Raw genomic sequence first — 115,343 nt, 5'->3', positions numbered from 1 at the left:
GCGCCGGAAGTCCAGAGGCTGATGAGCGTATCGTAATTCGGCTTCAGCACCATCTGACGCACGACCGACGGGTCCTTGATTGCCAGCGTTGGCCCGTCAAAAGCGCCAATCTGGGTGCCATCCCACAGTTTGACATTCAACTGCGGTCGAATGGTTTCGACAATGGTCCGAATGGTACGCGCCGCACCGGTCTCTGCTGCCATGCAATGTCTCCCAATCTGGACATCGATTCGCTATGAAGAATTACCGTAATCTCTCCCATTGGAGAAAGCATCAGGAATACCGATCCGCTGCGCAGCGCGATACAAGTTACCGTGAACGCACAGCTTTTCAGCGTGCGCTTTGACCACGATGAATGTCCTGCGGTCGGATTTTGGCAAGTGCGGACACCAGAACGCCGGTGATGACAGCCTTCACCACATCGCCAGGAATGAAGATGGCCAGCAGCTTGACCGCTTCAAGGAAGGGCTTTGCGAGGATCAGCGACATACCGATTGCGCCGAACAGATAAAGCACCACGATGCAGCCCAGAACCGCGCCGATAAAGGTCGACACGCCGAGATTGGCGATGGGTGCACGCTCGATGAAAAGGCCCGTGACGTAAACCGCCGGAATCCAGCCGAGCAGAAAGCCAACCGTCGGGCCGGAGAACACGCCAAGACCGCCGCGTCCAACCGCGAGAACCGGCAATCCGATTGCGACCAGAAGAATGACCAGCGCCACAGCGGCAACACCGCGTTTTGGCCCCAGAACAGCCCCGGCAAGCATGACGCCAAGATTTTGCGCAGTAATCGGCACGCCGAAGCCAAGCGTAACAGCCGGCAAAAAGCCCAATGCGCAGATCAGCGCTGCAAACAGGGCCACATGGGCGACATTTCTTTCCATAGGGGAGCCTTTACTTGAGAGTTCCGCCGCGAGCACGCAATGCTTCGGCAACATGATCGGCATCATCGAGTGCCGCCAGCGATAGCGGCAATACCAGTTGCCAGCCCGGACGCCTGCGCGACCGGGCGCGCCATGCTTCAACGAGCTGTCCGGCCTTGGCAATCAGCACTGGTGAAAAGCGTATCACCAGCGGAATGGCCGTTTCGAGAATTTTTGTCGGCAAGCCGAGGCGACGCAAAGGCGCGTTCAGAAACCGCAGCAGATGCACGAAATCTTCAAGCGGCGTGGTCATCGTCACCAGATTGGCCAAAGCGATCATCGTGACGACCCGTACCGTGATTTCCACCCCTTCAAGGGCGGTGTAGAAAGCCAGATGCCAGAGAAAAATCACCGCGGCAAAAGGCAGAACCGGGCGCATGGCCTGCAAGCCTGCGCGAAAGAAAACGCGCCCCGGAAGGGCATAAAGCACAACACAAAACGCAAAAGCGCCAAGCTGGAACCAGACCGACTTGACCATGAAAAGCGTCGTGGTCGCAATGCAAAGCGCGGCGACCTTGGCCGCCACCGGCCATTGGTGGGCGCGTGTTTTAACGGGAGAGGTGAGAGAGATCATCGCTCTTGCCCTGAAGGATCATTTCTTCAACATAGCGGGTCAGAACGGTTTGCGCAGCCCCGGTTTCTCGGATCTTGCCCTGATCGATCCAGAACACTTCGTCATAGCCGTGCAAGTCTTCCGGATGGTGGGAAATGTGGAGAAGACGAGCATCACCGGCATTCAGATAGCGCGACAGCTGGTGCCGCGTCGGAATATCGAGACCGGCAAAAGGCTCGTCGAGGATGATGAGCGCCGGGCGCATGGCGACCACCGACATCATGCAGACGAGATGCTTCTGCCCTTGTGACAAGGACTGGATTGCTGCATCGGCCCAATGTTCCTTGCCAAAATCGCCCAGCACCTTTGTCGCCATCGTCCGCGCATCGGCTTTGGTTGCGCCCTGCTGGCGCAGGCCGAAAGCAATTTCCTCGATGACAGTTGGAAAGATGATCTGGTGTTCGGGGTTTTGAAACAGGATGCCGACCGTTGAAAGCGCCGCCTTGCGGTCTTCGTAAAGGTCTTGGCCCGCAATACGGATCGCGCCTTCCGAGGGTTTCAGCAGACCCGCCAGAAGCCGCACCAGCGTGCTCTTTCCGGAGCCGTTTCTGCCGACAATGCCCATTCTGCGCGCTGCGGAATGGAGCGAGACACCATGCAGGATCGGTCGCCCGGCGATGGCGTAACCGACGCCGTCGACAGCAATGAATGGTGCAGATGCGCCATTATCGGGCATGGTTCAACAATCCTGTATCTGGTCCGTCTCGGGCCTGCTTCTCACATCTCTGTAAAGCCTTGCAGGCTTTGACCAGAACCCGGCTAGGATTGCAACCATGCAGGCAGACCTGTCGCGCATGCGGATCAAGATGTTCATTCGTCAAACCGGCTTGTCGGTTCGTCCGTTTTTACTGTTTCCCAACGCCTAAAGATTGGTTAATGTTCAGTTAATTGCGCCGGTCTCGCGGCGACCCAACGCAGTTAGCGTTGGATGGGGGAGAAAATGAAAAATGCGCAGCAATTCAATGAAAAGGGATAGCGGGGCAAAAGCGGAATCGCCCGCCCACACATCGACAAGAACGAACGGACAATTGAAGCGACCAATCTGGATCGACCGGCTTACGGCATCGGAACTGACGCTCTTTGCCTGCTCATGTGCGGTCGGCACCATTATTGTGCTCAGCCAGGTGCTCCAGTTCTGAAGCTGCGGCCTTATGAAAAAGGCGGGACTGAATAGTCCCGCCTTTTGTTTTATCAGGCTGCCAGCGAAGCGATATCGATCACGAAACGATAGCGCACGTCGCTTTTCAGAACACGCTCGTAAGCTTCATTGATATCCTGAATATTGATCATCTCGATTTCCGAGACGATGTTGTGCTCGCCGCAGAAGTCCAGCATTTCCTGGGTTTCCTTGATCGAACCGATCATCGAACCGGACAGGCTCTTGCGGCCCGGGATCAGCGAGAAGGCATGGACCGGCACCATATGTTCCGGCGCGCCGACATTCACCATGGTTCCATTGACCTTGAGCAGGCCAAGATAGGCATTCCAGTCAATGGCGACGCCCACTGTGCAGATGATCAGATCGAAGCTGCCCGCCAGTTTTTCAAAGGTCGAGGCATCGCTGGTAGCGTAATATTCCTTCGCACCAAGCTTGAGGCCGTCATCCTTCTTCGACAGCGACTGGCTGAGCACCGTGACATGCGCGCCCATCGCATTGGCAAGCTTTACGCCCATATGGCCAAGCCCGCCCATGCCGACGATAGCCACGCGCTTGCCGGGACCGGCATTCCAGTGGCGGAGCGGCGAATAAAGCGTGATGCCGGCGCAAAGCAACGGTGCCGAAGCGTTAAGCGGCAGATTGTCCGGAATGGAAAGCACATAGCCTTCCTTGACGACGATCTGGTCGGAATAGCCGCCCTGTGTGCGCGCCTTCCCTTCGGCGTCATCGCAGTTATAGGTCTGGATCAGGCCCGGCAGATATTGTTCGTTGTCGACGTCGCGCGTCGCACAGCCGACACAGGAATCCACAAAGCAGCCGACGCCAACCTTGTCGCCGACCTTGAACTTCGTCACCTTGTCGCCGACAGCCGTGACGATGCCCGCAATTTCATGACCGGGAACGATTGGATAAACGGCATTTTTCCATTCATTCCGGACGGTATGAATGTCGGAATGGCAAACACCGCAATACTGGATCGAAATGACCACATCGTCGGCATTGGGCTCGCGGCGTTCAAACGTGAACGGCACCAGCGGCTGATCCGCATCGGTGGCGGCATAACCTCTTGCAATAGCCATAATAAACTCCGTTTTTCAGGGGAAAATTGGGGGAGGATGAGATAATCGACTATGCTCCGAACCGGGAAAACAGGGTAGACCGATCCTGCAAGCTTCTTGCACAATCCTGCAAATCTGATGTGCTCGACCAACCCTGTCCCTTGGTTTCGATTTCCGAAAAGGATAAATAAGGACCGTGTCGGATCGTTGACAAAGCAAGGTGCTCATGAACTTACCCATCGATGCATACAGGGAACTGGCGTCGCTTGCCGAGCGCTTCATCGAGACCGATGGTGAGCGCAAAACCGCGATTGACGGCCTGTCGATAAGCAGACGTTCGACGCCGAGTGTGCCCTGCCATGGCAGCTATCGCCCGTGTCTCGCGATGGTTCTTCAAGGTTCGAAGTCGCTGCGTCTTGGGTCGGCCACGATCAACTATGCAACGGGAGAATATCTGGTCACCTCGCTTGATCTGCCGGTAACCTGGCGCGTGGTCGAAGCCAGCGCGGAAGCGCCGCATCTTTGCCTGTCGCTCGCAATCGACAGCGAAAAACTGGTCGATCTGCTTGGTCGCAGCGACATTCGTCGCGGCATTATCCCTTCCGAAAACCAGTGGGGCATCAGCGTCAATGCAGCGCCTGCCGGGCTGGTCGATGCGGTGATAAGGCTTTTGCGTCTCCTCGACAGTCCGGAGGATATTCCCGTCATGGCGCCGCTGATCGAACAGGAAATTCTCTATCGTCTGCTGACAGGCCCGAGCGGCGACCGCCTGATCAACATCGCCACAGTGGATAGTCAGGCCAACCGGATCGCGCGCGCCATCGGATGGCTGCGCCAGCATTTTGCGCTGCCGCTGCGCATCGAGCAGCTGGCCGAACATGTGAATATGAGCCCCTCGTCGTTTCACCACCATTTCAAGTCGATCACGGCCATGACGCCGATCCAGTATCAAAAGCAGTTGCGTCTGAGTGAGGCGCGCCGCCTGATGCTGGTCGAAAGACTGGATGCGGGCACGGCAGGCCATCGCGTGGGCTATCAAAGTCCTTCGCAATTCAGCCGCGAATATAGCCGCCTCTATGGCAATCCTCCGGTTCGCGATATCGAGGCCGCATAAGAACATCACAAAATTTGTTCAAACTTCTTCACTATAGGCAGGCTTTGCTTGCTGTTGCGGTCGTATTCCCTATCTATAAACGGGGCGGATCGATGCATGCATGATGGTGAAGATGATGAATACAAACGTCCAGGGATTCTCAAATCCGGAGCGTAGCTTTTCCGTTCCGGCCAATGAAGTCGAACGGCTGGAAAGCGTTCGAAGCCTTGTCTCCCTTTCGAGCATCGGCTTGCCTGAACTCGATACGCTTGTCGGTCTCGTCAAGGACGCGTTTGGCGCGAGCACGTCAGCCCTCAACATTGTCGATCAGGACTGGCAGCGCGTCGCCGCCAATGCCGGGCAAAAAGTCAGCAGCTGTCCGCGCGAGATGACCGCTTGCACATTCGTGGTTGAAAGCGGCAAGAGCTTTGTGATCGAGGACATGGTTGAAGACCGCTTCTTCTGCACCATGCCCTATGTCACCGGAGAACCGCTTTTCCGGTTCTATGCCGGTGCGCCGGTTTCGGTCGATGCGGGCCTGACGGTCGGTTCGCTTTGCATTCTCGACAACAAGCCCCGGCATATTTCCCAAAGCGACATGGCAAAGCTCGAAGATTTTGCGAGCATTGCAAGCGGCCTTCTGCGTTTGCAGAAGACCAACAAGTTTCTCAATGACGATTCCGTCGCCCTGAAGCGTCTGGCGCTGACCGACCGGCTGACAAAACTCTATAATCGCGGCGCGCTCTACGAGCTGGCGATCCCGATGATCGAGGGCGCTCTGAAGCAAGGCAAATCGGTCGGCGCTCTGCTGATCGATCTCGACCGCTTCAAGGCCGTGAATGATACGCATGGACATATTATGGGCGACGGCCTGCTGATTGAGGCCGCTCGGCGTCTGCGGTCAACCCTTGGGACCGACGATCTGCCGGTGCGGGTCGGCGGCGATGAATTTGCTGTTATTCTGCCCAATCCGAGCGGCGAGAACGAGATCGAAGCCGTTGCGGCAAAGATTGTGGAAGCCTTCCGCGAGCCCTTCATCATTAATGGCATTGTTCTGGATGTCTCTGCCAGCATCGGCGCTGTAGTGGCGCCACGTGACGGTCTCACACCGCAGGATCTGGCGCGCAATGCCGACATCGCGCTCTATGAAGCCAAAGGCAAAGGACGCAATTGCTACAGCGTCTTTGGCGCAGAAAACTGATCTGAGCACGTATAATCTAGAACACCGCAGCAGATCACTATTGATCGGCTGCGGTGTTTTCATTTCAGGTTTTTCAGTCGAAAAACTGGTTCCGCGGCCGCGGCAGTCCGAGATGATCGCGCAAGGTAGAACCCTCATAGTCGCTGCGGAAAATATTGCGCCGCTGCAATTCCGGCACCAGCTTTTCCACCACATCGTCCAGCCCTTGCGGCACGAACGGGAAAACGACGGTAAAGCCGTCACAACCGGCCTCGTCCAGCCATTGTTGCATCTCGTCGGCAACACTTTCCGGCGTTCCCACGAAAGCGAGACCCGAATAGCCGCCATAGCGTTGGGCAAGTTGGCGAACCGTCAGGTTTTCTTCGCGCGCCAGTTTCAACACCTGTTCCTGGCTCGACTTGCTGGCATTGGTGTCGGGAAGTTCCGGCAGATATGAATCCGGATCAAGACCGGATACATCGTGCCCGATGGCAATCGATAAGGAAGCGATAGCGCTGTCGTAATGCACCAGACTGTCGAGCTTTGCGCGTTTTTCCTTTGCGTCGGCAATCGTCTCACCAATGACGACAAAGGCTGCGGGCAATATTTTGAGGTGATCCGGATTTCGCCCAGTGGCTGCAACGCGGCTCTTCAAATCGGCATAGAGTTTCTTTGCATCCGACAATCCGCGCGGCGCGCAGAAGACAACCTCGGCTGTCTCGGCTGCCAACTGCCGTCCCGGCTCCGACTGGCCAGCCTGTACGATCACCGGCCAGCCCTGCACTGGGCGCGCAATGTTGAGCGGCCCGCGCACGTTGAAATCGTCGCCCTTGTGGTCAAGGACATGCATCCGCGACGGGTCGAAATAGATGCCGGATTGCTGATCGCGCAGGAATGCGTCATCGGCAAAGCTGTCCCACAATCCCGTCACGACATCGAAGAATTCACGCGCGCGCTTGTAGCGTTCATCGTGAACGAGATGCTCCTCTTTGCCGAAATTGAGCGCCGCATCCGGGTTGGAGGTCGTGACGATGTTCCACGCCGCCCGCCCCTGACTGATATGGTCGAGCGAGGCGAAGCGCCGGGCGATATGGTAAGGCTCGTCAAAGGTTGTGGACGCCGTTGCGGCCAGACCGATCTTGTCTGTCACCGCCGCCAGCGCCGATAGCAGGGTAAACGGTTCAAAAGACGTGACGGTGTGGCTGCGCTTCAGCGCCTCTTCCGGCATATTCAGCACCGCCAGATGGTCGGCCATGAAGAAGGCGTCAAACTTGGCGGCTTCAAGTTTCTGCGCAAAAGACTTCAGATGGTGGAAATTGAAATTGGCGTCGGGATAGGCTCCCGGATATCGCCACGCGCCGGTGTGCAGACTGACGGGGCGCATGAAGGCGGTAAGGTGTAACTGTCGTGTCATTCGTTCATTCCCGAAGCAGTTTCGAACCCCAATTTTAAGGGGCTTGATCCCACAACGGCAAGCACGAGCTGTTTCCACCGACCGGCACAATTGCGCAACATTTTGTTATCGGTCGGGGTTCTTGTAGCAATCGCGACCTGATCGCCCCGTCTGGAAACAAAACGAAAAAAAGCCCGCCCTGATTTCCCGGGGCGGGCTTTCATCTAGGACCGATTCTTATTTTTCGATGGTGCGGTTCCAGCGGCTGTTAAGCTGCTGGCGGCCTTCATTGACAGCATCCCAGTCGAGCGTGTTTGCCGTTTGCATGTAACCGCGGAACGCATCAAGCTTGGCCTGTGCTTCCGGCGTACCGGCCTTGGCCTTCTGGTTCGACGGAATGACATTGCCATGATCGAGCGCCTTGCTCTGCGCATCGGCAGACAGCAGATAATGCGCCAGCTTCTGGCTCAGTTCAGGCTCGCTGTTGCCTGCCAGCACGCATTCGGTCACGGCGAGAACGACCGAACCTTCCTTCGGCTGTGCATATTCAACCGGAATGCCCTTGTCCTTCAGGTTGTTCACGCCGGTTGGCGTCAGCGGGAAGATTGCGGCTTCACCGGTCTGGACCATTTCCGAAATCTTGGCCGACGACGGGATATACTCCAGAACATTCTTGCCGATCATGTCGGGGAACTTCTCGAAGCCCGGCTCGAGGTTCTTGTCGTCGCCGCCCTGAATGCGGTTGAACATCAGGAATGCATGCAGACCGAATGTCGAGGCCGAAGCCGACTGGAACACCACGGCATTGGCGTATTTTTCATCAGCGAAGTCCATCCACGAGGTCGGCGCAGCCCAACCCTTTTCGTCGAAAAGCTTCTTGTTATAGGCAATGCCGGTCATGCCCATATCGACGCCGATAGCCATATCATCCTTGATGCGGGCGGCGGGCTGGATATCGGCCAGAACCGGATCGTCGGAGATTTTCTGGCACAGGCCGCCATTGATCGCGCGAACCATCACGCCATCATCGAGCAGCATGACGTGCATCTGCGGATTGTCCTTCTGGGCGGTCGCCTTGGCGAGAATATCAGCAGACGTACCCGGCACGACCACGACTTTCACGTCATTGGCTTTTTCGAATTCCGGCAGGACGTGCTCGGTATAAGCCTTTTCCATGTTGCCGCCATTCATGCCGATATAGAGCGTCTTCGTTTCTGCCGATGCGGCGGAAGCGAAAGCGACCGACAGGCCAAGTGCGGCTGCAACGGTTTTCATAATCCGGTTGGTATTCATGCTACTCCCCTTTGTGGTTTCAGGTTGGATTGTTTTCCCGCGCGAAACGGTCGATGGCGAAAGCGCCGATTGGCGTTTTCGTTTCTCCGTTGACGGCGAAATCGGCAAGCACGGCTCCGACTCCCGGCCCGGTCTGAAAACCGGCGCCGCAGAAGCCGAAGGCGTGATAGAGATTGTTGACCCGGCTGCTTGGCCCGATCACCGGATTTCCATCCGGCATTTCGGCCTCGGTGCCAGACCAGAAGCGGATAACCTGGGCATTTTTCAGGTGCGGAAAGAGTTCGATGGCGCGCAACATCACCGATGACGCCGCATTGACCGACGGACGCGAAAAATCCGGGTTCTCAAGCGCTGTGCCGCGCCCGCCGCCCATCACATAATTTCCGCGCGTCACCTGACGGCCATAAAAGCCGCCGCCTTCTTCACCAAGGCTCATCGGCAGGCGAAGCGGCATGGGTTCGGTCACGACCATGGATGGATAGACGCGCTTCAACGGGACAGGCTCGCCGAAAGACGCCGCAAAGCGATCAGACCACGCACCGGCGCAGTTGAAGAGCAGGCGCGAGCGGATTTCGATCCTTTCACCCACAAGAATGGCAAAGCCGTCACCGGTCGTCTGCACATCATGCACGGCTGTGTTTTCCAGCACCGTCGCGCCCGCAGCCTTGGCCGCGCGTGCAAAAGCGGGCGACACAAGACGCGGATTGGCGTGACCATCATCGGCACAAAGCGAAGCGCCGGCCACATTGCCGGGCAGCCATGGAAACCGGTCCTTGACCGCATTGCCGCCGATCAGTTCCACCGCAAGGCCCAATGGGCGAACAGTCGCCGCATAGGCTTCCAGACTTGCGAAATGTTCCTCGGTGCGCGCCAGTTTCAAATGGCCGCTGCGGATATATTCACCGTCGATGCCAATCAGCTCCGGCAGCCGCGCCCATATTTCATGTGCGCGCTGCGATAGGGCGATCTGCTCGGGCGGGCGGCCTTGCCTGCGCACACCGCCATAATTGACGCCACTTGCCTGCGCGCCGCAAAAGCCCTTGTCGAGCAAGATAACCGACAGGCCAGCCTGACGCATGAACAGCGCTGCCGAACCGCCAACAATTCCGCCACCAATAATGACCGCATCGGCCTGAAGACGCTGGTTCATGACGCAACGTCCTCTCTGGCCGCAGCGCCAAAACCGAGCGGGATCGGCTTGACCGGTGCCTGGGCGCGGATGCGTCCGCCATCAGCGGGTGACTTGTCGCGCATGGAAGCCAGAAGTTCCGCTGCCGCTGCCGAACACATTCGGCCCTGACAGCGCCCCATGCCAACCCGGCACAAGGCCTTGAGGCGATTGATTTCCTGCGTGTTGCCTGCGCCGATCACATCCCGCGCTTCGCCAAGGCTGATCTCTTCGCAACGGCAAAGCGTGACATCGCCTGTCACCGTCTGGAACCAGTCGAGCGGAAACGGAAATGCCTTTTCGACAATCAGGCGTTCGCGATAAATGCCATCGAGTTTGCGAATGAGACGCTGTTCGGTCTCGTTATCGAATGGCAATCCAAGATCGCGAAGAAGTGCGATAGCGGCCAGCTGACCACGAATTTCGGCAGCATCGGCACCGGCAATACCAGCACCATCACCGGCGACATAGACGCCGATGCGGCTGGTGCGGCCAAGCTTGTCCGTCATCGGTAACCAGGCGCGGTCGCGGTCCTCGAAGCGGAAATCACAACCGGCAAGATCGGCAAGCTGCGTTTCAGGGCGGAGCGCAAAGCCATAGGCCAACGCATCGCAAGCCACTTCGCGCTCACTCTTGCCCGTGCGATAACGCAGACCTTCCACATGGCCGTCACCAGTTACCGCATCGGGCCGAACATTATAATGGATCGGAACGCCTGCCAGTTTCAGGCGCAGGCCGTAATAGGCCCCAAGCGCCACAATGCGCGGCGCGTGCAGCGCCAGATGCGCGAGATGAAGCTTGGCAGTAAAAGGCGCCGTATCCAGAACAGCCGCCACCTTGGCGCCTGCATGGTGATACTGCCAAGCCACCAGATAAAGCAGCGGGCCGGAACCCATGAACACGACGCGTTCGCCAACGGTACAGCCCTGCGCCTTGAGCGCGGTCTGCGATGCCCCAAGCGTATAGACGCCGGGCTTCGTCCAGCCCTTGAAGGGAAGCACACGATCCGTTGCGCCGGTTGCAAGAATGAGATGGCTATATGGCAGCTGACCATGCATGCCATCCGTCAGCAGATCGAGATGATCCCCATCGTTGCGCGAAATATTCCAGACCAGCGTTTCCGGGCGATAATCGATAGAGCCGCGCAACGCGTCGAACGTCGTGTGCAGCGCTTCGGCCTTGTGGGCCTCGGAACCATAACGGCTGCGATAACTGCGCCCGTCATCGATCGGCGGACGGCGATAAATCTGCCCGCCGGAGCGCATGCCTTCGTCCAGCACGACAGGCCGGAGACCAGCCTTGACGAGAATTTCGGCGGCGCGAATGCCCGCAGGTCCAGCGCCGACAATGACAGGTGCCGAAGCTGTGCTCATGTCGCAGGCTCCGTCACAAACGCCATGCCGTCTTCCAGCAATGTTGTGCAGGCGCGCAACCGGCGACCTTCCGCCGTCATGACATGGCAATCCTGACAAGCGCCGATCAGGCAGAAGCCCGCGCGCGGCTCGCCGGAGAATTCGGTGTGACGCAGCTTTCCCTGCACGGACAGAATGGCGGTCAGCACAGTGTCGCCACGGCGTCCCTCGCAAGGCACGCCGTCAAGCGAGAAGCTGAGCGGCTGTTCGGCCAGCCGATACCGTCTGCGGAACTGGGCCGCCGAAGGTGAAACCGGGATCGTCATGATCGGATCAGCCCTTGCCTACCAGAAGACGGTCGAGGCCGAACATGCGGTCAATGATGATCATGGTGACGGTCGCGACAAGGATCATCAAGGCGGAGACCGCAGCCATCATCGGATCGATGGATTCGCTTGCATACATATACATGCGGACCGGCAGCGTGACCGTCGACGGCGACGTGACGAAGATCGACATGGTCAGCTCATCAAAGGAATTGATGAAGGCGAGCAACCAGCCGCCCGACAGACCCGGCAGCAACAGCGGCAAGGTGATGCGACGGAACACTGTCCATTCTCCAGCACCCAGCGTCCGCGCCGCATTTTCCGCATTGCGGTCCATGCTGCCGAGAGAAGCGAGAATGAGACGCAGCGCATAAGGCGTGATCACGATGGAGTGCGCGGCTACAAGCCAGACGAAGGAGCCCGTGAAACCCATCAGGGAGAACAGGCGCAGGAATGCGACGCCCAGCACCAGATGCGGAATGATCAGCGGCGACAGAAACAGCGCATTGAGCGCATCGCGGCCACGGAAATTATATTGCGCGATGGCAAGCCCGGAAGGCACCGCCAGCAATGTGGAGATCGTGGCCGAGAAGAAGGCGAGCTTCACGCTGTTATAGAACGACGTCATAAAGTCGTTGTGCTCGAAGACCGCCTTGAACCAGCGAAGTGAAAGGCCATTCCACGGCATGGTCAGTGTGTTTTCGGGAGTGAAAGCCACCAAACACACCACCAGCATCGGCGCCAGCATAAAAATGACGACCAGCGTGTGGAAGAAAAGGGCGAAAGGACCGTTCTTGACCATGGTGCTTACCCCAGTTTCTTCTTGGCCTGCCCTTCGAGCAGGCGGTTATAGGCAATCATGATGATGAGATTGGCCACCAGAACGATGATGGCGATGGCTGCACCCAGCGGCCAGTTCAGCTCGATCAGGAATTCGTCATAGACGACGGTAGCTGCCATCTTGAGACGGCGTCCGCCAAGCAGGCCCGGAATGGCAAAGGAACTGGCCGACAAAGCGAAGACGATGAGGCTGCCCGAAAGAATGCCAAGCACGGCCTGCGGAAACACCACGCGGCGCAATGCCGTCAGGCGCGATGCGCCAAGCGTAAGCGCGGCTGCTTCCACTGACGGGTCGAGTTTCTGCAGCACGGTCCACACCGGGATCACCATGAAGGGCAGCATGATATGCACCAGACCGATCACGATGGCGGTCTCGCTATAAAGGATCTGCGTCGTCGGCAGGCCGACCAGCTGCAGCAGGCTGTTCACCAGACCATTGCGTCCGAGAAGCATGCTCCAGCCGAAGGTGCGCACCACGACCGAAACCAGAAGCGGTCCGATGATCACCAGCAGGAAGATGGAGCGCCATGGCTTGCGCATATTGGAGAGAATATAGGCTTCCGGCACGCCAATCAGCACCGTGATGACGGTGGTGATAAGAGCGAGCTTGAGCGTCCGCCAGAAGATCGACAGATAATAAGGATCTTTGAGAACCTGCGTGTAATTGGCGAGCGAATAGACGTTCTCGATGCCCTTGTCATAGCTGTAGCTGTTGAACGACAGCAGGATCGTCAGCCCCAGCGGCAAAAGCACCAGCGCGAAGAAAAGCAGCGTCGACGGCCCGGCCAGGAAAAGCGGCATCAGATTGCGCGGTTCCTTCGGGGCTGCGGATGTACCTTCTGAGATCACCGAAGCCATGTTCAGTTCACCCCTGCGGTGAGGATACGGCAGTCTTCATGGTTCCAGTTGAGGCCGACTTGCGTGCCCTCAGCGGGCGGCGGATTGCCGAGATTGGGCAATGACACCGAAAGCTGGCCCGCCGCCGTATTGACGCCGAGCAACCACTGGCTGCCCATGAAATAGCGCGTTGCGACTTCACCGGCGATATGACCCTCGCCGTCATTCACCAGCTGCACTTTTTCCGGGCGGATAAACACCGAGAGATCGCCGGAAAGCTTGGCTTCGCCCGCCGGGAAGCGGATCGCTGTGCCCGCAAGCGCGATCATCTCGCCTTCGGCGCGTGCCTTGAGGAAGTTGGACTTGCCGACAAAATTGGAAATGAAATGGTTGTGCGGATGCTCATAGAGCTTGTAGGGCGCATCGACCTGCGTGATGAGGCCCTTTTCCATGACCACGATGCGGTCGCTGATCGACAGCGCTTCGGCCTGGTCGTGGGTCACCATGATGGTGGTGATCCCGACAGTGCGCTGAATGCGGCGCAGTTCGAACTGCATTTCCTCGCGCAACTGCGCATCGAGATTGGAGAGCGGCTCGTCCAAAAGCAACACAGGCGGATTGATGACCAGCGCGCGGGCAATCGCAACACGCTGGCGCTGACCGCCCGACATCTCACGCGGATAGCGATCCGCCAGAGCGCCAAGATGCACCAGTTCCAGCACCTCGCGCACACGCTTTTCACGCTCGGCCTTGGCCACATTGCGCATTTCGAGGCCGAAGCTGACATTCTGCGCCACCGTCATATGCGGAAACAGCGCATAGCTCTGGAAGACGACACCAAGCTCGCGCTTGGCCGGGGCCAACCGGGTGATATCGCGACCATCAAGCGTAATCGAACCGGCAGTCGGGGGCACCAGTCCGGCGATCATCTGCAAGGTGGTGGTCTTGCCGCAGCCGGAAGGGCCGAGCAGCGAAATGAACTCGCCCTTTTCAATCGTCAGATTGAATTTATCGACAGCCGCGAACTTGCCGTAGTGGCGGGAAATTCCGGAAAGGGTCAAAAAGCTCATTGCGTCTCCCTCTCGGCCTGACTTCCGCAGAATTGTGCGGGGGAGCGGAAGCGCCGTGATGTTGTCTCACGTCACCTCTTTACAGGGCTGGCTGGCGGGGCGGTCATTCATGCTCGGTTGCGCGGCAACACATTATGGCCAGCCGCTTTCGCGGCTGCATCGTTCCCTGAACAACGCCTGAAGCAAAACCGCCGATCCGCTTGCAACACCGTTTCGGTGCCTTGCCGGACCTTCCCATTGGCGACGCTTTCAGATGGCAGAAAAAATTCCGCGATTACAAATTATAATTTTCAAATCCGGAAGAAATTATATACATCTTTCAAAATACAGAATTTGGAAGCAATTTTATGGATGATATATCAGAGAATTCGAAATCTGGCGCTGCTCTCAACTCAAGTCTGGTGAAGGCAATCCATATTTTGAAAGGTCTGGCCGCGAGCGCCGAGGACGGCGTGCGGCTGATCGATCTGGCTCGCGATCTCGAATTGAGCCAGCCATCCACCCATCGTCTGCTGAAGACATTGATTGCCGAAAACCTTGTCGAGCAAATCGCCGACAAGAAGGCCTATCGCCTGTCGCTGGAGTTTTTCGCCATGGCGGCGCAGGCCCGGCAACGCGACGGGATACTCAATATTGCGCGCCCGTCGCTGCTGCGGCTGTCGACCACATTCAACGATACGGTTTTCCTGCTGGTGCGCAGCAATTTCGATGCTGTGTGTCTTGATCGCGTCGAGGGACCGTTTCCGATCCGCTCCTATACCGGCGATATTGGTGGCAAGGTTCCGCTTGGCATCGGCCAGGGCAGTCTAGCCATTCTCGCCTTCCTGCCGGAAGAAGAGCGCGAGGCGATCATCCGCTTCAACATGCCCCGCATTCTGGATAAGTCCACCATCGACGAGGTCGATCTGCGTATCCTGATCGATGAAGTGCGCAAGACAGGTGCTGCAACCTTCAACTTCAATATGATTGATGGCATGGCTGGTGTCGGCGTGCCCATTCTCGACCATAGCGGTGAAGCCGTGGCGGCCTTCAGCGTCGGCACGCTGGCCTCACGCCTGACCGAACAGCGACTGCAAACCGTCGTTGAACTGCTGAGCCGGGAAGCGGCAATCATTTCCCACAAGATCAGCCCGTTCGATCCCAGTCTGCGCCAGCCCAATCAGGCACTGGCAAATCGCAGATAGCGGCTAGAAGCTTTACTGCGCGCGGCGTACGGTCTCGGATGGAAGATAGCCGAAGCGCTGGCGGTAATCGGCCGAGAACAGGCCCATATGGTTGAACGCCCAGGCCATGGCGATGCGCGTAATATCGCCGGGTCCGGCATATCCGCGGGCAAGCTCTGCATGCACCTTGTCCAGCCGCATATTCTTGAACACGCCGAGCGGCGTGTTGCCCCGAACACTGCGGAAGGTGCGGTGCAAGGTGCGGGCGCTGGTGCCCGTTGCGTCGACCAACTCCTGCAAGGTCAGCTGCTTGTCGAGATTGTCGAGCATGAATTTTTCAGCACGCTGGACATAGCTCGGCACCGCGCTCATCAGCGGTCTTGCGCGCGGCTGCGTATCGAGTGCCGCCGCAAGCGACGCCATCAGGCTGTCTTCCAGCCGCTCCGACAGACCACCATGGAAGAAGGCTTCCTTGTCCTTCTCGATCTCGTTCATGACGAAATGCGCCAGCTGGTAGAAGGCATGGCCGACCGGGGTGTCAAACGAGACGACGCGCTTGTTATGGGTGAACTGCTCGATAAATTCCTTGCCGCCGAGAATATCAATCTGTGTATCGTTCAGGCTGAAAATCAGCATGCGCGTGGACGGGTGAAACTCAAGATCGATTGCCGAATGCGCATCAACCAGCTGGGCATTCATGCCCGACTGATACAGCAGCTCGTCACCGCGCCGGTCGCGTGAAACGAAAATGCCCTGCAACGGAACCTGCAACAAAGTCATATCGTTATGCGCTTCGACTTCGATGCGGGCATGGCCGCCAATGCGGATTGCCGTCAGGCCGAAGGGCCGCATGCGCCCGTGGGCAACTTCCGTGCGATAGGTCCGGCTGGATTTCTTCGAGATGCGGCAAGGCCGGAGCAACCCGGACATGGTGTCCTGGAACGAATCGATGGACGGCGAAAGCCGGTGCATATAGCTCGTAGTCGGCATCACGATATTCCCCGTATCTCATTTAGAGAGCATTTTATTTTAAGATTAAAGTATCATGCCGTAGCGAGAGCGCAAGCACCGTGAAAATTTTGCCCAAAAGCGCGTTTCTGGCGGTTTCCTGTTAGGAATGGCGATTTGGTGATAGACAGCACCGTTCCCGCTTTTATCGTTGGTCCCAGGCGCCAGAGAGCAGCCACGAAAAAGGGAACCGCGAATGAAAGCGATTATCGTCGGAGGGGGCATTGGCGGCCTCACCATGGCACTGATGCTGCATGCACGAGGCATTGCCTGCCAGATTTTCGAAGCAGCACCGGAAGTCCGCGAACTGGGCGTTGGTATCAACGTCCTTCCGCACGCCATCCGCGAACTGGCTGAAATCGGTCTTCTGCCAGCACTCGACGCCACCGGCATCCGCACCCGCGAGCTGATTTACGCGACACGGCAGGGCCAGGAAATCTGGCGCGAACCGCGCGGCATGGATGCAGGCTATGATGTGCCGCAGTTTTCCATTCATCGCGGCTATTTGCAGAAACTGCTTTATGATGCAGTAATCGAACGTCTCGGACCCGACGCCATCGTCGCCAACCAGCGCTGTGTCGGCTATGAGCAGAACGAAGGTTCGGCGACAGTGCATTTCGCTGAAGGGTCGAAGATCGCCTCGGCAACCGGCGACATTGTCATCGGCGCGGATGGTATTCACTCCGTCATCCGGCATCAGATGTTCCCGAACGAAGCCGGGCTTAAATGGAATGGCGTCATGATGTGGCGCGGCGCGGTTGAAAGCGATCCGTTCCTTGACGGCCGCACCATGATCGTTGCAGGCGGCTTCACCTATAAGCTGGTTCTGTATCCCATCGCCAAGGGCACCACGCCCGGCAAAATTCTCAACAACTGGGTCGTCACCTATCGTCCGGGCGCCGACGGTTCGCCTGCACCGAAGCGCGAGGACTGGAGCCGTCGCGGCACGCATGAAGAGCTGATGCCGCATGTCGAAAAGTTCGGCATCAATGTCGTCGATCTCGCCGCGTTGGTGCGGGCAACCGATACATTCTTCGAATATCCCATGTGCGACCGCGATCCCGCGCGCTGGTGGACCGATGGCCGTGTGGCGCTGATCGGCGACGCCGCCCATCCGATGTATCCGGTCGGGTCCAACGGCGCGAGCCAGGCCATCATCGACGCCCGTACGCTGGCCGATCATCTGGCCGCCGCCGAACACGGTCGCGCAGCACTTGCCGCCTATCAGGCAATTCGGCTGCCCGCGACAGCGGAAATTGTTCGGCTCAACCGGCTGGGCGGCCCGGAAGGCGTCATCGATGAGGTCGAACGTCGCGCACCGTCCGGTGTTGCCGATCTGGACGGCGTCATCAGCTTTGCCGAACGCGAGGCGATTGTTCGCGGCTATGCCGCAAAAGCGGGCTTTTCAACACAGCAGGTCAACCGGGAAGTGGCTCGAGCCTCGGCCTGAAACCTGCACCTGAATAGTTTCTAAACGCGCATCTTTTCCGAAAACCGTTTCACACTTTTCGGGATGCGCTCACATGAAAGGGAATCCAAGTGACTGATCTTCCAGCTGGCGTTACCAAATCCGGCTCCTCCGTCGAAGGTGTTGTCTGGCACATTCTGGGCCAGACCTATGTGCCAAAGCATGTTTGCGAAAGCTCGATGTCGTGGCATGCGACCTTCCCTCCCGGCACCTTCGTTCCGCCGCATATCCACACCACGCAGGAAGAATTCATCTATGTGCTGGAAGGCCGCCTCGACCTGCTGCTCGACGGCAAGGATGCCGTTGCCGAAGCGGGCGATCTCGTCTGCCTGCCGCGCAACGTGTCGCACGGCATTTTCAACAAGTCCGAACAGCCGGTGAAGTGCGTTTTCTGGGTTTCGCCGACCGCTAAACTCTGGGACCTGTTCGTTCGCATCAATAATGTCGGTGATCCAGCTGAAATAGTTCGCGTTGCACCGGCTCACGAGGTTGAATTTTTGCCCGCGCCAGCAGAATAATGCATCCGCCCGGCAGATGTATGGGAGTACATCTGCCGGGTAATAAGCATTTCCAGCAAAAGCGTTTCGCGGTTTTGTGTCGGGCAATGCGAAAGAAAAAGAAAACAGAGCAAAAATCTGCAATCGAGGTGGAACAATGAAAATTTCGACGAAAGCAGCACTGGCGCTGCTCGCCGCAACCATGTTGAACGGAACCGCGCAGGCCGAAGACGGCAAGATCAAGATCGGTTTGATCTATACGCTAAGCGGGCCATCGGCCTTGCTGGGCGAACAGTCCCGCGACGGTTTTTTGCTCGCCATGGACAAGCTGGGCAACAAGCTCGGCGGCCTCGATGCTGAAATCATCGTTCAGGACGATGAGCAGAAGCCGGATATCGGCGTCAACAAGGTCCAGCAGATGATCCAGCGCGACAAGGTGGATTTCGTCATCGGGCCGATTTTCTCCAATGTCCTGAACGCCATCGTCAAGCCGGCAACCGAATCCGGCGCATTCCTGATCTCGACCAATGCAGGCACATCCAATCTGGCCGGCAAGGACTGCAACCCCAATCTGTTCGTGACGTCCTATCAGAACGACCAGATGCATGAAGTTTCCGGCAAATATGCCGAAAAGCAGGACTACCAGCGCGTGTTCCTGATCGCCCCGAACTATCAGGCAGGCAAGGACGCGCTCGCCGGTTTCAAGCACTCCTATAAGAACCAGGTCGCACAGGAAATCTATGTGCCGCTCGGCCAGCTGGATTATTCGGCGGAACTGGCGCAGATCGCCGCTGAACAGCCGGATGCGGTCTATGCCTTCCTGCCCGGCGGCATGGGTGTGAATTTCGTCAAGCAGTATCGTCAGGCCGGCCTTGAAGGCACGCCGTTCCTCTCGGCATTCACCGTGGATGAGACGACCTTGCCTGCGCAGCAGGATGCAGCGGTAGGCTTCTTCGCCGGTTCGAACTGGGCGCCCGATCTCGATTCCGCGCCCGCCAAGGAATTCGCCGCCGCCTATGAAGCCAAGTTCAAGCGCATTCCGGCAACCTTTGCCGTGCAGGCCTATGATGCTGCCATGCTGATCGACGCGGCGGTCAAGCAGGTCAATGGTAACCTGGCCGACAGGGACGCCTTGCGGGCCGCCATGAAGGACGCGAAATTCACCTCGCCGCGCGGTGAATTCAGTTTTGGCGACAATCACTTTCCGATCCAGAATTTCTACCTGACCAAAGTCGTCAAGCGTGATGACGGTCAGTTCGCCACGTCCTACGTTGAAACGGTCTTCAACGACTACAAGGACAACTACGCAGCTGAATGCAAGATGTAACCCGGTGGAAGAAGGGCGCTCCGATGAGCCCAGTCTTCTCAATTTCCAAGTCTGAAACAGTTCACGCCAGCCCGTCTGGCGTGAACCGGGCTTCAGTACAACGAGTTCCGGACATCCCCCATGCTCAATCTTTTTCTGCTGCAGTCCCTTAACGGGATTCAGTTTGGCATTTTGCTCTTTCTCGTCGCCGCCGGTCTGACGCTGATCTTCGGCGTCATGGACCTCATCAATCTGGCGCATGGCGTTCTTTATATGGTCGGCGCCTATCTGACCGCGACCTTCACTGCCATGACCGGCAGTTTCTTCTACGGCATCCTGATTGCCCTTCCCGTCACGCTTGTCATCGGCATCGTGCTGGAAGTGCTGGTCTTTCGACGATTATACGAACGCAGCCATCTCGATCAGGTTCTGGCGACCTTCGGACTGATCCTGATTGTGAATGAACTGGTGAAGATCATCTGGGGTGCAGCGCCGCTCAGCGTGCCGATGCCAGACTCCCTGTCCGGTTCCATCCAGCTTTTTGGAAACCTGCGCTACCCCGTCTATCGCCTGCTGATCATCGCGGCTGGCCTTCTCACAGCGGCAGGCCTCTATGTCCTCGTCAATCACACGCGCATCGGCATGCTGTTGCGCGCCGGAGCAACCAATGGCGACATGGTGTCGGCCCTTGGCATCAATATCCGTCGCCTGTTCATGGTGGTGTTCGGATTGGGCGCGATGCTTGCCGGTTTTGCTGGCGGCATGGTCTCCCCCATCCTCTCGGTCGATCCGGGCATGGGCGATTCTATCCTGATCCTTACCTTCGTCGTCATCGTGATCGGCGGCGTCGGTTCGGTGCGCGGCGCTTTTGTTGCGGCCATCGCTGTCGGCCTCGTCGATACGCTCGGCCGCACCTTCGGGCCGATGCTGCTCCGCAATCTGCTTGATCCTGCCGCCGCTTCCCAGATGGGCCGCACGCTGGTGCCGATGCTCACCTATATTCTGATGGCAGCCGTGCTCTATTTCCGCCCGACCGGTCTCTTCCCGGCACAGGGAGGAACGCGATGAGCGAGATTACCCATAACAGCGCCCGCGATACCGCCATGCCGGAAAAGGCCAAAAACCGACCGTCGCCTCTGCTGGATGCGGGCCCGTGGCTGGTCTTCGCGGCCTTTGCAATCGTTCCGCTTCTTGCATCCGCTCTCGGCGACAGCTTTCTGCTGGTAATCGTCACCCGCATCATGATCTTTGCGCTGGCAGCGCTTTCGCTCAACTTCATCATGGGTTACGGCGCGCTCGTCTCGTTTGGTCATGCGGCCTATATCGGGATCGGCGCTTATGCGGTCGGCATCCTGTCCAGCTATGGCATCGATGATCTGATCCTTCAGCTGGTCGCGGCTACTATCGCCGCAGCGATCTTCGCCTTCGTCACCGGCTATATTTCGCTGAGAACCAGCGGCGTCTATTTCATCATGATCACGCTGGCCTTTGGTCAGATGGCCTTCTTCTTCATGGTGTCCCTTTCAGCCTTTGGCGGCGACGATGGAATGACGCTGTCGTCACGTTCCACGCTGTTCGGCAATACGCTGCTTTCCGGCAATCTGGTGCTGTTCTATTTCGTGCTGGCGCTGCTTGTCGGGGCGTTTCTCACCTTCCGCATGCTGGTGCATTCAAGGTTCGGTCGCGTGCTGCGCGGAACGCGGGATAATCCGGTGCGCATGCGCGCCATCGGCTTCTCGCCCTTCTCGTTTCAGCTCACCGCCTATGTCATCGCTGGTGTGGCCGCGGCCATCGCAGGTGTTCTGCTGGCCAACCAGATCCAGTTCGTTTCGCCTGCCTTCATGAGCTGGCAGCGCTCCGGCGAGTTGATCGTCATGGTGGTGCTGGGCGGCATGGGCACGCTGATCGGCCCTGTCCTCGGCGCAACGGCCTTCATCGTGCTGGAAGAAGTACTGGCTCACTTTTCCGAGCACTGGAAACTCGGCCTGGGCCTTTGCCTCGTTCTCGTCGTGCTGTTCAGCCGCGACGGTATCGGCGGGCTGATCCGCAAGCTGCGTGGAGGTTCCGATGTCGGATGAGCTTCTTCAGGTCAATGACCTGCACAAGAGCTTTGGTGCGCTCAAGGTCACGGATGGGGTCAATCTCACCGTCAAACGCGGCGAGATTCACGCGCTGATCGGCCCGAACGGCGCAGGCAAGACCACATTGATCCACCAGCTTTCGGGCAACTTGAAAAGCGACCGTGGCTCGGTGATTTTCGATGGCCGTGACATTTCCAGTCTCGCCATGCCCGATCGTGTTCATCTGGGGCTTGCGCGCTCGTTCCAGATCACCTCGGTTCTCGAAGGCTTCAGCGTGCTGGAAAATGTTGCGCTGGCCGTTCAGGCGCGATCAGGCTCAAGCTTTCGCTTCTTTCAGGCGGCGAGCAAGGAAGCCAGGATCAACAATCAAGCCATGGCAGCACTCGCCCGCGTGCGGCTTGACGACCGCGCCCATCGCCGGGCCGGAGCACTTTCTCATGGTGAAAAACGCCAGCTTGAGATTGCCATAGCGCTTGCCACCGAAGCGCAGATGCTGTTGCTCGACGAGCCACTGGCTGGCACCAGCCACGAGGAATCCGTGGTGCTGGTCGAGTTGATGCGCGCACTGCGCCTGACCCATACGCTGGTTCTGATCGAACATGACATGGATGCCGTTTTCTCGCTGGCTGATCAGGTGAGTGTGCTTGTCTACGGGCGCGTCATCGCATCGGGAACACCCGACGCCGTGCGCTCCGATCCGGATGTGCGCGCCGCCTATCTCGGTGAAGAGGAGGCCGCATAATGCTGAAAGTCGAAGGGCTCCAGAACGCCTATGGCCAGTCCCGCATTCTCTTCGGCATCTACTTTGAAGTCGCTGCAGGAGAGGTCGTTACGATCCTCGGCAGAAACGGCATGGGCAAAACCACAACCATCAAGTCGATCTTCGGCTTGCTGCCGCCCAAAGGCGGCAAGGTTTTCGTCAATGGCCAGGACGTGACCGGCAAGCCGCCCCATGCGATTGCACGCGAGGGGCTGGGGCTGGTCCCGGAAGGGCGGCAGATATTTCCAACGCTCAGCGTTGAGGAAAACCTGTTGGCCACCCGGCGCTCGGATGCCCGCTCGTCCAAATGGACGCTGGAGAGCATCTACCGGATGTTCCCGCGCCTGAAAGAACGGCGGCGCAATATGGGCAACCAGCTTTCCGGCGGTGAGCAGCAGATGCTGGCGGTTGGGCGCGCGCTGATGACCAATCCGAAAATGGTCGTGCTGGACGAGGCGACCGAAGGATTGTCGCCGCTGATGCGCGAAGAGATCTGGTCCTGCCTGCGCAACATCAAGGACGAGGGCGAAGCGATCCTCGTCATCGACAAGAATGTCGATGCGCTCGCGCGCTTCGCAGACCGTCACGTGGTTATCGAAAAAGGTCGTGTGGTGTGGAGCGGCGACAACGCCGCGCTGTTGAACACCCCTGAGATCAAGGAACGCTATTTGCACGTTTGACCGGGAGCACATCCCGAAACAGGCGATGCGCCTTTCGGACAGAATGTCCGTAAAAACAAATAGTTAGAACGGCTACAACGGTTCAGCCTCCACTGATGCCGCTCTGGCAGCCGAACGTAAACTGGCATTGACAGGAGAAGAGCATGCACCCCAGCGCTCATGTGGACACATTCGTTCTGGATAATCTCCCGGCTGCGGAACTTCTACCGGATATCATCAACCTCGACGAACTCGGCTACCCGGAACAGCTGAACGCGACCTATGAACTGGTGGATGCGCATCTGGCAAACGGCAAGGGCGACCGCATCGCCTTGCAGGCGCCGGGCGTGCGCTGGACCTATAGCGATCTTGCCGCCATGATCAACAAGATCGCCAATGTGCTGACCGACAAGCTCGGCATGAAAACCGGCAACCGCGTGATGATCCGCTCGGGCAATAATCCGACCAAGATTGCGCTTTATCTGGCGATCATCAAGGCAGGCGGTGTCGTCGTGGCGACCATGCCGCTTTTGCGCGCCCGGGAGCTGGTCCAGATCATCGACAAGGCCGAGATCAGCATCGCCTTTTGTGATCACGCGCTGATCGGCGAAATGCAAAATGCCGTGGCGCAGACCAGCTTCGTCAAGACACTGGTGACCTGGGAGGACAATGCGGGCGGTGAGCTTGGCGCATTGCTGGCCGATGCATCCGGCGATTTCGACGCAGTGGCAACGCGGGCGGATGATCCCTGCCTGCTCGGCTTCACATCCGGCACCACTGGCCTGCCGAAAGCGACGATCCATTTCCACCGCGACCTGCTGATCGTCTGCGACTGCTATGCGCATCACATTTTGGACGCAACGGAAGACGACATCTTCATCGGCTCGCCGCCGCTGGCTTTCACATTCGGCCTTGGCGGACTGGTTCTCTTTCCATTCAGGATCGGTGCTTCGACAGTGCTTCCGGCAAAGACCGCGCCCCATGATCTGGCGCTCGCCATCGGCGAATATAAGCCGACTGTCTGTTTCACCGCGCCGACGGCCTATCGCGCCATGCTTTCGAAGATTGATCAATATGATCTGTCTTCGCTGCGCAAATGCGTTTCAGCCGGGGAGGCTCTGCCGCTCCCCACTTTCGAAGCGTGGAAGCGCGCGACCGGGCTTTCGCTTGCAGATGGCATCGGTGCAACGGAAATGCTGCATATCTTCATTTCCGCGCCGGAAAACGACATTCGTCCCGGCGCGACCGGCAAGCCAATCCCCGGCTATGAAGCGCGCGTCATCGATGACAATGGGCAGGAATGCGCGCCCGGCACCCCCGGACGCCTTGCCGTTCGGGGGCCGCTCGGCTGCAAATATCTGTCCGACCCGCGCCAGACCAAATATGTCGAGAACGGCTGGAACATCACCGGCGATACCTATGTCATGGATGAGGACGGCTACTTCTGGTATCAGGCCCGCAACGACGACATGATCGTTTCCGCCGGATACAATATTGCCGGACCGGAGGTCGAGGCCAGCCTGCTCGCGCATCCGGCTGTGGCAGAATGCGGCGTGGTGGCAGCGCCTGATGAGGAACGGGGCTGCATCGTAAAAGCCTATGTGGTGCTGAACGAGGGCTATAATGGCGATGCGAGCTTGCAGGAAACACTGCAACGCCATGTCAAAAGCGAACTCGCGCCCTATAAATATCCGCGCCTGATATGCTGGGTTTCCAGCCTGCCCAAGACAGAATCCGGAAAATTGCAGCGATCCGCCCTGCGCGCGCAGGCGGCAACCGAAGCCCGCGCCTGACGCGGCTTCACGCATGAAACATGCAGGAGACTTCAGTGCTTCAAGACTTCGATACCGCCTATGACAATATGAAAGCCATCAGCGATTCCGCCACGTACCCGCCGCGCTGGACGGAACTGGCCTCGGGCTTTCGCGCAAAAATGCGCGATCAGGGCCGCTTGATCCCTGACATCACTTATGCCGATGGCGCGCGCAACCATTACGATCTCTTCCTGCCGGAAGTCACGGCCAAGGGTACGCTCGTCTATGTCCATGGCGGTTATTGGAAGGGGTTGGACAAAAGCTTCTGGTCGCATCTGGCACAAGGCGCGCTTGCGCGCGGTTATCGCGTGGCCATGCCGAGCTATACGCTGTGCCCCGAAGCGCGCATTTCCGGCATCACGCTCGAAATCGGGCGCTTCATCGACCACCTGGCGCAGGAAGTGGACGGCGACATTACCCTGACCGGCCATTCCGCCGGAGGACACCTCGTCAGCCGCATGGCCTGCGAAAACGCACCCATTGCCGCCGCAACGGCGGAACGGATCAGCCGTGTTCTTTCCATCAGCGGGCTGCACGATCTTCGCCCGCTGCTCAAAACCGCGATGAACGACATTTTCCACATGGATGCGGAAGAAGCCGTCGCGGAAAGCGCCGCGCTACAGCGCCCACACGCTGATATTGCCGTGCATTGCTGTGTCGGCGGTGACGAACTGATGGAATTCCGGCGGCAAAATGCGTTGCTGGCAAACATCTGGTACGGATTGGGGATCGAGACCAGCGCCTGGGAAATCGACGGAACGCATCATTGCAATGTGATCGACACGCTCTGCGATCCCGAAAGCCGCGCCGTTAAATTCCTCTGCCCGTAAGGCCGAGAAAGTGAAACGCTTTTCGCTTATGGCAGAAAGCGTTTTCAGAAATGCTCTATCGGAAGGCCGCGCCGCTCATGTCCTGACAGGGCAAACCCCGTCGGCTCGGCTTTTGTCCCGCCGCTCATGCGGTTGATCATCACGGCCACTTCGGTTCTGTTATGCACACCGAAACGCTTGATCAGATCATCGACATAATCCTTCACCGTATGAGGCGAAAGTTCCAGATGCCGCGCAATCTGCTTGTTGGTGTTGCCCGCAGCCAGCAACCGGGCGACTGTCGAAAGACGCGGCGGCAGGCTGGTCAGATTGGCGCCGGGCGTCTTCGCCGGACGCCCTTCCTGGATATTACGCAAGGCTAGCGCCGACGAGCGGCACAGCAGTGACACCTGCTCTTCGAGCTGCGATGCGTGCATCTCGAAACCGGCGGCATAAATCAGCGCCTGAATATTGCCACCGACATAAATCGGGCAGCACAAGTTATCGTTGTAGTTCCATCGGTAGAGCAGCGTTCGCATCAACGGCACATTGCCCGCTGCATTCTGAGGCAAACGCGAGCCCGCAACCGCGCTGGCATTCTGCACAACCGCCGCAATCATCGGATCTGAATCCGCCAGCCCGTTCTGATATTCGAGAAGAAAGCCGGTGGGCGTGTTGATGCTGTGAAAAAGGCGCGGCCGATTATTCTCCAGCAAATAAATTCCAAGCGAACGCACGCGCAGGACATGCGCGGCAAAATAATCGCAAGCTATTGTAAAATCGTCATAATTACGGCTCTCCGCAACAGAAAGCGCTGCAGAGACCCGCTCGTCTATCGATAGTATTTCCCTGGGCATTCTCTCTCCCGAATTCCCAAGCCCCCCATTCGGGGGGAATGTTTGTTCCCGCTCTTGTTCGTATCATTCCCCCTTACAACGACTAAATCAAGGGGAACCGTTTTGGATACCAGCGTGCACCGGGCTCACACCGCCGACAACTATTCCGCAGTCATTCAGGGCTTCAACGACCGCCTGCAAGCCATTCTACCTTTGATTGAAGAAAAGGCCGAAGAAGCGGAACAACTCGGGCGGATGCATGATGACGTCGTGGATGCGATGCGCAAGGGCGGCTTCTACACGATGCTGTTTCCGAAGGAAGTTGGCGGCGCGGAATTGCGGCCGATCGATGCCATGAAAATCATGTCGGCGCTTTCCTATGCCCATGCCTCATCCGGCTGGTGCACGATGGTCAACAATATGGAAGGCACGACCATGGCGATCTACCTCGACGACGAGGGGATTGCCAATGTGTTCAAGGATGGCGTCGATGTCACCATTGCAGGCAACGGCGTGCCGCGCGGCTTTGCCCGCAAGGTCGATGGCGGCTACATGATCCGCGGCAACTGGGCCTATGGAAGCTCCATCTTCCACGCGGAATGGATTCATTCCGGCTGTTTCTTGCTCGATCCCAAGGACCCGAGCGGCAAGGCGCTGCTGAAAGACGAAACCGGCGCGCCACAAATCATCGTCGCGCATCATCCGCGCTCGACGATCCAGCTGCTCGGCAACTGGGATGTGCTCGGCCTGCGCGCCACCGGCAGCTTCGACTATACGCTTGCAACCGATGAAGACCTCTTCGTGCCGGATTCCATGGTCTATAGTTTCACGCAGTCCGCACCGAAACGCGGTCAGTCGCAGGGGCATCTCGGACTGGCGGGCTACAGCGCCCTTACCCATACGAGCTGGGCTATTGGTGTCGGTCGCCGGATACTCGACGAACTCGCCAAGGTGATCCGCCAGCGGCAGGACCCGTTCGGCAAGAGTGCGGATAGCGCCAGCCTGCGGTTCCAGTTTGCCAATGCCGAAGCCCGCTATCGGGCGGCGCGGGCGCTTGCCATGGAAACCTGGGAAGACGTCTCGAAGACCACCGCATCCGGCGGTGTTCCAACCCTCGACCAGATGACAGTGGTGAAGCTCTCGCTACGTTATATGCACGACATCGTTTCCGATGTGGCGACATTTGCGCATCGGGCGGCGCGCGGAGCATCGCTGCACAACACGGCCATGCAGCGCTTTTATCGCGATATCCATTCCGGCACCCAGCATATCCTGCTCGCCGACCAGATCGTCGAGGAATGCGGCAAGGGTCTGCTCGGCCTGCCCGGCCCCGATGCACGGTGGACCGTTTTCGGCATCAGCGAAAACTGAGACCGGCCATGACAAGAAATATTGTCAGCTTCGTCGGGTGTGATCGCCCGACGAAAGTTCACCGGCTAACCCAGACGATTGCCGCAAGGCTGGAAGCGGAAGACGATGTGTCGGTCACGCATCTGGACCTGTCCCATGCCGGGCCGAACCTGTTTACCGTCAATCGCAAGGCGCTGGACCGGCAATCCGAAAGCCTCATTTCGGAGATCGAGCATTGCGATGCCTTGATCGTCGGTTGCCCGGTCTATCAGGGAAGCTATCCCGGCCTTTTCAAGCATGTATTCGATCTCGTCCATCCACTGGCGCTGCGCGGTCGTCCGACCGTGCTGTGTGCTGTGGGCGGCGGGCATCGTCATGCGCTGGTCGTCGAGCATCATCTGCGTCCGCTCTTCGGCTTTTTCGAAGCGGGAACCGTCGCAACCGGCATCTATGCCTGTTCGGCGGAACTGGAGCCGGACGGGCTGTTGCCTCCGGCCCTCGAAGCGCGGATCGACAGCGCCGTTGACCAGATGAGAAAGCAATTGGTCCAGTCACACCAAGCCAGTGGCATAAGGTGGAAAGATGTTGAATTACTCGAGCAGTTTTGAAAAACGCACGGTCGAAATCCGGGGCAAAACCGTCACCTATCTCATAAAGGGTGAAGGCAAGGATGTCGTCTTTCTGCATGGAACCGGAACATTTCCGGGCTTCGACAGTCTGGCCGACATTGCTTCGCGAAACCGGCTCATCATTCCGTTTCATCCGAATTTCGGTGAAAGCGACGATGATGCCGATATCGTGCAGATGGGCGACTATGTGCTCCATTACATGGATTTCTTCGATACGCTGGGGCTGGACCAGTTCAGCCTCGGCGGCTTTTCGCTGGGCGGCTGGATCGCCGCTGAATATGCGATCAGACAGCCGGACAGGCTCGCCGCGCTATTTCTTGCAGCACCGGCCGGTCTTGACCTTCCGGCAATCCCGCTCCCCGATCTGTTTCAGGTCGCGCCAGCCGATATCCCTGCGCATCTGGCGCACGATCCAGCGGTCGCGCTCCGCTATTTCCCATCTGCGCCCGACAGCCGGTTCGATGCAGCACTGGGACGCGAAATGGGCGCGCTGGCGCGGGTCCACGCAACCGACGGACGCGGCAATAAAAAGCTTGGTCATTGGCTGCACCGGCTGAACATGCCGACCCTGATCCTCTGGGGCGAGGAAGACCGGGTTATCCCCGCGCAATATGCCGAAGAGTGGCAGCGCGGGATCGCCGGCGCACGACTGGAGAAGCTCGGCGCAACCGGCCATCTGCTGTTTGAAGAGACGCCAGCGGCGGCGACACTTGTGCGCGATTTCCTGTCGACGGTCTGAGGTCCGTTTTCAAGCATTGGGCACCGCACGCTCCCGCTTGGGAGCATCATGAAGTTGCAGGTAAAAATAAGGGGAACCAGACCATGCAATGGGAAAGCCTATCGGACTTCGATCAATCCAGAATAAAGCGCTGGCAATGGGGCATGCTGGCGCTGGCGCTGTTATGCGAGATGTTTCTCGCCGCCGACTGGTACGCCTTTGCGGCGGTAATACCGTTTATTTCGGAAACACTGCAGCTCGATTCCGCGCAGGCCGGTCTGGCGCAGGGGATCTTTGCGCTGACCTATGGTCTCGGCATGATTGTCTGGTCGCAATTGAGCCGCCGCATGAATGCGCGGTCACTGCTCCTGATCGGCCTGTTCTGCACCGCCATCGGCATGGTGGCGCAAGTCTATGTCCAGACCTATGCCCAGCTGATTGCGCTGCGCCTGTTCATCGGTTTCTTCGACGCGGCAATTTTCCTCGGCAATATGAAACTTATCATCGGCTGGTTCCCGCAGAAGCGACGCGGCAGCATGATCGGCTTGATCCTCGCAGCCTATAGTCTTGCAATCACGCTGGACTTCGCGATTGGCATTCCGCTTTCCATCACCTATGGCTGGCGCACTTTCTTCGCCATTCTTGCCATCGGTACGCTGGTGACGGCGGCTGGCGTGCTGCTCTTCACCCGCAACAATCCCGCCCATATCGGCTTCAAGGATTTCCGCTGGGAACCAGAAAAACAGCAGACCTCCACGGCGTCACTATCCAGCATCTTCCGCTCGAAATGGATCATCGTCGGCAGCCTTGGCATTTCGGCCTGCACAATGGCCATTGCCGGAACCGCAACATGGGTCATTCCCGGATATATTGCCGTGCATCAGATGCCGGTGGAGGACGCCGCCCTGATTGGCACCTTGATGGGGCTGTCGCAGGTCGTGTTTCTCGTCATCGGCGGTTACGCCGCCGACCGCCTGAACAAAACGGGGATGATCAAATTCGGAACCGTGCTTGCCGTTCTGGTCGCGGCAATGTTCACCCTCGGCATGGCGGTACCGCTTGGCTTTGGCTGGCTCATCCTGATGGCGCTTTTGAGCGGCGTGGCGCTTTTCGGCGGCGGCGCGATCTTCGCCTTTCTGAGCGAAAAATATCCGGAAGAACTGGCGACGGCGGCGGTTGGCTATGCTGAGATTTTCGCCATCCTTGCGACCTTCATTTCGCCCTGGGTCATGGGCGTGGTCATCAAGGTTTCGGGCGGGTCTTTTGTCAGCGCCTTCCTGACCTTCGCCATCATGGAAGCGATCATTCTGGCCATCATTCTGGTGGTCACGCGCGAGAGCTTCAGCCTGAACGACGATAAGGTCACTATTGCCGCCAGCGGTAACGGCATTTCGGGCGAGGCCTCCCGTTCCTGATCCACGAACTTTGCGGATGCGGCGGATGCGAATGACAGGTCGCATCCGCCTTTTTCTCTGGCTTCTTTCCGCAACCGATATTAACACCGATGAGAGCGCCTTGTTGCGTCTGATGCCGAACCGCATCGGGCGCATGACTGTTGCAACCATGATCTAAAGCGAGGGAATTCATGGAGGAACGCTTCTCAGGTACGGTTCTGGCTTCCGAGCATCTGGAAGAGAATCCCGCGCGTTCGCTGGGCGAGATCGGCCTGAACAGTTTTGCGCCCTACCTGATGAACCGCCTGATGGCTCGCTATAACGCGAACCTCGCGGATGGGTTGAAAGGTCGTCAGATCACGACGGTCAAGCTGCGCACGCTGGCTGTCCTGAGTGTCACGCCTTCGGCCACGATCAACGAGTTGGCGGTCTTTACCGTGACCGAACAATCGACGATGAGCCGCACGCTCGATTCGCTTGAAGAACAGGGTTACATTCGCCGTCAGGCGCGCGCCGAAGATATGCGCATCCGCGATATTTCGATGACTGAAGAAGGGCGCAACATCTTCAACGAAGCATGGCCGACCATGTATGATCTGCTGTTGCAGTTGTTTGAGGGCATTGATGAAGACGAGCATCGCGCCTTTGTCGGCACCTTGCAGAAAATGCTGCGCAATATCCGTAAAAACGAACTTTGATAGTATGCTGAATAATAGGCCGATCCGCTTTTGAAAGCGGATCGGCTTTTTTGTTGCTTAGAGCATTTCCAGCAAAAGTGCGTAGCGGCTTTGCGTAGGATAATGCGTAAAAACAAATAGATAGAGCGGTTCCACTATTCCGTTTTAACCGGAACCGCTCTAGTCCGTCGAGCGCGACGGGATCAGTGCCGTCGCTACAGCGGCCAGAGCGGCGACGATAGCAAAGATGTAGAAGTTCCACTGCGGGCCGACATTGAGGCTTGCGATCAAGCCGCCCAGAAGCGGGCCCGACAGCGCGCCAATGCGCGAGAAGCTCAGCGCCCATCCGGTTCCGGCAGAACGGATCGAGGAATCGAGCCGCTGCGCCAGAAAGCCAGTCAACACCAGCGACGCCGACACGGTACCGAAACCGGCAATTGCAACGAACACATAGTTCATCAGCAACGAGCCCTTGAAGGCAAGCGCCACAATGCCGAGAGCGCCCAGCGCGTAGGAACAGGCAACCGTACGGCGCACGCCGAAGCGATCCGCCCATGTGCCCAGTACGATACCGCCGATTGCCGAGCTGAGGCTGAAAACGGCAAGGAACAGCAGGCTGTTGCCGAGATCATAGCCGTTCTTGCGCATGATCTGCGGCAGCCATTGCGCGAGACCATAGACCAGCAGCAGCCCCATGAAGAGCGCGATCCAGAAGCAGGCGGTTTCGAACGCCTTTTTCGGCGAGAAGATTTCATTGAAAACGGTGCGCCAGCCGACCTTGCCATGCTTGCGGACAATCGCCGCCGGAATACCGACGCCCATGCGCTGCGCCGTCTTGCGCGCCGCATCGTGCTTGCCGCGCTGGACCAGCGATTCCACGCTTTCCGGGAGGAATGCGAGGAAGATAGGCACAAACAGCAGCGGCACCGCGCCGATCAAAACGATGGTGCGCCAGCCATGGGCTTCAAGAAAACCACGACCGCAGAGCGCAGCGGCGAGCAATCCCATGGAATAGCCCGAATACATGAGACCGTAATTGAAGCTCTTCTTCTTCACCGGGGAATATTCAACCGTCAGCGCTGCCGCGACCGGAATAATCCCGCCAAGACCAATGCCCGAAATGAATCGGCTCAATCCGAAGATGAAGGGTGTCGGCGCCATGGCGCTGACAATCATGCAAAGCGAAAATACGGTGATGCAGGCGACGAACAGCGGCTTGCGTCCATGAAGCTCGCTCAGCGTGCCTGCCAGAATACCGCCGATCAGCATGCCGATCACCGTATAGCTGCCGATGGCGCCAAGCTCTATCGGCGTCAGCTGCCAGACCGGATCGACCGACAAGGCAGGCAGAATGGCCCCGATGACGCCGACGTCATAGCCTTCCGCGAAAATCGCGAGCCAGCACAGGCCAACGACCAGCAAGCTTTTGCCTGCCGATATTTCCTTTCCGGCAATAGCCGGCGCGTCTATGCTCTGGGCTTGAGACATAGCTTTCCCCTTTTATTTTGAATTGGCGAGGCGCGCTCTTTGATCAGAGCGTCGCGATTGTTTTCAGCGCGCCATCGAGCGCAATGCCCTGTTCATCCAGCAGGGCTGCCTGCCGCAAACGCCGCAGCCAGGCTGCGCCATCGTCCCGCTCGCTGAGAGCGGGCAAGGCGGACATGACGCGGTCGAATTTCGACAGGCCACGCGAATGCGTATCGGAATAACCCTTGACCAGACGACGGCAACCAAGAACCTCGACCGCGAGATCGTAGTTCTGCGGCAAGGCGGCCAGCGCCTGTGCCAGCCAGGCCTCGCAATGTTCCGTCTCGCGCTGATGGCGCAGGCTGCCGCGCCGGAAACGACGCAGGCCCGAGACGACATAAAGCCCGGTGAACCAGAACAGCGTTCCCGTATTCACCCGACGACCTTTGCTGACACGCTTGTCGAGCCATGCGAAGAGCTTCGGGCGATTTTCGATCCAGGCGCCGATGCCTCTCGGCAATGTGCCGCACACTTCTTCCATGCGCGGATGCATATATTCGGTCGTATAGGCGATCTGATCCTTCTTGAGGCCGATTTCCTTGCGCACCCGCTCGAACCGCGAGCCGCGCACCTTGATATCGGCCACCCGGACCACATCGTCATAGGCCATGGCGACAGCGACATATTTTGCCGCCTGTACGGTGAAGGCAAAGCCATGCGCCGTGCCGCCATTGGCAAGATCGGCCTTAAGCATCGCGGCGCAACGGTTCAGATATTCATCGGCATAGGCCGGGTCCTGAAACTCGGTCAGTTTCTTGATGCCCGCGAAAAGCATCGGATGGCATTCACCCGGAAACGCATTGCGGATGCGCTTGATAAGCCCGTCCAGTGCTGGATGCTCAGCCCGCTCTGGCAGAGGGTCCAGCCGCTTTGCAGGCGTTGCCGCCAGCTTGTCATTCGCGCCGCCAAGTGCGCGCTGATAGGCAGCATCAAAAGCTCTCAGACTGGCCTCGATGCCTTTGCCGCCAGACTTGATGGTCGTTTCAAAGGCGGCCTTGTCGAAAGGCAAAGCGCCCGAAGCCGCAAGCGCGCCGAACAGAGCCGAGGAAACCACGCTGCCGCTTTTGGTTGCCAGTGCTTCCATGTCGAAAGCGATGGTCTTGCGCGCGGCAAAGGCTGTCGCATCCTCAACGACCACCGGATTGCCGATGCCGTCACCCGGCTTTTCCTTTTCGCCCACCGCGAAGGAGCGATGGGTGGAGGTGATGAGCAAAGTCTTGTCCGGCGTCACGAGGCCGCGCAGCACCGAGCGCCCCGCTTCCATCAGTTCAGCCGCAATGACGATATCGACGTCGCCGGGCGTGGGCATCAGCGACAGGATCGGATGCGCACCATCACGGGCCCGCAACAGCTCAAGATAATAGATCGTCGCGCCAGTTCTCTGCGCCACACCGGGCACGGAGGTGGTCTGCGCAACCCAGCCATTGTTTTCCGCCAGCGCCACAACCCAATCGGCCAGAACGCCGCCGCCCTGCCCGCCCATGGCGAGAATGGCAATCGATAGCGGCTTGTCCTGCGAAAGAAGAGCGGACGGCGATGCATTCAATGTAGACATGGCCTGTTCCTCAATCTGCAAAGACAATGCGCGATGCGCGTCGGCGCTTTTGCAGCCAGCCAATGACACCGGAGCGCAGACGATGCATGAACTTGTCCCAACCCGTCGGGTTGTGGATGACATCGGCGCGATAGAAGGACGGGCACAGAACCGCCGCTTCAGAGACCTCGCCGCAATTGCCGCAACCAACGCAGGAATTATCGATAGCCGCGACCGGATCATCCTTCAGCGGATCGTCGGTGTGCTTCACCGAAAGCGAAGGACAGCCCGAGAGGCGAATACAGGCGTGATCGCCGGTGCACACATCCTCATCGACACCGAAACGCTGCTTGACCATTCGCTTGCCGTCCTTGACAGCCTTGGCGAATTGCGGCTTCACGCGGCGCTGCTTGTTGAGCATGCATTCCGACGACGCCACGATGATCTTCGGGCCTTTTTCTTCCGTCGTCAGCGCTTCCTTCAGCGTGTCGCGCATCTTTGCAACATCATAGGTGTGGTCGATCTGGCGAACCCAGCCCGCACCGATCCCCTTGACCGCATCGACGATGGAATTGTTGGTCTTGCGACGCGGATTGATGGCTCTGGAGGACATTACGTCCTGACCGCCCGTCGCCGACGAATAGTAATTGTCGACCACGAGGATGACGCCATCCTGCTTGTTGAAGACGGCATTGCCGACCGAAGTGGCAAGACCATTGTGCCAGAAGCCGCCGTCGCCCATCACCGAAATGGAGCGCTTGCCGGCAGGCACGTTGAAAGCGGAAGCCGAGGCTGGACCAAGGCCATAGCCCATGGTCGTGCCGCCGAGATTGAACGGCGGCAGAATTGAGAACAGGTGGCAGCCGATATCGGCAGACACGTGATGCTCGCCCAGCTCCTTTTCCACCAGCTTCATGGCGGCGAAGATCGGGCGTTCCGGGCAGCCGGTGCAGAAACCGGCGGGGCGCGGCGGCACTACTTCGGCCAGCGCCTTGACGCGTTCATCGGCCAGAACCGGCGATGGATCGGGCAGCGGCGGACGGTTGCCGAGCAATTGCGGCGCATGCGCATCGAAGAATGCCGTCAGGCCCTTCAGAAGCACGGGCGTGGTGTATTCGCCGCCCAGTGGCAGCACATCCTTGCCGGACAGTTTTGTCTGGATATCCCGGCGGCGCAGCAGTGTATGCAGCGCCTGCTCGATATATTCCGGCGCGCCCTCCTCCAGCATCACCACGGCTTTCTTGCCGGCAACGAAGTCGATGACTTCATCGTCTATCATCGGATAGGCGACATTCATCACATAGAGTGGAACGCGACTTTCGCCGTAAACATCGGCCAGCCCCATTTGCTGCAAGGCCCGCATGGTGCTGTTGTACAGCCCGCCTTGCAGAATGATGCCGACATCGCCCTCTTGCGGGCCGAAATATTCATTGAGACGATTGGCTTTGACAAACTCGACGGCAGCAGGCCAGCGCTTCTCGAGCTTTTCCTTCTCATGCAGGAAGGATGCGGGCGGCAGGACGATGCGGTTCACGTCGCGCCTCGGATTTTCCAGCGCATCGGCCAACGTGTGGGCAGGCCGCTTGTTATCCTTCGCAACAAACTGACCATGCACATGGCAGCTGCGAATGCCAACCTGCAACATGACCGGCGTGTTGGAGGCTTCCGACAGTTCAAAGCCTTTTTCAACGGCTTCCACGATCGAAGGCAGATTGGGCCGCGGCGTCAAAAGCCACATTTGCGATTTCATCGCATAGGCGTGGCTGCGCTCCTGCATGATGGAGGAGCCTTCGCCGTAATCTTCACCGATGATGACCAGCGCGCCGCCGGTTACACCGCCGGAAGCGAGATTGGAAAGGGCGTCGGAGGCGACATTGGTGCCAGCCGTCGATTTCCAGGTGACCGCGCCGCGTACCGGATACATTACGGAAGCGGAAAGCATGGCCGCAGCCGCAGCTTCCGATGCGGACGATTCGAAATGAACGCCCAGATCTTCCATCACGTCCTTCGCATCGGCGAGAACGTCCATGAGGTGGGAAATCGGCGAGCCCTGATAGCCGCCGACATAGGAAACGCCTGACTGCAGCAGCGCCTTGGTGATAGCGAGAATGCCTTCACCGCTGAAAATATCGCCTTCGCCGAGCTTCAGATCCTCGACTTCACGGGCGAATGAGCGCTCCGCCATGACAATTCCCCTTTTCCGTTCTCCGGAATATCAATTCATTTGCATCAGCATATTTTCTAATTCTAAACTGTGTCAATAGCGCTTTTCAGAACGATTATAATTATTGCATTTGCATATTTCTATTTGAAGCGTTTTCCATGCTCCATGACGGAATGTGAGAACGGCCGCGATTTTTTCGCTTGACGTGCCAGAGCACCCAATTATATTTTAAGCTTAAAATAATTAACCGGCTCCGTTCGGCAAATATCGCTCGGCAGCATATCGGAAAGGGAACTCAACATGCGTATCGTGTGTATTGGAGGAGGTCCGGCCGGCCTTTATTTCGGCCTTCTGATGAAGAAGCTTCATCCGGAACATGACATTACGGTTGTGGAGCGCAATCGCCCCTATGACACGTTTGGCTGGGGCGTGGTGTTTTCCGACGCGACCATGGAATCCATGAAAGTCTGGGACCCGGAAAGCGCAGCCGAAATTCAGGACGCCTTCAATCACTGGGACGATATCGAGGTGTTGTTCAAGGGCACGCGCCAGCGCACCAGCGGCCATGGCTTTGTCGGCATCGGCCGCAAGCGCCTGCTCAACATTCTCCAGCTGCGCTGCGAAGCGCTGGGCGTGAAGCTTCAGTTTGAAACCGACGTGGAAAGCGATCTCGATTTCCCCGATGCCGATCTCATCATCGCTTCAGACGGCCTGAATTCCCGCATCCGCAATCGCTACGAGGATGTGTTCGAGCCCGATCTGATCGTGCGGCCCAATCGCTATATCTGGCTCGGCACGGAAAAGCTGTTCGACGCCTTTACCTTCGATTTCCGCAAGACCGACCACGGCTGGTTCCAGGCGCATATCTACAAGTTCGACGACAAGACCTCGACCTTCATCATTGAAACCACCGAGGAAGCCTATCAGGCGCATGGTCTGGACCAGATGGACCAGACAGCCTCCATCGATTTCTGTGAAAAGCTTTTTGCGGAGACGCTGGAAGGCGTGCCGCTGATGACCAATGCGCGCCATATGCGCGGCTCGGCCTGGCTGAACTTCAACCGTCTCATTTGCGGAAAATGGAGCCATTTTAACGGCAATTCCCATGTGGTTTTGATGGGCGACGCAGCCCATACCGCGCATTTCGCCATCGGATCGGGCACCAAACTTGCCATCGACGATGCGATAGAACTGGCCAACCAGTTCCAGAAGCTCGGTCACGGCAAGGAAGGCATACCGGAAGTCCTGCATGCCTATGAAGAAATCCGCCGGGTCGATGTCGCACGTATTCAAAACGCTGCACGCAACGCCATGGAATGGTTCGAGGTCGTCGGCCAACGTTATGCCGACACGCTGGAGCCGGAACAGTTCATGTATTCCATGCTCACGCGTTCGCAGCGCATCAGCCACGAAAATCTGCGCCTGCGCGACAAGGATTGGCTGGAAGGCTATGAGCGCTGGTTTGCCCGCAAGCAGGGGCTGAACGTGACGGAAGACGAGCGTTGCCTGCCGCCGATGTTCACGCCCTATACGCTGCGCGGCGTGACGCTGCCAAACCGCATCGTCGTATCGCCAATGGCAATGTATTCCGCAACCGACGGCCTGATTGACGATTTCCATATGGTGCATCTGGGCAGCCGCGCCATGGGCGGTGCGGGACTGGTCTTTGCCGAAATGACCTGCGTGTCGCCTGATGCGCGGATTACCCCCGGCTGTCTCGGCATCTGGAACGATGCGCAGGCCGAAGGCTGGAAGCGCGTCGTCGATTTCGTGCACGGTAACAGCAATGCCAAGGTTGCCATGCAGATCGGCCATGCCGGACGTAAAGGCGCGACCAAGCTTGCATGGGAAGGCATCGACCAGCCGCTGGACGACGGCGCATGGCCGCTGCTGTCTGCCTCAGCCCTCCCCTATCTCAAGCACAGCCAGACGCCGAAGGCGATGGACCGCGCCGACATGGATCGGGTGAAAGCGGACTTCGTCGCCGCCACCAAACGTGCGGCGGAAGCTGGCGTCGATTGGCTCGAACTGCATTGTGCCCATGGCTATCTTCTGTCGAGCTTCCTGTCGCCGCTCACCAACCGTCGCGAGGATGAATATGGCGGCAGTTATGAAAACCGCGCGCGCTATCCGCTGGAAGTCTTCCACGCGGTCCGCGAAGTCTGGCCGCAGGACAAGCCGATCTCGGTTCGTCTTTCCTGCCACGACTGGTTCGAAGGCGGCAACACGCCGGAAGATGCAGCCATCTTTGCCGAGATGTTCAAGGCCGCAGGCGCCGATCTGATCGATTGTTCGTCGGGTCAGGTCTGGAAGGAAGAAAAGCCGGTTTATGGCCGTCTGTTCCAGACCCCGTTCTCCGACAAGATCCGCAACGAGATCCACATTCCGACGATCGCCGTCGGTGCGATTTCAGAAGCTGATCACGCCAATTCGATCATCGCTGCCGGACGCGCCGATCTCTGCGCTGTGGCACGTCCGCATCTTGCCGATCCGGCATGGGCGCTGCACGAGGCGGCGAAAATCGGCATCAACTCCATCGCGTGGCCGAAGCAATATCGCTCAAGCAAATATCAGTATGAAGCCAATCTCGCCCGCGCAGCTGCTGCACCGCAAGGCGCGAAGTAGAGCGGGTGAGATAACAGGAGATTGCGATGAACGATCCGGCTGTTGGCCTTGCCCTTTCCGGCAAACATGCGCTGGTCACCGGTGCCGGTAGCGGCATCGGCGCCGCTATCGCGGTCGGTCTTGCGCGCGCCGGGGCCAATGTGACCCTGGCGGGCCGCCGCCGCGAACCGCTGGAAGCAACTGCCGCCCTGTTGGACTGGCAGCGATGCTTCATTGCCGATGGTTTCGACGTGACAAACCGCGAAGCCATCGAGACCGGGCTCAGCGGTGCGCGCGCCGCATTCGGGCCTGTCAGCATTCTTGTCAATAATGCCGGGGAAGCACCGAGCGCACCTTTCGAGAAAACCAGTCTCGATATGTGGAGCCGCGTTCTCGACGTTGATCTGACCGGCGTCTTCAATGTGACGCAGGCGACCCTTGATGACATCAAGGCTGGCGGCAAAGGCGGGCGCATCATCAATATCGCCTCCACGGCAGGCCTGAGCGGTTATTCTTATGTCTCGGCCTATTGCGCCGCAAAGCATGGGGTCGTCGGGTTGACCAGAGCGCTGGCGCTGGAACTGGCCCGCAAGGGCGTGACGGTCAATGCCGTTTGCCCGGGCTTTACCGATACGCCGATCATTGCCCGCTCGATCCAGGCCATCGTCGCCAAGACCGGACGGTCGGAGAACGATGTTCTGGCGGAATTCGTCAAGGCGAACCCGCAGGGACGCCTGATACAGCCAGAGGAAGTGGCTGAAACCGTGCTGTGGCTCACATCGCCCGGCGCGCAATCGATAACTGGACAGGCGATAGCAATCGCCGGTGGGGAGGTAATGGCAGGATGACCGACGGCACAATTTCGATGGCGAGCAATCTGAAGCCTTTCAAGGATTATCAGGCAGAGCATTTTCTGTGGCAGACGAGCGAAGACGGTCGCGTTGCAACGCTGACCCTGAACCGCCCGGACCGGAAAAATCCGCTGACATTCGAAAGCTATGCCGAGCTTCGCGACCTGTTTCGCAATCTCGTCTATGCCTCCGACGTGCGCACCATCGTGCTGACCGGCGCTGGCGGAAACTTCTCGTCGGGCGGTGATGTGTTCGAGATCATCGAACCGCTGACCAAGATGGCGATGCCTGACCTTCTGGCTTTCACGCGCATGACTGGCGATGTCGTTAAGGCCATGCGCAAATGTCCGCAGCAGATCATTGCCGCCGTTGACGGAATTTGCGCTGGTGCTGGCGCAATTCTGGCCATGGCCTCGGATTTGCGCATCGCGACGCCGGAAGCAAAGACGGCTTTCCTTTTCACCCGCGTCGGTCTCGCGGGCGCCGATATGGGCGCATGCGGCATTCTCCCGCGACTGATCGGTCAGGGCCGCGCATCGGAACTGCTTTATACCGGCCGTTTCATGAGCGCTGACGAAGGCGAGCGCTGGGGCTTCTTCAACGCGCTGCATCCGCAGGGCGACCTTATCGGCAAGGCCGAAGCGCTGGCGCGCAACATCGCCGATGGCCCATGGTTCGCGCATGGCATGACCAAAACCATGCTCAATCAGGAATGGGCAATGGGCATTGAAGAACTGGTGGAATCGGAAGCGCAGGCGCAGGCCATCTGCATGGCCACGCAGGATTTCCGCCGCGCCTTCGAGGCTTTCGCAGCCAAGCAGAAGCCCGTTTTCGAGGGGAACTGACAATGGATAGTTCCGCAGCAAAACCGCTCGCGCGGGAGCATCTCGACTGGCCGTTTTTTGACAAAAACCACACCGACTGGGCCGCGAAGCTCGATGCCTTTGCAGCGAGCACGGCGCTGGCCGATGTCGATCACAGCGATACCGACAATGCCTGCCGCGCTTTGGTGAAAGCACTGGGCCAAGCCGGGCTGCTGGAAGCGGCTGTCAGCCTGACGGGCGGCGAAGGGATCGATTCCCGCAAGCTTTGCATTGCCCGCGAGACACTGGCCTATCATGACGGTCTGGCCGATTTCGCTTTTGCCATGCAGGGCCTCGGCACCGGCGCGATCAGCCTGACCGCGTCGGACGAACTCAAGCAGGCCGTGCTGCCGAAAGTGGCAAGAGGCGAATGGATTTCGGCTTTTGCCCTTTCGGAAAAACTGGCGGGGTCCGATGTGGCCGCGATGAGCTGCGCCGCCAGAGCCGACGGCGACCATTATGTGCTCGACGGTGAAAAGACCTGGATTTCCAATGGCGGCATCGCCGATGTCTACACCGTCTTTGCCCGCACGGGTGAAGCGCCCGGCACGCGGGGCATTTCGGCCTTTGTGGTTTTCGCCACCGATCCCGGCTTTTCCATCGCAGAACGCATCGATGTGATCGCGCCGCATCCGCTGGCCACGATCCGCTTCGACAATTGCCGCATCCCGGCCTCGCGTCGCCTCGGCGCGCCGGGCGAAGGCTTCAAGATCGCCATGCGCACGCTCGATATTTTCCGCGCATCGGTTGCGGCAGCAGCACTTGGCTTTGCGCGCCGTGCAGCCAGCGAGGCGCTGTCCCATGCACGGTCGCGCCCGATGTTCGGAGGCGCATTGGCCGACTTGCAGCTGACGCAGGCCACGCTGGGCGACATGGCGACCGATATCGACGCCGCAGCGCTTCTGACCTATCGCGCAGCATGGCGGCGCGACGTTCAGAAGCTGAACACAACCAAGGAAGCCGCAATGGCCAAGATGGTTGCGACGGAAAACGCCCAGCAAACCATCGACAAGGCCGTGCAGATGTTTGGCGGTCGCGGTGTGAAAAGCGGCGAAATCGTCGAGCGGCTTTATCGCGAGATCCGCGCACTTCGCATCTATGAGGGCGCAACGGAAGTGCAGAAACTCATTATCGCGCGCGAACTGCTGAAAGCGAATTAAAGCCTGTTACCGCGCGCATTTTCTGGAGACACAACATGCATAAGACACTTCAGCCGCAAGGCTGGGCCCGCCCCATCGGATATGCCAATGGCGTTGAAGCGCGTGGGCGCACCGTCTACATCGGCGGCCAGATCGGCTGGAACGAACAGCAACAGTTCGAGACCGACGATTTCGTCGAGCAGACCGAGCAGACATTGAAGAACATTGTCGCCATTCTGGCGGAAGCTGGCGGCAGGCCGGAGCATATCGCCTCCATGACCTGGTATTTCACCGACAAGGTTGAATATACCGCCAATCTGAAAGGCATCGGTCGCGCCTATCGCGATGTGATCGGCAAGCACTTCCCCGCAATGGCGGCAGTGCAGGTCGTCGCGCTGGTCGAAGACCGGGCCAAGATTGAAATACAGGCTTTTGCCGTTATACCGGACTGAGGCAACCATGGCCGATAGACGCGAATTCTCCCCCGCTGTGACAGGCACGATTGTTGACGGCATTCTTGTCGTCACGGTCGACAACCCACCGGTCAACGCCACATCCGCTGACGTGCGCAAAGGTTTTGCCGCAGCCATTCGCCATGCTTCTGGAGAAGCGGCGATCCGTGCGACCGTGCTGAGCGGTGCAGGCAAGATCTTCATCGGCGGGGCGGACATTCGTGAATTCGGCAAACCGCCGGTTGAACCGACATTGCCGGATGTGATCGCGATCATCGAAAGCGCCGATAAACCGGTGGTGGCCGCGATCAACGGCCCCGCTTTGGGCGGCGGGCTTGAGGTTGCACTTGCGGCGCATGCCCGTATCGCATCGACCAGCGCCTCCTTTGCCTTGCCGGAAGTCAAGCTTGGGATCGTGCCCGGCGCTGGCGGCACGCAGCGCCTGCCCCGATTGATCGGGCCGCTCGCAGCACTCGACATGATCGCGACGGGACGCCAGATTGCACCAGATGAAGCGCTGCAATTGGGCCTGATCGACCAGATATCGGTCGGCGACCTTGTGGCCGACGCTATCGAGTTAGCCAATGCGCTGATCGACAAGCCGTTCCGCCGGACCGGCGATCTGCTCGTTACCGCGCCCGATGCAGCCGCCTTTGAACAGGCCAAAGCCAAGATTCTGAAAAAGGCGCGCGGCGCGACGGCTCCCGGCGAAGCGGCGCGGCTCGTTCAGCTCTCGACAACGACCGCGATTGCCGAAGGTCTGGCCGAAGAACGGACAACATTCATTCGCCTGCGCGACAGCGCGGAAGCAGCCGCCTTGCGGCATCTGTTTTTCGCCGAACGCGCCGCTGGAAAAGTAGAAGGCATTGAGGCGAAGCCTCGGGCGCTTTCCACCATCGGCATTGCCGGGACCGGCCTGATGGGATCTGGCATCGCTGTCGCCTGTCTTACCGCTGGCTATAAGGTCATCGGCTATGAAACGACTGCGGAAGCAGCCGCCAAGGGCCATGCGCGGATCAGCGACATGATCCAGAAGTCTGTCGATACGGGCAGGCTTTCCACCGAAGCCGCAGACGCGCAACGTGCAAAGCTCACTGTCAGTGCCGATATGGCTGCACTGGCCGATGCCGATCTCGTCATCGAAGCCGTGTTCGATGATTTCACCGTGAAGGCGTCGCTGTTCCGCGAGCTTGATGCGTTGCTGCCTGCCACAACCATTCTCGCGACCAATACAAGCTATCTTAATCCGGATGAGCTGGCTGCCGTGACAAGCCGCGCCGACCGGGTGCTGGGCCTGCACTTCTTCTCGCCAGCCAATATCATGCGGCTTTTGGAAGTGGTGCGCTGTGCGGAAACATCCGACGAGACGCTTGCAACCGGCATAGCCTTTACCCGCAAGATCAAGAAACTGCCCATCGTCACCGGTGTCTGCGAAGGCTTTATCGGCAACCGGATGTTCTCGGCCTATCGCACCGAAGCGGAAAAAATACTCGCCGAAGGCGCCTATCCCGAAGATATCGACCGTGCCATGGAAGCTTATGGCTTTCCGATGGGACTCTTCGCGGTTTACGACATGGCCGGGCTGGAAATTGCTTGGGCGCGGCGCAAGCGAGCGGCGGCAAGCCGCGATCCCAACCTTCCCTATTTCGACGTTGCCGACAAATTGTGCGAAGCCGGTCGTTTCGGGCGCAAGGCCGGTCTCGGCTGGTATCGCTATGCGGACGGTGTTCGCGCCAGCGACCCGGACGTTCACGCGCTGATCGACGATTACCGCGCACGCAACGCCATTGTTCCTCGCAATTTCAGCGACGAAGCGATCATGCAGCGCCTTCTCGCCGCAATGGCGAATGAAGGAAAAGCGCTGCTTGAAGAAGGCATCGCGCGACATTCCGACGACATTGATCTCGTTCTGGTCAACGGCTACGGCTTCCCGTCGATCAAGGGCGGCCCCATGTTCGCAGCAATGTTCGCAACAGGCGATAAGGTGAAGTAAAAAACCGGCAGGCGGAAGGCGGCTTACTCGTCTTCCGCTCCGGAAAGATGGTTTCGCACCGACTTCTTCAGCGGATCGAGATCGGCCAGCAAGATCTGGATGACATCGTGATCGACGTCGGCCATCATTTCCCGCAACCAGCCCTCATGGGCGCTGGCCATCTGGCTGAAAACCGAAATGCCCTGATCCGTCAAACGAGCAACTGTTACGCGACGGTCCGCACCCGGTGTCTCGCGCTTGACCAGACCTTCGGTCTCCAGTCGCTCCACCAGCCCGGTCACATTGCCATTGGTCACCATCGTGCGGCGCGACAATTCCCCCAGCCGCAAACCCTCCGGCTCGCGATATAGCTGCGCCAGCAAATCGAATTGCGGTAGCGTCGCACCGAATTCGTTGCGCAGACGCCGCCTGATTTCCTGCGAGATCAGCTTGGTCGTGGACAACATGCGCAGCCAGAGACGCAGTTCCGGCTTTTCGCTTTCATGATCCTCGCTGACTATGATCTCGAAATCCACCGACACGCCAATTTCCTTTGTTCAACCGCACGCTGGTCAGGCTCAGGAATCGAGCCATACCGTGCTTTAAGATTCGCGTTTGCCGGAAAATATTTCAAGCCTTAAATAATTGACCGGACAGCCGATGTGAGGACGGTCAAACACCCTTCATCCGCACGAAATGCGGCCTGAGCGGCATTTTATTTCTAAATGCATATATTTCTCGCTGCAAACACGATTTTTGCATTTAAGAAAATGTCCGACTAAGCAAGATTTCAAGCTTGATAAGCCTGTACGGAAAGTCGCTCCGGACAGCTTAATTACTTGCAAAGTCATATGATATTGCATAGCCTTCCTCTCAAGGCTCACAGAAGCCATTACACAAATCCGCAGCTCCACCCACACTGGGTTGAGAGCGGCAAAGACGAGGGAAACTATGAAAGAGACATCCGTTCTCACCGGTCTCGCATCCGCATTGGTGTCGCAATCGATCAAGGTCGTGGATATTACCGCGCCGCTCGGACCCGACACGCCGGTGCTTTATCTTCCGCCGCAATTCGGCAAGAACACTCCGAATGTGAAGATCCACGAGATCAGCAAATATAATCAGGACGGTCCGTTCTGGGCATGGAACTGGATCGAACTGGGTGAACACACGGGAACCCATTTCGACGCGCCAAGCCATTGGGTCACGGGCAAGGATCATTCCAACAACACGACCGACACCATCCCGCCGCAGAACTTCGTTGCGCCGGTCAATGTGATCGACCGTTCTTCGGAAGCAGCCGCTAATCCGGATTATCTCCTCACGGTGGAAAGCATCCAGGAGTGGGAAGCGGAGCACGGCGAGATTGAAGCAGGTTCGTGGGTGATCCTGCGCACCGACTGGTACAAGCGCAATGGCTCGACCGAGACATTCCTGAATGCCGACGAGAATGGACCGCATTCGCCCGGACCGACGGCGGAAGCAATCCGCTATCTTCTGTCCAAGGGGATTATCGGTTGGGGTCAGGAAACCATTGGCACCGATGCCGGTTCGGCAGGCGGCATGACTCCGCCCTTCCCGGCGCATCATCTGCTGCATGAAGCCAATCGCTATGGCCTCGCAAGCCTCAGCAATCTCGACCAGCTTCCGGCAAAAGGCGCGATCCTGATCGCCGCACCATTGAAGTTCGTCGCTGGTACGGGCTCGCCTGTGCGCGCACTGGCGCTGGTTCAGGGCTAAAACATTTTCAAAGCGGTTCCTGTTTCATCGAAACAGGAACCGCTTTGAAACTTATGACTGCCGCTCGAGATAAGGCAGTTCACGCGGCCGGATTGTGCTGGCCAGCGTGTTGATGCGCAGCATAGCGCGTTCATGCGAGATTTGCAGATGATGCACGAGCGCGCGCTGTGCCCCGGCCAGATTGTCGGTCTGAAGACACGTGACGATCTCAACATGCTCCGGCAGAAATGGTTCTGACGCGAAAAGTCCCGACGTCCACTGATACAGGAAATGGTGCGCGACGAGCAGGGTCTGCGGCAGACGCACCGCCTCCAGCAGGGAGGCGCTGTCGCAATGGCCAAGCAGCTCGACATGCAGTTCCTGTTCCAGCCGGTCCAGCGTTTCGCCCGCGACCAGCGGGGAGGCGACCGCTTCGTCCAGATTCCGACGAACCCGCTCCAGAAGTCCTTCGGGCAGACGCGGCAGCGCCTTTTCAAGCGCGAGCGGCTCAAGCACCCATCGCAATTCGAACAGGTCGTGGATGTGCTTGTCGGTCAGCGCCGGGGCTAGCCAGCGACCACGCGCATCCTTCTGGATAACGCCGCGCTGCTGCAACCGGGCCATGACGTCATGCGCGACCGTGCGGCTGACACCATAGTGCTTTGCCAAGGCCAGCTCGTTGACGCGCCAACCATCCAGTGATGTGCGGGCAAAAATCTCGCTTTCGATTTCAGTATAGATGAGCTGCCAGCTGGGCATGAACTGCATGCGGCTGTTCTTGCTCTGCCTGACAAGGTGGTCGTCGCTTGAACGCCCAGACCCGTTCGTCGCCGCGTCCTCAACGATCGCATAACCGCGCCCGTCCGCCTTGCGAATGAGGCCGCGCTGTTCCAGTTCCGCCAGCGCCTGCCGCGCCGGTGCCCGGCTGATGCCGAACAGTTCTGCGACCCAGCTTTCCGTCAGCCGCCTGTCCGTCGGGATAGCGCCATTGGCAATATCCGCCGCCAGACTGTCACGCGCGCGCTGATAAAGTTTGGGTGCGATATTCCGCATAATGACAATTTCCTCCCCTGAATGCGTCCGGCTTTTTGTTATTTTGTCCGGCCAGTCCCGCGATATCCCCCAGATACTCACAGGCATGCTCCCACTTATGTCGGGGCGGATAAGCTCACATACAACCCATTGAGTCCAGTATGGTTTATGGATTGATTGTTCATCTCCGTGAACGATTACAGGACCCTCCACATGGCCCCGATCTTGCCAATCCTCCCCCTAGCGCTGCCCGCTAATATATCTCGGATTGCGCCTCCCCATAAATTCGTATAGTGCATGCACAATACATTATGGCTGGAGGAGTTTCATAGTGCAACAGGCAGTTGACCAGGCCACGTTCTCGCTCGCATCGCTGGAACGGTTCTGCCGCGACGTTTTTTCCGCATGTGGAGCAGATGCCGCGACCGCCGATGCGGCAACGCGCGCCATGATGCACGGCACACGCTACGGCGTGGACAGCCACGGCGTTCGACTTCTCGCGCATTATGTAACGGCTCTCGTTGGCGGTCGCGTCAACAAGACCCCCAATCTCAAGGCCGTCCGCAGCTTCGGCGCTATCGAAACGCTCGACGCTGACGATGCCCACGGCGCCCTGGCGGCCTATACCGCCATGGATCGCGCCATCGCCCTGTCCGATCAGTTCGGCATCGGCGCGGTCGCCATTCGCAACAGCTCGCATTTTGCCGCCGCCGGCGCCTATGCACTGGAAGCCGCACGGCAGGGCCGCATCGGTGTGGCGGTCTGCAATTCCGACAGTTTCGTGCGCCTTCACGATGGCGCGATGCGGTTTCACGGCACCAATCCGATTTCGGTCGGCGTGCCGACCACCGATGAAAATCCGTGGCTACTCGATATGGCCACAAGCTCGATCCCCTATAACCGCGTGATGCTTTATCGCAGCCTCGGCGTCGAGCTGCCGCAGGGCGTTGCATCCGACCTCAACGGCGTGGACACGCGCGACGCAGAAGCGGTCGAAATGCTTGCACCGCTGGGCGGTGAATTCGGCTTCAAAGGCGCAGCGCTTGCCGGTGTTGCGGAAATTCTCAGTGCCGTTCTGACCGGTATGAAGCTCAGCTTCGATATCGCCCCGATGGGCGGTCCGGATTTTGCGACGCCGCGCGGCATGGGCGCTTTCGTTCTGGCGATCAAGCCCGAAGCCTTTATCGAGCGAGATGTCTTCGACGCCGGCATGACCCGCTATCTCGAAACGTTGCGCAACTCACCAGCGCGCGAAGGCTGCACCGTTATGGCTCCGGGCGACCGCGAATGGCGCGTTGCCGAAGAGCGCGAACAGACCGGTGTCACCATCGACCCGGTGACGTGGCAGTCATTCGGTGAAATGGCAGAAAAATACGGCGTGGCCCTGCCCGCCTGACCTAGCAGGTCACATACGCATAAACAACCCGTCAGAGCGGTTACAGCAATGCAGCCGCTCTGATTATCATTCGAACTACGGAGACATATCCCGGGAGGATATTGGGAATGAACACTTCAAACAAGGCGCCTTTCGGCGCCAGCCGCTTCCGGTATTTCATACTTTTCATGTGTTTTATCGGCATCGCGATCAACTATCTCGATCGCGCCAATATGAGCGTTGCACTGCCCTTCATCGATTCCGAACTGGGCCTGAACCTGACGAACACGCAGAAGGGTCTCATCCTTGGCGCGTTTTTCTGGGCCTATGACGGCATGATGCTGTTTGCGGGCTGGATCACCGACAAGCTGGGTGCGCGCAAGAGCTTCTCGCTCGCCGCCATCTGGTGGTCGATATTCACCGCCGTCACCCCGCTCGCCAACAGCTTCTGGTCTTTTTTCACCGTCCGCTTCTTCCTCGGCGCTGGTGAAGCACCTGCCTATCCGGCAGCAACCAAGGCGGCTTCGCGCTGGTTCCCGAGAAGCGAACGCGCCTTCGCAACGGCTGTGATCGATTCCGGCTCGCGCGTCGGTACGGTTCTGGCGTTGCCGATCGTGACCTCGATCATCGCTTTCGCGACCTGGCACTATTCCTTCGTCATTCTGGGTGCTGTCGGTCTCGTCTGGGCATTCTTCTGGTACGTCACCTATCGCGATCCGTCGGAACATCCGCGCGCCAACGATCTGGAACGTCAGTACATCATCCAGAACGGTGCTCGCACCGACGACAATGACAGCGAAGAAGCACAGAAGATCCGTTGGGCAGACCTGTTCCGCTACCGCACGGTCTGGGGCATGATGCTCGGCTTCTTCTGCCTGAACTTCGTCATCTACTTCTTCCTGACCTGGTTCCCGACCTATCTGAAGACCGCACGCGGCCTGAACCTCGCAGAACTCGGCCTTTACGGCATGCTGCCGGGCATCGCTGCTGTCGTCACCGCCTGGATCGCGGGCCTTCTGGCCGACCGCGCCATCCGCGGCGGCGCTAATGTCACCACCGTGCGCAAGATCGTCATGGTCGGCGGCATGCTGGGCGGCGCAGCTATCCTTCCGGCAGCGCTGGTTGAATCGCTCTATGCAGCTTTGTTCTTCCTGGCGATTTCTTATAGCAGCCTTGCCATCGCAGCGACCGCAATCTGGTCCCTGCCAGCCGACGTTGCACCAAGCTCGCGCCATGTGGCATCGATTGGCGGCATCCAGAACTTCGCTTCGAACATTGCCGGCATCATCAGCCCGTTCCTGTTCGGCTTCCTGCTGGATCAGTTCAACGGCAGCTATACGCCGTCCTTCCTGATGGCCGCCATCATGGCTGTTGTCGGTGCATTCTCCTACGCGTTCATTGTTGGACGTGCAGAGCCTCTGCCGATTCTTCCTCCCCGCTCGTAAGATCATCCACGAGCGCTGACAAAAAAAGCCCCCATCCGGGTGATCCGGATGGGGGCTTTTCTTTTAATCAAACCTTAGGAACGCAGCGCCGTTGCCGGGCTCATACGCAATGTAAGCAGTGCTGGCACCAGAGACACAATGGCCGCAACGAGAATAAATCCACCTGCGCCGTAAAGATCATCCATCGAAAACTCGACGGGCATTCTCACTGCCGTTGTCGCCGTCAGCCATGCCGTGATGACATGGGCGGCTGCGTAGCCGATAGCAAGGCCGAGCAGGATACCAAGCACCAGCAGGAAGAACAGCTCGCCCCAGACAATTGTCATCACCGCACTGACCGGTGCACCAAAGGCTCTCAAAGCGCCGATCTGGCGTTTGCGCGCACCAATATGCATGACGGCAACCAGCAGCAAGGCGAAAACGACGATCACCTGCGTGCCGACAGCGATACCGAGCAAAAGTTTGCGAGCATCGCCCAGCGTGGAATAGAGCCGCGTCAGCACTTCCGCCGGGAAAATCGACAAGGTCGTTTCAGAGCGATATTCCTGCCGCAGCCGATAGGCATCGGCGATGGTCTTCGGCTTGACCAGAACAGCAGGAATTCCGGGGCTGCTGGCATCGAAATGCTCATCAAGTGGCGCATCGACATCGATCCGGGCATTGTGATCATGCGTATCGTTCGGCCCGATCACCGCAAGCGAGCCTTGGGCCTTCGGCGCGTCATCGTGGGCATCCGCATCCTCGTGGTCATGACCACTCATGCCGTGCAATTGCCAGACCGCACGAATGGGCACAAGGATCGAGCGATCCCACGCCGTTCCCGTCGGGGCCATCTTGCCGCTGACATGATAGCTCAGCTCCGTATGCGCATGACCGCCGGTTTCAACGGTGCCATGCATCGGATTGACCCGGCTGCCTATCGGGAGATCCACCGCTGATCCGATAACCGCTTCGCCCAACCGGGCAAAAACTTTGCCTTCCGCCAGTTCCGGCGACAAAGCCACAATCAGTTGGGTCGTTGTGCCGACAATGGGAAAGCCCATCGCACTATCGCCAAAGCCAATGGGCGCGGCGAAGGCCACGCGCGGGTCGGCGGTGAGCTTGCCCAGCATCGCGCCCGACATCAACGGCAGAGGCGACGGCTGCAGAAACACGGAAGACAGCGTGAGTTGCGTATCGCTTCCGGCCGCACCCACCACAAGATCGAATTTCTCCGACGCGCGCGCAGTGCCCAGACGCACCGCCCGCTCCTGCAATGTCACCACCGTGCTCAAGGCCACGGACAGCGCCAGCAGGATAATCACCGCAACGGCTCCGCTCCAGAACCGGCGAAGATCGGCAAGAATGAATGTGATCATGTCGCGCCGTGTCCCGTGGTGTCTTTCGTTATGCGTCCGCCTTCCAGAAAAATCTGCCGCCGCAGGCGCTTCATCAATTGCGGATCATGCGTGACGGCAATCAGCGTAGCCCCCTGCGCGCTGGCAAGCTGCACCAGAAGTTCGGCAATTTCCGCGCCGGTTTTCTGATCGAGGCTGGCGGTCGGCTCGTCGGCAATGATCACCCGCGGCGCAGGGAATAGCGCACGCGCAATAGCCACACGCTGCATCTCGCCGCGGGACAGCGTTTCGATATGCTGGTCGGGTCTCGCAATACCCACTATTTCCAAAAGTTCGAGCGCCCGATCGCGCCGCACCGGTTTAATCGCGCGGCTCAGTTTTGAAGGCAGCAGAACATTGGCAATGGCCGAAAGGCCCGGAAAGAGATGGAAGTCCTGCATCACCAGCCCGATATTACGGGCCCGGAACGCATCGCGCTGAAAAGCCGACAGGCTGCTGAAGGCCCCGCCATTCCATGAGACCTGTCCGGTTTTGACAGCTTCAAGGCCGGTAATCGCATTGATCAACGTGCTTTTACCAGACCCCGATGCACCGGCAATTGCCAGATGCTCGCCTTGCGGCAGATGGAATGTCTCAATGGCGAGTGCAGGCTCGCGAAGGCCGGGAAAACGGACTTCCAGCGCGGAAATGTCCAGCGACAGGCCGGACTTTTGTGCAGTCAGCATATCAGACCGTTGTGAATGAAGCATCGCGCATGCGTAGCTGGCTAACAAATCCCGTTTCAGGATCGGTCCACGAACCATATTCAAGTGTGCCGCGCGTGAGGATTGGCGCGTTGAACTGCACGAAAGTCTGCTTCGCGGCGAGATAAACCACAACGATATTGTCCGGCCAGTCGGAATCCGACGAGCAGAACGGACAGATCGACATTGGTATTTCGGTCAGTACGAAGAAATTGGCTTCAGCCTTCAAGGGCGGCGCCATGAAGCCGCTGATGGCGACTTGCTTGCCGGCTGACTGTTTGACCTGATCGGAAAACTCAAGGCCCAGCACGCCGAAGCTTTTATAGAGATTGTTGAAGCCGAGTTGCTCGGCAGCCTGCGCTTTGGTCAAGCCGAGTGCCAGTGGCATGGTCAAGGCGCCAAGCATCACCTGTCGGCGGCTAAGATCGTTCCGGTTAGACATCGGACGCTCCATCAATTGCGGGCAAGCGGCGCAAGCCGCCTGCCCTGTTTCAGGATAGACCTTGATTACTCGGACTTCGGCTTGCCCAGAGCAAAGGCATCGGCAAGAGCGCGATAAACGTCGCTCTGCTCCATATAGCCGCGTAGCCCTTCTGAACCCGGACCGGTTGCCTGAAGAACGATATCGTCTACCGCGTGAACGCCGGTATCCTCATCCTTCGGGATGTTGCCCTGCACGAAGACCGCGCCCGGCACATCCTTATAAGCTTCATTGGCAACATACTCGCCCTTTTCGTTCTTGATAGCCGGAACGAACGGATCATCCAGCTTCGGGCGGAAGGTTTCATAATGATCCGGGCCGTTATTGGCAGCCAGGAACAGGCGGCGCGAAACGTCCACGCGATCCGGATAGCCGTCGCCGTCCTTGTCTTCGTAGTTCGGGAAGCCAGCCGCATCGTAGGTGCCAACCTTGGCGCGCATTTCATCGCCCGGCTTCTCGTCATCGACCGTGCCGATAATCGCCACGCCATGGGTGTGGTCACCGGTCACAACGATCAGCGTATCCGGATTGTTCTTGGCGAATTCCTGCGCAACGCCGATGGCCTTGTCGAACTCGATCGTGTCGACCAGCGCGCGTTCCCAGTCGAGCGGATGGCTCATCTTGTCGATCGACGCGCCTTCCACCATCAGGAAGAAGCCCTCCGGGTTCTTGGACAGCTTGTCGAGCGCAGCCTTGGTCATGTCGACCAAACCGGGCTGGTTCGGAAACTTGTCAACGGTTCCCTTCTTCAGAAATTCGCGATCCAGCGTCACATCCATATTGCCGGTGTGAAACAGACCGAGCAGGTTCTGCTGGTTGGACTGACCGGAAGCAGCCAACTCATTCTTGTCGGTGACGATGGCATAACCCGCATCACGGAACAGCTGGATATAATCCTTGTCGTCCTTGCGCTTGGAGCCCGGAATATCCTTGCTCAGAAAATAGGCCGAGCCACCGCCCAGAAGCACATCAGGCTTGACCTCGTAGAACATGCCGACGATGTCCGCCTTGTCGGAACGCTTGCGCGTGTGTGAAACCAGTGCGGCAGGCGTTGCGTCTTCCACTTCTGCCGTGGAAACGATGCCGATAGACTTCTTCGTCTGGCGACGCAGCGCTTCGGCAATGGTTTCGACCTTCGGGTCGTCCTGGCTCGCAGGGGTGCGGTCAGCATAAACGCCCAGTGCGTTCACGCGCGCTTTGTGGCCCGTCATGTAGGCCGACATGGTGTTGGCGCTGTCGGTCGCGATGGAATGGGTCGACGACGTGCCGATAAAGGCAACCGGCGGTACATCATCCATATTGAGGCGACCATTGGCCTTGCCCTCCGTCATGCCCTTGGACATGATGCGCGCACCGGTGCGGTGCGCGACCGAAAGGCCGTCAGCCACGAGGAAAATGATATTCTTGGCTTTCGCTTCAGTTGCTGTCGGATAGACATCCCAGGTGACAGTCTTCTTTTCATCGCCTGCCGAAACTTCGACCTTGTAAGCGCCCGGCTCTGCGATCTTCAGATCGCGCAGGATGAGGGCTGAGCCCAGAACCTTGTCCTCGCTCCCCTTCTCTTCTGCGACGAATTCGGCCTTGGAGCCGAACAGGGCTTCATAGTCCTGACCGTTGACGGTCACCTTGACCTCTTCCGGCTTCACGACCTTGTCGAGTTCCACTTTGAAATCGAACGGAGAGCCGACGAGGATGGTCGCCCGGTCGAGCGGATAAATGTCGGCAGCATGGGCAGCGCCGCTCAGAAATGTTGCGGATGCCAGAGTAAGCAAGAGCTTATGCATGGTAGAAACCCCTTCCTAAGAGTATCAGGCCTCCATAAGCAAGCTAGATGACGTGCATATAACGGTTTTGCATTTGTTGATCGCTGCGACCACTTCAGGACCGTTTTGCCCGCTCTCAGCAGTGCCGTCGTGTCGATAGTTTATACGCAAGGAGAGCAGATTCGCGTTCCGGCAATGAACTCAATCAGAAAGGCAGGAAGGCAATTCGCAGAGTGTCAAACTGAATGAAAATCGGGTCGTTTCGACTACGGAATGGAAAAATTCAACATTATGAGATCAAACGACATTTTTGCGCAAACGAAAGCTAAATCGACGTTAAGTTTCCCTAGCGCGACTGATCAAAAACGAGCATTTGAGAGAAGATTCTACCGTTGAGACTAGTCCAAAGCTCTGAAAGGGAATCTCTGCAACGATAGATTGGATGGTAACGTGAAGAAGTTAAAAAATCTACCGCATCGACCCATAAAAGCACAAAAAACATGGTTCCTTGCCAATCCGTACACGAACCCAAGCTAAGGACCAGATCGTGCACTGCAGGAGTTGAGCAGGTTTTCCGACGTAAATCCAGCACCCTCTTCTATACGCAGCAATTAGCCCTGGGGACACCGCCCGATTGGCGCTGGTCAATTAACGTCTGCACCAGTGCACTGCACCTGACCGCCTGACATCAGCACGGCTCGGTCAAGCCGTTATCATCCGCATCGCAACCAACACCGAAAGCTTCATCGGCTGGAATAGGTGTCTTTCATTCAACCCGGCCATCAGAATCGCGATGGACGATTCGGGAGGCCCATCGACCGCCTAAAAGCGTGGACGATGACAATAAATGACTCCACCTGCAGTCGTCAGCATGCCGTGCGCGATGGTAGACTGCGGTCTAATTTCGATAAAAGCTTTTAAAAACAATTCGATAAAAGAATTCGATTCGGAAAGATAAAATTCTTTGTAATTTTTAATTGCCTGCTAACCCTTTGTTAATCCGGGCAGCACTTGCGATACAAGAAGAATCGGACATAATGACGGTATTTAGGCGGTATTAGTTCCGATGCCGTCACTAGGGATCCCAAGTCAATGAATATCGCAAATTCAACAGCAGGCTTGTCGTTTGACGACATGATATTGACGCAGGGGAGAGAAATCTCCCGCAAGCTCAATCTGCTGCGCCATGAAAACTTCCCTCCGGATGCGCGGAAAAATCTGCGCCAGTTTTCCATGGCTGAAGCTGCATATTTCCTTGGCGTCTCCCCCAGCAATCTGAAGAAGCTACATCTCGAAGGCAAAGGCGTCGAGCCGACCATTCTGACAGGTGGACGCCGCGCCTATAGCGTGGACCAATTGCATGAACTGCGTTTGTGGCTCGATCAGAACGGCCGCGCCGAAGTGAAGCGCTATGTTCCGCATCGCCGTGCCCATGAAAAGCTTCAGGTTATCGGCGTTGTGAATTTCAAGGGCGGCTCGGGCAAGACCACGACGGCCGCACATCTTGCGCAGCATCTCGCCTTGACCGGTCATCGCGTGCTTGCCATCGACCTTGATCCGCAGGCTTCCTTGTCTGCTCTGCATGGTATTCAGCCTGAGCTGGATGAATTTCCATCGCTCTACGAAGCTATTCGTTACGATTCCGAAAAGAAGCCCATCCGCGACGTCATTCGCCGGACAAACTTCCCCGGCCTCGACATTATTCCGGCCATGCTGGAGCTTCAGGAGTACGAATACGATACGCCTTTGGCTATGCAGAATGGCGGCGAGGGCAAGATGTTCTGGAACCGTATTGCGTCGGTTCTGGCCGACGTTGATGATTCCTACGATGTGGTCGTCATCGACTGCCCTCCCCAGCTTGGCTATCTGACGCTGACGGCGCTATCCGCAGCCACGTCCGTGCTGATCACTGTTCATCCTCAGATGCTCGATCTCATGTCGATGTCGCAGTTTCTACTGATGCTGGGCGACATTCTGAAAACCGTTCGTCAGGCTGGCGGCGCGGTACAGCTCGACTGGTTCCGCTATCTGATTACCCGTTATGAGCCGACCGACGTGCCACAGGCACAGATGGTAGGCTTCATGCAGAGCATGCTGGCATCGCATATGCTTAAGCATCAAATGCTGAAATCAACCGCCATTTCGGATGCCGGTCTGACCAAGCAAACACTTTATGAAGTCGAACGCTCATCCATGAATCGCGGCACCTATGATCGCGCGATGGAAGCCATGGAAGCGGTCAATTCAGAGATACGCGGCCTTATCCACGAAGCATGGGGACGTTAGACTGCCGTCTAAAACGGTAAATACGCAATAAAATCAGGTCTATGGCCGGTTTAAGGAATAGAGAATGGCACGGAAGAACATTTTTGACAGCGTGATGCGGAACGAACCGGCGGCGGAACAGCCTTCCCAGCCGGTCGATGCCACGTCGCGCCGGTTCGGCGCTGCCAAGTCGCTTTCCGCTTCGATAGATGAACTTGCCAAGCAGGCTTCGCAAAGGCTGGATGGCGAAACTGTCGTTGAGCTTGATCCAAACAGTCTCGATGCATCTTTCGTAGCCGACCGTCTGCCGGAAGCCGACGACCTGGAATATCAGGAGCTTCTCGAAGCGATCCGTGATCGCGGGCAGGACAGCCCTATCCTCGTGCGTCCGCATCCTGAGACCAGCGGTCGCTATATGATCGTCTTTGGCCATCGGCGCGCACGCGTTGCCCGTGAACTGGGGCACAAGGTCAAAGCCGTTATCAAGCCGCTTGCCGACCTTGAGCATATTCTGAGCCAGGGTCAGGAAAACTCTGCGCGCGCCAATCTCAGCTTCATTGAGCGCGTTCTGTTCGCAGCACGTCTGGAAGCGCTTGGTTTCGAGCGTGAAGCCATTCAGGCGGCTCTGACCATCGATTATCAGACCCTGTCGAAGATGCTGACCATTCCCAAGGCTATACCGGAAACCATTCTTCTGGCCATTGGTCCAGCCAAGGGTATCGGGCGTGATCGCTGGCTTGAATTGCGCAAGCTCATCGAGATTCCGGGCAAACAAGACGCTGCGGAAGAACTGATGGCGACAGACGCGTTCAATGCAGCTGCGTCGGCTGAGCGCTTTGAACAGCTCTATGGTTATCTGAAAGGCGCTCGTCAGAAGAAGTCTGTCACCAAGGCGGCTCTTCGCCCGGGTTCGACCTGGACGGCTTCGGACAAGTCCGTCAGTGCCACGATCAAGCAGAACGGCAAATCGGCAACGCTGGCTCTCGGTGCAGCCAATGGGCCTCGTTTTGCCGAATGGCTCTCGCGCAATCTGGATACGCTTTATGCGTCATTCCAGAGCGACGAGAAGTAACAAGCATTCGGATAGGAAAGCGGTTTCCGCGGCCTGGTCCAGTATCTGAGTACGATTATCTGCGTATCTGTATCGCGTGATTGAAAGCTATTTCAGCCGAAGTCTGAAACGGCTTGGCGTTGGAAAATATGTGACACAAAGAGATGACCAGTTTTAACGATCCCGTTGATCGTGGTTCGCTCTAGGGAAAAGGAACGAGATAGCAAAAGAAAAAGGCCCCCAAACGTCGCCGCGTGGAAGCCCTTCTCATTGGTTTAGCAGCTAGAGAATCGCAAATCCACGAATCACTGTCAAGTGTAATTAGCGTCATTTCGGCGGGTGGATTTCTTTTGCCTTGTGGAAGGTGAAAGAAAATGGAGATGCATTTGGCTTCGACGCCGTTTGGCAGTCGACCGATGACGGCTGCCTTGCTGGCAGCGCAACGCAATGCCCGGCAAATGCCACAAGACCTGACAGTCGATAAGTGGCAGCTGCATCGTTGGCTGTGTGAAGCAAAGATAATCTATGGTCTGAATGATCGCTCGCTGGCAGTCCTGTCAGCATTGCTGTCCTTTCATCCGGACAATCAGCTCAAGGCGAATGAAGGCCTGATCGTCTTCCCGTCCAATAAACAGTTGGCGCTGCGTGCCCACGGCATGGCGGACGCGACCTTGCGTCGTCATCTTGGCGCGCTGGTCGATGCCGGTTTCATCACCCGTCAGGACAGTCCAAACGGCAAGCGTTACGCCCGTCGGGCCAAAGGCGGCGAGTTGCAGATCGCATTTGGCTTTTCGCTTGCTCCCTTGCTGTTGCGCGCAGATGAACTTGAAGCATCTGCCGAACAGGTGAGGGCGGAAAAGACTGCATTGCGCGAGCAACGTGAACGCTTGACCTTGCTGCGTCGTGATATCGCCAAGCTGATTGAATTTGCCGCGGTCGAAAAACTGTTCGGTGATTGGTCAGCAATCAACCAGCGCTTCCGGGCCATTGTCGACACGATTCCTCGCCGTGCAGAACGCGATGAACTCGCTCTGTTGGTTACCGCGATGGAAACGCTTTCGATGGAAATCGATAAGCTGTTGAATGTAAATCAAAATACAGAAATTTTGAGCGGCAATGAGTCTCAAAATGAGCGGCAGCAAATTGAATCGAATCCAGATTCCTATTTTGAAAAGGACAGCGTTTCCCAAATCGACCAGCGCCAGATCATTATCGACAAGACCCAGGCAGAACCGACTATATCACTCGATATGGTTCTACGAGCTTGCCCTGAGATTGAAGCCTATTCGCCGAGCCCTATTCGGCAATGGCATGGATTGGTAGATGCAGCCGAGACGGTTCGCAGTTTCATCGGGATTGATGCCAAGCTCTATGATTTAGCCAAAAAGACGCTAGGAAACTATAATACGGCCATCGCAATTGCCTATATTCTTCAGCGTTACGATCACATTCGATCCGCAGGAGGATATCTGCGCATATTGACGGAGAAGGCTGCAGACAGTGGTTTCTCGATCAAACCAATGATGATGGCCGCGCTGAATGCCCAGCGCCGCGCCAACTAAATCAGATATTTGAACTGACTTTCGAGCATACAATAAATCGGTTCTGGTGAAATTCATGGTTAATGAAATGTAAGGATCAGTAAATCAATGAACGCTAATTGATTGCTGGCGAAACCAAAGAAAGATATCTGGCCGTGTATTTACAGCGAAACGCGTTGTATATATGCAGCCAGCCCGTTGAGAGGAATAAGTTCACTTCAATTTTAAGGCTGGAGCACCAAGGCTGTGAGTCTGGTTATCGATTTCATCAAGTATGTTTCTATCGTCTTCATCGGCCTGCTGCCGATCATGAACCCGCTCACCACGATTCCGCTCTACATGGCTTTGACCAAGCGGATGAGCAAGGAGAACAAGCAAAAGCAAGCCATAAAGGCCTGTATCTACGCATTCTCCATTCTGACGGCTTTTCTGCTGCTGGGGCAGGGGATCATCGCGCTGTTTAATATCTCGCTTCCCGGTATCCGGGTGGCCGGCGGTATCATCATCATGATCCTGGCGCTGCGAATGATCTTTTCCGGCGAGGATACGTCTTCGGAGGTCAATGTCGAGCCTTCCGAGATCAAGAAGGCCGAGATTGATTATTCCTTCTCGCCGCTCGCCATGCCCAGCCTTGCAGGCCCGGGATCGATCGCCGTGGTGATGAGTTTTGGTTCGCAAATCCCTGCCGAACACACGATCATCGGCCACATCATCGTGATCGTAGCCATTCTGTTGACGGTCAGCATTGCTTATGCGGCGCTATCGTCGGCGACTTTCATCGAGAAGATGCTTGGCGAACACGGCATGCAGGCGATTACCAAGATTATGGGCTTTCTCCTGACCTGCATTGCCGTGCAGTTTCTGGCCTCCGGCGTCCACGATTTCTATATCGAGTTCGCCAAGCTGTAAGCTTTGCTTTTCTTTACGCATTATCCAACGCAAAACCGCTTCACACTTTTGCTGGAAATGCTCTATTCCATGGCGATGGTGTGATCGACTTCCTGCGCAACCTTTGGCTTGCGGAGCAAGAGAACAAGCGGCATCGCCATAAGCGACATCAGCATCAACAGCTTGAAATCATCGATATAGGATATGACGGTCGCCTGTTGCGTGATGATGTTATCGAGAAGCGCGCGTCCGGCAGCCGTGGTCGGGTTGAGATATTGCGAAACAATCGCGCTATCAAAATTATGATTGAACGGCGTGACATAGGCGCTGATATCCGCGTGATTGGCCTGAACATTCTCTGTCAGAAGCGCTGAAACCACCGAAATACCGACGCTCGATCCGATATTGCGCGAGAGATTGTACAGACCCGTACCGTCGCCGCGCAGATGGGCGGGGAGGGTGGAAAAGGCAATCGTGGTCAACGGCACGAACAGAAAGCCCAGACCCGCGCCCTGAATGAAGCCAACCCGTATGATAGTCCATTGCGAAACATCGGGCGTCCAGCCGGTCATCTCATACATGGCCCAGGCCGTCAGTCCGAGACCGGTCAAAAGCAGATAACGTGAATCGACACGCCCAATCAGCTTGCCGACCAGAAACATGCAGGCCATGGTGCCCATGCCGCGCGGACCCATCACGATACCGGCAGTGGTCACCGGATAACCCATCAATGTCTGGAGATAAGGCGTCATTAGCGCCAGCGATGCCAGATAGGTGACGCCGATAATGAAGATGAAGAGCATACTCACCGCGAAATTGCGGTCCAGAAACAGCTGCGGTTTCACGAAAGAATTCTCTGCTGTGAACGTATGCACCACAAGAAGATAAACTGCCGCCGCGCAAACCAGCGACTCGATGACGATTTCACTGGATGAAAACCAGTCCATCTGCTCGCCGCGATCGAGAAACAATTGCAGCGAGGCAATGGCAAGACTGAGCAAACCGAAACCCGTCCAGTCGAGACGCGCCATTCGATCTATCTTGGTTTCGGACACGAAGACCATGATCCCGGCGAAAGCCAGCGCACCAATCGGCACATTGATATAGAAAACCCAGCGCCAGCTCATATTGTCAGTGAGCCAGCCGCCGATGACGGGTCCGAGAACCGGCCCAACCATCACAGAGACGCCGAAAAGCGCCATGGCGGAGCCACGTTCTTCCAGCGTGTAGATATCGAGCAGAATGCCTTGCGACAGTGGCACCAGTGAAGCGCCGAACAGGCCCTGCAAAAGACGGAAGCCGACAATCTGCGGCAGCGATTGCGCAAGACCGCAAAGCACCGACGCCAGAACGAAGCCCGCAATGGCCGCCAGCAGCACGCGCTTGCGGCCGAATTTGGCGGCAAGGAAGCCCGATGGCGGCGTCATGATCGCAGCCGCCACGATATAGGAGGTCAGCACCCAGTTGATCTGGTCGGCGCTTGCCGAAACGCTACCCTGAATATAGGGCAGGGCGACATTGGCAATCGTCGTATCCAGCGCCTGCATGATGACCGCGAGAATGACGCAAGCGGTGATCGCGCCGCGATGTGCGACGATAGACGCGCCGGAAATGGCGACGTTAGACATGGTTTCCACCACCGAAAAGATTGGTAATGAAGCTCGGCAGGCCGCGCGGGTGGCCGGTATCGACTTCAACATTCACGCTCATGCCTACACGCAGCGGCGGCTGGCCGCTCTTATTGTCGATGCTGACACGCATGGGGATGCGCTGCACGACCTTGACCCAGTTGCCGGACGTATTCTGGGCTGGCAACAGCGAGAAGCTTGAACCCGAAGCCGGGCTGATGCTGGCGACTTTGCCTTCCCAGCGTGCATCGGGATAGGTATCGACCGAAATCGTCACCGGCTGGCCGGGTTCGATCCCGGTCAATTCGGTTTCCTTCGGATTGGCGGTGATCCAGAGATGATCGGATGACACAAGAGAAAACGCCTGTTGCGCGGCTTGCAGATAAGAGCCGACCTGCAGGCTGTTCACATTGGTGACGATGCCGTCGAACGGCGCGCGAACGGTGGCGTCATCGAGCTGGCGCTGGGCTTCATCCACCTTGGCCTTGGCTTGCAGATAAAGCGGGTTCTGTTCCACCGGCTGGTCAGCATTGCCGCCGAGCTGGGCCAGCGCCGACTGGGCTTGCGCCTTGGCCACGGCAACCTTCTGCTGGGCGGCATCGAGATCGTGCTTTGCCTGATCGAATGTCGCGCGCGATGATGCGCTGGTCGCCACCAGATCCTGTTGCCGCTTGAAGGTGGCCTGATAGAAAGGCAGATCGGCTTCGGCCTGCGTGATTTCGGCAAGCGATTGCTGATAGCTGGCCTGAAGGCCCAATATCTGGTTGCGCACTTGACCGAGTTCGGCCTGGGCACCTTCAAGTGCAATGGCGAAGGAATCCGGCTTCAGACGAAACAGCACCTGACCGGCTTTGACCAGTTCGTTTTCATGCACATCAATGCCCGCGACAAGGCCCGAAACATCGGTCGAGATGCCCACCATATCGGCCTGCACATAGGCGTTGTCGGTCGAAACATAGCGCCCGCCGGTGACGTAGAAATAGCCGCCGACCACAAGCGCCAGAGGCAGAAGCGAAAACATCATCCGGCGGCGCTTCAACCGGCGGCGAGTGGCGATCTCGCTCGCGCTCGGCTTCAGGGTCGCGTCGATGGCGCTTTGCGGCTGCGACGCCGGACCAGTGCTTTCGGCGTGGGTTTCCTGACGTGCTTCAGGTTCACCCCGTTCGATAGCGGCAGGATGCTTTACGATATTGGACGTGTCAGTCATGATCTGTATCTTCGTTGACGATTTCGGGACTTGCGGGAGACCGGCAAGCCCGGGAGAGATTGTCTTTCATCGACAGGAGGGTCTGGATCAGCTGTTCCTGTTCCGCCTGCGAAACACCTTCAAGCGCCTCGGCCCGCGTCTGGCCGCCGAGCACGCGCATATCTTCCAGAAGCGGCATCGCCGCCTCGCATATGTAAATCAGATGCGCACGCCGATCAGTCGGATGGGGCCGTCTTTCGACAAATCCCTGTTCGACGAGCCGATCGAGAATGCGCGTGAGGGTTATAGCCTCCACGTCCAGCAGATCAGCCAGACTGCGTTGCATGATCCCGTCATTCTTCGAGAGGAATGCCAGCGTTTGCCACTGTGCCCGTGTCAGGCCAGTTCCGCGTGCGCGCTGCTCAAAACGTTTGCGAAGAAGGCGGGCAACATCATGCAACAGAAAACCGAGAACGCGGGTGTCCGCCACTTGTATGCCCACTTATTTATAAGCTACCTTATTATTTGTAGCTTATGACAAGTGCCTTGAATATGGCAAGTGAATTGGATCGCAGGTGGAAGCCTGCGATGTCACAATCACGTGACAACTTGTTGGGAGAGGGTGCTGCCCGTCAGTGCGCTGGTTGCGGCGTGACGGCTTCCAGCCATTGTGCGCGATAGGCGGCATAGGCGTCGCCGGAAGCACCATCGTCTGGCTGATAGGTTCTGCCGTGCTTTTCCTGGGGCGCAGCACCCGCCAGCAAGCCTGCGCCGGTGGCCGTGCCGGTTGATCCGGCAATTGCCTCGACTGCGCGTCCGGAAAAATTCGCCAATGCTTTCAGATAAATAGCATTCTCAGAAAATGGACCTTCGACGACAATCGGCCCCTTGGCGCCCAGCAGGCCAAGGCAACTTTCCGTCATCAGCGCAGCATAAATACAAGCGGCAGCATAGAGTTCGGCATCGCTTGCCTGATCCGCGTTGCGCCAATGCAGATGTGTGTCGGGGTAAGGGCCGCAACCCGGCACGGCGGAAGGTAAAGCCATGATCCCGCGATGCAGAACCTGCGCGGCAAGGACATCGTATTCGGCTGGTGAGGGCTTTTGCAGCCCTTCGGTCATCAGGTCGAATTCGCGCCCGCCCATATAGCGCGCCGCGGGCACCGCCCGCCCATAGGCATCGACATTGGCGAGCGTATCGCGCTTCGGGTCCAGCTGGTCGAGATTGCCGCCAACGGCAAAGCTCACCACCCATGTGCCGGTCGAAACCACCGAAAATGGGCCTTTGCGATCCATCAGATGTGCGAGCAGCGATGCGTTGGAATCGTGAATGCCGCAATGCACCAGAACGGGTGAGGGCAGTCCGATATTGGTCGCGATCTCTGGCAGTAGCGGCCCAAGCGCATCGAAGGCGGAGCGCAGCGGCGGGAATTTTCCGCGAATGTCCAGTTGGTCGACAAGCGCCGAAAAAGCCGATTGTTTCGGCAGCCACAAATCGGTGTGGCAGCCAAGCGAGGTCACTTCCGATGCGGCAATGCCGGTCAGACGCCATGCCCAATATTGCGGATAGGTGAATATGAAATGCGTGCGCGCGAAATCGGTAGGAAAGACCGCTTTCAGATAGTGAAGCTGCGCACCGAGATTGAGGCCGAGCGACAGGGTCGGCGAAAATGTATCGCGAAAATCCGGCTTTATGGCCGCATAGGCGGCGCGGATTTCGGCTGGATATTCGAGTTCATAGTCGAGAACCGGCATTGCCAGCGTGCCGTCTTCAGCAACGAGAGCCGCCGACGCGCCATGCGTGGTGATGGAAATGGCATCGAAGCCCGGCTCTTGCGCAAATTCCGCAAGGCTTGTCAGAAAGAAGCGCCAAAGCGCCTCGATATCATAATGCGGATAGGGGCCGTCGCGCAGAACGGTGTTCGGCATGCGGCGCGCGGCAATTTCCTCGCCGCCTGCCGCATCGATCACGACGACTTTGGCATTGGTCTTGCCTATATCGAGAATGGCGATGCGCTTCATGACATGTGAAACACTGGCTTGAGATCGACAGAAACCGGCGAATTGTCGGGGTTCGTCGCCATGATGTCGGCCATATGCGCCCACCATTTCTTCATCACCGGGTGGTCGGGCAGGGCCGCCATGCCGTGGCTGGCGCTGCGCGTCAGCACGCCAAACAGGATGTTGGTTTCTTCATCAAGATAGATGGCATAGTCTGACACGCCAGCCTTGTGCAGAAGCTCGATCAGTTCGGGCCATATCTCGTCATGGCGGCGGCGATATTCCGCTTCCATGCCCGGATTAAGCGTCATGCGAAATGCATAGCGTTGGGTGGTCATGTCGCGCGCCTCCCCTTGAGCTGCCGGATCAGGATCGGCAGCGAAATGGTGACGATGAGCAGGAGGCCGATAAAGATCGACATGACGATGCCCGGCACGTTGAGAAGCCCAAGCCCGAAGGTCACGAGACCCATAACGAAAGCCGCAATCACCACGCCGACAATGGTGCCCGATCCGCCGAGGATCGATACGCCGCCCAGAACGACCATGGTGACGATTTCCAGTTCCCAGCCTTGCGCGATGGATGGGCGCGTGGAGCCGAGGCGCGACGTCAGGCAGACGGCGGCGATGCCGCTCATGACTCCGGTCATCAGGAAGAGCACGAATTTGGTTTTTTCAACCGGAATGCCGGAAAAGCGCGCCGCGAATTCATTGTTGCCGATGGCATAGATGCGGCGTCCAAAGCTGGTGGCATGTAAAAGCACGCCAAACAGCACCGCGAAGAGAATGAACAGCACGAATTCGAACGAGAAGACCCAGAACACATAGCCCTGACCGAAATAGGCAAAGCTTTCCGGATAGCCGCCAAAGGCCTGATCGCCGAGCACGATATAGGAAATGCCGCGGAAAAGGCTCATCGTGCCGATGGTCACGACGATGGATGGCAGTTTCAGCCCGGCCACCAGTCCACCATTGATCGCGCCGCAAACAAGGCCGGTGCCGATGCCGATGCAGACCAGACCCGGCGTGCCGACGCCAGCCTGCGCAGCCGCACCCATCGCGGTCGAGGAAAGCGCAATGATGGCGGCGACCGAGAGGTCGATTTCACCGGAAATGATCAGAAGCGTCATCGCAAAGGCGATCAGCGCCTTTTCGGTGAAGTTGAATGTGGCGTCGGAGAGGTTCCAGGCATCGAGGAAATAGGGCGAGGCGAAGGAATTCGCGATGAAGATCGCAATTGCCACGCCAAGCAGCAGCATTTCCCAGCTTGCGAAGATGCGTGAGAAGGGCGTGCCGAGGCGGTCGGGAATATGACGGCGCTGGTCGTTCATGTCCGTCTGGCTCATGCCGCAACCTCCTCATAAGTCTTCGCGGCCTTGTCGCGCAGGATGATGCGTCCGCGCCGCTTTTCCTGACGTGCATTGAAAATCACCGCCAGAATGATCACGGAACCGGAGATCGCCATTTGCCAGAAGGGCGATATGTCGATGACCGGCAAAGCGTTCTTGATGACGCCGAGAAACAGCGCGCCCAGAACGGCACCGGCAACCGTGCCGATGCCACCGAGCGTCGAGATGCCGCCGATGACGCAGGCCGCAACGCTGTCGAGTTCGAAACCGGCGGCCACATCCACATAGGCGACGGCATAGCGCGACACCCAGAGATAGCCGCACAGACCGGCAAGCGCACCCGAAAGCACAAAGGCGAAGAAGCGCGTGCGGCCAACATCGATACCGGTATAGACAGCGGCGGTCGGATTGCCGCCGGAAGCATAAAGGGCGCGACCGAAGAATGTCCGCGTCAGCAGGACATAGACAAGCACTACGATCAAAATCGCTGTCCAGCCCAAGAGCGGCAAGCCGAGGAAAGGCGTGCGTGGCGTGTTGAGGAAGGGCGCTGTCATCTGGTGCGCATTCACCCAAGCGCCGCCGGACAGCACAAAGGCCATGCCGCGATAGATGGTGAGCGTGCCAAGTGTGACGACAATCGCCGGAATATTGAGCTTCCAGACGAGAATGCCGTTGATCGCGCCCAAAACTGCACCGATGCCGATGGCAAGCACGATCAGCAGCACCAGAGGCAGGCCCGGATAGGTGGCGTTGAGCATTGCCACGGCCATGCCGGTAAAGGCGAGATTGGCAGCAACCGACAGATCGATTGACTTGGTCAGGATCACCGCCATCTGTCCAAGCGCGATGATGATCAGGATCGACGTGTCGTTGAAGATGCCCGCCAGATTGCCGACGCTGGCAAAGCCCGGCGCGCGGCTGGCAAACAGGCCCACCAGTAGCGCGATGATGACGAGGAGCAGGAGTTCCCGCTGTTTCAGCAATTGTTTCATGATCTACTCCGCAGCCTGCTCGGCATTGCCCGTGGCGGCGCGCACCAGCACTTCCGCGTCGAGGCTTGCACGTTCGAAGACGCCTTCCATGAGGCCTTCGCGCATAACCATCACACGGTCTGACATGCCGATGATTTCCGGCAGTTCCGACGAGATCATGATGATGCTGAGCCCCTCGGCGGCGAGTTCGCTGATAAAGGCGTGAACCGCAGCCTTGGAGCCGATATCGATGCCCTTGGTCGGCTCGTCGAGAATGATGACCTTTGGATTGGTGGCGAGCCACTTTCCGATGACGACCTTCTGCTGATTGCCGCCGGATAGCGTCCCGACCGGTACGGAAAGGGCGGCGGCGCGCAGGTCGAAGCGCTCGGCATATTTGCGCGCCAGCGCCAGTTCTTCCGCCATGCGCAGAAAACCATTGCGCGAGGTGCGGGCGAGCGACGGCAGCGAAACATTCTGAAAGATCGGCAGTTGCAGCACCGCGCCGTGACGTCCGCGTTCTTCCGGCACATAGACGATGCCATGGGCCACCGCATCGCCCGGGCGGCGGGTGCTGATCTCGCGATCTTCAAGCGTCACGCGGCCACGGGATGGCTTGGTGATGCCGAACAGCGATTGTGCGAATTCCGAGCGTCCGGCGCCGACAAGGCCGTAAACGCCGAGGATTTCCCCCTTGCGCAGCTCAAAGGAAATGTCGCGAAACTCGGTCGGGTGCGAATAGTTTTCAACCTTCAGCACCGGCTTGCCGATGGCGACATCCTGCTTGGGGAAAGCCTGATCGACAGACCGCCCGACCATCATGCGCACGATATCGTTCTGTCGCGTATCGGCAAGCGTACCGTGGCCGACGGCGTGCCCGTCGCGGAAAACCGCATAATTATCGGCGATTTCATAGACTTCATCGAATTTGTGGCTGATGAAGAGGATGGCTTTACCCTGCGCTTTCAGCCGCGCCACGATGCGAAACAGGTCGTCCACTTCCTTGCGCGACAGGGCTGCGGTCGGCTCGTCCATGATGACGATGCGCGAATCCACCGACAGCGCGCGGGCAATGGCGACCAGATGGCGCTGGGCGATGGACAGTTCCTTCAGCTTGATGCGGGCGTCGACCGTCGTTTCCAGCGAGGATAGCAAGGCTTGCGAACGGGCATAGACAGCCTTCCAGTTGACGAAGCCGAATTTCGTGCGCGGCGCATGGCCGAGATAGATGTTTTCGCCCACCGACAATTCGTCAAAGAGCACGGTTTCCTGATGAATGGCCGTTACGCCGTGATCGGTCGCATCCTGCGCCGTCGCCAGATGCACCGGCTTGCCGTCGATGAGGATTTCACCTTCATCGGGCTGATAGATGCCGGTGAGGATTTTCACGAGCGTGGACTTGCCTGCGCCGTTCTCGCCGATCAGCGCCGTCACTTTGCCGGGATAGAGCGCGATATTGACGTCATCGAGCGCACGCACACCGGGAAATGTCTTGGCAATGCCGCGCATTTCCAGAATGGGCTGGTCCGTCATGGCAAGCACCGTCTGCTCACCGCTGGAATCGCCGCTTGAGAGAAAAGCTGCATTCATTGCAGACACCTGAAATCGATTCTGGGGAACGGGAGGCGGCACCCGTTCAGCGAATGCCGCCTCTTTTTAAAATGCGCATCGTGTCCGAAAACCGTTTCACACTTTTCGGGATGCTCTTTCCGATCAGAAGACCTTGGAGAACTGGTCGATGTTCTTCTCGTCATAGACGAAAGGGTCGCTCATCGCGGCTTCGCCGTTTTCGCCGATCTTGATCTTGCCCATACGTCCGGCATCGATTTCGGAACCCGGCTTGCCATCGGTATCACCCTTCACGAGGTGATAGGCGATCTGCGTTGCGGAATAGCCGAGATCAATCGGGTTCCAGATGGCGAATTCCTTGGTCGCGCCGGACTTGATGGCACCAGCCATTTCGGACGGCAGGCCGAGGCCCGTCACATAGACATCGCCGATCTTGCCGGCATCCTTCACGGCCTGCGAAGCGGCCAGAACGCCCACGGTCGTCGGCGCCACGATGACCTTGACGTTCGGGTTCGACTTCAGGAGGCCCTGTGCTTCACGATAGCTCTTGTCGGCCAGATCGTCGCCATAGACGGTCGTGACCAGATTGAGGCCCGGGAAGTCCTTGAGCTGCTTCTTCATCTCGGCGATCCAGATATTCTGGTTGGTCGAGGTGGTGGTGGCGGACAGGATCGCGAAATCGCCCTTGCCGTCCGGCAGGTGGTCGGCCGCAAGCTTCAGGCACATCTTGCCGATCAGCTCGTTGGACGATGGGTTGAGGTGCACGATACGGCCAGCCGGAGCGACACCCGAATCCCACGAAATCACCTTGATGCCGCGCTGGGCAGCCTTTTTCAGCGCCGGTACGACCGCATCCGGGTCGTTGGCGGAAATGGCGATGGCGTTCACGCCCTGGGCAATCAGCGAATTGATGACTTCAATCTGGCCTTCGGCGGTTGTGGTGGTCGGGCCGGTATAGATGACCTCGACGCCGCCAAGTTCTTTGGCAGCTTCCTGCGCACCCTTGTTGGCGGCTTCAAAGAAGCCGTTGCCGAGCGACTTCGCGACGAGCGCGATCTTCATGTCGGCTGCCTGCGCCTGACTTGCCATGAAGGCGACGGCCAGTGCTGTACCAAGTGCGAGTTTCTTGAAAAGCTTCATGTCTCATTCCTCCCAGTATAAAGACATATGTTTCACGATGATCCCGGCATTGGCCGGGATGATAATAGAGTTGGCTCAGGCAACCTCGGCGGAATCCCCCTGTTCGCCGCCCTTGCCGGCATTTGCGGAAACCTGCGCTACAATCAGCCGGATACCCGCATTTTCGACCATCCGCCGCGCCTCATCGGAAATGCCGTCATCGGTGATCAGCGTGCTGACACGGTCGAGCGGGCAAAGGATGAGGCTGGAACGGCGTGTGAATTTCGATGAATCGACCATCAGGACAAGTTCGTCCGCCTGGCCCATCAGTTTCTGTTCGCTCTGGATGATCAGCGCGTCGGATTCCATCACGCCGAGCGGGCTGACACCCTGACAGCCCATGAACATCCGCCGACCGTAAAAATTACGGATGACGTCATTGTCGAAAGGCGAAAGGATCAGGCTCTGGTCGCGATAGATCGCGCCGCCGGGCACGATCACCGTGCTTTTCGACTGCCGCAACAGATGTTCGGCAATGGCGAAGGAGTTGGTCAGCACCTGAAGGCGGCGCGCCGTCAGATAATGCACCATCTGGAATGTCGTGGAGCCGCCATTGATGATGATGCTGTCGCCTTCATCGCAAAGCGCCACGGCCTCGCGGGCAATGGCGCGCTTGCGATCACCATTTTCGGATTCGGAAACCTTGAACGGACGCCCCGCAAGACTGCCAAACTGCGGCGGGTGGATGGCTTCAGCACCGCCGCGCACGCGCTTGATCCGACCCTGCATATGCAGCGATGCGATATCGCGCCGAAGGGTCGCTTCCGACGCCTCCGTCAATTCCACCAGATCCTGAATGGTGATCACCGGTTTCTCCTGAACAGCGCTCAGGATGATGCGGTGGCGCTCTCTTTCGTGCATGGCTCCTCCTGTTTCCATCTATTCTTAAATTGCTGGCGCATGTCAATCACAAACAATCAACAATTCGCACATGCGCGAAATATTTGATCGATTATGATTGTTTGTGATTGACAGTATTTCGTTTCATGCGTCATATCTGCCGCCAACATGATCGCTCGCGCATGGGAAGGATATGCGCGTGGCGGTTGGCCTTAATCTGGCATAACTGACTTGGGAGGATGACATGGTGGTCAGCAATCGGCTGCTCGATAATCGCTGGGACGACGCCAAGGCGGCAACGCTGGATGAGCCGGGAAAGCTGCTTTACCGCTCCAATCTGCTCGGGTCAGACAAGCGCATCACCAATTACGGCGGCGGCAACACCTCTGCCAAGGTTGAGGAAATTGATCCGCTGACCGGCGAAAAGGTTCAGGTTCTCTGGGTCAAGGGCTCGGGCGGCGATGTCGGCACCATCAAACTCGACGGTTTTGCCACGCTTTATCAGGACAAGCTCAATGCGCTGAAGTGCATCTATAAGGGCGTTGAGGATGAGGACCGCATGGTCGGCTTCCTGCCGCATTGCACCTTCAACCTCAATCCGCGCGCGGCATCCATCGATACGCCGCTGCATGGTTTTGTCGCTTTCAGCCATGTCGATCACATGCATCCCGATGCGATCATTGCGATTGCTGCCTCCAGGAATTCCCGCGAGCTGACGGCCGAGATTTTCGGTGACGATATTGGCTGGCTGCCATGGCGTCGCCCGGGTTTCCAGCTCGGGCTCGATCTCGAAGCTTTCGTCAAGGCGCATCCGCAGGCCAAGGGCGTTGTCCTTGAAAGTCATGGCCTTTTCACCTGGGCCAATGATGCGAAGACCTGCTACGAAACCACGCTCGCCATTATCAACAAGGCCATTGAATGGCTGGACCGGAAGACGGCGGGCAAAGCCGCTTTCGGCGGTGCTGTCACACAAAGCCTGGCTGCTTCCGAGCGCCGCGCCATTGCAGCGCGGCTGATGCCGGAAATTCGCGGGCTGATCGGCAAGGAAGAGCGCAAGCTCGGCCATTTCGATGATCAGGATGCAGTGCTGGAATTCGTGAATGCGAAGGAACTGCGTCCGCTGGCCGCTCTGGGCACATCCTGCCCGGATCATTTCCTGCGCACCAAAATTCGCCCGCTGGTCGTCAATTTTGATCCGGCCAAGCCGGATGTCGATGCTATCGTTGCCGGGCTTGAAGATGCGTTGGAAGCCTATCGCGCCGATTACAAGCGCTATTATGAGGCCTGCAAGCACGACAATTCGCCGAAGATGCGCGATCCCAATCCGGTGATTTTTCTGATCCCCGGTGTCGGCATGCTGTCTTTTGCTCGCGATAAGGCGACGGCACGCATCGCTGGCGAATTCTATGTCAATGCGATCAATGTCATGCGCGGCGCATCCGCTGTGTCCGAATATCAGGGGCTGCCGGAACAGGAAGCCTTCGATATTGAATATTGGCTGCTTGAGGAAGCCAAGCTGCAACGCATGCCAAAGCCGAAAAGCCTAGCCGGGCGCATTGCCCTTATCACTGGCGGCGCTGGCGGCATTGGCTATGCCACCGCCGAGCGGCTGGCGGGCGAGGGCGCTTGCGTGGTTCTGGCGGATATTGACGCAGAATCGCTCAAATCCGCTCACGCCAATCTGTCAAAGCGTTATGGTGCTGATCAGGTTCGCAGCGTCGAGTTGAACGTGACCGATGAAAAGGGCGTCGCAAACGCCTTTGTTGAAGCCAGCGTCGAGCTGGGCGGCATCGACATTCTGGTCTCCAATGCGGGCATCGCGTCGTCAGCTCCGGTCGAAGCGACCGAATTGTCGATGTGGAACCGTAATATCGACATTCTGGCGACCGGCTATTTCCTCGTGTCGCGGGAGGCCTTCCGCTTGTTCCGCCGCCAGAAGATCGGCGGCAATGTGGTGTTCGTCGCTTCCAAGAACGGTCTTGCTGCTTCGCCCAGTGCATCCGCCTATTGCACGGCCAAGGCTGCTGAAATCCATCTGGCCCGCTGTCTGGCGCTGGAAGGTGCTGATGCCGGCATCCGCGTCAATGTGGTCAATCCCGATGCAGTTCTGCGCGGCTCCAAGATCTGGGACGGCGAGTGGCGTGAACAGCGCGCGGCATCCTCCAAGATCGATGTTTCGGAACTGGAGGAGCATTATCGCAAGCGGTCGCTGCTGAAGCTCAATGTCCTGCCGGAAGATATCGCCGAAGCGATCTATTTCCTCGCCAGCGACTCTTCGGCAAAGTCCACCGGCAACATCATCAATGTCGATGCTGGGAACCAGCAGAGTTTCCCACGTTGACCCTATAATCTGGAATGTTCTGGGAGGAACCATGTCCGATCAACGTATTTTGGCGGATTTCATCGCCGAGCATAATTCCGGTTTCGAAAATGCGCTGAAGAGCGATTATCAGGCGCTGGGTGCGCAGCTGGCGCGTCGCGGCATCGAGATCGATACCATTACCGACAAGGTGGCAAGCTATTTCGTCGCCGTGCCTTCGTGGGGCACTGGCACGGGCGGCACCCGCTTCGGGCGTTTTCCGGGTGGCGGCGAGCCACGTGGCATTTTCGACAAGCTGGACGATTGCGCCGTCATCAACGAGCTTTCGCGGGCAACGCCGAATGTCTCGCTGCATATTCCGTGGGACAAGGCAGACCCGAAGAAGCTGAATGCCCATGCCGCGGCGCTGGGCCTCGGTTTCGACGCCATGAATTCCAACACGTTTTCGGACGCTGCCGATCAGAAACTGTCCTACAAATACGGATCGCTCACCCATGTCGATGCGGCGGTGCGGGCGCAGGCGGTCGAGCATAATCTCGAATGTATCGAAATCGGCAATGCCATCGGCTCCAAGGCGCTGACGGTCTGGCTCGGCGACGGGTCCAATTTCCCCGGCCAGCAGAATTTCACGCGTGCTTTCGAGCGCTATCTGGCTTCGATGGGCGAAATCTACAAAGCTTTGCCCGACGACTGGCGCTTGTTCTCCGAGCATAAAATGTATGAACCGGCCTTCTATTCGACGGTGGTTCAGGACTGGGGCACAAATTATCTCATCGCCTCGACGCTTGGTCCCAAGGCGCAATGTCTGGTCGATCTCGGCCACCATGCGCCCAACACCAATATCGAAATGATCGTGGCGCGGTTGATGCAGTTCGGCAAACTCGGCGGTTTCCATTTCAACGACAGCAAATATGGCGATGACGATCTCGATGCCGGTTCCATCGATCCCTATCGCCTGTTTCTGGTGTTCAATGAGCTGGTCGGTGCCGAATATCGCGGCGTGAAGGACTTTAATCCGGCGCATATGATCGACCAGTCGCACAATGTGACTGATCCGCTGGAAAGTCTTATTTCGTCGGCAAATGAAATCCGCCGCGCTTATGCACAAGCACTGCTGGTGGACCGCGAGGCGCTGGAAACCTATCAGCAGGAAAACGATGCGCTGATGGCGTCGGACACGCTGAAACGCGCCTATCGTACCGATGTTGAGCCGATTTTGGCCGAAGCCCGTCGCCGCACTGGCGGGGCGATCGAACCGATTGCCGCCTATCGCGCCAGCGGCTATCGCCAGAAGGTTGCAGCCGAACGCCCGGAAAGCAAAAGCGACGGCGGCGCTTTCAACTAAGTTACTTCAAATAAGCGCCGACGGAGAAACTTCGTCGGCGCTGGTCTTTTAGAGCGGTTTCGGTTAAAACGGAATTGTGGAACCGCTCTATCTAATTGTTTTTACGCATTATCCTACGCAAAACCGCTTCGCACTTTTGCTGGAAATGCTCTATACCCGGCCGTAAATGTCGTCGAAACGCACGATATCGTCTTCGCCGAGATATTCGCCGCTCTGCACTTCGATCAGAACCAAGGGCAGAATGCCCGGATTTTCCAGACGGTGCTTGAAGCCGCAGGGAATATAGGTTGACTGGTTGTTGGTCAGCAGAATTTCCCGGTCGCCATTGGTCACCTTGGCGGTGCCGGACACGACGATCCAGTGTTCGGAACGGTGATGATGCGCCTGAAGGCTCAGGCGGCGTCCGGGCTTCACCTCGATGCGCTTGATCTTGAAGCCGTCGCCTTCTTCCAGCACGGTATAGGTGCCCCACGGACGATGGGCGGTGCGGTGCAGTTTCGCGGCTTCGTGGCCGTCAGCGCGCAGACGGTTGAAAACCTTGCGCACATCCTGCGCCTTGTCGCGATGGGCGACGAGCAACGCGTCCGGCGTATCGACAACCAGAAGGTCGTGCACGCCGACAAGGCTGACCAGCCTTGTTTCCGACAAGACAAAACTGTTGGTCGTGTCTTCCAGAACGGTTTCCCCGCGCAGACGGTTGCCATCGGCATCGGGATTGATCAGGTCGGCCATGGCAGCCCAGGAACCGATATCCGACCAGCCGCAGGAAACCGGAATGCAGGCGATATTGTCGGCCTTTTCCATGATGGCATAATCGATGGAAATGGCCGGCGTCGCGGCAAACTCGTCCTTTGGAATCTCAATGGTCTTGGTGTCGCCATTGACGCCGCGCCGCGCATTTTCGAGCGACGCCTGCACGCCGTTGAAAATCTCCGGCGCGTGGGCGCGCATCGCTTCCAGCATGGTTCTCGCGGTAAAGCAGAACATGCCCGAATTCCAGAAATAGCGTCCGCTCTCGACATAGGCCTGCGCGGTTTCCGCATCGGGCTTTTCGACAAAGCGCAGAACGTCCACGCCATCCGCCTCGATATAGCCGAAGCCCGTTTCCGGGTGATCGGGCACAATGCCGAATGTCACGATGCGACCGGTTTCGGCAAGCTGCCGCGCCTTTTGGACCGCTTCCGCAAAGGCGGGTTCGTCTTCGATCAGGTGGTCGGCAGGCATCACCAGAAGCGTAGCGTCCGGGCCGTAGGTTGCGGCGGCATGCATGGCCGCAAGCGCCACCGCAGGCGCGGTATCGCGACCCAAGGGTTCCAGCAGAAACGCATTATCGGTCTTGGGCGCCTTGGCGTCCGCATAGGCGTCGAGCGTCAGAAACAGAAAATCGCGATTGGTGACGGTCAGGATGTGATCGACGCCTTCAAGCCGTGCCGCCCGGTTATAGGTCTTGCCGATCAATGTACTGCCGTCGGGTAGTTCGATGAAGGGCTTCGGGTGGGCATCGCGCGAGAGCGGCCAGAGCCTTGAACCGGAACCGCCGCTGATGATGACAGGAATAAAGCTCATTGCTCAGGCATCCTTTGTTGCGTTGCGGGCGATATCGAGGCCCATGGCCAGAAGTTCGACGGCCTGGTTTTCATTGGCCGCTTCCACATAGCAGCGCAGCTCCGGCGCATTGCCGGAAGCGCGATAGTGGACGGCATTGCCGGAATGGAAGAACAGTTTGACGCCGTCAATGGCCTCAGACCGGATGATCGCATCGGTTGCCGGAAACAGCGCCTTGCGCCCGGCTTCATCCTTGAGGATGGCGAGAAACGCGCCGCTCTTTTCCTGCGGCACATTCTGCAAACGGTCGCTGAGCGCGATGCGAAACTTGAAAGCCGCGCCGATTTCCGCAAGCGGCTTGCCCTGCTCTTTGATCATGCTCAGGCAGGCGAGGATCGGCAGCAGCGCATCGCGGGTCGGCAGTGCGGAAAGCGTGTGGCCATTGCGGGTGCTGTCGCTGCCCAAAAGCACGCCGCCATTGGCTTCGAATCCGACAATAAGCTTTGCGCCCTCCGCCTTGGCGCGTGCCATGCCTTCGATGACATAAGGAGAACCGACGCGGGTTCTGACAACGCGGTCGAAACGCCCGCATTCTTCCAGCGCTGCATTGGAGGTCACTGGCGTGACGATGGTGTCAGCACCGATCCAGCTTGCGGTGATCGCGCCGACGAGATCGCCACGCACGAACTGGCCGCTTGCATCGGCAATCAGTGGCCTGTCCGCATCGCCATCCGTGGAAACGATGGCATCAAGGCGGTTTTCCTTGGCCCACTGGTCGAGAAGCCGGATATCTTCCGGGCGCAACGCTTCGGTATCGACCGGCACGAAAATGTCGGAGCGCCCGAGTGCGAGGGTTTCTGCGCCAAGCGCGGTCAGAATATCCGTTATAACATCGCGGGCGACAGACGAGTGCTGGTAGACGCCGACGCGCAAGCCCTTGAGAGCGCCGCGTCCCAGATAATCGATATAACGTTTCTCATAGGCGCTGGTCGCGGCATCGCTTGTTGCACCATTGCCCGAGTGCCTTGGGGTGAGGTCGGCGGGCAGGGCGGCATAGGCCGCGCTGATCGCCTGCTCGTCGGTCTTGTCGATTTCGCCATCGGCCCGATAGAACTTCAAACCATTGCGATCATCGGGGATATGGCTTCCCGTCACCATGATGGAAGGCGCTTGTTTCGCCATGGCGTAGAAGCTGAGCGCAGGGGTGGGCAGCACACCGCAATTCACCGGCGTAAAGCCAGCGTCTTCAATGGCTGCCATGCAAAGGGCGGCAATGTCGGGGCTGGATGGGCGGAGGTCGCGTCCGACGAAAACCTCCGCGCCTTTGTTCAGCTTGCCGCTTTCGGCGAGCATGCGCACGAAGGCGAGCGAATAAGCATAGGCGGGCAAGCCGTTCAGCTCGTTCGCCAATCCCCTGAGACCGCTGGTGCCGAATTTAAGGGAACTGCCACTCATGCCTTCACTCTACCTTCTTGCGTAACTGCACCATCAAGGATGATCAGATATCTTATAACCTTATTTTGATACAGGACCGATCCCTTCAATGGTGCAAGATGTGCATCCTATTGCGGGTGATAATCCTTATAGGCGGGCAAATTCAAGTCGTTAAGGCTATCTGCGTTAACGACCGCCCGTGCGACTGCATCCGCCATGACCGTTGCAGCGATTGCGCCGATGGCGGTCACGTCCGCTTCAACATCCTTGGCCTTGCCGGTCGAGAGTGCGAAAATCGTATCGCCGTCCCACATGGTGTGGATCGGGTTGATGGTGCGCGCAAAACCATCATGAGCCATGCCTGCGATCTTCTTCAGTTCCGCCTTGTTGAACGGTACGTTGGTGGCAATCGCGCCGATGGTCGTGTTGGCGCCACCGGATTTGACCACGCCATGGCCCTGCATGATGGCCTGCATCGTATTGCGGAAGCCCTTGCCATCTTCGCTGCGCGCACCGGCCAGGATCTGGCGCGAGTTTGGTGCATAAACATCGCCAACCGCATTGACGGCGACGATTGCGCCTACCACGATTTCCGTGCCGGGCACCTTGTAGCTTGCCGTGCCAAGCCCGCCCTTCATGGCAAAATCCTTGCCGAACATCTTGCCGACCGTCGCGCCAGCGCCAGCGCCGATATTGCCTTCGCCGGAAGCTTCCGCCTTGGCCGCCTTGCAGGCGAGATAACCGGCTTCCTCATCGGGGCGGATCGAAAAATCGCCGACGCCGAGATCCATCAGGATCGCCGCGGGCACGATCGGCACCACGCCGTTGCCGATCTTGAAACCGAGCTTGTTTTCTTCCAGATAGCGCATCACGCCAGTTGCGGCGCTAAGCCCGTAGGCGCTGCCGCCGGACAGGAGAATGGCCTGTACCTGCTGCACATAATTGATGGGATCGAGAAGGTCGGTCTCGCGGGTGCCGGGCGCGGAGCCGCGCACATCGACGCCTGCCGAAGCGCCTTCTTCACATAAGAGAACCGTGCAGCCGGTCGGGCGCTTGGTCAGTGTGTGATGGCCAAGCTTGATCCCCGGTACATCCGAAATGCTTCCGCCCATAAGTTCCAGCATGCTCTTTCCTCCCGTGCTCGCTGCCGCTGCCGCGCTAACGACAAAGGGCATTGCTCCCAGCCCCGCAAGCGATTTGCCGAATGTTCTGCGATCCATAAACAGTTTTCTCCTCCATCTGACGCTTCACTCCGAAAGCGCATTCTTTTCGCGTGCGCGCCGTTGGCGCAGCACATCCGCCACGAAGTTGCGCGACAGGGCGTGGTAGAGCGGCTCATTGGAAATAAGCCGCGCCGTACCGTAACCGAGCATCGAGGCGCACATCAGCGGAATGACATTGTTATGATTGCCGGTCATTTCGAGAATGATGACGAAGGCCGTCATTGGCGCCTGAACGACGCCGGCAAAATAGCCCGCCATGCCCAGCACGGCAGCCAGGCTTGCGCTGGTGCCGAGCACAAGGCCGATGGTGCTGCCGAGGCCTGCGCCGACCGAAAGCGATGGTGCGAAAATACCGCCCGGGATGCCCGATATCATCGAGAGCAGACCGGCGACGAATTTTTCGACAAAGTAAAATGGCGGCAGTGCCGTGCCTTCAACCGCGCCCCGCGCCTGAACATAGCCGGTGCCGAAAGTCGCACCGCCCGAAGCGATGCCGATGATCGCAACCAGTAGCCCGCAAATACCGGCAAACAACACCGCGTTGCGCAGTGGAACCTTCTGCACATGGCGGCGCACGCGACGTCCGAGATCGAGCGCCAGCGCACTGAAAGCCGCGCCGAACGCCCCGCCGATCACGCCGCAGGCGACCACCAGAACCCAATCCCTGCCGGTCGTGGCTGTAATCGTCGTCATGCCGAAATAATTGTAGTTGCCCACCAGACCGAGCGAGGCGAGACCGGCCAGAATGACCGCCGAAAGCACCAGCCCATTGGTGCGCGCGGCATAGGCACGGCCCATTTCCTCGATCGCGAAAACAATTCCGGCAAGCGGCGTGTTGAAGGCCGCGGCGATGCCCGCTGCCGATCCGGCGAGGATCAATCCGCGCGCCTGTTCCATGCCGCCGATCCGCGCCGATTGCAGCATAATCGACGCGCCGATCTGCACGGTGGGGCCCTCGCGCCCGATGGATGCGCCGCAGAAAAGGCCCACGACGGTGAGCACAATCTTGCCGGTGGCAATCCGGATCGAGAGAAGCATGGAGCGATCCTGATGATCGTCGAGATGCCGCGCAGCGATGGCTTGCGGGATACCGCTGCCGCCGGAATTCGGGAACCAGGCGATGGCAATCCATGAACAGGCCATGAAGCCGACCGGGGTGATGACGAGCGGCAGCCAGGCTCGCCAGAAACTACCCCCGGAACCATCCGTCAGCGCCTTGAACCAGTTCTGCGCAATGTCGGCCGCCTCTGCAAAGCCGACGCTGATAATCCCGATGGCAAGCGCGCCGCACCAGAAAACGAGCCGAGGTTTCCAGAGCCGGGGAGACATCCACATCACTCTGGAACGGCGGATCAGCGGGACGCGCTTATACGACTTTCGCATCATCTCCCCTTGCTCACCTCTGCGGGCGGCATTGAAATTGACTTGTGGTCTATCACGCAAATTCTTAGCGGTAACTGAAACTTGTAACCTAAAGGCTTCCCATTTGGTCATAACCGTGTTACCAGCCGGTGCCAATTCAACCAAGTAAACCCTGATTGTCGCTGCTCCCGGACGTATCCCGGAGAGGCGGCTTTTCTTATTCAAAGGAATTGGCAATGGCAAAAATCGTGGAATCGCCCACCGGCGCTCTCGCTCTCACATTTGACGATGTGCTCCTGCAGCCGGGCCATTCCGAAGTCATGCCGGGTCAGGTCGATCTGCGCACCCGGATCGCCAAGGATATCGAACTCAACCTGCCGCTTCTCTCCGCCGCCATGGACACGGTGACGGAATCCCGTCTCGCCATCGCGATGGCGCAGGCAGGCGGCATCGGCGTCATCCACCGCAATCTCACGCCTGAACGTCAGGCCGAAGAAGTTCGTCAGGTCAAGAAGTTCGAATCCGGCATGGTCGTCAACCCGGTCACCATTGGCCCGGATGCGACGCTGGCCGATGCGCAGGCACTGATGAAGGCGCATGGCATTTCCGGTATTCCGGTCGTTGAAAACGCCGCCAAGGGTCCGGGCCGTCTCGTCGGCATCCTGACCAATCGCGACGTGCGTTTCGCCTCCGATCCAGCCCAGAAGATCTACGAACTGATGACCCGCGAAAACCTCATCACGGTTCGCGAAAACGTCAATCAGGAAGAAGCCAAGCGTCTTCTCCACGCCCACCGCATCGAAAAGCTGCTCGTCGTTGACGACAAGGGCCGTTGCGTTGGCTTGATCACCGTCAAGGATATCGAAAAGTCGCAGCTCAACCCGAATGCCGCCAAGGATGCGCAGGGCCGTCTGCGTGCCGCTGCCGCCACGAGCGTTGGCGAAGACGGTTATGAACGCGCCGAACGCCTGATCGAAGCAGGCGTCGATCTTCTGGTTGTCGATACGGCGCATGGTCATTCGCAGCGCGTTCTCGATGCCGTCGCACGCATCAAGAAGGCCTATCCGAATGTCGCCATTCTGGCTGGCAATGTCGCCACCGCAGGCGGTACGCAGGCATTGATCGATTCCGGTGCGGATGCCGTCAAGGTCGGTATCGGACCGGGCTCGATCTGCACCACGCGTATCGTTGCAGGCGTCGGCGTACCGCAGCTTTCGGCCATCATGTCGGCGGTGGAAGCAGCCCACAAGCAGAACATTCCGGTCATCGCCGATGGCGGCATCAAGTTCTCGGGCGATTTCGCCAAGGCGCTTGCCGCCGGTGCTGTCGCTGCCATGGCTGGTTCGCTTCTGGCCGGTACGGAAGAAAGCCCGGGCGAGGTCTATCTGCATCAGGGTCGTTCGTTCAAATCCTATCGCGGTATGGGTTCGGTTGGCGCTATGGCGCGCGGTTCGGCAGACCGTTACTTCCAGGCGGAAGTGCGTGACGAGCTGAAGCTCGTGCCGGAAGGCATCGAAGGTCAGGTCGCTTACAAGGGTCCGATCTCGGCTGTGCTGCACCAGCTTGCTGGCGGCTTGCGCGCCTCGATGGGCTATGTCGGCGCCAAGACGCTGGAAGAGTTCCGCGAAAAGGCAACCTTCGTGCGCATTTCCAATGCGGGCCTGCGTGAAAGCCATTCGCATGGCGTCGCCATAACCCGTGAAAGCCCGAACTATCCGGGCGGCATGTAAGGCAAACTCGCTTCAATTGAAGCGCATAAAAGCCGGAGCCTCGCGCTCCGGCTTTTGTTTTGATTTGGCGATTGCCTTTTGCCTGCAAGGAAGGCTATGCCGTGAAAGCTAATTATTAAGGAGAAGCAATGCGGCTTGGTGGACGCCTGCAGGCGGCAATCGAGGTTCTGGGCGATATCGAAGCGGGCAAACGCCCGGCTTCCGATGTGCTGAAGGACTGGGGTTCTGCTCATCGTTTCGCAGGCGCGGGCGACCGCGCGGTGATCGGCAACATCGTCTATGACGCACTGCGCCGTAAGCTTTCCATCGCATGGCGCATGGACGCCGACGATGCGCGCGCGCTGGCCTTTGGCGCTTTGCTGGCCGATGGCGGCATGGATATTGCAGCCATCGACGCGGCACTCGATGGCGACAAGTTTGCGCCCGAAACGCTGGAACAGGCACGCCGTATCGCATGGGAAAGCCGTGATAGCACTGCCGCACCGGATTATGTTCAGGCCGACGTGCCGGAATGGTGCGCCGCTTCGCTTCGCGAGCTTTTCGGTGAACGCTGGGTCGAGGAAGGCAAGGCGCTTGCCACGCGTCCGCCGGTCGATCTGCGCGTCAACAGCCTGAAAGCAAAGCCTGAACAGACGCTCGCAGCCTTGGAAAAGGCAGGTGCGGCTCCCGCGCCATTTCTGGCGCAGGCATTGCGCATTCCGCCGATTGAAGCGCTGGGCCGTCATCCGAATGTGCAGGGCGAACAGGCCTTTCTCGATGGCTGGTTCGAAGTGCAGGATCTGGGTTCGCAGCTTGCTGCACTTTTTGCCGGAGCCAAACCCGGCGAGCAGGTTCTCGATTATTGCGCCGGTGCGGGCGGCAAGACGCTGGCACTTGCGGCAGCCATGCAGAACAAGGGTCAGGTGCATGCCTATGATGCGGAGCGTGCGCGGCTTTCGCCCATGCATGAGCGCTTGCAACGCGCTGGCGTGCGCAACACGCAGGTGCATGGCAATCTGGATGCGCTCGACCCGCTTACAGGTCATATGGACCTTGTGCTGACTGATGCGCCTTGCACAGGCTCCGGCACCTGGCGGCGCAGACCGGATGCGAAATGGCGTCTCAACGACCAGCAGCTCGAACGCCGGGTTCAGGACCAGCAGGAAGTGCTGGAAGCGGCCAAGCATTATGTGAAGCCGGGCGGGCGTCTGGCCTATGTCACCTGTTCGCTGTTTGCCGAAGAAAACACGCGGCAGGTCGCGCGCTTTCTGGCCGACAATCCTGATTTCACGGAAATGCCCGCGCAAGCACTGTGGCAGTCCGTCGTGACGGACGCCGATGGCGCGGAACCGGTGTTTCCATCGCATGGCAGTGTGTTTTCCCCATTGTCCACCGGCACGGACGGGTTTTATGTAAGTGTCATGAAGAAAGCGAATTAAGACAACGGGGAATAAATGTCAGCGCATCGCATAGCCGAACCGGATTTCAAGGAACGCGTCGAGGAAAGTTTCGGGCGGCAGGCCGCCATGAAACTGATCGGCGCAGAGCTGACGCGATGCGAACCCGGTATTGTCGAAGTGGAAATGCCGTTCCGCGAGGAACTCACGCAGCAGCACGGCATTCTGCATGCGGGCATGATTTCTGCGGCGCTCGATTCTGCCTGCGGCTATGCAGCACTGACGCTGATGCCCGCCGAGGCTGCGGTGCTGACCATCGAATTCAAGGTCAATCTGCTTGCGCCCGGCAAGGGCGAACGCTTCCTGTTTCGCGGCGAGGTCACCAAGCCCGGCCGCACGATCATGGTCAGCGACGGGCAGGCTTTTGCCGTAACCGATACGGAAGTTCGTCTCATTGCTACAATGACCGGCACGATGATGGTCGTGCAGGATCGCAAAGGTTTGCAAGGATAGGCTACAGGGATGTTGAAGACCGTTGCCGGACGACGCCTGCTTTATGTCATGGCTGCCGACGCCGAATATGGGCGTCATCTGGCCAAGCTCTTCGATCCGCTGATGATCGGCGTCGGCCCGGTTGAGGCGGCGATCAACCTCTCCCGCGCATTGTTCCGCATGGAACGCGATGACGAGCAGCCCGATCTCGTGGTCTCGCTTGGTTCGGCGGGTTCAGCGAAACTGCCGCAGGCGGAAGTGTTTCAGGTTTCCGCAGTTTCCTATCGCGATATGGACGCCTCGCCGCTTGGTTTCGAGAAGGGGCTGACGCCATTTCTCGATCTGCCGAAGATGATCAAGCTGCCATATCAGGTGGAAGGCCTCGCCAGCGCCACGCTATCAACTGGCGCCAATGTGGTGTCCGGCAAGGTCTATGAAACCATCGATGCGGATATGGTGGACATGGAAACATTCGCCTGCCTGCGCGCCTGCCAGATTCATGGCGTGCCCTTATACGGCTTGCGCGGCATTTCCGACGGTGCGGATGAGCTGCATCATGTCGGCGACTGGACGCAATATCTGCATGTCATCGACGAGAAAATGGCTGTTGCGGTCGAAGAACTGGAAGCGGCGATTGCCGGTGGACTTTTGCCACCTCCTGACAATGGTGTGTCAGGATAGGCCTCATTCCTGTCACTGCGCTGTTGAGGGAAGCGCATATAATCCGTATATGCCCACCACATAAACATTGCATCCTCACCACTTTTTAAATAGATGCTGCACATGAGCACCACGGCACATCCTGACACAATCCTGATCATCGACTTTGGCAGCCAGGTCACGCAGCTGATTGCGCGACGTGTACGCGAAGCCAATGTCTATTGCGAAATCGTCCCGTTCCAGTCTGCGGAAGAGGCATTCCAGCGGTTGAAGCCGAAAGGCGTCATCCTCTCGGGCAGCCCGCATTCGACGACCGACATCGGCTCGCCGCGCGCGCCGCAGGCGGTCTTCGACCAGGGCATTCCGGTTCTTGGCATCTGCTACGGCGAACAGACCATGTGCGCCCAGCTGGGCGGCAAGGTTGAAAGCGGCCATGACCGCGAATTCGGTCGCGCCTTCCTCGACGTGCAGGAAGACAGTCCGCTTTTCGCTGGCATCTGGGCCAAGGGCACCCGCCATCAGGTCTGGATGAGCCATGGTGATCGCGTCACCTCGCTTCCTGACGGTTTCACCATCATCGGCACCTCGCCGAATGCACCTTTCGCGGCCATTGCCGATGAAAAGCGCAAATATTACGGCGTGCAGTTCCACCCGGAAGTGGTGCACACGCCGGACGGCGCGAAGCTGTTGCAGAATTTCGTTCATCGCATTGTCGGCGTGAAGCCGGGCTGGACGATGGGCGCCTATCGCGAACAGGCCGTCGAGGCAATCCGCAAGCAGGTTGGCAGCGGCAAGGTTATCTGCGCGCTTTCCGGCGGCGTGGATTCGTCTGTTGCAGCCCTTCTGGCACATGAAGCCATTGGCGACCAGCTGACCTGCATTCTCGTCGATCATGGTCTGATGCGCAAAAACGAAGCGCAGCAGGTCGTGGAAATGTTCCGCGAACATTATAACCTGCCGCTGATCCTCGTGGACGCAGCCGACCGTTTCATCGGTGAGCTGGAAGGCGAAAGCGATCCGGAAAAGAAGCGCAAGACGATTGGCCGTCTCTTCATTGAAGTGTTCGAAGAAGAAGCCAAGAAGCTCGGCGGCGCGGATTTCCTCGTGCAGGGCACGCTTTATCCGGACGTCATCGAAAGCGTTTCGTTCACAGGCGGCCCTTCGGTCACGATCAAGTCGCACCACAATGTGGGTGGCCTGCCAGAGCGCATGAAGATGCAGCTCGTCGAGCCGCTGCGCGAATTGTTCAAGGACGAAGTGCGTATGCTCGGCAAGGAACTCGGCCTGCCGGACAGCTTCATTGGCCGTCACCCGTTCCCGGGTCCGGGCCTTGCCATCCGCTGCCCGGGCGGCATTACCCGCGACAAGCTGGAAATCCTGCGCGAAGCCGATGCGATCTATCTCGACGAAATCCGCAAGGCTGGCCTCTACGACGCCATCTGGCAGGCTTTCGCCGTTCTGCTGCCGGTTCAGACCGTGGGCGTGATGGGCGATGGCCGCACCTACGAATTCGTCTGCGCACTGCGCGCGGTGACTTCGGTCGACGGCATGACGGCGGATTTCTACCACTACGACATGAACTTCCTTGGCAATGCGGCTACCCGCATCATCAATGAAGTCCGCGGCATCAACCGCGTCGTCTACGACGTGACCTCGAAGCCGCCCGGCACCATCGAGTGGGAATAATCCTGCAATAGTCCAAAACAAAACCGCCGGGGTTCTAAACTCCGGCGGTTTTGTTTTGATGGGCTGACAACAACCAGATCAGGGGTATTGCGCGCCGGTTACGGTCAGATAGACCGCATAAAGCGACTTCGTGGCGGCGATGAACAGGCGGTTGCGGCGCGGGCCGCCGAATGTCAGATTGGCAACCGTCTGCGGCGTCTTGATCTTGCCGAGAAGCGTGCCTTCCGGCGAGAAGCAATGCACGCCGTCGCCCGCGCTGGTCCACAGATTGCCGTCCGTATCGAAGCGGAAGCCGTCCGGCAGGCCCTTGTCGATGGTGCAGAACACACTGCCGCCCGTCAGGCGCTTGCCGTCCTCCACAACGTCGAAGACGCGGATGTGGCGTGGTGCGTTCTCGTCGTGGCTATAGGCGCTGTCGGCGACATAGAGTTTCGTCTCGTCTGGCGAAAAAGCCAGCCCGTTCGGCTGGTGGAAATCGGTGACGACGGCATCGAGTTCGCCGGTCTTCGGGTCGAGGCGATAGACATTCCGCGATGGCTGTTCCGGATCGGCCTTGTAGCCTTCATAATCCGCCAGAATGCCGTAGGTCGGATCGGTGAACCACACGGTGCCATCCGAGCGCACGATGACGTCGTTTGGCGCATTCAGCTTTTTGCCCTGATAGCTGTCGGCCAGCACGGTGATGCTGCCATCCGGCTCTGTGCGCGTGACGCGACGGCCGCCATGCTCGCAGGTGACAAGACGCCCTTCGCGGTCCCGCGTATTGCCATTGGAGAAATTGGACGGGTTGCGGAATACCGAAACGCCGCCGCCAACTTCGCCTTCAATTTCGCTTCCCGGCACCCAGCGCAGGATGCGCTGGTTCGGGATATCGCTCCACAGCAGGCAGTTCAGGTCGTTGAACCAGACCGGGCCTTCCGCCCAGCGGCAGCCGCCGTAAAGTTCGTCCAGATCGGCGCTCGGCACGATCATTTGCTTGAAACGTTCGTCGTGGATTTCGTAGATCGAAACAGTCTGAGACAAGGAAGATACTCCGAGAAATTTTAACGCTCTGCCCGACGGCTGCTGGCGAGGAAGATCACCGCGATGATGGTGACGCCAGTCAGCACGAGGCGAACACCGGCGCCGAAGCCGTAGGTGTTGAGCATCGAGACTATGAGGAACATGAAGAGTGCGGCACCCCAAATACCGGGGATGTTGGAATCGCCGCCCGCAACCGCCGTACCGCCGATGATGACGACAGCAATCGACATCAAGAGATATTCCGCGCCCATATTTAGCGCCGCGCCGCCCGAGAAACAGGCCAGCAGGAAGCCGCAGAGCGAGGCGAGTACCGCGCAGAGCAGATAGGTGACGAAGCGGGTGCCATCGACCGGAACGCCTGCCATACGGGCTGCGAAGGGGTTCTGGCCGATTGCCGAAATCCAGCGTCCATAGATACTCTTTTTCAAAAGCACCCAGCCGATCAGCGACAGGATCAGCGCCACGATGGCGACATTGGGAATGCCAAGCGTGGAGGCGGTGGTGAATTGCGAAAGGCTTTCCGGCGGTTTCACACGCAGGCCGCGATTGCTCCAGATGGCGGTCGACTGGATCAGGAAGCTCATCGACAGGGTGGCGATGATGGGCGGAATGCGCAGGAGCTTGATCAGCGCGTAATTGCAGATGCCGATGGCAAGGCCGATCAGTATGGCGACGGCGAGGCCTGCCAGCACCATGCCGTCCTGCGAATCCATGAGTTTCAACGCCAGTGTGGCGGCGAGCGTCATGTTGGCCGGGACCGACAGGTCGATATTGCCGGGTCCGAGCGTGATGACGAACATCTGGCCCAGCCCGACGATCACCGAAAAGGATGCGAAAGTGAAGGCTGCATGGGAAAGCCCGTGCGCGCCGGCACCTCCTGTGAACAGGATGGTGATGATCCACACCGCGGCGGTCGCGATAAACGACCATATCCACGGACGGCTGGTGAGTACAGACATGGCGTTCATTGCTTTTTCTCCCTCTTTTCGAGGCGGTTGAGGAAGAGGCGCAATGCCAGCACCACGATGAGAATGCCGCCCTGCGCGCCGATCTGCCAGTCCGGCGAAATGCGCATGAAGGAGAGGAACGAACCTGCAAGCGTCAGCGTCAGCGCGCCGATGACGGCACCGATGGGGGAAACGCGTCCGCCGACGAATTCACCGCCGCCCAGAATGACGCCCGCGATGGAAAGGAGCGTATAACGCAATGCGATATTGGCATCCGCCGAGGTGGTGAGGCCGACCAGTGCGATCCCGGCCAACACGGCGAAGAAGGCGGCCAGCGCATAGGTCGCAGCGCGGATGGCGGTGACCGACCAGCCTGCGCGCTCGATGGAGCGGGTATTGCCGCCCGCGCCGCGCATCAGCACGCCGAATGTCGAGCGCATGACGATGAAATGCGTAACGATAGCAATCACGATGCTGGCGACGATTGCCATCGGGATGAAAGGCGGCTTGGCCGTCATGATCCAGCGCGCCCAGTCCGGCGCCTGTCCACCGGGCGAGGGCAGGAGAAGAACGGCCAGGCCGCCCCAGACGAAGCTCATGCCCAGTGTGACGACGATGGAAGGCAGATTGCGCAGATGGATGATTGCGCCGAGAGCCGCATAGGCGGCGATTGCGGCTGCGAGGATCAGCACACCAATGAGGGGAGCCGTGTTGAGCCAGGTCGCCGCAACGCAGACGACAAAGCTCACAAAGGTTCCCATCGAAAGGTCGAGATCGTTGACGGCCATGATCAGCATCTGGGCGATGGTCGCCAGAGCGATAGGCACTGCCAGATTGAACAGCAGGTTCAGCCCCGTATAGCTCATGGCGCGCGGCTGCATGTAGAAGACGGCGGCAAGCAGCAGGACCAGCGAAAATACCGGCGTCAGCAGGCGGATGGAGGAAGAGGAAAGGCGCATTATTCGTGACCTCCCCCAGACGACATGGCGAAAGATGCTGCAAGCACGTTCTTTTCCGTAATGTCTTCGCCGGTCAGTTCCGCAACGATAGCGCCGTCGCGGAAAACATAGACACGGTCACAAAGTTCGATTTCATCCATTTCGGTGGAGTACCAGACGAAGGTGCGTCCGTTTTCGGCCTCATGCCGCAGGATTTCATAGACTTCCTGCTTGGTGCCGACATCGACGCCGCGCATCGGATCGTCCATCAAAATGGCGTTGGCGCTGGTCGCCAGCGCGCGGGCAAAAAGTACTTTCTGCTGGTTGCCGCCCGAAAGGGACAGGATGCGGTTGCCCATATCCGGCGTGCGGATCTGGATGCGGTCTTTCCACTGGCCGCCGAGCGCGTCTTCGCGCTTCTGGTCGACGAGCTTTGCCGACGACAGCCGGTCCAGCGAGCCGATGGTGAGATTGTGCAGAATGCTCCACAGCGGGAAGGTGCCGTTGAGACTGCGGTCGCCCGCCACGAACGCGATTTCGCATGTGCGGGCCGGCACCCAGTTGGGTCGCCGTGCATAGTAAAGATCGAGCAGCATCTTGGTCTGCCCGTGTCCGGCGAGACCGGCGAGGCCGATGACTTCGCCCTTGAATGCCTGAAACGGCTTGATGTCGCTGGTGCGCTTGGCAAAGGACAGAACGGGTGTGCCGCTCGCGTCAGTTTTCACCACGCGGCGCGCAGCCTTTTCGCGCTCTACGCTGCCCATGGCTTCGACGAGGCTGCGATTGGTGAAGTCGCTGGCCGCACGGTTGGCGACGACCTTGCCGTCCTTCATCACGACGATGCGGTCAGAAGTCGTGAGAATTTCGCCCAGCATATGCGAAATCAGGATAACGGAGCCGCCAGTGCCGACGAAGCGGCGCACATAAGCCATCAGCTGCGCAGCAATGCCTGCGTCGAGCGAGGAGGTGGGCTCATCGAGAATGACGAGCTTTGGCGCAGTGCCGGGCGCGGTGAAGTTGATGGCGATTTCGACCATCTGGCGTTCGGCGATGGAAAGCTCATCGATGGTGGAAGTGCAGTCGATCTTGTGGCCGGGGAAAATCTCGTCGAGCTTTTTTGCAATCAGTTCAATGGCCTTGCCGCGCCAGCTCGCGCCGGTCAAGTCGCGCTGCATGATGCGGACATTTTCGGCAATGGTGAGGTTTGGAAACAGCGACAATTCCTGAAACACGCAGCGAATGCCATGCTTGCGTGCCGTTGCCACGCCATGTCCCGCTTCGCCATGATAGGAAATGCTGCCCTCATGCGGGGAAAGCCCGCCATTGATGACATTGACGATGGTGGATTTGCCAGCGCCATTATGGCCGACCAGTCCCACACATTCGCCTTCGCGGATCACGAGTTCGGCGCCATCCAGTGCTTTTACCGCACCGAACTGCACGCGAATATTGCGTGCGGCGACGACCTCCTGTTTCTCTGCTGTTTCTGTCATACACTCAACTAACGATTGGACGTTTCCGGCGAAGCCAGCAAAGGGCTAGGCCGTCGGAAAGGCGTCAAAGTAAAGGGACAAAGAAGGGGCGAGGATGAACTCGCCCCTCATGTTTTAGGCCGATCCGCTTATTTCGCGGCGTCGATAACCTTCTGCGCATCTTCCAGCGCATATTCGACATTGGCAACGCCACCCTTCTGGGTGTTGGCCAGATCCTTGTCGAGCGATTCCTGGCTGACGCTGAGGAACGGAACGACGAGGTCCTTCTTCACTTCCTTGCCGTCGAGAATCTGCTGTGCGACCCAGAAAGCCAGCGTGGATACGCCCGGTGCAATCGAAACCGACATGGTTTCATAGCCGTTGGCGTCTTTCTGCTGCTTCCACCACTGCAGTTCGTCTTCACGGTTGCCCATGATGATGGTTGGCGTTTCGCGCTTGGCGGCAGCAAAGGCTTGTGCAGCGCCATAGCCGTCGCCGCCCTGCGTTACGACAGCGTCGACTTTCGGCAGGCTCGGCAGGATACCGGCAACAGCACGCTGCGCAACGTCGGCAGCCCAGTCACCGTTGACCGAACCGACAACCTTGAACTTCGGGTGCTTCTTCACGCCTTCTTCGATACCGGCATGAATATTGTCATCGACCGAAACACCGGCGAGGCCGCGGATTTCAAGCAGGTTGCCGCCATCGGGGTAACGCTTTGCAAGATAGTCGATCTGGCCTTCGCCCATGGCCTTGAAATCGACTGCGATGCGCCATGCGCAAGGCTCGGTGACAATACCGTCGAAGGAAACGACGGTGATGCCGGCATCGCAGGCTTCCTTGACTGCGCCGTTCAGAGCGGTCGGCGAAGCGGCATTGATGACGATGGCGTCATAGCCCTGCAGGATCATGTTCTGGATCTGGGCGGCCTGTTCCGTCGCCTGATTTTCGGCGGTCGTGAACGGATCGGCGGCAGCCACCACGCCAGCCTTGACGGCTTCCTTGGTGATCTTGTCCCAGCTTTCCAGCATGGCCTGACGCCAGGAATTACCTGCGTAATTGTTCGAGAATGCAATCTTCTTCGATGAAGTGTCGGCGAGCGCGCTGCCTGCCGCAAAAACGCCTGCCAGTGCTACAGACGCAAAAAGGATTTTCCCAAGCTTCATTCTTTCCTCCCGGTTGCAAATATTCCGCCCCGCAGCGCCCCGGCGCTTCGGTTCGTTGAAATTGAGTATGGTGCGAAGCCTCCCGCACCGCCGCTCCTCAACGGCACCAACCGCAATTGACGTGATTTCACTCTTGTCTTGCGGGCAATTTTCTGGTGAAGCGAAGATGGAAGAAGCGGCGCGGTCTGTGAAGGCCGAATGCAGCAACTGAGCTGCGGGTTCCCGCAGCAAAATTGCGGTTTCCCGCAAGACACGCCAAGGAGGGCGCGTCTTATTATAAGAGCCTGTTCCAAAAGTCGCCCTGTGTGGCTGCAAATGGCAATTTTCTGCATTCCGGTGCTCACGTACCCAAAAGTACGCTCCGCTCCGGTACTCGAAAATCATCATTTTCGCACACACATGCCGCTTTTTGATTCAGGCTCTAAGTCTCATAAAGATGAGAGTAACTTGCGTTTGGAGGAGAAACGCTTGGCCGAACTCGCGCCCAGACAGCAGGATAGCAAGCACGATCACGGGCAGGCTGAAAACCTCCTTGATCACTATTTGAACATTTCCCGGCTGCTGGCGGGGCAGCTCGATTTCGATTCCATCATTCAGGCGGTGGCAGCAGAGATTGCCTGCATCCTGCCCTATGACCATCTCGACGTCTGCATCAAGATGCTCGATGGCAAGTTTCACATTGCCTATGAGGCCGGTATTGCGACCGCCTGGAGCCGCAATCCGCCAGCGCTTCTGTCTGGCAGTCCGATCCGCACGCTGTTGTCGGGCGAGGCGGGTTATCTCCTGACTGACGATGCGCGCACCGATCCGCGGTTTCATTTCGAAGGCTCTTTTTCAAGCCCGATCATCGAGCATGATCTCAAGGGCCGCGTCCATGTTCCGCTCAAGGCGCAGGGCGATATCATCGGTGCACTGAGCTGTTCCAGCCTGACACCTGCCTGCTATTCCATGCGCGACGTGGAGAACGGGCAGTCGATCGCCGACCTCCTGGCGCCTTACTTTTTTGCCATTCGCGCTGCCGAGCAGGCCAAGCGTTCGGCCATCGTGGAAACGGAAGCCCGCGCCCGCGAGGAAGGCTTGCGGTCTGGCGCGCTGAAACTGACCGAGGCCTTGGAAACCGAACGGCACCGCATCGGCATGGATTTGCATGATCAGACGCTGGCCGATCTCACCCGGCTTGCTCGTCACGTCGAGCGGCTCACCCGCGCGCCGGATCTTTCCGGCGAACAGCTAGAGCCGCTGTTTCGCGGGCTCCAGCATTGCATGCGCGATTTGCGACAGATCATCGAGGAGGCCAAGCCCTCCATTCTCCAGCTATTCGGTTTCGTTCAGGCCACGGAAAACCATCTCGACCGTTCGGTGCGCGACAGCGATGCCGCGATTGAATGGACGCTGGACGACCAGAGCGACGGCATGGCCGACAGGCTGGAAGAAACGGTCGCGACATCGCTGTTTCGCATCGTTCAGGAAGCGATCAACAATGTCATCCGCCATGCTCATGCCAGCGAATTGCGGGTGAAGCTGAGCGACAGGGGCGGGCGGCTTCTGGTGGAAGTGATCGATAACGGTATCGGCACCGACCGTCCGGCCCAGCGTCCAGGTTCGGCTGTGGAACTGACGCCCGAACTCACATTGGGTCACGGCATCGACAATATGCGCACCCGTGCGCGGCTGATTTCGGCGGGCTTCGCCATCCGCAAAAATGCGACAGGCCCGGGAACCAGTGTAACGGTTCTTTTGCCGCCGGAAATGTGCAAACCGATGAATGGAGAGAGTGATGCAGGTTCTGATCGTTGAGGATGACCCGCTGCATCGCACTTATCTGGGCGAGGCGGTACGGGCAGCACTGCCGGAATGCAGCGACATATTCGAGGCCGGAAACGGGTCGGCGGGCGAGAAACTGGCGCGCCAGCATCGCGACGCGCATATCGTGATGGATTTGCAGATGAACGGTCGCAACGGCATCGAGGCGGCGCGCACCATCTGGAAGGAAAACCCCGAAACCCGCATCCTGTTCTGGTCGAACTATGCCGATGAGGCCTATGTGCGCGGTGTGTCGCGCATCGTGCCGGAAGGTGCGGCCTATGGCTATGTGCTGAAATCGGCTTCCGACGACAAGCTACGGCTGGCGCTGCGCAGCATTTTCGTTGAGGCGCAATGTGTCGTCGACCGGGAAGTTCGTGGCCTGCAGCAGAAGAGCCTCAGCCACGCCAGCGGCTTTACTGAGAGCGAATATGAAATCCTGATCGATATTGCGCTGGGCCTGACGGATAAGATGATTGCGCGCCGTCGCAATCTGTCTTTGCGCAGCGTTCAAAATCGCCTGCAGCAGCTTTATGAAAAGCTCGGCGTCTATCAGGAAAAGAGCGATACCGACGAGGGACGGTTCAATTTTCGCGCCCGCGCCGTGACCGTGGCGCTGTTGCGCAAACTGTTGAATTACAGTGCGCTGGAACGCGCGGAAGCCGAACTCAACGATTGGCTGAGCCGGCAAGCTTCCTAGCCCTCACGTCCAGAAGTAACGCACGAAGTGAAAGAACACCGGCGCTGAAAAGACGAGGCTGTCGGCGCGATCGAGCATGCCGCCATGGCCCTCGATCATGTGGCCCCAATCCTTGACACCCCGGTCGCGCTTGATGGCCGAGGCCACCAGCCCGCCAAAAAAGCCCATGACGCAAGAGACCGCTGCCAGCGCACCCGCCTGAAGCGGTGAGAAAGGCGTAAGCCAGGCAAGTCCTGCACCCAGCAGCGATGCGCTGGCCACACCGCCGACAAAGCCTTCCCAGGTCTTGGATGGCGAGATATTCGGCGCGATGCGATGTTTGCCGAACAGTTTGCCGAACACATATTGCAGCACGTCGCTGCCCTGCACAGTTGCGACCAGAAAGGCGATCAGCAGCAGTTTTTCACTGTCATAGCCGGGGATATCCAACGTCATCAGCGCCGGAACATGGCTGATGCAATAGACCGACAGCATGATGCCCCATTGCTGTTCGCTGATGCGTTCGAGAAAGCGCGATGTATCGCCGGAAAGCGCGGTCAGCACCGGCATGGCGAGGAAGCAATAGACCGGGATGAAGATCGAATAAAGCCCATACCATTCGATCCAGATCAGATAATATTGCACCGGAATGACCAGCAGGAACATGCCGAGCAGGATGCGGTGGTCGCTGCGGCGGGTCTGGGTCAGCGTCACATATTCGCGCAGCGATGCGAAGGATACGAGCGCGAACAAAATGATCACGCCGCCTTTCCCAAACAGGAAGGCGATGCACATGGCCGCGATCATGATCCACCATGCCTTGATGCGGGCATTGAGGTTGACCAGTGTGGATGAAAGCGGCTTCGGCGCGCGCCAGGACAGAACGGCGGCGACGATGCTCGCCGTTCCCAGAACGCCCATGAGGCCGATGAATAATTGGGTTGTTTCGCTCATGGGCGGTTCCCGTTTCTGGGCTGTATATCGAGAAGTTGCTGGCGGGCTCGCGTCAGAAAATCCTTGCGGTCCTCGCCGTCGCCAAGCTGCACAGGCGCACCGAAAACGACGCGGCACAGCAAAGGCACCGGCAGGGCGGCGCCTTTCGGCAGCACGCGCGACATGTTTTCGATCCAGCAGGGGACGAACTCGACATCGGGCCGCGCCAGCGCGAGATTGTAGAGACCGGAGCGAAAACGCAGCAGCGGCTCGTCCGTCATGTTGCGGGTGCCTTCCGGGAAAATGATCAGCGAATGCCCATCGGCCAACGCGGTCAGCATCACTTCCATAGGGTCTTGCGTGCGTTCCACCCAGTTCCGTTCAACCAGAACCGTGCGCAGCAGCACTTCGGCCATGAATTGCCGCACGCGATTGGCGCGCCAATAATCTGCGCCCGCCACGGCGCGGGTGCGCGCCCGTTCTTCCTGATTGAGACAGGAGGCGAGCAGGATGAAATCGCCATGGCTGGTGTGGTTGGCATAATAGATGCGCTGGTTACGCGAGGGGCCCGTGCCGCTCCAGATAGGGCGCACGCCGGTGATGCCGCGTGACAGGATGGCGAGCAACGAGCCGAACAAAGATTGCACCTGATGACGAATGATGGTGCGCATGTCAGAACTCCGCGCCCGGCGGCAAAAGCGCCAGCAGGCTTAACAGGACGATAGCCAGTCCGAGAAAAAGATTGAGACGCCGGGCAATGCGGCGCGATCCCGCAATGCGGTTCGACAGCGGGCGCAAGGTCGGTTGTTTTGCGCGCAGGCCCATTCGTTCCAGAATGGAATCGACCTCAGCAAGGGCTGCCTTTTCATCGTCACCAGCGGCGATCATCCGAAACAGGGCGGCGTCGAACAGAAGATGCGCGGCAATACCCAGCGCAATCAATGTGCTTGCCAACAACACAGGCCAGATCAGCCAGAAGGCAAGGTCGTGCTGCGCGCGCAGGAACGGCGCTGCACCGATCAGAATAATCGCGATGCCAAGCCCGATAAAGGCGTGGCTGCGCAAGGCTTTGGCGCTATGTGCGGCTGGAGAGATCATTCCCGCACCTCATGCGAGTGCAGGCGGAGCGGCCAGCCCTTGGCGCGGATGAGGTTTTCGGCCTCACGGGCGCTCGTCGCATGCCCGGCTTGCACCAGCCAGTCGACGGCGACGGTTGCGCTTCGCTGGAAACCAAGCGCGCAGCAAATCAGGACCGGGCCTGTATGACGGGCGGCTTCGACAGCATCGGCGGCGAGCCGAAGCTTTTCCGGCGACGGCGGCAGCAGGTCCATGGAGCAGAAGCTCTTCCAGTTTTCCACACCGGACGGCGCGGCCATTTCGGCAGTGAGATCGATGACGGTCGTGAAGGCGCGGGCTTCGTTTTTCGAGGGAAAGCGACCGAGAAACACAGTGTCGGTCAAAGCAACATTGGGCGGCAATTTGCGCGTCCAGAAACGGACATTGAGGCGCGCAAACAGCCGGTAGGGTGCGAGCAGCCAGCGGCTTGCGAGGCTGACCGTGCCGTCGGTCCGTTTCTGGAAGACGTCCGGACCCGCACCGAAATAGCCTGCCGTGACGATGGCCAGTGCAAGGGCTGGCCAGAACCCGAAAATCGCATAGCCGGTCAGGCTCAGGCCATAGACGCCAAGCGCGAGTAACAAAAGCGCGCCCGCCAGATAATAACTGCCGAGACGCCGCGCTTTTGCATTGTCAGTCAGATGAAACCCGGCGAGCGGTGATGGGCCGGTGCGCGGAAACAGCCAGAGCACGAAAAAGCCAAGCAGTGCCCCTGCCGGAATATCGACCGCATGGTGCTGATAGGTTGTCAGCACCGACAGGCCGATCAGCAGGCACCAGATATGCCAGACGATACGGAAGCCGCTGCTCATGATGCGGCGCATCTGGTCCCAGATGACGATCAACAGAGCGATATGCAGCGAAGGCGCCTGATTGAACGGCTTGTCGAAACCGCCCAGCACATCAAACATGAAACCCGGCAGCCCTGACGTCTCGGGCTTCACAAAAGTCGCGGTCAGCGGAAATGCAACGAAGCAGATGACGGCGATGATCTGCGCCGTCAGATAACGTTTTGCCAGACGGTCCACCTGTTCGGGGCCTTCATTGACGAAAAGCGCAATGGCGTAGAACAGATTGACCGACCAGTAGGGCACGATGCTCCAGGCAATGAACGGTACGCGGCTTTCCCAGCCAAGCGCCAGATTGGGAACGTCGCCACGCAGCGAAGCGAGCCAGTTGGCGGTGCCATAGGTCAGGTAGAAAAAGGGACCGAGAAACAACAGCCATAGAATGGCGCGCCGGATGACCGGCCGCCGCGATGAACTGTCGATTCCCCCCAATGCTGCTGTCACGCGTCCGGCTCTCCGATGCGTTCGGCGATTGAAACAGAGAAAATGCCCCATTGGTCGATGCGCTGTTCCAGCTTGCGATAACCGGCCTTTTCCACCAGCTGATCCATTTCGCCCTGTGTGCGGCGGCGCATGATCCACGCCTCGCCGCCACGATGCGAGGTCAGCGCACGGGCGATCATTTCAAGCTGCGGATGCCATGGCTGGTTGGTGTAAATCAGCAGGGAGCCTGGCTTTTGCGCACGAGCCAGTCCCGATAGCGAGCGATTAATCAGCGCATTGTCGGCAAAAAGCTCATAAAGGCCCGACACGATTGCCAGATTTGGCCGGGGTTCGACGGTGGCGAGGCTTTCCGCGTCGAAGGCATCGCCTTCTTCCATATGCGCAATGGCCTCCAGCCCGCGATCTGCAATCAGCTTGCGTCCGGCAACCACATTGATCGGCGAATAATCGCGCAGATGAATGCTGTCGGGCATGATGCCCGCACGCGCCACCGCATCGATCACATAGCGGCCATGGCCACAGGCGATATCGAGGATATTGGTGGGGCGGCCTTCGCTTTTCAGGCGTGTCAGCGCCTTGCCGATCAGCTCTTCCAGATGCACCTTGCGCTGGCGGATGCCGCGCCAGCCAATGGCGTCGAGAAACTGCCTGTCGATCAGTTTGCCGCCAGGGCCAAACCCGCGTGTCTCGTTTTCATAGACATAATCGAGTGTGGAACCGGAATCGAAGCCCGTGCGCTGCCCCACTTTCAGCCCTTCGGAGAAAAGCGCGCCAAAGGCGATGGAGGAGCGGGTCGAAGCCCAGTAAAGCCCGCGCGGCGACAGCAGCGGCAACGGGCTGGAAAGCCGGTCGGCTTCATCGCGCGTATAGCCAGTAGTATGCGCTTCGGTCTGGTCGGCGCGCTGCGGCTCTTCGGCAAAGCGTTGGTCGATGAAGGTCCTGATCTTGTCGATGGCCTGCTTGCGGTCCTTCTCGCCCAGCGTATCGTGATAGAAACCTTTCAGCACATGCCGCTCCTTGATGCGGCTGCCGAGATTTTCGAAAAAGCGATGCTGGGGTGTCGGGCGCACCACGAAATCGCTGCCGGAAATCAGAAGCTGCGTCGGCACGGTGATGGCGCGGGCATCGTCCACCACGCGCTTTGCCGCTTCATGAAGCTGCAGCAGAATATGCGAGGCAATGGGGCGCGTGATCAGGGGATCAGTGCGATAGGATTCGATCCGCTCAGGATCATGGGTCAAAAACTGCGGCTTGACGTAGGAATTGACGTAGAACGTGCCCTTCAGCTTCTGCCACAGCGCAATGCCTTCCTTGGCGAAAGGCACATAAAGCTTGATGTCGAAGGCGGGCGAGGCCAGCACCAGCGCACGAATATTCGGCGCATAGTCATGCACCCATGCGGCGGCAAGCACCGCGCCCACGCTCTGCGCGACAATGGCGACATCTTCAACGGCAGCGCCGGTTTCTTCGCGTATATGCGCGACAAAGCTGTCGAGATCGCGGATTGAAGCGCCAAAGGACGGCGAGAAGCCGCGTTCGCCGGGCGAACGTCCGTGGCCGCGAGCATCCCACGCATAAAAGGCGAAATCATCGAGGCCGAGTTCATCGACCAGATGTGCAACACGTCCGCTATGTTCGTGGCCGCGATGCAGCAGGACGATCACGCCTTTCGGTCGTGCCGATGCGGCGGGCCAAACGCGATAGAACAGCGATGTACCGTCATGGGTTGTAAACTGGGCTTCAGTTGCTTCGCGATGTGCCGTCTTGTGCGTCGGCATTTCAGCGTGCTGGCTCATCCGGTTCCTCCCCAATTGCCTAGAGCGCTTTTTGATCTGATTGGATCAGATCGGCGCTCTAGTTCCTTATTTTAACGCGTATCTTTTCCGAAAACCGTTTCACACTTTTCGGGATGCGCTCTAAGCTGCCCGCACTCAATTAACCCCAATTAGTATTGAGTGCAGTAGAATGTTTGAATAAACGAGCAAATGCGAACCGCAAATAGCTGTTTGTCCGATATTGTCCATTTCCCAAGAGATTCTCGATGTCCGTCTATCAGCTTAAGTCACAATTCCAGAATTTACTGAGGCCTGTTGTGGTGCGACTTGCCCGTGCCGGAGTAACCGCCAATCAAGTCACGATAGGCGCGGCGTTGGGGTCCGTCATACTTGGCGCGCTGCTTTTCTGGGGCGGTAGCGCGGTCTGGTTCGCGCTGGTGCCGGTCTGGCTTTTCCTGCGCATGGCGCTCAATGCGGTGGATGGAATGCTGGCGCGGGAGCACAACCAGAAGAGTACACTCGGCGCCTATCTGAACGAGGTTGGCGATGTCGTTTCCGACGCGGCACTCTATGCGCCATTCGTCCTTGTCGCGCCGTTCTCCGGTGCGTGGATGTTCGCCATCGTTCTGCTTGCGGTTCTGACTGAGTTTGTCGGCGTTACAGGCGCTTCACTGGGCGCGAGCAGACGCTATGACGGGCCGATGGGCAAGAGCGACCGCGCGGTGGTCTTCGGCGTTCTTGGCGCGTGGATCGCCATCGACGGCGGATTGCCGGGCTGGGCCTTCTGGGTTCAACCGCTGCTGTGCCTGCTTCTGGCAGTGACAGTGATCAAGCGCGTTCGTGGCGGTCTTGGCGAAGTGGCTGTTAAGGTCTAAGCGCCCGTGCGCTCAAAGCGCTTGAGCACGCCCAGCAACACCAGCGGCACGAATGTCGTAATCACGATGGCGATGAAGGCCATTGCCATGCCAAGCCCGACCGAACCCTGTTCGAACTGACGCCAGATGAAGATGGATATGGTCTGCATGCCGACAGGCGCGACCAGAACCGAGGCGACCAGTTCACGCGTTGCGACCGCAAACACCAGCAGCATGGCGGTGATCAGGCTTGGTGCGATCAGCGGCAGCATGATGCGGCGGAAAGCCGTGAAGCTGTTAGCACCGCAAACACGGGCAGCGGCTTCCAGATTGTCGCCAATCTGGTGAAAGGCTGCGGTTGCATAGCGGATCGGCTGCGGCAGCAGGATGCAGCAATAGGCGAGCAGCAGAATGAGCGGCGTATTATAGGGCGAGATCGGCAGCGACGGCTGGTTCCAAGCCAGAATGAGGCCGACCGCCACGACGACACCGGGCAGAGCATTGGGCAAAACCGTCAGTACATCGAGCCAGAAGCGGCCACGAAACCGCATCTTCACTACGGCATAGGCGGCGACGGCACCGAGGAATCCGGTCAAAAGCGCGCTGCCAAGACCGAGCGACAGGCTGTTGAACAAGGCGCGCATGCCGCCAGCACTATTTTCGGCGATGGATGCAAAATTGTCGAAGCCGAGATTGGCGGACGTCAGTCCGCCGGATACGGTTTTGGACAAAGCGGTGGCGAGGATCGCCAGGAGCGGAACACCGGTGGCCGCAAATGCAACCAGTGCAAACAGCGCCACCACTGGCGCGGTCATTGCGCCCAGCGGGCGCTTGTCCTTCGATTGCGGCTTGCCGCCCGTGGTCACATAAGAGCGACGGGTCAAAATCCAGCGCTGGATCAGAAAGGCCGCAAGCGACAGGCAAACCAGAGTGAGCGAAAAGACCGAAGCCCCGGCCAGATCGATAGGCCAGTCGGAAATGCGCAGGTCGATTTCCGTCACCAGCACTTCAAAGCCCGAGCGGCGTCCAAGCGCTGCGGGTGTGCCATATTCCTCGATTGCTGCGGCGAAAACGAGAAGCAGGCTTGCCGCCAGCCCCGGCGTGGCGAGCGGCAGGGTGATGCGGAAGAAGGACCGCCATGGCGATGCGCCGAAGACGCGGCCCACATCGGAATAGCGTGCGCCGACCGCTTCGATGGTGCGCGATACGGCGAAATACACCAGCGGGAAGGTGTTGAGCGCCATCACGAAGGTCATACCCGCGAGCGAGAACAGAAACGGCGCGAGATGAAATCCGGTCAGCTGTTCGAGATAGCCGCGCGGCTGCAAGGTCATGATCCAGCCAAGCGTCGCGATATAGGGCGGGATCATGAAGGGAACGAGCATCAGCACGTCCCAGACGACCGCAAAGGGCACCTTGTAAAGTGCGCGAAACACCGCGAGCGGCACGGCGATCAGTGCTGACAGCACGACTACACAAAGGCCGAGCAGCACCGTATTGGCGCTCATGCGCAAAAGCTTCGGATCATCGAACAAGGCCGGAAGATGCAGGAAGGGCTCGGCCAGCGAGCCCTGTCCCAGTTTTGGAAAGACAGCCTGAAGCATGATGAAGACAAAGGGGACGGCCACAACCAGCGCCAGTCCGGCGGTGGCGACAAGTCCGAGCGGGTTTGCGCCAGCGCTGCTATTTGTCTTCATGACGATGCTTCTTAATTGCCGGCTGCGAAAATCGCGCCGAATTCCTTCAGCGTTTCATTGCGCTTGCCGTAGACTTCCTTGGCGTCGATGGTCAGGACCTTGAGGTCGTTGATCAGCGGACGATTGGCAGGAATGTCGGTGCGCGATGGCATCAGATAGGTTGCAGCAACCAGTTTCTGGCCTTCGTCGGACAGCATGTAATCGATGAACTGCTTGGCTTCGTCCTGGTTCTTCGACCATTTCAGGATCATGGCCGGGCGCGGCGCAACAACCGTGCCGGAAGCCGGGAAGATCACGTCGATGGACTCACCCTTGGCCTTGCCTGCAAGCGAGATGTAATCGACAGCGCCGAATACGGCGGCCTTGGCACCCTGAAGCACTGGGTTCAGCGCTTCTGCATTGGCACCGGCAACGGTTGCGCCATTGGCGTGCAGGTTCTTGAACAGATCCCAGCCCTGCGTTGACTGAAGGGCGGCGACCAGCTCAAAGCTAGCGCCCGACTGTGCCGGATCGGGCAGGTTCACCAGATCCTTGTACTCAGGCTTGGCGAGATCGGCCCATTCGGTCGGCTTCGGGGTCTTGCTGGCCGGGTTCCATGCGATGCCGAGCGCCGAAACGCCCTGTGCAACGGCGGTTTCGTTCTTGAGAAAATCCGGCACTTTTTCGGCATTGGGGCTGGTATAGGCGACCAGCCAGTCGCGCTTGGCGAAATCCGTCGCCGTGTCCCAGGATGCCGAAATCAGCACGTCCACCACCGGATTGGCGGCTTCGGCCTCGATGCGGGCCATGATCTTGCCGGTCGTCGCCTGGAAGACATTGACCTTCGCACCGGTCTTGGCGGTAAAGCCCGTGGCGAGCTTTTCAATCAGGCTGCCGGGACCGGCGGAATAGACGGTGATATCGGCATAAGCCGCCGTGCTCGCGAAGAGTGCGGTCATGAGCGCAAAGCCTGCCGCGACTTTGGCACCGAGGATCGATTTCTTCATCTGTAGCTCCTGAGATGTTGCCTGTAATGGTCTTACTTCGAGAACCAGCGCAGCTGGCCCGGATCAATGGCGATGCCGACGGGAGCACCCGGCGACAGGCGAATACCGTCGAGATAGGTCAGTTCATGTCCGGCTTCGTCCATGCCGATCCGAACCGTCGTCAGATGTCCGTCACCGCGAAACTGGCTGCGCAATACGGTGGCCGGGATCGCCTCGTCATTGAGCGGTACGCTGCGCACCGACCGCGATGGCAAAAGCACATGCGTGACTGCATTCAGGGCAGCATCCTGTCCCGTATTGTGAGCGATGCGGATATCGGTGCGAGTGATGCGATAGGCGTCGTTATGATGTTCGACCGGCACGACACATCCCAGACGCAGGAAATCGGCGACTTCAGGCGTCTTCGGCTGGGCAACCAGCTGTTCTGGCGCAGCCAGCTGCTCGATCACGCCGCCGCGCATGACGGCAACCTGATCGGCCAGCGAAAAAGCCTCGCTCTGGTCGTGAGTGACATAGATGGCCGTCAGGCCGAGATTGGAGACCAGCTGGCCGATTTCCGTCACCATGTTTTCGCGCAATTCGCGGTCGAGATTGGACAGAGGTTCGTCGAACAGAACCAGTCCCGGCTCCGCGACAATAGCGCGGGCAATCGCTACACGCTGCTGCTGCCCGCCGGACATGTCACTGATGGAGCGATTGCCAAAGCCCGAAAGGCCCACACGATCCAGTGCGGCGGCGACGCGCTTTTCACGGTCGGCACGATTGATGCCGCGCATTTCGAGCGGAAAGGAGACATTGCCGAAGACCGTCATATGCGGCCAGAGCGCATAATCCTGAAACACCATGCCGAGATGGCGCTTTTCCGGCGGAATGAAGCTGCGGCTGTCGGCATCTGCAACGGTGACGCCATTGATGGTGACGGAGCCTTTGGTCGGTTCGAGCAGACCTGCAACGAGACGCAGAAGCGTCGTCTTTCCGCAACCGGACGGCCCGAGCAACGCAAGGGTCTGGCCCTTGGGAAGCGTGAGGCTGATGTCGTTCAGAATGGTCGCCGGACCATAGGCGAGGCTTAGGCCAGCTGTCTGAACGGCGATATCTGCGGATACTGGATGGCTGTTTAACATCTGCCTGCAATCTGAACGGTTTCGCCGCTTCTATTCGGATTGCATGACGTGTGTATGACAGGAAGTTGACAGAAAATCGGGCCTATGGCCGACCGGAATTGCCAGAATTATTCGCCGGGTAAAAGCCTGAAACGGCCCATCGAAGTTAGCCGGATCAGGAGACCTTACCGGGGCGCGACGTGGCGCGCGAGAAAGCGATCCATCTCTTTTTGCAACGGGGCTTTGCCGGTGAAGGCCGCCACATAATGCGGAATGCGCGCCAGTCGCAACGCGGTGTCTTCCTGCGTGCGCATCGAGATATAGCCGATCTGCACCAGATAAAGCGTGCACGCGCGAACATCGGCAACCACAGGTTCAAAACCGAACCGCTCGAACAGGCGCGCCAGACCGGCCAGACGGCTTGCATCGGCGGCGCGCACTTCCTCTTCCACCTGCACCGATTGCAGCGCCCAGCTGCGCACCGCAAATTCGAATGCCGGATCGAAAATATCCCGGTCGAGCCAGCAGTCGAAAACATTGAGAACCGCTTCCTCAAGCGTCTCTGCATAGGCTTCCGTCTGTTTGAGAAGCGCGCCGGTGTTCTTGTCGCGCCAGCGGGTAACCAGGGCATCAAGCAGCTCTTCACGGTCCTTGAAGAACCAGTAGAAACTGGTGCGCGACAGATCGAGCCGTTTGGCCAGCGGCAAAATGCGCACGGCCTCCACGCCGCTTTCGATCAGCGCATCATAAGCGGCCTCCAGCCAGAGGTCGGGCGATCCGCGCCATCCTGTTTCGTTTGTCACCGGTTGTTCCATGGTGTCAGTTCTACCAGACAGCCGGCATTTGGCAAGAAGACTAGACAGTTTTGTACGGCAAAATGACACTTATGATTATTAAATTGACAGTCATGTACATTTCTAGCTAGCCTTGTTGAAAACAACAAATGGGAACGATCGAAATGTCAGCCGATCCGCTGTTGCAGCCGCTTACCATCAAGCATCTGACGCTTCGTAACCGCATCATGCTCACCTCGCATGAGCCAGCCTATGCCGATGACGGTATGCCGAAGGAGCGCTACCGCGCCTATCACGTCGAACGCGCCAAGGCCGGCATCGCGCTGACGATGACGGCAGGCTCCGCCTCGGTGTCGAAGGACAGTCCACCTGCTTTCAACAATGTGCTGGCATACAAGGACGAGGTTGTGCCCTGGTTGCGGATGCTGGCCGACGAATGCCATGAGCACGGCGCGGCGGTGATGATCCAGCTTACCCATCTCGGTCGCCGCACCCGTTGGGACAAGGGCGACTGGCTGCCCTCCGTGTCGTCAACGGCAAAGCACGAACCGGCCCATCGCGCTTACCCCAAGCGGGCCGAAGACTGGGATATCGAGCGCATCATCCGCGATTATGCCGATGCGGCGGAGCGGATGAAAGCCGCCGGTCTCGACGGTCTGGAACTGGAGGCCTATGGCCACCTGCTCGACCAGTTCTGGTCGCCGCTGACCAATGAACTCGATGGCGATTATGGCGGTTCGCTCGACAACCGGCTGCGGTTTTCCTTTCAGGTTTTGAGCGCCATTCGCGAGCGGGTTGGGCCGGATTTTCTGGTCGGCATCCGTTATGTCGCCGATGAGACGCTGGAAGGCGGACTGACGCGTGCGGATGGACTGGAGATTTCCCGCAGGCTGAAGGACAGCGGTCTGGTCGATTTTCTCAATGTCATTCGCGGCCATATTGAAACCGATGCCGGTCTGACCGACGTCATTCCCATTCAGGGCATGCCAAGTGCGCCGCATCTGGATTTCGCGGGCGAAATCCGGTCCAGCACCGGAATGGCGACGTTTCATGCCTCCAAGATTCAGGATGTGGCAACGGCGCGTCATGCCATCGCATCCGGCAAGCTTGACATGGTCGGTATGACGCGCGCGCATATGACCGATCCGCATATCGTGCGCAAAATCCTTGAAAAGCGGGAAGAGGAAATCCGCCCCTGCGTCGGCGCGAATTACTGCCTCGACCGGATTTATCAGGGCGGTGCAGCCTATTGCATTCATAATCCCGCCACGGGTCGGGAGACCTCGATGCCGCATGTGGTCAACAAGGCTGAACAAAGCCGCCGCATAGTGGTGGTCGGTGCTGGTCCTGCGGGGCTGGAAGTCGCGCGCGTTAGCGCCGAGCGCGGCCATAAGGTGGTGGTCTTCGAGGCGGCGAGCCAGCCGGGCGGTCAGGTGCGGCTGACGGCGCAGAGCCCGCGTCGGCGCGAGATGATGGGCGTCATCGACTGGCGCATGGCGCAGTGCGAAAAACTTGGTGTCGATTTCCGCTTCAATGCCTGGGCCGAGGCCGACACGGTAACGGCGGAAGCGCCGGATGTGGCGATCATCGCGACCGGCGGCATGCCGGAAATGAGCCTGCTTGGTGCGGGCAACGAGCTTGCCGTTTCCGCCTGGGATATCATTTCCGGCGATGTGCGCCCGGGAACCAATGCGCTGGTCTTTGATGAGGCGGGAGATCATGCCGGGCTACAGGCGGCGGAATTCATCGCCAATGCGGGCGGCAAAGTCGAGATCATGACCGCCGACCGCACATTCGCACCGGAAGTTATGGGCATGAATCTCGTGCCCTATATGCGCAGCCTGCAAAAGAAGGACGTCACCTTCACGGTCGGCTATCGTCTGGAAGGCATTCACCGCGACGGCAACCGGCTAATTGCGCGGATTGGCAGCGATTATGGCGCGCCCGTCAGCGAACGCGAGTTTGACCAGATCGTCATCAATGACGGTACAAGGCCGATGGATGCGCTGTATTTCGAGCTGAAGCCCCAGTCCCGCAACCTCGGCGTGGTCGATTACGACGCCCTGATCGAAGGGCGCAAGCAGGCCGTTGTCAGAAATGCGCAAGGCGCTTTCGAGCTTTACCGGATTGGCGATGCTGTTGCGGCCCGTAACACCCATGCGGCCATTTATGACGCGTTGCGGCTGGGCAAGGATCTGTAACCAGAGGCATGACCTCATAACTAAGAGTTATGAAGTTGTAGACATTTTTTGCCTTTGTAATCTTTCCAGCGGTCACTATCGTGATGAAGATAAAGGGAACGTCGGCGGCATAATAAATAATCAAGGTTCCGCCAGAACGAGCATAGATCCAGCGTGTCTTGCAGGCATTTCCGGCCCGCATCCGCGTAAAGATGGGACTGTCGCGATGAATGATAAAAAAGGGGAGTGCGGTTATTGAACGCAATGCGACCGACTTTGGTGTCAGGGTCTGCTGGCGTGGCAAATGCGCCTGCCTCCGCATCGAAGCTCATACGCCTTGAGGGGTTGAGCAAGCATTTCGGGGCGCATCTCGTCCTTGAGAATATCGATCTGGAAGTTGCGCAAGGCGAAGTGCTGGCAATCATCGGTCCCAGCGGCTCGGGCAAGAGCACACTTTTGCGCTGCATCAATTATCTGGAAAGGCCGGATGGCGGCCTCCTGACGGTCGGCAAGGTGAAACTCGACGCCACTCAGGCGCCGCGTACTGCGCAGCTGAAAGAGTTGCGCAATACGGTTGGCATGGTGTTCCAGTCGTTCAATCTGTTCCCGCATATGAGCGTTCTGCGCAATGTCAGCCTGCCGCAGGAGCGCGTGCTGGGCCGCAGCCGGGCCGAAGCGGAGGAGCGGGCGATCCAGCTTCTCGAACGTGTCGGTCTTGCTGACAAGGCGACACAATATCCCGGCCGTTGCTCCGGTGGTCAGCAGCAGCGCATCGCCATCGCGCGCTCGCTGGCGCTCAATCCGCAGGTGATGCTGTTCGACGAGCCGACCTCGGCGCTCGATCCTGAACTGGGGCTTGAAGTGCTTGCCGTCATGCGCGAGCTTGCCGAAAGCGGCATGACCATGCTCGTGGTGACCCATGAAATGGGCTTTGCGGAAAATGTCTCCGATACGGTCATGATCATGGCCGATGGGCGCATCATCGAGAAGGGCGCATCGAAGGATGTCATGCGCAATCCGCAAGAGGAACGCACGAAGCGGTTTCTTCGTGCGGTGCATGACCGATGACAGCGGACAATGTTCTCCTCATTCTGAGCGGCCTGCCATGGACCATAGCGCTGACGCTGGGTTCCTTCGCAATCGGCTGCATTCTCGGCGTCCCGCTTCTCGCCGCGCGTCAGGCGCGTCTCGCGCCGGTACGGTGGATCGCGGCTGTGCTGATCCAGATCGTGCGCGCTCTGCCGCCGATCCTCTGGCTCTTCATCATCTTCTTCGGCATTGGCATGGGCATTATGCCGATCAATCCTTTCATTGCGGCGCTGATCGGTCTTGGGCTGATCGCATCGGCGAATATGGCTGAAATCTATCGCGGCGCGCTGGCCTCCCTTCACCATGGCCAGTGGGAAGCCGCGACGGCGCTGAATTTCGGCACGCGCCACACGCTGGTCGATGTGGTCGCGCCGCAAGCCTTTCGCGTCGCGCTGCCATCGGCGGCGAGCTATCTGATCGGGCTGATGAAGGAAACCGCCGTTGCCTCGACCATCGGTGTCGCGGATCTCGCCTTCCGGGGCAATCAGGTGTCGCAGCTCACCTTCAAGGGCATCGAGGTCTTCGCGCTGGTCGGCCTGTTCTACATCTTCCTGAGCCTCCCCGTCGCGTGGCTGTCGCGCTCTGCCGACAGCTATCTGAGAGCAAAGGTGGCGCGCTGATGTTCCCGACCTCTGAAGAATTCTACGAATGGATGCCCGCGTTGCTCGGCGGGTTGCAAGTCAGCTTGCAGGTGGCGGCGCTGAGCCTCGCCATCGGCATCCCGCTCGGGCTTCTGCTGGCGCTGGGCGTCGGTGCAAAATCGCGCTTCAATCGCTATCTGAGCCTGTTTCTGGTCGAGATCGGACGCGGCGCTCCGGCGCTGGTGCTGTTGCAGTTCATGTATTTCGGCCTGCCTGCGACCGGTCTGACGATGACTTCGTTTTCGGCTGCCGTGGTGGCGCTGGCCTGGAACACGGGGGCCTATACCAGCGAGATCATCCGCGCGAGCCTGCAATCCATCCATCACGGCCAGCGCGAGGCGGCAGAGGCGATGGGCTTCAATGCGCTTGACGAACTGCGCTTTGTCCTGCTGCCGCAGGCTCTGCGCGTGGCGCTTCCAGCGCTACTGGGCTTTGCGATCCTGATTTTTCAGGGCACGTCGCTCTGCTTCACGATCGCCCTGCCGGAACTCGTCAGCAATGCCTACGAAATCGGGTCCAACACATTCCGCTATATGCCTGCTTTGCTGCTGGCCGGCTTGCTCTATGCCACGATCTGCATTCCGGCAGCATGGATCGTTTCCTATGTGGAGAAGCGCTCATCCGCTTACGCCACCCGATAAAACCCAACGCAACAATAAATGCCCACAACAATAAAGGGGAGTAGAAGATGAAAAACGGGATGATACGCAAAGGTGTTCTCGGCGCCGCATTGCTCATGGGCCTGTCTTCGGCAGCGTTCGCAGAGGATTGCAAGCCGAAGCATGAGTTCAAGACCATCACGCCGGGCACGCTGACGATTGCCGTCACCACCTATGCACCGCATTCCTTCATGGATGAGAGCGGCAAGCTGAAGGGTCTCGATGGCGATATCGCCACCGAATTCGCCAAGCGCGAATGCCTGACCGTCAAGCCGGTCGCCGTCGATCCGGCTGCGGCCATCCAGTATGTGCTGTCGGGTCAGGCCGATATCACCACCGGTGACTGGTATCGCACCGCCGAACGCGCCAAGGTGATGAACCTTTCCTATCCGCTCTATAAGGACCAGATGGGTCTTTATTCCAAGGATGGCGCCAAGACCGTTGAGGAACTGGTCGGCAAGAATGTCGGCACCGTTCAGGGTTACCTCTGGGTCACCGATGCCAAGAAACTTCTGGGTGCAAAACTGCGCCTTTACCCGAACTCCGTGAACATGCATCAGGATCTTGCATCAGGGCGCATCGACATCGGCATCGATGGTTATTCGACCGGCGCTTATGCGGCCAAGAATGGTACGCTCAAGGATATCAAGGTCGAGGTTGCGCAGCCCGATCCGCGCATCCGTGCCACCAAGGAAGCGGCGCAGGCAAGCCTGCCTTATGCCAAGAGCGCGACGGATTTCGGTGCTGCACTCGACGCCAATATCGAGGAAATGCACAAGGACGGCACGATTGCCAAAATCCTGAAGTCCTACGGTCTCGATGAAAGCGCTGGTGACACCGGTGCGCCAAAGCTCATCGAGTAATCTCATCATCACGATAGGATGCGGCGGCTGACCGCCGCATCCGCAACAACCTGCATTTTGGCATATTGCGGAGGTGCCGCCATGGCGCTCGATCATTATTTCCTTCTCGGTCGTTCCGGTCTTCGTGTCAGCCGTCTGGCGCTTGGCACGATGACATTCGGCAATGCCGGGATCAGGGGGATCGGCGGGTCGTGGGGCACCGACGAGGGCAATGCGCGCGCTATTTTCGACCGTTATCTGGAAGCGGGCGGTAATTTCATCGACACGGCGGATTCCTATGGCGCGGGTCTCAGCGAAACACTGGTCGGCAAGTTTGTCGAGGAAGCGGGCGCACGGGATCGCGTGGTGATTGCGACCAAATATTCGAACAATCTGCATCCGGGCAATCCCAATGCCGGCGGCAATGGCCGCAAGAACATGATGCGGGCGGTCGACCAGTCGCTGAAACGGCTGAAGACCGATTATATCGACCTCTATATGGTGCATACCTGGGACGGAATGACCCCTGTGGAAGAAGTCATGCGCGGCTTCGACGATCTGATCCGCGCGGGTAAAATCCGCTATTGCGGCCTTTCCGACGTGCCTGCCTGGTATGCAGCGCGGGCGCAAACCTGGGCGGAAGCGCATGCGCTTTCGCAGCCGATCAGCCTTCAACTGCCCTATTCGCTGGTCGAGCGCAGCATCGAGCAGGAATTCGTGCCGCTCGGTCAAAATCTCGGCCTTGGCATCACCGCATGGAGCCCGCTGGCCATGGGGCTTCTGTCGGGCAAATATCGCGCGGGCGGCGAAGGCCGCCTGAACCGCGACAATGCCGAAGGGCTGGGGCTGTTCACCGAACGTAACACCCGCATCGTCACGGCGCTGGCCGAGGTTGCAGATGCTATGGGCAAGCCGATTGCGCAGGTAGCCCTCAACTGGGTGGTGACACAGCCGGGCATTGCGGCAGCCATTATCGGCGCAAGCAAGCTTGCACAGCTCGACGACAATCTGGGCGCGCTCGCATTCACAATTCCGGATGAGTTGCGCGTCAGACTGGAGGCTGCAAGCGCCCTTCAGTCCACTTATCCCTATTCGCTTTTTGCGCCGGATTATCAGGCGGGCATTCTCAACACCGGCGTTTCGGTCGGTGACAAGCCTGCCGGTTATCAGCACCCGCATTTCGTGCCGAAGGTCGGTGAATACGCTTTCGGAAAGCCTCCCAAGAACGACTGATCAGTCTTAAGGAACCACCATGAACGACATGCCCGCGAAGGTGCGCTCTGTCGCCGCCGTCGAACCAGCCCTTTTTGTCCTCACGCTCGATTGCGATGACAAGCCCGGCATCGTGGCGGCCATCACCACGGAACTGGCGGCCATCGGTGGCAATATCGTGGAAAGCAATCAGTTTCGCGACAGGCTGACCAACCGCTTTTTCATGCGTATTGCTTTCAGCGCGCCGCTTGGCATGTCGCGTGAGGCGATTGAGCATGCACTGAAACCGGCAGGCGAGCGGTTCGGCATGAAATTCGCGGTGGCCGATGCCAGCCGCAAGCCGAAGATCGTGCTCATGGTGTCCAAATTCGATCACGCCATGCTGCATCTTCTCTATCAGATCCGCGTCGGCTGGCTGAATGCCGAGGTCGTCGCCATCGTCTCCAATCATGAAGACAGCCGCGAGACGGCGGAAAGTGCGGGCATTCCCTATCATGCCTGGGGCGTGAACAAGGACAACAAGGCCGAGCAGGAAGCCCGCCTGATCGATCTGGTACGTGAGACGCAGGCCGATCTCGTCGTCCTTGCGCGCTATATGCAGGTGCTGTCGGATAAGCTTTCCAACCGCCTGTTCGGCAAGATTATCAACATCCACCATTCGTTTCTGCCATCCTTCAAGGGTGCAAAGCCCTATCATCAGGCGTTCGAGCGCGGCGTGAAGCTGATCGGTGCAACGGCGCATTATGTGACGCCGGATCTCGACGAAGGCCCGATCATCGAGCAGGAAACGGAGCGGGTCACGCATTCCATGAGCGCGGAAGATTTCGTCGCCACCGGGCGCGATATCGAAAGCCGGGTTCTTGCGCGGGCGGTGAAGATGCATCTGGAAAACCGCGTCATGCTCAATGGGCACAAGACGGTGGTGTTCGCGCAATAGGCCGAGGGCCTATATATCCAGTTCCGCGTCTGCGCCCTGTTCGAGAAGCCAGTCGCGGAACAGTTCAGCCCCCCGCTTTGGCGGGCGTTGAGCGGGCATGACGAGATGGATCGTATCGCCGGACCGATGAAAAATATGCGTGGCGGGCACAAGCCGTCCGGCCACGATATGATCATGGACGAGGTGTTTCCAGCCAAGCGCTACGCCTTGCCCCTGCACCGCAGCCTCGATGGAGCTGAGCGCGTCGGTGAAGACGAAATCCTGTTCAATGCGCGGGTTCTGCACGCCGGAACGTTCCAGCCATTCGCGCCAGCCAAGCCGCGAACGGTGGCGCTCCTCAAAATGCAGCAGCGTGTGGTTCAGAAGATCGCTCGCTTCCTCGATCTGTCCGCGCTCCTTGAGATATGAGGGGCTGCAAACCGGCCAGACTTCCTCCGTCACGAAGGGCCAGGCGAGGATGCCCGGCCATTTGCCTCTCCCCAGACGCGCCGAAACGTCGATATCTTCTTCGAGCAGATCCTGATCGTCGCGGCTGCTTTCTTCGATGCGCAGCGCCACATCCGGATGCTTTTCCTTGAACCCTTTCAGGCGTGGCAAAAGCCACAGCTGCACGAAGGATGCCGAGAACGACACGCGGATGATATCGCGCGAGTGTTTCTTGCGCATGGACGAGATGACCATGTGCAGATGGTCGAATGCTTCCTGCGTTTCGCGATAAAGCCGCTGGCCTTCCGCCGTCAGTTCCAGACGGCTGCGCTCGCGTCGGAAAAGCTTCAATCCGGTGGCTTCTTCCAGAAGCTTGATCGTCTTGCTCACCGCTGGCTGGCTGACATTCAGCTCTTCCGCTGCCGCGGTAAAGCTCAGCCGTCGGGCCGCCGCCTCAAACACGAAGAGGTAATTGGCCGAGGGGATGAGCGAGCGGAGTCTATGCATAATCTGAAGTTATATCTTCGCGGATTTTTTATCAAGCTCACAGGGCGCAGAACCCTCTGTAATGTAACGCACAAAGGAGCCCGTATTGTCGCCGGGAGCGACGCTTCGGCAATCTCCAAATCATATACTGGAAGGGAACTAGGAATGCAGACTCATGCGCGCGCGGTTGTCATCGGGGGAGGTTGCGTCGGCGCCTCCATTCTTTACGGTCTGGCCAAGCGGGGCTGGTCGGATGTCGTTCTTCTGGAACGCACGCAGCTCACCGCCGGTTCCACATGGCACGCGGCAGGCCTGATCCCGTCCTATGCGCGCAGCATCAATATCGGCCGCATGATCAACAAATCCATCGAGATTTATGAAGGTCTGGAAGCCGAGACCGGCCAGCATGTCGGCTGGCACAAATGCGGCCAGCTGCGCATCGCCAATACGCGCGACCGGCTGGACGAGTACAAGAGCTATATGAGCGTCGCCGAAGTGCAGGGCCTGCGCGCCGAGCTGGTTTCCCCGGCACGCGCCCGTGAATTGTGGCCGCTGCTTGAGAACAATCATGACATGCTGGGCGCGCTTTATCACCCGGATGACGGTCATATCGCGCCTGCCGATGTCACCATGGCGCTGGCCAAGGGCGCACGCGACAGAGGCGCGAAGATTCATCTTAACACGCAGGTCAACGGTTTCGAGCGTCTGCCAAGCGGCGAGTGGAAGGTGAAGACCAATCAGGGCGACATCATCTGCGAGCATATCATCTCGGCCACGGGTAATTATGCCCGCCAGACCGGGGCGATGCTCGGCCTCGACATTCCGGCGATCCCGATTATCCATCAATACTGGATCACCGATGCAGTGCCGGAAGTGATCGAGCGCAAGCGTCAGGGCCTGCCGGAAATGCCAATCCTGCGCGATGAGGGCTTTGAGGGCTATCTGCGCGAGGAAGGCGATGGGCTGATGTTCGGCCCTTATGAGAAGACGGAACATCTGAAGCTCTTTGCTGAAAACGGCGTGCCGGAATGGTTCGGCGCCGATCTTCTGGAAGAGGATTTCGATTCCGTTTCGTGGAATTGGGAACAGGCCATTGAGATGGTTCCCGCACTCGGTCGCGTCGGTATCAAGGCCAATGTGCGCGGGCCGTTCCAGATGACGGCGGATGAATTGCCGCTGGTCGGTCCGGCCTGGGGGCTGGACAATGTCTGGCTGGCCGAAGGCGTTCCGGGCGGCATCCTGTGGGGCGGTGCTATTGGCTATTATCTTTCGGAGCGTATCGTCGAGGGCGGCAACAGTATCGATACGTCCGAACTCGATCCGCGTCGTTTTGGCGATTACGCCAACAAGAATTGGACCCGCGAGAAGGTGCGCGAATCCTGGGGCACCCATGCCGAGCAGCATTATCCGGGACAGGATATGCCCGCTGCCCGCCCACAGAAAACCGCGCCATCCTATGACCGCCTGACTGAACTGGGTGCTGTTTGGGGTTGCCTCAATGGTTGGGAAATGCCGAACTGGTTCGCGCCTAAGGGCGTCGAGGCCAAGGATCAGTACAGCTGGCGCTGGACGGAAAAGGGCAAATATGTCGGCGAGGAAGTCGAAGCGGTCCGCAATGCAGTCGGCCTCGTCGAAATGACGCCGATGACCAAATTCGAGGTCAGCGGTCCCGGCGCGGAAGCCTGGCTCGACGGCATTCTCGCCAACCGCCTGCCGAAAATTGGTCGCGTCAACCTTGCGCATCATCTGACCAAGAAGGGCGGCGTGCAGGCGGAATATGTGGTGTCGCGTCTCGATGACGGCACTTTCTATTTGATTTCCACCCCGCGCGCCGAACGCTGGAACTTTGACGATCTGTCGAAGTTGCTGCCGAAGGACGGCAGCGTCACCCTGCGCAATGTGACCAATGATCGGGGTTGCTTCACCATTGTCGGACCGAAGGCGCGCGACGTGCTGCAGTCTCTCACCGAAATCGATCTGTCCAACGAAGCATTCCCGTGGTTCGGCATCAAGTCTGGAACGGTTGGCCTTGCCAGCGATGTGCGCCTGCTGCGCGTCAATTATGAAGGCGAACTGGGCTGGGAGCTTTATCATCCGCTGGCCTATCAGCGGCATCTGCTGGAAGCCTTGCTTGCATCCGGCAAGGAGCACGGCCTGCGCCTTATCGGCCTGCATGCA

General features: G+C 58.6%; 102 protein-coding genes (2 of these 102 running past the window's edge). 49 read left to right on the top strand and 53 right to left on the bottom strand.

Annotated elements, in window-relative coordinates:
• The 5 genes from QBD01_RS14700 to QBD01_RS14680 all read right to left on the bottom strand — a co-directional run.
• A protein-coding gene (locus tag QBD01_RS14700; RefSeq protein WP_280993410.1) for a cyclopropane-fatty-acyl-phospholipid synthase family protein crosses the window boundary here: on the bottom strand, positions 1-203 show its beginning. 1,066 nt of this gene lie to the left of the window's left edge; only the first 203 of its 1,269 coding nucleotides appear in the window; it begins with the start codon at positions 201-203; its stop codon lies beyond the left edge, outside the window.
• 127 nt (positions 204-330) lie between these two features.
• Entirely contained in the window at positions 331-885 is a 555-nt protein-coding gene (locus QBD01_RS14695) for a biotin transporter BioY (protein WP_280993409.1), read from the bottom strand.
• A 10-nt stretch (positions 886-895) separates the two neighbouring features.
• On the bottom strand, positions 896-1,498 hold the full coding sequence (locus tag QBD01_RS14690) for an energy-coupling factor transporter transmembrane component T (protein WP_280993408.1): 603 nt from the start codon (positions 1,496-1,498) through the stop codon (positions 896-898).
• Positions 1,473-2,213 carry an ABC transporter ATP-binding protein gene (locus QBD01_RS14685; RefSeq protein ID WP_280993407.1) on the bottom strand — a complete coding sequence of 247 codons (741 nt, stop codon included), beginning with the start codon at positions 2,211-2,213 and terminating at the stop codon, positions 1,473-1,475. Before QBD01_RS14685 ends, QBD01_RS14690 begins: the two co-directional genes overlap by 26 nt.
• A 515-nt stretch (positions 2,214-2,728) precedes the next feature.
• Positions 2,729-3,775 carry an NAD(P)-dependent alcohol dehydrogenase gene (locus QBD01_RS14680; protein ID WP_280993406.1) on the bottom strand — a complete coding sequence of 349 codons (1,047 nt, stop codon included), beginning with the start codon at positions 3,773-3,775 and terminating at the stop codon, positions 2,729-2,731.
• Positions 3,776-3,980: 205 nt separating this feature from the next.
• Between QBD01_RS14680 and QBD01_RS14675 the strand changes: the two genes are divergently transcribed.
• Together QBD01_RS14675 and QBD01_RS14670 are read left to right on the top strand one after the other, a co-directional pair.
• Positions 3,981-4,868, top strand: a complete 888-nt coding sequence (locus QBD01_RS14675) for an AraC family transcriptional regulator (RefSeq protein ID WP_280993405.1) — start codon at positions 3,981-3,983, stop codon at positions 4,866-4,868.
• A 112-nt stretch (positions 4,869-4,980) separates the two neighbouring features.
• Positions 4,981-6,048 carry a sensor domain-containing diguanylate cyclase gene (locus QBD01_RS14670; protein ID WP_280993404.1) on the top strand — a complete coding sequence of 356 codons (1,068 nt, stop codon included), beginning with the start codon at positions 4,981-4,983 and terminating at the stop codon, positions 6,046-6,048.
• 73 nt (positions 6,049-6,121) lie between these two features.
• Here QBD01_RS14670 and QBD01_RS14665 read toward each other — a convergent pair whose 3' ends face one another.
• From QBD01_RS14665 to QBD01_RS14630, 8 genes are all read right to left on the bottom strand, one after another.
• A complete protein-coding gene (locus QBD01_RS14665) occupies positions 6,122-7,441 on the bottom strand; it encodes an LLM class flavin-dependent oxidoreductase (RefSeq protein ID WP_280993403.1) in 1,320 nt (439 codons plus the stop codon).
• 216 nt (positions 7,442-7,657) lie between these two features.
• Complete coding sequence (locus QBD01_RS14660; protein WP_280993402.1) at positions 7,658-8,713, bottom strand: ABC transporter substrate-binding protein; 1,056 nt, start codon at positions 8,711-8,713, stop codon at positions 7,658-7,660.
• 19 nt (positions 8,714-8,732) lie between these two features.
• Positions 8,733-9,863, bottom strand: a complete 1,131-nt coding sequence (locus tag QBD01_RS14655; RefSeq protein WP_280993401.1) for an FAD-dependent oxidoreductase — start codon at positions 9,861-9,863, stop codon at positions 8,733-8,735.
• Positions 9,860-11,254, bottom strand: coding sequence for an NAD(P)/FAD-dependent oxidoreductase (locus tag QBD01_RS14650; protein ID WP_280993400.1), 1,395 nt, complete (start codon positions 11,252-11,254; stop codon positions 9,860-9,862). The genes QBD01_RS14655 and QBD01_RS14650 overlap by 4 nt, the downstream gene beginning before the upstream one ends.
• Positions 11,251-11,559, bottom strand: coding sequence for a (2Fe-2S)-binding protein (locus tag QBD01_RS14645; protein ID WP_280993399.1), 309 nt, complete (start codon positions 11,557-11,559; stop codon positions 11,251-11,253). Before QBD01_RS14645 ends, QBD01_RS14650 begins: the two co-directional genes overlap by 4 nt.
• A gap of 7 nt (positions 11,560-11,566) precedes the next feature.
• Positions 11,567-12,361, bottom strand: a complete 795-nt coding sequence (locus tag QBD01_RS14640) for an ABC transporter permease (protein ID WP_078338214.1) — start codon at positions 12,359-12,361, stop codon at positions 11,567-11,569.
• Positions 12,362-12,366: 5 nt separating this feature from the next.
• The gene (locus QBD01_RS14635) at positions 12,367-13,257 is read right to left on the bottom strand and encodes an ABC transporter permease (protein ID WP_280993398.1); all 891 of its coding nucleotides are present in this window, start codon (positions 13,255-13,257) and stop codon (positions 12,367-12,369) included.
• A 2-nt stretch (positions 13,258-13,259) separates the two neighbouring features.
• Positions 13,260-14,306 carry an ABC transporter ATP-binding protein gene (locus QBD01_RS14630; protein WP_280993397.1) on the bottom strand — a complete coding sequence of 349 codons (1,047 nt, stop codon included), beginning with the start codon at positions 14,304-14,306 and terminating at the stop codon, positions 13,260-13,262.
• Positions 14,307-14,653: 347 nt separating this feature from the next.
• Between QBD01_RS14630 and QBD01_RS14625 the strand changes: the two genes are divergently transcribed.
• The gene (locus tag QBD01_RS14625) at positions 14,654-15,490 is read left to right on the top strand and encodes an IclR family transcriptional regulator (RefSeq protein WP_280993396.1); all 837 of its coding nucleotides are present in this window, start codon (positions 14,654-14,656) and stop codon (positions 15,488-15,490) included.
• Between the two features lie 12 nt (positions 15,491-15,502).
• On the opposite strand, the gene QBD01_RS14620 is transcribed toward QBD01_RS14625, so the two are convergent.
• Positions 15,503-16,459, bottom strand: a complete 957-nt coding sequence (locus QBD01_RS14620; protein ID WP_151590035.1) for an AraC family transcriptional regulator — start codon at positions 16,457-16,459, stop codon at positions 15,503-15,505.
• Positions 16,460-16,673: 214 nt separating this feature from the next.
• Between QBD01_RS14620 and QBD01_RS14615 the strand changes: the two genes are divergently transcribed.
• From QBD01_RS14615 to QBD01_RS14575, 9 genes are all read left to right on the top strand, one after another.
• A complete protein-coding gene (locus tag QBD01_RS14615; protein WP_280993395.1) occupies positions 16,674-17,927 on the top strand; it encodes a flavin-dependent oxidoreductase in 1,254 nt (417 codons plus the stop codon).
• Positions 17,928-18,016: 89 nt separating this feature from the next.
• A complete protein-coding gene (locus QBD01_RS14610) occupies positions 18,017-18,463 on the top strand; it encodes a cupin domain-containing protein (protein ID WP_280993394.1) in 447 nt (148 codons plus the stop codon).
• A 136-nt stretch (positions 18,464-18,599) separates the two neighbouring features.
• Positions 18,600-19,769 (top strand): ABC transporter substrate-binding protein, encoded by a 1,170-nt coding sequence (locus QBD01_RS14605; RefSeq protein ID WP_280993393.1) that lies wholly within the window; start codon positions 18,600-18,602, stop codon positions 19,767-19,769.
• 120 nt (positions 19,770-19,889) lie between these two features.
• The gene (locus QBD01_RS14600) at positions 19,890-20,816 is read left to right on the top strand and encodes a branched-chain amino acid ABC transporter permease (protein ID WP_280993392.1); all 927 of its coding nucleotides are present in this window, start codon (positions 19,890-19,892) and stop codon (positions 20,814-20,816) included.
• Positions 20,813-21,826, top strand: coding sequence for a branched-chain amino acid ABC transporter permease (locus tag QBD01_RS14595; RefSeq protein ID WP_280993391.1), 1,014 nt, complete (start codon positions 20,813-20,815; stop codon positions 21,824-21,826). The genes QBD01_RS14600 and QBD01_RS14595 overlap by 4 nt, the downstream gene beginning before the upstream one ends.
• Entirely contained in the window at positions 21,816-22,571 is a 756-nt protein-coding gene (locus tag QBD01_RS14590; RefSeq protein WP_280993390.1) for an ABC transporter ATP-binding protein, read from the top strand. The genes QBD01_RS14595 and QBD01_RS14590 overlap by 11 nt, the downstream gene beginning before the upstream one ends.
• Positions 22,571-23,269: an ABC transporter ATP-binding protein gene (locus tag QBD01_RS14585; RefSeq protein ID WP_280993389.1), complete on the top strand. Its 699-nt coding sequence runs from the start codon at positions 22,571-22,573 to the stop codon at positions 23,267-23,269. The genes QBD01_RS14590 and QBD01_RS14585 overlap by 1 nt, the downstream gene beginning before the upstream one ends.
• Before the next feature lie 143 nt (positions 23,270-23,412).
• Positions 23,413-25,041: a benzoate-CoA ligase family protein gene (locus QBD01_RS14580; protein ID WP_280993388.1), complete on the top strand. Its 1,629-nt coding sequence runs from the start codon at positions 23,413-23,415 to the stop codon at positions 25,039-25,041.
• Between the two features lie 35 nt (positions 25,042-25,076).
• Positions 25,077-25,892 carry an alpha/beta hydrolase gene (locus QBD01_RS14575; protein ID WP_280993387.1) on the top strand — a complete coding sequence of 272 codons (816 nt, stop codon included), beginning with the start codon at positions 25,077-25,079 and terminating at the stop codon, positions 25,890-25,892.
• 44 nt (positions 25,893-25,936) lie between these two features.
• Here QBD01_RS14575 and QBD01_RS14570 read toward each other — a convergent pair whose 3' ends face one another.
• A complete protein-coding gene (locus QBD01_RS14570; protein WP_280993386.1) occupies positions 25,937-26,728 on the bottom strand; it encodes a LuxR C-terminal-related transcriptional regulator in 792 nt (263 codons plus the stop codon).
• Between the two features lie 114 nt (positions 26,729-26,842).
• On the opposite strand from QBD01_RS14570, the gene QBD01_RS14565 reads away from it, so the two are divergent.
• The 6 genes from QBD01_RS14565 (at position 26,843) to QBD01_RS14540 (ending at position 31,496) form a co-directional block, all read left to right on the top strand.
• Positions 26,843-28,078: an acyl-CoA dehydrogenase family protein gene (locus QBD01_RS14565; protein WP_280993385.1), complete on the top strand. Its 1,236-nt coding sequence runs from the start codon at positions 26,843-26,845 to the stop codon at positions 28,076-28,078.
• An 8-nt stretch (positions 28,079-28,086) separates the two neighbouring features.
• A complete protein-coding gene (locus QBD01_RS14560) occupies positions 28,087-28,665 on the top strand; it encodes an NAD(P)H-dependent oxidoreductase (protein ID WP_280993384.1) in 579 nt (192 codons plus the stop codon).
• Positions 28,640-29,425 carry an alpha/beta hydrolase gene (locus QBD01_RS14555; protein WP_280993383.1) on the top strand — a complete coding sequence of 262 codons (786 nt, stop codon included), beginning with the start codon at positions 28,640-28,642 and terminating at the stop codon, positions 29,423-29,425. The genes QBD01_RS14560 and QBD01_RS14555 overlap by 26 nt, the downstream gene beginning before the upstream one ends.
• Before the next feature lie 83 nt (positions 29,426-29,508).
• Positions 29,509-30,819 carry an MFS transporter gene (locus QBD01_RS14550; protein ID WP_280993382.1) on the top strand — a complete coding sequence of 437 codons (1,311 nt, stop codon included), beginning with the start codon at positions 29,509-29,511 and terminating at the stop codon, positions 30,817-30,819.
• 31 nt (positions 30,820-30,850) lie between these two features.
• The gene (locus tag QBD01_RS14545) at positions 30,851-30,976 is read left to right on the top strand and encodes a hypothetical protein (RefSeq protein ID WP_280993381.1); all 126 of its coding nucleotides are present in this window, start codon (positions 30,851-30,853) and stop codon (positions 30,974-30,976) included.
• Positions 30,977-30,989: 13 nt separating this feature from the next.
• Positions 30,990-31,496, top strand: a complete 507-nt coding sequence (locus QBD01_RS14540; RefSeq protein ID WP_078338198.1) for a MarR family winged helix-turn-helix transcriptional regulator — start codon at positions 30,990-30,992, stop codon at positions 31,494-31,496.
• Positions 31,497-31,655: 159 nt separating this feature from the next.
• Here QBD01_RS14540 and QBD01_RS14535 read toward each other — a convergent pair whose 3' ends face one another.
• Genes QBD01_RS14535 through QBD01_RS14525 form a run of 3 tightly spaced genes read right to left on the bottom strand, consistent with a single transcriptional unit; the run spans position 31,656 to position 36,721 of the window.
• Positions 31,656-32,963, bottom strand: a complete 1,308-nt coding sequence (locus tag QBD01_RS14535; protein ID WP_280993380.1) for an MFS transporter — start codon at positions 32,961-32,963, stop codon at positions 31,656-31,658.
• 43 nt (positions 32,964-33,006) lie between these two features.
• The gene (locus QBD01_RS14530) at positions 33,007-34,557 is read right to left on the bottom strand and encodes an indolepyruvate oxidoreductase subunit beta family protein (RefSeq protein ID WP_280993379.1); all 1,551 of its coding nucleotides are present in this window, start codon (positions 34,555-34,557) and stop codon (positions 33,007-33,009) included.
• Positions 34,558-34,567: 10 nt separating this feature from the next.
• Positions 34,568-36,721, bottom strand: coding sequence for an indolepyruvate ferredoxin oxidoreductase subunit alpha (locus QBD01_RS14525; RefSeq protein WP_280993378.1), 2,154 nt, complete (start codon positions 36,719-36,721; stop codon positions 34,568-34,570).
• Between the two features lie 279 nt (positions 36,722-37,000).
• Here QBD01_RS14525 and QBD01_RS14520 point away from each other — a divergent pair, with 279 nt between their 5' ends.
• From QBD01_RS14520 to QBD01_RS14495, 6 genes are read left to right on the top strand one after another with little or no spacing between them, the layout of a single operon-like run.
• Positions 37,001-39,325, top strand: coding sequence for a bifunctional salicylyl-CoA 5-hydroxylase/oxidoreductase (locus tag QBD01_RS14520; protein ID WP_280993377.1), 2,325 nt, complete (start codon positions 37,001-37,003; stop codon positions 39,323-39,325).
• 26 nt (positions 39,326-39,351) lie between these two features.
• A complete protein-coding gene (locus tag QBD01_RS14515) occupies positions 39,352-40,152 on the top strand; it encodes an SDR family NAD(P)-dependent oxidoreductase (RefSeq protein ID WP_280993376.1) in 801 nt (266 codons plus the stop codon).
• Positions 40,149-41,000, top strand: coding sequence for an enoyl-CoA hydratase family protein (locus tag QBD01_RS14510; RefSeq protein WP_182521330.1), 852 nt, complete (start codon positions 40,149-40,151; stop codon positions 40,998-41,000). The genes QBD01_RS14515 and QBD01_RS14510 overlap by 4 nt, the downstream gene beginning before the upstream one ends.
• Positions 41,001-41,002: 2 nt before the next feature.
• Positions 41,003-42,178: an acyl-CoA dehydrogenase family protein gene (locus QBD01_RS14505; protein ID WP_280993375.1), complete on the top strand. Its 1,176-nt coding sequence runs from the start codon at positions 41,003-41,005 to the stop codon at positions 42,176-42,178.
• A gap of 35 nt (positions 42,179-42,213) precedes the next feature.
• Positions 42,214-42,609, top strand: a complete 396-nt coding sequence (locus QBD01_RS14500; RefSeq protein ID WP_078338190.1) for a RidA family protein — start codon at positions 42,214-42,216, stop codon at positions 42,607-42,609.
• A gap of 7 nt (positions 42,610-42,616) precedes the next feature.
• Positions 42,617-44,602 (top strand): 3-hydroxyacyl-CoA dehydrogenase NAD-binding domain-containing protein, encoded by a 1,986-nt coding sequence (locus QBD01_RS14495; RefSeq protein WP_280993374.1) that lies wholly within the window; start codon positions 42,617-42,619, stop codon positions 44,600-44,602.
• 23 nt (positions 44,603-44,625) lie between these two features.
• Here QBD01_RS14495 and QBD01_RS14490 read toward each other — a convergent pair whose 3' ends face one another.
• Positions 44,626-45,117, bottom strand: a complete 492-nt coding sequence (locus tag QBD01_RS14490) for a MarR family winged helix-turn-helix transcriptional regulator (protein ID WP_280993573.1) — start codon at positions 45,115-45,117, stop codon at positions 44,626-44,628.
• 415 nt (positions 45,118-45,532) lie between these two features.
• Here QBD01_RS14490 and QBD01_RS14485 point away from each other — a divergent pair, with 415 nt between their 5' ends.
• Positions 45,533-46,321, top strand: coding sequence for a cyclase family protein (locus QBD01_RS14485; RefSeq protein ID WP_182521333.1), 789 nt, complete (start codon positions 45,533-45,535; stop codon positions 46,319-46,321).
• Positions 46,322-46,372: 51 nt separating this feature from the next.
• Here QBD01_RS14485 and QBD01_RS14480 read toward each other — a convergent pair whose 3' ends face one another.
• Entirely contained in the window at positions 46,373-47,353 is a 981-nt protein-coding gene (locus QBD01_RS14480; RefSeq protein ID WP_280993373.1) for a GntR family transcriptional regulator, read from the bottom strand.
• Between the two features lie 310 nt (positions 47,354-47,663).
• Between QBD01_RS14480 and QBD01_RS14475 the strand changes: the two genes are divergently transcribed.
• Positions 47,664-48,728: an Ldh family oxidoreductase gene (locus QBD01_RS14475; protein WP_280993372.1), complete on the top strand. Its 1,065-nt coding sequence runs from the start codon at positions 47,664-47,666 to the stop codon at positions 48,726-48,728.
• A 107-nt stretch (positions 48,729-48,835) separates the two neighbouring features.
• Positions 48,836-50,152 carry an MFS transporter gene (locus tag QBD01_RS14470; RefSeq protein ID WP_078338185.1) on the top strand — a complete coding sequence of 439 codons (1,317 nt, stop codon included), beginning with the start codon at positions 48,836-48,838 and terminating at the stop codon, positions 50,150-50,152.
• A gap of 74 nt (positions 50,153-50,226) precedes the next feature.
• Here QBD01_RS14470 and QBD01_RS14465 read toward each other — a convergent pair whose 3' ends face one another.
• The 4 genes from QBD01_RS14465 to QBD01_RS14450 all read right to left on the bottom strand — a co-directional run bounded on the left by QBD01_RS14465 (position 50,227) and on the right by QBD01_RS14450 (position 54,497).
• Complete coding sequence (locus tag QBD01_RS14465; RefSeq protein ID WP_280993371.1) at positions 50,227-51,510, bottom strand: ABC transporter permease; 1,284 nt, start codon at positions 51,508-51,510, stop codon at positions 50,227-50,229.
• Entirely contained in the window at positions 51,507-52,214 is a 708-nt protein-coding gene (locus tag QBD01_RS14460; RefSeq protein ID WP_280993370.1) for an ATP-binding cassette domain-containing protein, read from the bottom strand. The genes QBD01_RS14465 and QBD01_RS14460 overlap by 4 nt, the downstream gene beginning before the upstream one ends.
• Position 52,215: 1 nt before the next feature.
• Complete coding sequence (locus tag QBD01_RS14455) at positions 52,216-52,674, bottom strand: hypothetical protein (protein WP_280993369.1); 459 nt, start codon at positions 52,672-52,674, stop codon at positions 52,216-52,218.
• Between the two features lie 65 nt (positions 52,675-52,739).
• Complete coding sequence (locus QBD01_RS14450; RefSeq protein ID WP_280993368.1) at positions 52,740-54,497, bottom strand: alkaline phosphatase; 1,758 nt, start codon at positions 54,495-54,497, stop codon at positions 52,740-52,742.
• A 1,071-nt stretch (positions 54,498-55,568) separates the two neighbouring features.
• On the opposite strand from QBD01_RS14450, the gene repA reads away from it, so the two are divergent.
• The 4 genes from repA (at position 55,569) to QBD01_RS14430 (ending at position 60,242) form a co-directional block, all read left to right on the top strand.
• Positions 55,569-56,762, top strand: coding sequence for a plasmid partitioning protein RepA (repA, locus tag QBD01_RS14445; RefSeq protein ID WP_280993367.1), 1,194 nt, complete (start codon positions 55,569-55,571; stop codon positions 56,760-56,762).
• 64 nt (positions 56,763-56,826) lie between these two features.
• The gene (gene repB / locus QBD01_RS14440; protein ID WP_280993366.1) at positions 56,827-57,813 is read left to right on the top strand and encodes a plasmid partitioning protein RepB; all 987 of its coding nucleotides are present in this window, start codon (positions 56,827-56,829) and stop codon (positions 57,811-57,813) included.
• 353 nt (positions 57,814-58,166) lie between these two features.
• Complete coding sequence (gene repC, locus QBD01_RS14435) at positions 58,167-59,354, top strand: plasmid replication protein RepC (RefSeq protein ID WP_280993365.1); 1,188 nt, start codon at positions 58,167-58,169, stop codon at positions 59,352-59,354.
• Positions 59,355-59,579: 225 nt separating this feature from the next.
• A complete protein-coding gene (locus QBD01_RS14430) occupies positions 59,580-60,242 on the top strand; it encodes a MarC family NAAT transporter (protein WP_182521342.1) in 663 nt (220 codons plus the stop codon).
• A 62-nt stretch (positions 60,243-60,304) separates the two neighbouring features.
• Here the strand turns inward: QBD01_RS14430 and QBD01_RS14425 are convergent, their stop codons facing one another.
• The 10 genes from QBD01_RS14425 to QBD01_RS14380 form a co-directional block, all read right to left on the bottom strand.
• Complete coding sequence (locus QBD01_RS14425; RefSeq protein ID WP_280993364.1) at positions 60,305-61,849, bottom strand: DHA2 family efflux MFS transporter permease subunit; 1,545 nt, start codon at positions 61,847-61,849, stop codon at positions 60,305-60,307.
• Positions 61,842-63,056, bottom strand: coding sequence for an HlyD family secretion protein (locus tag QBD01_RS14420; RefSeq protein WP_280993363.1), 1,215 nt, complete (start codon positions 63,054-63,056; stop codon positions 61,842-61,844). Before QBD01_RS14420 ends, QBD01_RS14425 begins: the two co-directional genes overlap by 8 nt.
• Positions 63,049-63,525 (bottom strand): MarR family transcriptional regulator, encoded by a 477-nt coding sequence (locus tag QBD01_RS14415; protein ID WP_182521345.1) that lies wholly within the window; start codon positions 63,523-63,525, stop codon positions 63,049-63,051. The genes QBD01_RS14420 and QBD01_RS14415 overlap by 8 nt, the downstream gene beginning before the upstream one ends.
• Before the next feature lie 142 nt (positions 63,526-63,667).
• On the bottom strand, positions 63,668-65,056 hold the full coding sequence (locus QBD01_RS14410; protein ID WP_280993362.1) for an FGGY-family carbohydrate kinase: 1,389 nt from the start codon (positions 65,054-65,056) through the stop codon (positions 63,668-63,670).
• Positions 65,053-65,373: an L-rhamnose mutarotase gene (gene rhaM, locus QBD01_RS14405; protein ID WP_280993361.1), complete on the bottom strand. Its 321-nt coding sequence runs from the start codon at positions 65,371-65,373 to the stop codon at positions 65,053-65,055. The genes QBD01_RS14410 and rhaM overlap by 4 nt, the downstream gene beginning before the upstream one ends.
• Complete coding sequence (locus QBD01_RS14400; RefSeq protein WP_280993360.1) at positions 65,370-66,380, bottom strand: ABC transporter permease; 1,011 nt, start codon at positions 66,378-66,380, stop codon at positions 65,370-65,372. The genes rhaM and QBD01_RS14400 overlap by 4 nt, the downstream gene beginning before the upstream one ends.
• Positions 66,377-67,375, bottom strand: coding sequence for an ABC transporter permease (locus QBD01_RS14395; RefSeq protein ID WP_280993359.1), 999 nt, complete (start codon positions 67,373-67,375; stop codon positions 66,377-66,379). Before QBD01_RS14395 ends, QBD01_RS14400 begins: the two co-directional genes overlap by 4 nt.
• A gap of 3 nt (positions 67,376-67,378) precedes the next feature.
• Entirely contained in the window at positions 67,379-68,944 is a 1,566-nt protein-coding gene (locus QBD01_RS14390) for a sugar ABC transporter ATP-binding protein (protein ID WP_392391412.1), read from the bottom strand.
• Positions 68,945-69,067: 123 nt separating this feature from the next.
• Positions 69,068-70,063, bottom strand: coding sequence for a rhamnose ABC transporter substrate-binding protein (rhaS, locus tag QBD01_RS14385; RefSeq protein ID WP_182521349.1), 996 nt, complete (start codon positions 70,061-70,063; stop codon positions 69,068-69,070).
• Positions 70,064-70,138: 75 nt separating this feature from the next.
• A complete protein-coding gene (locus QBD01_RS14380) occupies positions 70,139-70,963 on the bottom strand; it encodes a DeoR/GlpR family DNA-binding transcription regulator (RefSeq protein WP_078338167.1) in 825 nt (274 codons plus the stop codon).
• Between the two features lie 223 nt (positions 70,964-71,186).
• On the opposite strand from QBD01_RS14380, the gene QBD01_RS14375 reads away from it, so the two are divergent.
• Complete coding sequence (locus QBD01_RS14375; protein WP_280993358.1) at positions 71,187-73,283, top strand: bifunctional rhamnulose-1-phosphate aldolase/short-chain dehydrogenase; 2,097 nt, start codon at positions 71,187-71,189, stop codon at positions 73,281-73,283.
• A 31-nt stretch (positions 73,284-73,314) separates the two neighbouring features.
• Positions 73,315-74,607, top strand: a complete 1,293-nt coding sequence (gene rhaI / locus QBD01_RS14370) for an L-rhamnose catabolism isomerase (RefSeq protein ID WP_280993357.1) — start codon at positions 73,315-73,317, stop codon at positions 74,605-74,607.
• A 150-nt stretch (positions 74,608-74,757) separates the two neighbouring features.
• Here the strand turns inward: rhaI and QBD01_RS14365 are convergent, their stop codons facing one another.
• The 4 genes from QBD01_RS14365 to QBD01_RS14350 form a co-directional block, all read right to left on the bottom strand.
• Positions 74,758-76,173 (bottom strand): mannose-1-phosphate guanylyltransferase/mannose-6-phosphate isomerase, encoded by a 1,416-nt coding sequence (locus QBD01_RS14365; protein ID WP_280993356.1) that lies wholly within the window; start codon positions 76,171-76,173, stop codon positions 74,758-74,760.
• A 3-nt stretch (positions 76,174-76,176) separates the two neighbouring features.
• A complete protein-coding gene (locus QBD01_RS14360; RefSeq protein WP_280993355.1) occupies positions 76,177-77,607 on the bottom strand; it encodes a phosphomannomutase in 1,431 nt (476 codons plus the stop codon).
• A gap of 107 nt (positions 77,608-77,714) precedes the next feature.
• Positions 77,715-78,806 carry a P1 family peptidase gene (locus QBD01_RS14355; protein WP_078338163.1) on the bottom strand — a complete coding sequence of 364 codons (1,092 nt, stop codon included), beginning with the start codon at positions 78,804-78,806 and terminating at the stop codon, positions 77,715-77,717.
• Positions 78,807-78,833: 27 nt separating this feature from the next.
• The gene (locus QBD01_RS14350; RefSeq protein ID WP_280993571.1) at positions 78,834-80,192 is read right to left on the bottom strand and encodes a chloride channel protein; all 1,359 of its coding nucleotides are present in this window, start codon (positions 80,190-80,192) and stop codon (positions 78,834-78,836) included.
• 215 nt (positions 80,193-80,407) lie between these two features.
• Between QBD01_RS14350 and guaB the strand changes: the two genes are divergently transcribed.
• From guaB to guaA, 5 genes are all read left to right on the top strand, one after another.
• On the top strand, positions 80,408-81,901 hold the full coding sequence (gene guaB / locus QBD01_RS14345; protein ID WP_280993354.1) for an IMP dehydrogenase: 1,494 nt from the start codon (positions 80,408-80,410) through the stop codon (positions 81,899-81,901).
• A gap of 128 nt (positions 81,902-82,029) precedes the next feature.
• Positions 82,030-83,319 (top strand): RsmB/NOP family class I SAM-dependent RNA methyltransferase, encoded by a 1,290-nt coding sequence (locus tag QBD01_RS14340; RefSeq protein WP_280993353.1) that lies wholly within the window; start codon positions 82,030-82,032, stop codon positions 83,317-83,319.
• 15 nt (positions 83,320-83,334) lie between these two features.
• Positions 83,335-83,790 carry a PaaI family thioesterase gene (locus QBD01_RS14335; protein ID WP_078338159.1) on the top strand — a complete coding sequence of 152 codons (456 nt, stop codon included), beginning with the start codon at positions 83,335-83,337 and terminating at the stop codon, positions 83,788-83,790.
• Between the two features lie 9 nt (positions 83,791-83,799).
• A complete protein-coding gene (locus QBD01_RS14330) occupies positions 83,800-84,450 on the top strand; it encodes a 5'-methylthioadenosine/S-adenosylhomocysteine nucleosidase (RefSeq protein ID WP_280993352.1) in 651 nt (216 codons plus the stop codon).
• A 102-nt stretch (positions 84,451-84,552) separates the two neighbouring features.
• Positions 84,553-86,115 (top strand): glutamine-hydrolyzing GMP synthase, encoded by a 1,563-nt coding sequence (guaA, locus tag QBD01_RS14325; protein ID WP_078338405.1) that lies wholly within the window; start codon positions 84,553-84,555, stop codon positions 86,113-86,115.
• A 78-nt stretch (positions 86,116-86,193) separates the two neighbouring features.
• Here the strand turns inward: guaA and QBD01_RS14320 are convergent, their stop codons facing one another.
• The 5 genes from QBD01_RS14320 to QBD01_RS14300 form a co-directional block, all read right to left on the bottom strand.
• On the bottom strand, positions 86,194-87,087 hold the full coding sequence (locus tag QBD01_RS14320; protein ID WP_280993570.1) for an SMP-30/gluconolactonase/LRE family protein: 894 nt from the start codon (positions 87,085-87,087) through the stop codon (positions 86,194-86,196).
• A 71-nt stretch (positions 87,088-87,158) separates the two neighbouring features.
• Positions 87,159-88,106: an ABC transporter permease gene (locus QBD01_RS14315; protein ID WP_280993351.1), complete on the bottom strand. Its 948-nt coding sequence runs from the start codon at positions 88,104-88,106 to the stop codon at positions 87,159-87,161.
• Positions 88,103-89,044 (bottom strand): ABC transporter permease, encoded by a 942-nt coding sequence (locus QBD01_RS14310; protein ID WP_280993350.1) that lies wholly within the window; start codon positions 89,042-89,044, stop codon positions 88,103-88,105. Before QBD01_RS14310 ends, QBD01_RS14315 begins: the two co-directional genes overlap by 4 nt.
• A complete protein-coding gene (locus QBD01_RS14305) occupies positions 89,044-90,516 on the bottom strand; it encodes a sugar ABC transporter ATP-binding protein (RefSeq protein ID WP_280993349.1) in 1,473 nt (490 codons plus the stop codon). Before QBD01_RS14305 ends, QBD01_RS14310 begins: the two co-directional genes overlap by 1 nt.
• Before the next feature lie 128 nt (positions 90,517-90,644).
• On the bottom strand, positions 90,645-91,661 hold the full coding sequence (locus QBD01_RS14300) for an ABC transporter substrate-binding protein (protein WP_182521373.1): 1,017 nt from the start codon (positions 91,659-91,661) through the stop codon (positions 90,645-90,647).
• Positions 91,662-92,108: 447 nt separating this feature from the next.
• Between QBD01_RS14300 and QBD01_RS14295 the strand changes: the two genes are divergently transcribed.
• Both QBD01_RS14295 and QBD01_RS14290 read left to right on the top strand, forming a co-directional pair.
• Entirely contained in the window at positions 92,109-93,458 is a 1,350-nt protein-coding gene (locus QBD01_RS14295) for a GAF domain-containing sensor histidine kinase (RefSeq protein WP_392391411.1), read from the top strand.
• The gene (locus tag QBD01_RS14290; RefSeq protein WP_280993348.1) at positions 93,439-94,164 is read left to right on the top strand and encodes a response regulator transcription factor; all 726 of its coding nucleotides are present in this window, start codon (positions 93,439-93,441) and stop codon (positions 94,162-94,164) included. The genes QBD01_RS14295 and QBD01_RS14290 overlap by 20 nt, the downstream gene beginning before the upstream one ends.
• A gap of 3 nt (positions 94,165-94,167) precedes the next feature.
• Here QBD01_RS14290 and QBD01_RS14285 read toward each other — a convergent pair whose 3' ends face one another.
• The 5 genes from QBD01_RS14285 to QBD01_RS14265 are packed head-to-tail and all read right to left on the bottom strand — an operon-like array spanning position 94,168 to position 99,262.
• Positions 94,168-95,097: a phosphatidate cytidylyltransferase gene (locus tag QBD01_RS14285; protein WP_280993347.1), complete on the bottom strand. Its 930-nt coding sequence runs from the start codon at positions 95,095-95,097 to the stop codon at positions 94,168-94,170.
• Entirely contained in the window at positions 95,094-95,747 is a 654-nt protein-coding gene (locus tag QBD01_RS14280) for a lysophospholipid acyltransferase family protein (protein ID WP_280993346.1), read from the bottom strand. The genes QBD01_RS14285 and QBD01_RS14280 overlap by 4 nt, the downstream gene beginning before the upstream one ends.
• Before the next feature lies 1 nt (position 95,748).
• Positions 95,749-96,174 carry a hypothetical protein gene (locus tag QBD01_RS14275; RefSeq protein WP_280993345.1) on the bottom strand — a complete coding sequence of 142 codons (426 nt, stop codon included), beginning with the start codon at positions 96,172-96,174 and terminating at the stop codon, positions 95,749-95,751.
• On the bottom strand, positions 96,171-97,484 hold the full coding sequence (locus tag QBD01_RS14270; protein WP_280993344.1) for a phosphatase PAP2/dual specificity phosphatase family protein: 1,314 nt from the start codon (positions 97,482-97,484) through the stop codon (positions 96,171-96,173). Before QBD01_RS14270 ends, QBD01_RS14275 begins: the two co-directional genes overlap by 4 nt.
• The gene (locus QBD01_RS14265; protein ID WP_392391420.1) at positions 97,481-99,262 is read right to left on the bottom strand and encodes a bifunctional alpha/beta hydrolase/class I SAM-dependent methyltransferase; all 1,782 of its coding nucleotides are present in this window, start codon (positions 99,260-99,262) and stop codon (positions 97,481-97,483) included. Before QBD01_RS14265 ends, QBD01_RS14270 begins: the two co-directional genes overlap by 4 nt.
• A 263-nt stretch (positions 99,263-99,525) precedes the next feature.
• Between QBD01_RS14265 and QBD01_RS14260 the strand changes: the two genes are divergently transcribed.
• Positions 99,526-100,134 carry a CDP-alcohol phosphatidyltransferase family protein gene (locus QBD01_RS14260; RefSeq protein WP_280993342.1) on the top strand — a complete coding sequence of 203 codons (609 nt, stop codon included), beginning with the start codon at positions 99,526-99,528 and terminating at the stop codon, positions 100,132-100,134.
• Here the strand turns inward: QBD01_RS14260 and QBD01_RS14255 are convergent.
• The 4 genes from QBD01_RS14255 to QBD01_RS14240 all read right to left on the bottom strand — a co-directional run bounded on the left by QBD01_RS14255 (position 100,131) and on the right by QBD01_RS14240 (position 104,714).
• Positions 100,131-101,810, bottom strand: a complete 1,680-nt coding sequence (locus tag QBD01_RS14255) for an iron ABC transporter permease (RefSeq protein WP_280993341.1) — start codon at positions 101,808-101,810, stop codon at positions 100,131-100,133. The two genes, QBD01_RS14260 and QBD01_RS14255, sit on opposite strands and share 4 nt — an antisense overlap.
• Positions 101,811-101,821: 11 nt before the next feature.
• Complete coding sequence (locus tag QBD01_RS14250; RefSeq protein ID WP_280993340.1) at positions 101,822-102,796, bottom strand: ABC transporter substrate-binding protein; 975 nt, start codon at positions 102,794-102,796, stop codon at positions 101,822-101,824.
• A 32-nt stretch (positions 102,797-102,828) separates the two neighbouring features.
• Positions 102,829-103,920: an ABC transporter ATP-binding protein gene (locus tag QBD01_RS14245; RefSeq protein ID WP_280993339.1), complete on the bottom strand. Its 1,092-nt coding sequence runs from the start codon at positions 103,918-103,920 to the stop codon at positions 102,829-102,831.
• A 164-nt stretch (positions 103,921-104,084) separates the two neighbouring features.
• Positions 104,085-104,714 carry a TetR/AcrR family transcriptional regulator gene (locus QBD01_RS14240; RefSeq protein ID WP_280993338.1) on the bottom strand — a complete coding sequence of 210 codons (630 nt, stop codon included), beginning with the start codon at positions 104,712-104,714 and terminating at the stop codon, positions 104,085-104,087.
• Between the two features lie 143 nt (positions 104,715-104,857).
• On the opposite strand from QBD01_RS14240, the gene QBD01_RS14235 reads away from it, so the two are divergent.
• From QBD01_RS14235 to purU, 7 genes are all read left to right on the top strand, one after another.
• Complete coding sequence (locus tag QBD01_RS14235; RefSeq protein ID WP_280993568.1) at positions 104,858-106,894, top strand: NADH:flavin oxidoreductase; 2,037 nt, start codon at positions 104,858-104,860, stop codon at positions 106,892-106,894.
• A 234-nt stretch (positions 106,895-107,128) separates the two neighbouring features.
• Complete coding sequence (locus tag QBD01_RS14230; protein WP_280993337.1) at positions 107,129-107,941, top strand: amino acid ABC transporter ATP-binding protein; 813 nt, start codon at positions 107,129-107,131, stop codon at positions 107,939-107,941.
• Positions 107,938-108,582, top strand: a complete 645-nt coding sequence (locus QBD01_RS14225) for an amino acid ABC transporter permease (protein ID WP_182521383.1) — start codon at positions 107,938-107,940, stop codon at positions 108,580-108,582. Before QBD01_RS14230 ends, QBD01_RS14225 begins: the two co-directional genes overlap by 4 nt.
• Entirely contained in the window at positions 108,582-109,244 is a 663-nt protein-coding gene (locus QBD01_RS14220) for an amino acid ABC transporter permease (RefSeq protein ID WP_078338140.1), read from the top strand. Before QBD01_RS14225 ends, QBD01_RS14220 begins: the two co-directional genes overlap by 1 nt.
• Positions 109,245-109,291: 47 nt before the next feature.
• A complete protein-coding gene (locus tag QBD01_RS14215; protein WP_078338139.1) occupies positions 109,292-110,125 on the top strand; it encodes a transporter substrate-binding domain-containing protein in 834 nt (277 codons plus the stop codon).
• 81 nt (positions 110,126-110,206) lie between these two features.
• Positions 110,207-111,337: an aldo/keto reductase gene (locus tag QBD01_RS14210; protein ID WP_280993336.1), complete on the top strand. Its 1,131-nt coding sequence runs from the start codon at positions 110,207-110,209 to the stop codon at positions 111,335-111,337.
• A 19-nt stretch (positions 111,338-111,356) separates the two neighbouring features.
• The gene (purU, locus tag QBD01_RS14205; RefSeq protein WP_280993335.1) at positions 111,357-112,253 is read left to right on the top strand and encodes a formyltetrahydrofolate deformylase; all 897 of its coding nucleotides are present in this window, start codon (positions 111,357-111,359) and stop codon (positions 112,251-112,253) included.
• Positions 112,254-112,262: 9 nt separating this feature from the next.
• On the opposite strand, the gene QBD01_RS14200 is transcribed toward purU, so the two are convergent.
• Entirely contained in the window at positions 112,263-113,186 is a 924-nt protein-coding gene (locus tag QBD01_RS14200) for a LysR substrate-binding domain-containing protein (protein ID WP_182521388.1), read from the bottom strand.
• Between the two features lie 144 nt (positions 113,187-113,330).
• On the opposite strand from QBD01_RS14200, the gene QBD01_RS14195 reads away from it, so the two are divergent.
• On the top strand, positions 113,331-115,343 hold the 5' portion of the coding sequence (locus QBD01_RS14195) for an FAD-dependent oxidoreductase (protein ID WP_280993334.1). The gene runs 429 nt beyond the window's last position; the window shows 2,013 of its 2,442 coding nt (coding positions 1-2,013); it begins with the start codon at positions 113,331-113,333; its stop codon lies beyond the right edge, outside the window.

The sequence above is a fragment of the Ochrobactrum sp. 19YEA23 genome (genome assembly GCF_029909865.1).
Lineage (GTDB): Bacteria > Pseudomonadota > Alphaproteobacteria > Rhizobiales > Rhizobiaceae > Brucella > Brucella gambitense.
The sequence above is the reverse complement of the archived record's forward strand: the minus strand, read 5'-3'. Positions and strand labels throughout refer to the sequence as shown.

Bases quoted from the DNA above. Each gene is read 5' to 3' on its own strand.
- QBD01_RS14695 (WP_280993409.1), bottom strand. From the start codon at position 885: ATGGAAAGAAATGTCGCCCATGTGGCCCTGTTTGCAGCGCTGATCTGC.
- QBD01_RS14690 (WP_280993408.1), bottom strand. From the start codon at position 1,498: ATGATCTCTCTCACCTCTCCCGTTAAAACACGCGCCCACCAATGGCCG.
- QBD01_RS14685 (WP_280993407.1), bottom strand. From the start codon at position 2,213: ATGCCCGATAATGGCGCATCTGCACCATTCATTGCTGTCGACGGCGTC.
- QBD01_RS14680 (WP_280993406.1), bottom strand. From the start codon at position 3,775: ATGGCTATTGCAAGAGGTTATGCCGCCACCGATGCGGATCAGCCGCTG.
- QBD01_RS14675 (WP_280993405.1), top strand. From the start codon at position 3,981: ATGAACTTACCCATCGATGCATACAGGGAACTGGCGTCGCTTGCCGAG.
- QBD01_RS14670 (WP_280993404.1), top strand. From the start codon at position 4,981: ATGATGAATACAAACGTCCAGGGATTCTCAAATCCGGAGCGTAGCTTT.
- QBD01_RS14665 (WP_280993403.1), bottom strand. From the start codon at position 7,441: ATGACACGACAGTTACACCTTACCGCCTTCATGCGCCCCGTCAGTCTG.
- QBD01_RS14660 (WP_280993402.1), bottom strand. From the start codon at position 8,713: ATGAATACCAACCGGATTATGAAAACCGTTGCAGCCGCACTTGGCCTG.
- QBD01_RS14655 (WP_280993401.1), bottom strand. From the start codon at position 9,863: ATGAACCAGCGTCTTCAGGCCGATGCGGTCATTATTGGTGGCGGAATT.
- QBD01_RS14650 (WP_280993400.1), bottom strand. From the start codon at position 11,254: ATGAGCACAGCTTCGGCACCTGTCATTGTCGGCGCTGGACCTGCGGGC.
- QBD01_RS14645 (WP_280993399.1), bottom strand. From the start codon at position 11,559: ATGACGATCCCGGTTTCACCTTCGGCGGCCCAGTTCCGCAGACGGTAT.
- QBD01_RS14640 (WP_078338214.1), bottom strand. From the start codon at position 12,361: ATGGTCAAGAACGGTCCTTTCGCCCTTTTCTTCCACACGCTGGTCGTC.
- QBD01_RS14635 (WP_280993398.1), bottom strand. From the start codon at position 13,257: ATGGCTTCGGTGATCTCAGAAGGTACATCCGCAGCCCCGAAGGAACCG.
- QBD01_RS14630 (WP_280993397.1), bottom strand. From the start codon at position 14,306: ATGAGCTTTTTGACCCTTTCCGGAATTTCCCGCCACTACGGCAAGTTC.
- QBD01_RS14625 (WP_280993396.1), top strand. From the start codon at position 14,654: ATGGATGATATATCAGAGAATTCGAAATCTGGCGCTGCTCTCAACTCA.
- QBD01_RS14620 (WP_151590035.1), bottom strand. From the start codon at position 16,459: ATGCCGACTACGAGCTATATGCACCGGCTTTCGCCGTCCATCGATTCG.
- QBD01_RS14615 (WP_280993395.1), top strand. From the start codon at position 16,674: ATGAAAGCGATTATCGTCGGAGGGGGCATTGGCGGCCTCACCATGGCA.
- QBD01_RS14605 (WP_280993393.1), top strand. From the start codon at position 18,600: ATGAAAATTTCGACGAAAGCAGCACTGGCGCTGCTCGCCGCAACCATG.
- QBD01_RS14600 (WP_280993392.1), top strand. From the start codon at position 19,890: ATGCTCAATCTTTTTCTGCTGCAGTCCCTTAACGGGATTCAGTTTGGC.
- QBD01_RS14595 (WP_280993391.1), top strand. From the start codon at position 20,813: ATGAGCGAGATTACCCATAACAGCGCCCGCGATACCGCCATGCCGGAA.
- QBD01_RS14590 (WP_280993390.1), top strand. From the start codon at position 21,816: ATGTCGGATGAGCTTCTTCAGGTCAATGACCTGCACAAGAGCTTTGGT.
- QBD01_RS14585 (WP_280993389.1), top strand. From the start codon at position 22,571: ATGCTGAAAGTCGAAGGGCTCCAGAACGCCTATGGCCAGTCCCGCATT.
- QBD01_RS14580 (WP_280993388.1), top strand. From the start codon at position 23,413: ATGCACCCCAGCGCTCATGTGGACACATTCGTTCTGGATAATCTCCCG.
- QBD01_RS14570 (WP_280993386.1), bottom strand. From the start codon at position 26,728: ATGCCCAGGGAAATACTATCGATAGACGAGCGGGTCTCTGCAGCGCTT.
- QBD01_RS14560 (WP_280993384.1), top strand. From the start codon at position 28,087: ATGACAAGAAATATTGTCAGCTTCGTCGGGTGTGATCGCCCGACGAAA.
- QBD01_RS14555 (WP_280993383.1), top strand. From the start codon at position 28,640: ATGTTGAATTACTCGAGCAGTTTTGAAAAACGCACGGTCGAAATCCGG.
- QBD01_RS14550 (WP_280993382.1), top strand. From the start codon at position 29,509: ATGCAATGGGAAAGCCTATCGGACTTCGATCAATCCAGAATAAAGCGC.
- QBD01_RS14545 (WP_280993381.1), top strand. From the start codon at position 30,851: ATGACAGGTCGCATCCGCCTTTTTCTCTGGCTTCTTTCCGCAACCGAT.
- QBD01_RS14540 (WP_078338198.1), top strand. From the start codon at position 30,990: ATGGAGGAACGCTTCTCAGGTACGGTTCTGGCTTCCGAGCATCTGGAA.
- QBD01_RS14535 (WP_280993380.1), bottom strand. From the start codon at position 32,963: ATGTCTCAAGCCCAGAGCATAGACGCGCCGGCTATTGCCGGAAAGGAA.
- QBD01_RS14530 (WP_280993379.1), bottom strand. From the start codon at position 34,557: ATGTCTACATTGAATGCATCGCCGTCCGCTCTTCTTTCGCAGGACAAG.
- QBD01_RS14525 (WP_280993378.1), bottom strand. From the start codon at position 36,721: ATGGCGGAGCGCTCATTCGCCCGTGAAGTCGAGGATCTGAAGCTCGGC.
- QBD01_RS14520 (WP_280993377.1), top strand. From the start codon at position 37,001: ATGCGTATCGTGTGTATTGGAGGAGGTCCGGCCGGCCTTTATTTCGGC.
- QBD01_RS14515 (WP_280993376.1), top strand. From the start codon at position 39,352: ATGAACGATCCGGCTGTTGGCCTTGCCCTTTCCGGCAAACATGCGCTG.
- QBD01_RS14510 (WP_182521330.1), top strand. From the start codon at position 40,149: ATGACCGACGGCACAATTTCGATGGCGAGCAATCTGAAGCCTTTCAAG.
- QBD01_RS14505 (WP_280993375.1), top strand. From the start codon at position 41,003: ATGGATAGTTCCGCAGCAAAACCGCTCGCGCGGGAGCATCTCGACTGG.
- QBD01_RS14500 (WP_078338190.1), top strand. From the start codon at position 42,214: ATGCATAAGACACTTCAGCCGCAAGGCTGGGCCCGCCCCATCGGATAT.
- QBD01_RS14495 (WP_280993374.1), top strand. From the start codon at position 42,617: ATGGCCGATAGACGCGAATTCTCCCCCGCTGTGACAGGCACGATTGTT.
- QBD01_RS14485 (WP_182521333.1), top strand. From the start codon at position 45,533: ATGAAAGAGACATCCGTTCTCACCGGTCTCGCATCCGCATTGGTGTCG.
- QBD01_RS14480 (WP_280993373.1), bottom strand. From the start codon at position 47,353: ATGCGGAATATCGCACCCAAACTTTATCAGCGCGCGCGTGACAGTCTG.
- QBD01_RS14470 (WP_078338185.1), top strand. From the start codon at position 48,836: ATGAACACTTCAAACAAGGCGCCTTTCGGCGCCAGCCGCTTCCGGTAT.
- QBD01_RS14465 (WP_280993371.1), bottom strand. From the start codon at position 51,510: ATGATCACATTCATTCTTGCCGATCTTCGCCGGTTCTGGAGCGGAGCC.
- QBD01_RS14460 (WP_280993370.1), bottom strand. From the start codon at position 52,214: ATGCTGACTGCACAAAAGTCCGGCCTGTCGCTGGACATTTCCGCGCTG.
- QBD01_RS14455 (WP_280993369.1), bottom strand. From the start codon at position 52,674: ATGTCTAACCGGAACGATCTTAGCCGCCGACAGGTGATGCTTGGCGCC.
- QBD01_RS14450 (WP_280993368.1), bottom strand. From the start codon at position 54,497: ATGCATAAGCTCTTGCTTACTCTGGCATCCGCAACATTTCTGAGCGGC.
- repA (WP_280993367.1), top strand. From the start codon at position 55,569: ATGAATATCGCAAATTCAACAGCAGGCTTGTCGTTTGACGACATGATA.
- repB (WP_280993366.1), top strand. From the start codon at position 56,827: ATGGCACGGAAGAACATTTTTGACAGCGTGATGCGGAACGAACCGGCG.
- repC (WP_280993365.1), top strand. From the start codon at position 58,167: ATGGAGATGCATTTGGCTTCGACGCCGTTTGGCAGTCGACCGATGACG.
- QBD01_RS14425 (WP_280993364.1), bottom strand. From the start codon at position 61,849: ATGTCTAACGTCGCCATTTCCGGCGCGTCTATCGTCGCACATCGCGGC.
- QBD01_RS14420 (WP_280993363.1), bottom strand. From the start codon at position 63,056: ATGACTGACACGTCCAATATCGTAAAGCATCCTGCCGCTATCGAACGG.
- QBD01_RS14410 (WP_280993362.1), bottom strand. From the start codon at position 65,056: ATGAAGCGCATCGCCATTCTCGATATAGGCAAGACCAATGCCAAAGTC.
- rhaM (WP_280993361.1), bottom strand. From the start codon at position 65,373: ATGACCACCCAACGCTATGCATTTCGCATGACGCTTAATCCGGGCATG.
- QBD01_RS14400 (WP_280993360.1), bottom strand. From the start codon at position 66,380: ATGAGCCAGACGGACATGAACGACCAGCGCCGTCATATTCCCGACCGC.
- QBD01_RS14395 (WP_280993359.1), bottom strand. From the start codon at position 67,375: ATGAAACAATTGCTGAAACAGCGGGAACTCCTGCTCCTCGTCATCATC.
- QBD01_RS14390 (WP_392391412.1), bottom strand. From the start codon at position 68,944: ATGAATGCAGCTTTTCTCTCAAGCGGCGATTCCAGCGGTGAGCAGACG.
- rhaS (WP_182521349.1), bottom strand. From the start codon at position 70,063: ATGAAGCTTTTCAAGAAACTCGCACTTGGTACAGCACTGGCCGTCGCC.
- QBD01_RS14380 (WP_078338167.1), bottom strand. From the start codon at position 70,963: ATGCACGAAAGAGAGCGCCACCGCATCATCCTGAGCGCTGTTCAGGAG.
- QBD01_RS14375 (WP_280993358.1), top strand. From the start codon at position 71,187: ATGGTGGTCAGCAATCGGCTGCTCGATAATCGCTGGGACGACGCCAAG.
- rhaI (WP_280993357.1), top strand. From the start codon at position 73,315: ATGTCCGATCAACGTATTTTGGCGGATTTCATCGCCGAGCATAATTCC.
- QBD01_RS14365 (WP_280993356.1), bottom strand. From the start codon at position 76,173: ATGAGCTTTATTCCTGTCATCATCAGCGGCGGTTCCGGTTCAAGGCTC.
- QBD01_RS14360 (WP_280993355.1), bottom strand. From the start codon at position 77,607: ATGAGTGGCAGTTCCCTTAAATTCGGCACCAGCGGTCTCAGGGGATTG.
- QBD01_RS14355 (WP_078338163.1), bottom strand. From the start codon at position 78,806: ATGGATCGCAGAACATTCGGCAAATCGCTTGCGGGGCTGGGAGCAATG.
- QBD01_RS14350 (WP_280993571.1), bottom strand. From the start codon at position 80,192: ATGCGAAAGTCGTATAAGCGCGTCCCGCTGATCCGCCGTTCCAGAGTG.
- guaB (WP_280993354.1), top strand. From the start codon at position 80,408: ATGGCAAAAATCGTGGAATCGCCCACCGGCGCTCTCGCTCTCACATTT.
- QBD01_RS14340 (WP_280993353.1), top strand. From the start codon at position 82,030: ATGCGGCTTGGTGGACGCCTGCAGGCGGCAATCGAGGTTCTGGGCGAT.
- QBD01_RS14335 (WP_078338159.1), top strand. From the start codon at position 83,335: ATGTCAGCGCATCGCATAGCCGAACCGGATTTCAAGGAACGCGTCGAG.
- QBD01_RS14330 (WP_280993352.1), top strand. From the start codon at position 83,800: ATGTTGAAGACCGTTGCCGGACGACGCCTGCTTTATGTCATGGCTGCC.
- guaA (WP_078338405.1), top strand. From the start codon at position 84,553: ATGAGCACCACGGCACATCCTGACACAATCCTGATCATCGACTTTGGC.
- QBD01_RS14320 (WP_280993570.1), bottom strand. From the start codon at position 87,087: ATGATCGTGCCGAGCGCCGATCTGGACGAACTTTACGGCGGCTGCCGC.
- QBD01_RS14315 (WP_280993351.1), bottom strand. From the start codon at position 88,106: ATGAACGCCATGTCTGTACTCACCAGCCGTCCGTGGATATGGTCGTTT.
- QBD01_RS14310 (WP_280993350.1), bottom strand. From the start codon at position 89,044: ATGCGCCTTTCCTCTTCCTCCATCCGCCTGCTGACGCCGGTATTTTCG.
- QBD01_RS14305 (WP_280993349.1), bottom strand. From the start codon at position 90,516: ATGACAGAAACAGCAGAGAAACAGGAGGTCGTCGCCGCACGCAATATT.
- QBD01_RS14300 (WP_182521373.1), bottom strand. From the start codon at position 91,661: ATGAAGCTTGGGAAAATCCTTTTTGCGTCTGTAGCACTGGCAGGCGTT.
- QBD01_RS14290 (WP_280993348.1), top strand. From the start codon at position 93,439: ATGCAGGTTCTGATCGTTGAGGATGACCCGCTGCATCGCACTTATCTG.
- QBD01_RS14285 (WP_280993347.1), bottom strand. From the start codon at position 95,097: ATGAGCGAAACAACCCAATTATTCATCGGCCTCATGGGCGTTCTGGGA.
- QBD01_RS14280 (WP_280993346.1), bottom strand. From the start codon at position 95,747: ATGCGCACCATCATTCGTCATCAGGTGCAATCTTTGTTCGGCTCGTTG.
- QBD01_RS14275 (WP_280993345.1), bottom strand. From the start codon at position 96,174: ATGATCTCTCCAGCCGCACATAGCGCCAAAGCCTTGCGCAGCCACGCC.
- QBD01_RS14265 (WP_392391420.1), bottom strand. From the start codon at position 99,262: ATGCCGACGCACAAGACGGCACATCGCGAAGCAACTGAAGCCCAGTTT.
- QBD01_RS14260 (WP_280993342.1), top strand. From the start codon at position 99,526: ATGTCCGTCTATCAGCTTAAGTCACAATTCCAGAATTTACTGAGGCCT.
- QBD01_RS14255 (WP_280993341.1), bottom strand. From the start codon at position 101,810: ATGAAGACAAATAGCAGCGCTGGCGCAAACCCGCTCGGACTTGTCGCC.
- QBD01_RS14250 (WP_280993340.1), bottom strand. From the start codon at position 102,796: ATGAAGAAATCGATCCTCGGTGCCAAAGTCGCGGCAGGCTTTGCGCTC.
- QBD01_RS14245 (WP_280993339.1), bottom strand. From the start codon at position 103,920: ATGTTAAACAGCCATCCAGTATCCGCAGATATCGCCGTTCAGACAGCT.
- QBD01_RS14240 (WP_280993338.1), bottom strand. From the start codon at position 104,714: ATGGAACAACCGGTGACAAACGAAACAGGATGGCGCGGATCGCCCGAC.
- QBD01_RS14235 (WP_280993568.1), top strand. From the start codon at position 104,858: ATGTCAGCCGATCCGCTGTTGCAGCCGCTTACCATCAAGCATCTGACG.
- QBD01_RS14225 (WP_182521383.1), top strand. From the start codon at position 107,938: ATGACAGCGGACAATGTTCTCCTCATTCTGAGCGGCCTGCCATGGACC.
- QBD01_RS14220 (WP_078338140.1), top strand. From the start codon at position 108,582: ATGTTCCCGACCTCTGAAGAATTCTACGAATGGATGCCCGCGTTGCTC.
- QBD01_RS14215 (WP_078338139.1), top strand. From the start codon at position 109,292: ATGAAAAACGGGATGATACGCAAAGGTGTTCTCGGCGCCGCATTGCTC.
- QBD01_RS14210 (WP_280993336.1), top strand. From the start codon at position 110,207: ATGGCGCTCGATCATTATTTCCTTCTCGGTCGTTCCGGTCTTCGTGTC.
- purU (WP_280993335.1), top strand. From the start codon at position 111,357: ATGAACGACATGCCCGCGAAGGTGCGCTCTGTCGCCGCCGTCGAACCA.
- QBD01_RS14200 (WP_182521388.1), bottom strand. From the start codon at position 113,186: ATGCATAGACTCCGCTCGCTCATCCCCTCGGCCAATTACCTCTTCGTG.